This is a genomic window from uncultured Dokdonia sp. (assembly GCF_947496725.1).
Lineage (GTDB): Bacteria > Bacteroidota > Bacteroidia > Flavobacteriales > Flavobacteriaceae > Dokdonia.
Genome location: NZ_CANMDS010000006.1, coordinates 1 through 115,343, shown reverse-complemented (window position 1 = coordinate 115,343; position 115,343 = coordinate 1). Strand labels below are relative to the sequence as shown.

Below are 115,343 nucleotides of genomic sequence, written 5' to 3'. Positions count from 1 at the left end.
TCAGAAACATATTTTTGCATTGCTTCAGATTGTTGTGGGGTAATCTCATTACCATTGAAAAATCCGTCGCGGTTGAGATCAAATTTTTGCAAGGCTAGCTGTAGGGAGATGTCTTGATATAAAGCAGCACCCACCACAATAAAATAAATGCATAAAAAAAGGATAGAATTTATAAATAACCATTTACGACTGGCAAGTAATTTCTTTTTATAAAACCATAAAACTACTATGAGTAAAATAGTTATTAGTAATGCGATAATGAGATGTGTGGAAGGTTGTATGTGATTCATATGTGGTGCAAAGCTGTGGTAATATTTTAAAACACCGTATCCTGTGTTTCATCTGTGAAGTATTGTAAAAACTTCATTCCTCTATAGGAGTTACCTTGTTTGTTAAGTTTAGGGCTCCATACAGCAATTGCATAACTACCAGGCAGTATGGCTACCATACCACCACCTACACCACTTTTACCTGGTAAGCCTACTTTATAAGCAAACTCGCCAGCTTCATCATAAAAACCACAGGTTTGCATAATGGCGTTAATGCGTTTGGCTTGATTAGGCGTGACAATTGTTTTGCCGGTTTTAAACTGCTTCCCACGGTTTGCAAGAAAGCCGAACGTATATGAGAGTTGCTCACACGTCATCTCGATACTACATAGGTGAAAGTATAGGTCTGTAACCTGGTCGCAGGTATTTTTTATGTTATTAAACGACTTTATAAAATTTGCAAGTGCAAAGTTGCGATAACCCGTTTGCTGCTCAGAATGAGCAATATTTTCAGAATACTGAAGATCTTCTATACCAGATACCTCACGTACATAATCAAGCAATGCTTCTTTTGGGTTATCAAAAAGCTCACAAATAATATCACATACCACAATAGCTCCTGCATTAATAAGCGGGTTTCTAGGGATGCCATTCTCACTCTCTAGTTGCACTAGTGAGTTAAAGGCAGTTCCAGAAGGTTCAAAATCCATACGTTTCCATAGGTCATCACCTATTTTAGAAAGCACGAGACTAAGTGACAGCACTTTTGCAATACTCTGTATAGAAAATTTTAGAGTCGCATCACCCGCTGTAAACACCTCACCGGTCTGGGTGGTGAGACATACGCCAAATTTTGTAGCATCTACCTTAGCAAGTTCTGGTATGTAGCTTGCTACATTGCCGCTATTTTCCATAGCGAGTACCTTTTTGTACGTTTTATCTACTATAGGCTGGCAATCTATCATTGTCTAATTGTTTTGTAGAGTTAACGTCTCAATGAGGCGCACACCTCCATTGCTCGTTTTTTCAAAAAGGAATGAGATACTTTGCCCTTGATAAAACTTAGGGTACTTTGCCTTGCGTTTACGCTTTCGCGAAAGCATCTCTATCACAAACAGATCTGTATCTGTCTCAGAAACATATAGCTGGTATTTTGATCTTCTCTTGTCTCCAGCTTTTTTAAAGCTTTCTATCTCCTTAGGTTGATATAAATCACCAAAGAAGTTTTCAAAATCCTTGTCATTAAAACGAGTATCTAAACCATCTAGCCAAAATGCATAGGCTTGGTTTGTAAAGCTTATAGTTTTTGAACCCGTAGCAATTGCTGTCGCACCAGTTTGCTTAAAAGCTGATGATTTTTTTACAAGACCAATAGCCAGCTTGTAGGTGTCTGTCGTTTCTTGTGCTTGCAACCCTAGGCTCAAACACAATATGGTGATAATAAGAGATAATTTCATTAGAGTACTTTTCCTTTTATTTTTTTCCAAACCGCAATGAGCGAAGCTCCAGATGTAAAGCAAAAACTAAGCCCTATGAGCGCATTAGTAAGTTGGCCATAAATGAAGTAACCGGTGGTAAACAAGGTTCCGTAAATTAATACACAGCCTAGAAGCATTGCGACTATTCCCATAGGCACGCTCCACGCTTCTGTGTGTTGTACGATGGTAACTCCCTCTTTGTTTGCAGCGGTGACAATTCCTTTCCAGCCTGGCCCACCTGGTCGTGTTTTTTTATAGAACGCATAAAGTGTTTCTTTAGTTTCTGGTTTTGTGAGATAAGTAACAACAAGCCATATAAGCGTTGAGGTAAACACCACAAAAGGAAACTTAGCATAGCCAGGCATCATCCCGCTAGTGCCAAAAAGCGTTTCTCCCAGCGAGGTAAATTCTATAAGTATAGAAATGATACCAGAGGCGAGCATCGCGCTTATCTCTGTCCACGCATTAATACGCCACCAGAACCAGCGAAGTATAAAGATGAGCCCAGTACCTGCTCCAAACATTAGTATAATATTAAAAAGCTGTAGCGCATTAGTAAGCGCCAGTGCGATACCTGCACTCACTACCATAAGTATCACTGTGGTGATGCGACCTACAGCGACTAGCTCCTTCTCTGTCGCTTCTGGTTTAATTTGTTGTGCATACACATCATTTACCACATATGATGCTCCCCAGTTAAGGTGTGTGCTTATCGTACTCATATATGCTGCAGATAGTGATGCAAGCACAAGGCCTAGCAAGCCGCTAGGTAGCATTGTGAGCATTGCAGAGTAGGCAAGGTCTTGCCCTAGCTTATCTTCAGAAATATTTGGGAAGGCTTCCTGTATACTTGCGAGGTCTGGAAATACTATAAGTGAGGCTAGTGCTACTAGAATCCAGGGCCAGGGGCGTAGCGCGTAGTGCATAATGTTATAAAAGAAGGTTGCACCTATGGCGTGATTTTCATCTTTGGCAGCGAGCATACGTTGTGCGACATAACCACCACCGCCAGGCTCAGATCCTGGGTACCAAGAGCTCCACCACTGTACCGCTAGTGGTATGATAAGTAGCGTGATGAGCATCTCGGTATTATTAAAATCTGGAAGAATATTAATTTTATCTTTTACATTATCGTGGGTAATAAGCGCTTCAAGCCCTCCTATTTCTGGCATACCTACAATATAATATGCCGCGCCAAAGGCTCCTGCCATCGCCACAAAAAACAATATAAAATCTGTGTATACCACACCTTTAAACCCACCTATGGCGCTAAAGAGTACAGTAATCACACCAGCTACTACCACGGTTGTTACTGGGTCAAGACCTAGCATCACTTCACCTATTTTTATGGCAGCTAGTGTAACACCAGCCATAGCCAGTACGTTAAAAACAATGCCTAGATAGATCGCTCTAAAACCTCTTAAAAACCGTGCCGGGGCACCGCCATAACGCAGCTCATAAAACTCAATATCTGTCTTTACCTCAGACTTGCGCCACAGCTTTGCATACACAAAAACGGTGAGCAGTCCAGTGACTAAAAATGCCCACCAGACCCAGTTACCAGATACACCATTAGTACGCACAATATCTGTCACGAGATTAGGCGTATCTGTAGAGAAGGTTGTAGCAACCATAGATAAGCCTAGTAACCACCACGGCATATTACGACCAGATAGAAAATATTGAGTCGTGTTTTTTCCAGCGCTTTTACCTACATAAAAGCCCACGCCTAGTATGATTACAAAGAGCGCTATAATGATGGTAATGTCTAATCCAGATAAGTCTATCATAAGTATGTGCGTAATTTATCTTATATTTAAGTAGAAATACTAGGCGAAAGATAAGCATTCATCGCAATAGTTTTTTTGATTAAGTAGCATCATTATCTCCCTCACAAACCATTCTTGTATATAAGTGTAGTACTATTTTTATTACGCTTTCGCGAAAGCGTGTATAAGTCCATCCCCCACAATTAATTTTTAGTAACGATATGAATCCTGCTCAAGCATATATACTCTCAAAACCAGAACCCTGGCGCACAATGCTTATAGAGCTACAGGCTGTTATAAAAAGTACCGTACCTGAAGTAGAGGAGACCTTTAAATGGAATTTACCATTTTATATGCTAGATGGTAAAATGTTTTGTTTTCTCAATTTTAGAAAGTCGTTTGTAGACGTGGGTTTTCCTCGTGGGGTGCAAATAAGTGTTCATAAAGAAACACTTGTAGGAGGAGAAAAAAGGAAAAATCTTAGGTCACTACGCTACAAAGAGTTAAAAGATGTTGATTTTGAGATACTTACGAGCATCTTGTTAAACGTAGCCCACAGGGCTGTCACAAATGTGTAGTTTTATAAATAGGGCATTTACCCCTAATAATAACGTTATATATAATTGTAAAAAGGGTAAATATCATCTAATTTTATACCTAACAACTTGCCATCCAAATGAATCGTAGTTCTAGCAATAGAATTAAGAATTTGATAGCAAGCCGGGGGGCTTTTGGGGGAAAGCCTCCCTTTTTTAATTTTACTGCAATTATGCTACTATAATTGTACACTAGTACCACGACTATTTTTCAAAAAAAAAGCCTCCACAAATCTTTGATTTATGGAGGTTTGAAAGCTGTGGTGAAGCTTAAGTTTATGGTTTAAACAATCCGCTTTTTAGGGCATAAATAACAAGACCTGTTCTGTTTTTTAAATTTAATTTTGAGAACACACTATCTCTATACCCTTGTACCGTTTTGGGACTGAGAAACATTACAGAAGCAATCTCATTATAAGTCATCTCTGTGCAGGCGTGTTTTATAAACTCTATTTCTCTATCCCTAAGTTCATCTCTGTTATCTCCATCTAAGCTTTTTACAAGAAGCTGGCTCACGGTATTAGTATGGTAATATCCATTTATAATTAGCTCATTAAGGGCGTTTTCTAGCACCTTTTTTTCGGTGTCTTTAAGGAGGTATCCTTTTGCACCTGCGCGTATCATTTTTAAAATAGTATGATCATCCTCCTCTACAGAGAGCGCAAGCACTAGTATGTCTGGATAGAGCTCTTTGAGATTTGTAGTAGCCTCAATACCGTCCATAATAGGCATATTTACATCCATAAGAACGATGTCTGGACGCTTGTTTTCAAACTTAAGGTTGTCTAGTAGCTCTTGCCCATTTTTACAGGTATAAAGCACTTTAAAATTTTCAAATGAATTTACTAAGCCGCTTATGGCCTGGCTAAGTAATGTATGATCATCTACAATAACTATTGTTTTCATAATGATTGTGTTTTATAGTTAAGTGATAGCGTTGTGCCCTCATTAACTTGTGACATATATTTTATGGTAGCGCCTATAAGCTTTGCGCGTGTTTCTATATTAGTAAGGCCTATACCATTTTTTGCTCTGGCTTTTTCATAATCAAAACCTACTCCGTTATCTTTTACGGTAATGAGTACAGTGTCACCTCTATAGTTGAGGTGTACATCTAGGTGCGTAGCTTTAGAGTGCTTTATGGTGTTTGTAAAAAACTCTTGCAATATTCTAAAGATAATGGTCTCAATCTTTTTATCTATTTCTATTGGGCTGCCAGATATTTTGAGCGATGGTTTTAGATAAGCCATTCTCTCAAAGCGTTCTAGCTCTAGGTTAAGTGCCTCTGGTAAAGACATATTTTTAAGCGCCTCTGGGTTTATGAGTTTTGACAGTGCTCGTATCTCAGTAAGACCCTTACCTATGGTTGCTACTGCCTCGTCTAGATCTTGCTGGCTACCACCAGAGTTTTGTGTTTGTATTTTTGCAAGTGTAAGTAGCTGGCCTATATTATCGTGTAGCTCCCAGCTTATGTTACGTAGCGTTTCCTCACGTATCTCTATCTGCGTTTCTGTAATTTCTCTTTCAAAACGTTGTTTTGCCTCTTCTTGTTCTAACAGTAAGCTGTTTTTGCGCTTCATAAAAACAGAAAATAGCACTACTACAACAACCAGCAGTAGTAGTAAAATGGTGATGGCAACAAGCACTATAAAAAGAGTGCCGCTATCTTGATCTTGAATCAGAAACATAGATTGCTATTGGGGTGTGATTAAATTAAGAGTTCAAGATACTTATTTTGGTACGCATTCACCATAGGGCATTTGCCCTTTTAGTTATAGTAGGAGCTTTAAAATTTGCATCTAGAAAGCTCGCTTATAAGACCTCTCTTGCTCTTGGTTTTGTCCATATAAAGCCAAAAACAAGTAAGGCATTTGCAAACAGTAAGGCCGCAGTCTGTACGCCCTTCAAGATATCTAGCATAGCTCTGGAGTAGTTAAAGTCCATCTGCCCTGTCAAAAAAGGAGCCAGAGGAATAAAGGAAATACCAAAAACTAGATAAGCTGTAAAGACAAAAAGCGCTAGCTCATTTTTTACCTGCAAACTGTCATCACTCTTAAGGCGCTCTACGGCATAAATCATAAGTAAAAACACCATTACCACCATTGCGATACTATACGTTTTACTCATATAAAATGTAATTACAGGCACGGTAAAACCTCTTATAATTACTGCGGTCATCATTATAGTAGCAATAACTAGTACGAGTCGTTTTCTGGTTTTATTTTTTATATGATCATAAATCATTTTATAAAATAGGGTGTAAAACAAGAACGCATACAGATTATATACCCAGTGATTATTGTGGTAGTAATGTGAGTATACCCTAGCCATACCTTCGGTAATAACGGCTATCCAGAGTATGTACAGTATCGTTTTTATAGGTAGGTGTTTGTACTTGTAGAAGAAAATAGTTGCCACAAGTGCCGCTATAATTTCAGATATGTACATTAGGGTGCTCAAGGAGTGAGGTTTATTTGATGAGATTGAAAGGTAGTAAATTAGAAATTTTCATTTTGTAAGATTTTTTACGCTGGAGGGTTGTGTTACGCTTTCGCGAAAGCGTACTCAAAACCAAATTTTAAAAAAACGAGAGAAACTCCATTTACCGTACACGCGACTTATTATCAAAACGATAATAGAGTGCAATTGCACAAAACAAAGTCGCTACTAAAAATAGTAGAAACAAAATGGTCACGCAGACCAGCCATATGACAAGAACTTCTTCCTTAATCATCTTTTTTTAATAAGTGAGTATTGGAATGAGGTATCTTATTTGACCAATAGAATGCAAAAGCAATAAACAGATAAGAAATAATAATGATGACCAGATGTATCTGAAATAGGCTTTTTCTAAGTGTGTTATTACCATTTATAAGGTACTGCTCTGCTAGTACGATTACAGGATACGCTATGTGGAAGGTCAAGAAGCCAAATGAAACCCATAAGAAAAGGTTTTTTTTAAGCATAAGAACATTATCGCTTTTAAGCTCTTCTACAAAATAACGAAGTAGCATTACAACAATGAGTATGGAAGAAAAAGTAAGCGAGTGATTTAGAAACTCAGTAGTAAATGATGTAAATGCAAAATCTAAAACTACACCTACAGTAAAGAGTAAAATTACTACTAGGGTAAAAGACTTTGAATTTTTGCCTTTTAATTGAGAACTAATAATAAGTAATAGAGATAACGGTACAATAATCCTATATATATTATAAAGTATATAACCAGTTGTAGAAGGTCCAAAAACTTTTTGACATAAAATCTCATTAATGGGTATATACCATAGCAACGGTAAAAGCCATACGAGCTTTGTATGTTTATATTTATAGAAGAAAACCGTTGCCGAGATTGCAGCCATAAATTCTGAAATGAATCCTATGTTATAGAGTGTGTCCAAACTGGGCAACGGTTTTATTATTAATTTTATTGGTAATCTGGGTCGTTAGGCGGTGGTGGTGGCGGTCTCCAAGGCATACCATTAATCGCTAGACTCTGGATTGGTTTACCACCTTGTACGGTCATAATCAAGTCTGCTCTGTTAGTTGTTTCATTTTCTGGTCTAGGTACAGTTATTACTTCCTTTACAAAGACAGCCTTTGATGGATTAGTAGATTTATCAATAGCAAAGGCCACATCATCATTTACGCCAGGGCCGCCGTACTCCATTATAGGATTGAGAAAAACAGTGGCTCTTCCATCATTTTTTGAGTCCTCATATTTGGCAAAATAAATGCGCAGTCCTGTGATTTCGGTTTTATTTGCTTCCGCTGCTTCTTGCTCGATAAAGGCGATATAATCTTTAAGCGTTTTATAATCTATAGAAAGCGATCTGGTCGCTTTAAAATTTGACTTGTTTTTTTCTAAAATGGGAGCTATGTCTTTGCCATAACGATGGTACATATCCTCAGCTTCCTGAACGTCTATAATAGTCTTAGGTGGTGGTATTGAGCCACCTTCAGCGGGTTGTCCAGGATGTGCAGGCTTCTCATTACAGCCCTCAAGGATGATGGCACTTACAAAAAGTAAGGCCAGTAATTTAATTGTTTTCATTTGTACAATTGGTTTTAGGTTAGTGTTAAAACTTAAACCAAGCTAGGGAAATACAAGTATACTACCCTTATAAGTAGTGGGGTAGGGGTAAATGTCCCTTTATGGGGGATAGTAGCTAGAGCAGGGGTCATTGCAGCTTACACTAGCATAAAAAAAGAACTAATCTAGTCCTCTTCTAACTCAGATGCTTTTTTAGAATAGATAAAGCCAAAAGAGAAGATGGTGTACATTAAAATTGCTACAATTGCCATAATGTATGATAGACTAACGTTAAGTGCATAATTATATTGATATAAGATACGAGCTAAATTAATTACAGGGCCAGCAATAAAAAATAATGCAAATCCCGCAACAAAGTAATTAATCATATTACGTGACCAATTTGTTAGGTTGCTTGATTTTAACGTGTGTATTAAATATAACAGAAAGCCAATAATAGCGATTGTAGAGCCTAGGGTGTTAGACATTTTCCACGCTTCAGATAAACCATTTAAGCTTAAGTCAGAAACTACAATAAGTAAGAATGCAATTATTAAAATACTAGCAGTTAGTTTAAGGTTGCGGCTAGTTACTTCTTTTCTTATAATGCTTAAATAGTATGTTACCGCGACCACAATAAATATGTTGGTAAGTTCAAATTTCAAGCCGTGGTTAAGAAGGTACAACCCTCCTAATTCATTAGCAGCGTTGTACCATAAATAACCTAAAAAGTATTTTAGGTTAGTGTGATTATACTTGTAAAAATAAATACTAGCCAAAATAGCGGCTATAACTTCAGAAGAATAGGCTATAATCGTAAGTGGATGCATTTATTATGGTTGGTATTTACTAGTGGTAATCATTAGGATCGTTAGAATGCGGTGGTGGTGGGAACGTTACCGTGTTTCCAGCGAGACTTTGCACACCTCCATTAACTAATTCTGTGTCAGAAGGCTTAGGTATTTTTCCATCTATCACATCACCTACGGTGATTGCTTGTTTGTTACCATCTAAGTCTGTGTGAATAGCATAAGAAATATCGCCATCTACACCCTTAAAGGCAGCTACTGGGTTAAAGAACACCGTCTCTCTACCAGGTTTACCTTTAGTAGGTTCTGTTGCCCCAAAATAGATACGTAGCCCTTTTGGAGTTACTCCTGCTTCTTTTGATTCTTGATCTATAAAAGCGATATATGCTTTTAGCTTGTCATAATTTGCAGTGACAAATCTTGTCGCTTCATAAGGAGGGTCTTGACCTCTATATTGGTCGTTTACGTCTTTTTCTATTATAGGAGCGCGATCATCTCCATAAGTTTTGTACAAGTTATCTGCTTCTTGTACAGGGATAATGTTGTCAGGTATCTCTGCCATAGTTTGATACATTTTACGCGGTCTTTCCTTGTGGATTTATTGTAGGCTTATCACGGGTTAAAGTGAAGCACTTACTGGGTAAAAGAAAGAAGACGTATTAATAATTTGATTTTAGATAATTAATTTGGATTATTATTCATCACCAAAATACAACTTATCATTGTAATGACTACGTTTTCAGGCATATCAAAAAGAAATTTTATTTTGAAAAGGGGTTTTGAAGTTGAAGTTGAAACTGAAACTGAAATCGAACTTGAAATCCTTCGTCATTTCGACCTTGTGGAGAAATCGCATATGAGTAAGCAGGTCTGAGTAAGAACGACGAGTAAGCAACCTCCCTGAGCTAGATAATGAGATCTCTCCTAAGGTCGAGATGACAGAAGCCGAATTTGTTTCTAAACCACCACTAAAGTCCCCTCCTTCGAAGGAGGGCTAGGGAGGATGTTTCACCCCGAGTAAGCACGCACTAATTAGGAAAAGTTGAAACTGAACTTGAACTTGAACTTGAACTTGAACTTGAAATCGAACCTGAACTTGAACTTGAATTTGAAATCGAACCTGAACCTGAACTTGAACTTGAAACTGAACTTGAACTTGAAACTGAACCTGACGTTATTAAAGTCCCCTCCTTCGAAAGAGGGCTAGGGAGGATGTTTCACCCGAGTAAGCGATTTCTTTAACACAAAAAAAATCCAACATACCTAAGTACATTGGATTTTATGCGGTGTGTATGCTTTCGCGAAAGCGTACTAAAAAACTTTTTTCTAAAACTCTGCGTGACCCGGAAAACGTGGGTAAGGTATCACGTCGCGTATGTTTGTCATACCAGTCACAAAGAGTACAAGGCGCTCAAAACCAAGGCCAAAACCACTATGTGTACACGTTCCAAACTTACGCGTGTCTAGGTACCAAGAAAGCTCCTCCTCAGAGATGTCTAAGGCTGCCATTTTTTCTTTAAGTACATCCAGACGTTCCTCACGTTGTGATCCTCCTACCATCTCACCTATACCTGGGAAGAGTACATCCATCGCTCGTACGGTCTTACCATCTTCGTTAAGACGCATATAGAAAGCTTTGATATTTGCCGGGTAGTCAAATAAGATAACAGGGCACTTAAAGTGCTTCTCTACCAGAAAACGCTCGTGCTCAGACTGTAAATCTGCACCCCACTCGTTTATAGGGTATTTAAATTTCTTTTTCTTGTTAGGCTTACTATTACGTAAGATGTCTATCGCCTCTGTGTAGCTCACACGTTTAAAGTTGTTATCTACTATAAAGTGAAGCTTCTCACGTAGTGGCATTGCAGCACGCTCTGCCGCAGGCTTAGACTGGTCTTCTTTAGTCTGTCTTTCTTCTAGAAAGGCAAGATCGTCTTGGCAGTTTTCTAGCGCGTAGTTTATCACATACTTGATGAAATCTTCGGCGAGGTCCATATTACCATCAAGATCACAAAAAGCCATCTCTGGTTCTACCATCCAGAACTCTGCAAGGTGACGCGAGGTGTTACTATTTTCTGCTCTAAAGGTAGGTCCAAAGGTGTAAATCTTACCTAGACCTAGCGCGTAGGTCTCTCCTTCTAGCTGTCCAGATACCGTAAGATTAGTCTCTTTTCCAAAAAAGTCTTTGCTATAATCTATAGTCCCATCTTCCTTACGTGGTGGGTTTTCTGGGTCTAGTGCGCTTACGCGAAACATCTCACCAGCACCCTCTGCATCACTACCAGTTATAATAGGTGTGTGTGCGTGGTAGTATCCGTTTTTATTGAAGTACTCGTGTATTGCAAAAGAGAGCTTAGAGCGTAAACGCATAATTGCCCCAAAGGTATTTGTACGTACTCTTAGGTGTGCTTGCTCACGTAGCTTTTCTAGCGTGTGACGCTTAGGCGATAAGATGGTTTTTTTAAGCTCCTCTGGATCTGCATCACCTTCTATCTCGACTTCTTTTACTTTAATCTCAACGCGTTGTCCTCCACCCTGACTTTCTTCTAGGGTACCAGTAATAGCCACTGCAGCACCTACGGTAATACGTTTAAGTAACGCAGGGTCTGTATTTTCAAAATCAACCACACACTGTAGGTTATTTATCGTAGAGCCATCATTAAGAGCTACAAACTGGTTTGCACGAAAAGATCGTACCCACCCTTTTACGGTAAATTCTTGATGAATAGAATCACTACTCAGTAATTCTACTATAGGTGTATGTGTCATATGTGTTATTTTTTCGGGTTTGCTTGACAGTGGGCAAATATAAAAGTTTTTTGCCGTAGGGCGTAAGGTAAAACACCCTAACTTGAGCTAGCTGTGCGCGGTGGTAATGTGGGTTTTTAGTACGCTTTCGCGAAAGCGTAATTTTAAGGATTTATAAACCTTCCTTCCCACTCATCATTAGTCTTTGTAAACGATGCTCGTATGTGGTTAGGCCTCTTAAGCTGAAGGTATTCTATCTGTGTAGGAGCAAATGTTATAATGGTAAAAAAATGTGTTGCCTCTAGATAAGAGACTTCATCTGGATTTGAAAGGGTAGCTCCAGGAGGCTGTGCGGTGGTATAATCTTTTTTTGAATTAGGTTGCACGCCCGTGTAGTATTTGGCAAGCTCTGTTGGGTCTGTAATAACACTTGCCGTAGCGGTCACCTTGACCTGAAGTAACTTTTTAGGGTGATAAAAAAGTAAACTGGCCGTAGGGTTTTGTAATAGCTGAGCGATTTTTGAGGATCTGCTATCTGTATAGATACGTAGCGAGAGGTCGTCTTGTACTTGCCTCAGTACTACGGTGCGTAGCTGCGGGACACCACCTGCATCTACCGTGCCTAAAGTAATGTATCTAAAAGGATGCCCTTTCTTATTAATACCCAGGGAGAACTCCTTTTTTACCTCGTCAAAATATTGATCTAGCATTGCCTTTTTTTACAAAGATACGCGCTAGCGCTTAGCTTTATAAAAGTGCAATAGTCACTATTATGTGTTTACAGGCTTATTGCTTGTCTTTAGTTTTAGTACCAGTCGGATCTTCATCACCTTCACGATCTACAATTTGAAGTGCAGGTTCTTTAAAGACATCTTTATTTGCAATTTCAGACTCAAGAGAGAGTAGGAGTGATGGTAATAATAGAAGATTTGCAAGCATTGCAAATAATAGCGTTGCACTCACAAGACCGCCTAGTGCTACTGTACCGCCAAAACTACTTATCATAAATACCGAGAAGCCAAAGAAAAGCACAATAGAAGTGTAGAACATACTTACTCCCGTCTCACGTAGCGAGGCATACACAGACTTTTTAATCTTCCACTTGTTTGCTTTGAGTTCTTGTCTGTATTTGGCAAGAAAGTGTATTGTATCATCTACAGAGATCCCAAAGGCAATACTAAAAACAAGAATGGTAGATGGCTTGATAGGGATGCCTATAAAGCCCATCATACCTGCTGTAACAAGTAGTGGTAGTAGGTTAGGGATAAGGGATACAATAATCATACGTAGTGATTTAAACATCCACGCCATAAATAATGCAATGAGTAATATGGCTAGTGATAGGCTTATCACGAGGTTCATCACGAGGTAGTCTGTTCCTTTTTGAAAAACGAGAGCTGTACCCGTCATTGTCACCTCATAGCGCTCTTCTGGAAAGAGTTTATCGATTTTGAGCTGTATATTTTCTTCGGCACGCTCCATCTTGTCTGTGCCTACATCTTTCATAAATGTAGTGATTCTAGCATATTGCCCCGTACTGTCTACATAGGCTCCCATAAGGTTTTCGTCATTATCAAAACTCTTTGCATACGGCAGTATAAAGTTGCGCTCGTTGCTGGTAGGGAGTTGGTAGTACTTAGGGTTACCATTAAAGTAAGCTTGCTTTGCATACTTCACAAGATTTACAATAGAGATAGGAGCAGAGAGCTCTGGTTGCTCTTCTATAGTAGTGCTTAGCTCTTCCATTCGTTTGAGGGTAGAGAGCTTCATTACACCTTGTTTTTTCTTAGTATCTATAAGAATCTCAAGCGGCATAATCCCATCAAACTCTTCTTCAAAGAACTTGATGTCTTTGTAGAAGCCAGCCTTTTTAGGCATATCTTCTATAAGCGAGCCAGAGATACGTATTTGATAGATCCCTATAATACTTAATGCAAGTAATAATACACTTGATGCATAAATGGTTGTACGCCTGTTGCGCACCATACGTTCCATCCAGTCTACAAAACCTTCTATCCAGTTTTTACCTAGGTGCTTGAGGTGTTTCTCCTTAGGGGGAGACATATAACTATATAAAATAGGAATGATGAGAAGGCATAATAAAAATATCGCAATGATATTTATACTCGCCACGACACCAAACTCACTAAGTAGCGAACTCTCTGTTAAGATAAAAGTTCCAAAACCAGAGGCTGTAGTAATGTTAGTCATTAAGGTGGCGTTACCCACTTTTGTAATCACTCGCTGGAGTGCTTTTACTTGGTTACCGTGATTTTTATACTCTTGCTGGTATTTATTTATTAAGAAAATACAGTTAGGAATCCCTATCACAATAATAAGCGGCGGGATGATAGCTGTAAGTACAGTGATTTCATACCCTAGTAATCCTAAAAACCCAAAAGCCCACATCACACCTATTATAACCGTTACCATAGAGATAAAAGTGGCTCTGTAGGATCTAAAGAAGAAGAAAAATATAAATGAAGTCACCAGTAATGCTGCACCTACAAAGATGCCTATCTCATCTATAATGTTTTGAGCATTTAGTGTGCGTATGTAAGGCATACCACTAGTGCGAACTTTAATGTCGTGTGCCGCTTCAAAATCTGCAATGGCAGGGATGAGGTCGTTCACCACAAAGTCCCTACGGGCTGGTGTATTTATTAAATCTTTTTTGAGATATACCGCAGAGCGTACGGTACCTGTCTCTTTGTTATAAATGAGATTCTCGTAAAACGGTAAATCGTCAAAGAGTAACTTTCTATAACTAGCAGCACTCTCTGCGGTGAGCGTACTGTCTGTCATAAAAGGCACAAGGTCAAAACGCTGTGGCTCCTCTTGCTTGTCTAGTATTTTTAAATCCTTAAGTGATAAAGAAAGTGCAACTGCATCTGCCTGAGCAATTCTAGTAGAGAGCTCATTCCAAGCGGTAAGTATTTCTGGTGTAAAGAGGCGCTCGTCTTGTATACCTAGCACGATGAGGTTACCCTCCTCGCCAAATTTATCTTTAAAATTTTGATACTCTAGATTTACCTCGTGGTCATCTGGCAGAAGATTTGCCTCCGTATATGTAAATCTCATATGACGCCACTGAAATCCTAAAAATACAGTAAACGCTAAGACAAGAATGATTATTAACGGACGGTTGCGTAGTATAATACTCGCTACCGATTCCCAGAAACCCTTACTTAGAAATTTTGCCATTGCCTTGTTTTAAGCCGTGCAAAGATATTCTTTTGAGAGCAGATACTTGGAGAAAATGCGAGCGGCTTGTGGGTAATGTGTAGACCGCTTTCGCGAAAGCGTAAAAAAATTAACCTAGGTTCATAAAAATATAAACAGCTAGGCCTGTTGATTAAAGTTTTAGGTTGAAAGTAAACTTAAATGCAATGTTGTCTTCCCAGTTAGGTAAGTGGTAAGCCCCATAACGATATGTCAAACTCGTACCAAAACCGAAAAGAAGCTTATTGAGTTCAAAACCCGTTTCAGTATATCCCTTGCTTAATGAGCCAAAAGCGTCTATATCAAGGTGGTCTTCTGGATTGCGTATGTCGCCTAGCGCAAAACGACTTATAAAGACCATCTCTGGCTTGAAGCGCTTTGAGATATTAAAAGGCGCGAGTCTGTGCTTGATTTGAGCAGTAAACAATCTATCTGAAAAGAACTCGCCAAAATACATAGTCTCAAAACTATTGACTCCTGCTACAGAAAATCGCTGCAGTATGGTTTCCTTAGTAGGTGCATTTGGAAATGCGTGAAAGAGGTGGGTAATAGGTAAGTCTCCAAAGGCAATATTACCCTCAAGAAGAACTTCGGTTGCCGTTTTATTGAGTCTGTCTACACGATAAAACATTTTTGCAGCCAGTTTTGTAAATGCAAGATCGCCACCTAGACCGTCTACTGCTTGAGAGATTTGTCCAGAGATGATGGGGTGACCCTCATAAACTGGAAGCACATCGCTATCTGTTTTTAAATATTTATTAGACGGGCTCCATCTAAAAGATGCTGTCGCCTCTGTAACATCATAATCACGTATAATCTCACCATCTTTATTGTAGCGGTAGGGTGTGGTCTGATCTAAGCGTCTATGGGCAATTTGAAATTCAGATAATATTTGTGGGGTAAGTCTGTACTCTAGATTAATGCGCGTTGTGCGGTGTTTGTAAAACTGTGTAATATTTACAAGGCGAGGCTCAAATAGTGAGTACACCCTGCGGTCTGTGAGATATGCATAGTTACCTACTTCCTCGAGGTCACTATTATATGTCGCAGAGATCCAAGCACCTTTATCTGGATTAAGTAAGTAGCCTCCACCTATTCCATATTTAAGATCTTTATCCTTAAAACCGTATGCTGTGTAGCCTTCTAGTCTAAAGCGTTTTGAAAAAGACTCATTTGTAACGCCGCCTATGCCTAGTCGTAATCCCTCATAGTTATTAAACTTCACAGGGTAGGTAAGATCAAAATCAAAAGCTTTAAAGCTAAAGTAGCCTATACTAAAGTTGTTTGTAGTACCTAGTCTACGTTCAATATTTTCGGCATTTACTATTTTTTCTATTTCAGAAAAGCTTCGCTTGTCTTTGCTTGTGAGTTTTTCGGGGCGGTATTTTTGCCAGAAACTTTCTGTTTTTTCACTAGCGCCTTGGTCAAAGGTAATTGCATATTTTGAAAGCTCTTTATTTATTGGAGTGTTTACTTTAAAATCACTCATTGTTGTGGTAGACACTAAAAACTTGCGGCTTACCATATTTTCTAGCACTTCATTTTCAATAGTACCAATAGAGATACGTCCCTTAAAAAACGAAAGCTGTCTGTCTTCACTTCCCTTGTCTAAAAATAGTTCTCTACGTACAGGTAGATAAATGTTGTTTTCTTCTATGTACGTGTATTCTTGGTTCAATACGATATTGAGCTTGTCGCTTATGCGTACTTTAATGTCCTTTATAGCAAATGTTCTCTGGTCAAGAACCATTGTGCCTGTAAGCCCCGGGATGCGTTTAGGTGCTTTTGGGGTAAATGAAATAATGTAATCTTCTCCAGGAGCAGTTTCTTGAAGTGTATAGTTGTAGTTACGTACGCCTCTTTTAGAGAGTATGCCGGCATATCTATTATTGAAAATGACAAAATCACTGTCATAAAATGAGCGAGACTGTATGTTTACAGCAAAGACTTCATACCTTGGGCTCTTAAAACCAGCCAGCTGGTAGCCCATAATTTCTTCTGTAAAGTCGCTCTCACGGTCATATTGTACTAGACTAGCCTTTTCAGAAAAGAAGTTGTGTGAGCTCCCGTTGAGGCTGTCTGTGATAATCGTTTTCTCATATGCGTGTAGCGAAAATGACTCTAGCGCTTCTCGAGGGTCATTTTGTGATTTATTATCAATTGCCTTTTGCACTATAGCATCTGCTGTAAGTGTGGTTTGGGCGCTTAGTGTAGCACTGCAGATAAGTGAAAGGAATACGAAAATTATACGCATAGACATTATTGTAACGTAAATGTATCAAAAAAGCGACCCAAGAGGTCGCTTTTTGTAATTGTTTAACTACTGTAAGTAATTACACGGTCATTATCTCTGTTTCTTTATTAGCAAGAACTTCTTCTATCTTTTTGATATGAATATCAGTAAGTTTTTGAATATCTACTTCGGCATTTGCTTTCTCATCTTCAGAGGCGCTGTCTACTTTTTTGATGTCATTATTTGCGTTTTTACGATCATTACGCACACCTACTTTTGCATCTTCTGCTTCAGCTTTGGCTTGCTTTACAAGCTCTTTACGACGCTCCTCAGTAAGTGGTGGTACATTTATAATAACACTCTCACCGTTATTCATAGGGTTGAAGCCTAGATTACCATTTATAATGGCTTTTTCTATTTCTTGAATAATAGACTTCTCCCAAGGTTGGATAGATATTGTACGACCATCTGGTGCAACTACATTTGCTACCTGACTAAGAGGTGTTGGACTCCCGTAGTAATCTACCATTAAACCTTGAAGCATTGCAGGGCTAGCTTTTCCAGCTCTAATGGTGAGTAAGCGTTTTCCTAAGTGTGTGATAGCATTATCCATTGCTTCCTTTGCACTATCTATTATAAATTTTAAATCTTCGTTCATCGTAATATTAATTGTGATAACAAGTTTACAAAAATTGAGCCAATATTCTGTGGGCTTAGTTTACCGTAGTACCTATTGAGTCATCCCCAGAGACTACTTTCATTAAGTTGCCACGTGTATTCATATCAAAAACAATGATAGGTAATTCATTTTCTTGACTTAAGGTAAATGCGGTTGTGTCCATTACTTTGAGCCCTTTGCTTAGTACATCATCAAATGATATATGATCATACTTCACAGCATCTGTATTCTTTTCTGGATCTGCTGTATAAATACCATCTACACGAGTTCCTTTTAAAATTACATCTGCTTCAACCTCTATAGCTCTAAGTACAGCTGCAGAGTCTGTGGTAAAGTAAGGGTTACCAGTACCTCCACCAAAGATTACTACACGCCCTTTTCTAAGGTGGCTCATAGCTTTACGTCTTATAAAAGGTTCTGCTACTTCATTTATTTTAATTGCAGTTTGTAGTCTCGTTTTTACATCTGCGGCTTCAAGTGCATCTTGTAATGCTAGGCCGTTTATAACCGTCGCGAGCATTCCCATATGATCACTTTGTACACGGTCCATACCTTTACTTGCTCCTGCCACACCTCTAAAGATGTTACCACCGCCAATTACAATGGCAACTTCAATCCCTTTTTCGGTCACTGCTTTAATGTCTTCTGCATATTCTGCTAGACGTTTTGGATCAATACCATATTGACGTTCTCCCATTAGCGCTTCTCCAGAAAGCTTCAGTAAAATTCTTTTGTATTTCATAGTGTCTAAGATTATGCAAATATAATGTTTAAACCTTTTTTTAAAATCACTTAATGGAAGAAACCAATAAATTTAGGGGAGTAAAGTGGTGAATGAGGTTAGATTTTATAAAAGCTTACCCCGCATCTACTATTCTTTAGTATCTTTAGTTTCCTTATAAGTGAGTTAGCACTCACGCCTGAAAATAATTATTAACAAACTCAAAACAAGGAAATGAAATTTAAATTTAAATATGCTTTAATAGTATTAAGTATGGTTATACTTAGTTGTGGTAGTGATGATGATGGCAGTCCTGCTACAACGGTAGATAATGGTACCGATTTTGAAGGAAATGCGACCGCAGAATACACACTTACTTTTGACACCTCATTTAGTGAGGCAGATTTCCCGGAAGAGTATCCAAGTAATCCATCTTTTGGTCCTGTCATAGCTATCGTGCACTCGCCTAGTATTAATGTTTTTCAAAGTGGAAATGTTGCGAGTGATGGACTAGCTGCTTATGTTGAAACGGGTGATGTAGATGCTTTGGCTTCAGAACTTACGGGTCAAGAAGGTGATAGTGAAGGTTTGTTTTTTATACAGACAGCTAGTAATGCTAGCGCGGTTGGGACATCGTCTTTTGATATTACATTTACACCAACAAGAACAAGAGTAACTTTTCTAGCAAAGCTTAATCCTAGTCCAGATTGGTTTTTAGGAGCAGCGTCTCTAGATATTGTAGATGGTAATACTCTTAAAGATGAGATACAAGCAAACCTTGTATTGTTAGACGGTGGTACTAAAGTGGGAGAAACTTATGAATCGTCTTCTGTATCAGAAAATAATACTATCGGAGTTTGTGAAGATGTTCCATATGCAGATGGAGGTGTTTTTGTAGAGAGTTTAGGGAATCTGACTATCTCAAGAAATTAGTAAAATCCAAACATTCTATAAACTAAAAAAGCCTCCACAATGTGGAGGCTTTTTTTATGGATAAGTTCTAAAACTATTAAGTTAAAGAAACTCTTTTAAATCCTTGTACAGATGCATCACCTTTAGAAGCAACAAATTCTGCTACGTTCTGGCTGTCGTCCATAATAAAACGTTGGTCAAGTAGTGCCTGCTCGTGATCTAGAGTAGTGTTATCTGCTACAAAACGCTCAACTTTACCAGGTACAATTTTGTCCCAGATTTGCTCAGGCTTTCCTTCTGCTTTTAACTGCTCTTTAATATCTGCTTCTGCCTTTGCAAGTACTTCAGGAGTAAGTTGCGACATAGAGATATACTGAGGTACATTCTTTAAAGTCTTACCAAGACGTCCAAGCTCGATGTTATCTTTTTCGATAGCTGCAATTCTTGCTTCAGTTTCTGATGCAACATATGCTGAATCAAAATCTTTGTAAGAAAGTGTTGTAGCTCCCATAGATGCAACTTGCATAGATACACTCTTTGCAACCTCTGCAGCATTATCTGTAGCAGCAGTAAGTCCTACTAGAGCACCTATCTTGTTACCGTGTACATAAGAACCCACAAAAGGAGCTTCTAATGTCTCGTAACCACCTATTTCAATTTTTTCACCTATAACACCAGTTTGCTCGATAAGCTTTTCTGCAACTGTCATCCCATCAAAGTCTGCAGCAAGCATCTCATCTTTAGAATTTACAGAAAGAGCGATATCTCCCATTTTGTTAGCAAGTTCAACAAATGTATCGTTCTTAGTAACAAAGTCAGTCTCACAGTTAAGTGATACTACAACTCCGCGAGTGTTTGCGTCGTTAATCTTTGCAACAACAACACCTTCAGAAGAGTCTCTGTCTGCTCTTTTTTCTGCAACTTTTTGTCCTTTCTTACGAAGTACAGTTACTGCGTTGTCAAAATCACCTTCTGCTTCAACGAGGGCCTTTTTACAGTCCATCATTCCAGCACCAGTAGCTTCTCTTAATTTTTTTACGTCTGCGGCTGTTATGTTTGCCATTTGTATATGTTTTAAAATTGAAAAAAGTCGTCTAATCGTTTTCCGCAAAGAAAAGAATTAAACGACCTTTTAGTATTAACTTAATGTTATTTACTCTTCTTCTTCACTTGCAGCTACAGTAGCTTTTGCAGGCTTAGCTTTAGGAGCTTTTGCTTCTTTTTTAGGAGCATCTGCACCTTCTTTTTGAGCATCTTTTCCAGCTTTGCGGTCTGCAAGACCAGCGCTAACAGCGTCAGAAACAAAACCTACGATCTTGTCGATAGATTTAGAAGCATCGTCATTTGCAGGGATAAGATAATCTACTTCTCTTGGATCAGAGTTAGTATCTACCATTGCAAAAATTGGAATGTTTAATTTTTGAGCTTCTTTAATCGCGATGTGCTCTCTCTTAATATCTACAACAAATAGAGCGCCAGGAAGACGTGTCATATCTGATATAGAACCAAGGTTTTTCTCAAGCTTCTCACGAAGACGGTTCATCTGTAGTTTTTCTTTCTTAGAAAGTGTATCAAAACGACCATCTTGTTTCATACGGTCAATTGTCTGCATTTTCTTAACTGCTTTACGTATAGTAACAAAGTTAGTAAGCATTCCACCAGGCCATCTTTCTGTGATGTACGGCATATTTGCGTTACGAGCTTTTTCTGCTACGATATCTTTAGCTTGTTTTTTGGTAGCTACAAAGAGTATTTTTCTACCAGAAGCAGCAATCTTTTGTAGAGCCTCGCAAGTCTCTTCAATTTTTGCTGCAGTTTTATAAAGATTGATGATGTGTATCCCGTTACGCTCCATATAGATATACGGTGCCATATTTGGATCCCATCTTCTTGTGAGGTGTCCAAAGTGTACACCTGCATCAAGCAATTCTTTTATTTCGATGTTGTTTGCCATTTTTGTAATAGTTTACGTTCCGTTGGACATTAAAATTAGCAACTCCGTGTTACGAAGTTTAGATGCTAAACTAACCTTATTAAGATTCCGCTTTCGCGAAAGCATAATAAGCAACGACAACATTTCAATTAATTTAAATTTTTAAAAATAAGTAATTCTAAATCTCGCTTGCCATATAGCCTGAGCCACTTGCAAGTGAAGCGATATATTAACGCTTTGAGAATTGGAATTTCTTACGTGCTTTCTTCTGACCAAATTTCTTACGCTCAACCATTCTTGGGTCACGAGTAAGAAGACCTTCTGGCTTAAGGATAAGACGATTTTCTTCGTCTAGCTCACACATCGCTCTAGAAAGAGCAAGTCTGATAGCCTCTGCCTGACCAGTGATACCACCACCATATACGTTTACATTAATGTCAAAGTTGCCTTCGTTGTTTGTTAAAACAAGCGGCTGGTTTACTTTGTACTGTAATGTTCCAGTAGGGAAGTAGTTGTTCAGTTCTTTTTTGTTTACAGTGATTTTACCTTCTCCTTCAGTAAGATAAACACGAGCTACTGCGGTCTTACGACGACCGATTTTGTGTAAAGTCTCCATTTACTTGATTTCGTTTAGGTTAATGGCACGAGGCTTCTGCGCTTCCTGATCGTGCTCTGCTCCTGCATACACTTTAAGGTTGCGGAAGATTGCACTCCCCAATTTGTTTTTAGGTAACATCCCTTTTACGGCAGCTTCTACTACACGTGTTGGATCTTTGTCGTAGAGTTCTCTAGCTGTAAGACTACGTTGCCCTCCTGGGTATCCAGTGTGACGGATGTATGATTTTTCCGTCCACTTGTTTCCAGATAATTGCACCTTTGCAGCGTTTATGATAACAACGTTATCTCCACAATCTACGTGAGGTGTAAAACTAGGCTTGTACTTACCGCGTAAAAACTTAGCTACGATAGAAGACATACGTCCTAGCGTCTGTCCTTCTGCATCTATCAAAACCCACTCCTTGTTTACGGTAGCTTTGTTTGCAGATACTGTTTTGTAACTTAATGCGTCCACACTAATTAATTTTAATTAAACATTCCATTTCCCGTCTAAAAACGGGTTTGCAAAAGTACATAAAATTATTTATCACACAAACCTCTGTATCACTATATTTTGTAAGCATTTTTTTTCAATAATATATTCTATCATTTACAGTACTTTTTTGGTCTATATAATAGGTGTTGTTTACGCTTTCGCGAAAGCGGTATTTTACCCCACAAAAGTTAATAAAATCTTAAAAAACTGTTTAAGTTGTCACAACGCTTGTTTTTATAAGTCTCTCTAATATCATCAACCAAAAACAACCTAATGTACCTTACAGTCAATCGCCTACGAGCAGTAATCATTCTTTTCTTTCTAAGTTCCCTGTCTTTATTTGCTCAAGTAGACTCTACCAAAATAGCCATTGCAAGAAAAGTCTATACCACAAATACCTTTACCGGTGATGCGCCTAAAATAGATGGAAACCTATCTGATGGTGCCTGGGCTAGCGTGCCGTGGTCTACAGATTATTTACAATTTGAGCCAGATGTAGGCACACCGCCTACACAGCAAACTAAGATGAAAATCACCTATGATGCAAAAAATCTGTATGTGGCCTTTCACTGTTTAGAGAGTGATAAGTCAAAACTAGAAAAAAGATTAGGCCGTCGTGATGACTTTCCGGGTGATTGGGTAGAGATTAATATAGATAGTTATAATGACGATCGTACAGGTTTCTCATTTACAGCCTCTGCCTCTGGAGTAAAAGGTGATGAGTTTATATCAAATAACGGAAACTTTGATAGCAGCTGGAATCCTATCTGGTATCTCGCCACCTCAGAAGATGATGAAGGGTGGACTGCAGAGATGCGCATTCCATTAAGTCAGTTGCGTTTTAGTGCAGATGATGAGCAGGTGTGGGGTATACAGTCTACAAGACGCTACTTTGCAAATGAAGAGCGTTCTACCTGGCAACCTCTGCCGGCAAATCCTCCTGGATGGGTAAGTGAGTTTGGAGAACTGCGAGGTATAAAAGGAATAAAACCTCAAAAGCAATTAGAAATACAACCCTTTGTACTGGGGCAGTACGATACTTTTGAAGAAGAGGCGGGTAATCCCTTTAGAGATGGGGATGACTTTAGTGGCAATGTAGGTCTTGATGCAAAAATTGGTATCACAAATGATCTTACACTCGATCTTACGGTAAATCCAGATTTTGGACAAGTAGATGCAGACCCTGGAGCTATAGCGCTAGATGGATTTGAGATTTTCTTTCAAGAGCGTCGACCTTTCTTTGTCGAAAATAAAAGTGTCTTTGATTTTAGAGTGGGTGGTGGTGCAGATAATGTTTTTTTCCCGAGACGTATAGGGAGGACTCCACAAGGATTTACTACCTCAGACCCAAGTAAGGGAGAGTATGAAGATTTCCCTATTAACACGACCATACTAGGTGCTGCAAAATTTAGCGGAAAAACTAAAAACGGTTGGACTATAGGTGTACTTGAAAGTGTCACGGCAAAAGAGTTTGCAGAGATAGAGCTAGACGATAGAGAAGAAATCACAACACAACTCGAGCTTAGCGATGAGCTAGGTACAAAAAGAGAAGAACTAGTAGAGCCACTTACAAATTACTTTGTGGGACGAGTTCAAAAAGATTTTAATGATCGTAACTCTTTTATAGGAGCCATATTTACAAACACAACACGTAATATGGAGCGCAGCTTAGACTTCTTACATACACAAGCCTACTCTGGCGGTATAGATTTTAACCATAACTGGAAAGATCGTAAGTATTACATAACTGGTAGAGGGATTATAAGCCGTGTTAACGGAGATCCTCAAGCTATACTTAATACACAAACCTCACTTACACATTTATATCAACGTGTAGATGCAGACCACGTAGCGGTAGACCCAAATGCTACAAGTCTCTCTGGTACTGGAGGAAACCTTGCCATAGGTAGAGGTAGTGGTAAGTGGCGCTATGAGCTGGGTGGTAACTGGAGGTCTCCTGGACTTGAACTTAATGACATAGGCTTTTTGCGTCGTGCAGATCGTATTGTACAATTTGCAAGTGTAAGACGCTTCTGGAACAACTCTACCTCTTGGTATAGACAAGCAAATGTAGGTGTAGAGCAAACTACACAGTATGATTTTCAAGGTAACTTTAATCGCATTCAGTATGAAGGTAGAGCAGAGGTAAACTGGAAAAATAACTGGTTTACAGAAGTAGGTGGTGCGCACAAACCTCGCATATTTATAAACTCCTTTTTGAGAGGAGGGCCACGGTGGAGATTTAGTGAAGAGAACTTTTACTTTGCAGCTGTAGGTACAGACCAACGCAAGAAGTTGAGCGCAGTTGCGATTTATGTAAACTCGCAAGCAAAGCAAAATAACTTCTCATTTAACCAGTACGAGCTTAGACTTAACTACCAGCCGCTAGATGCACTAAGTTTATCACTCTCTACAGTCTATGAGAAAAACCCAAACAGAACGCAGTATGTATCTCAACAAGCCTACGAGCCAGCTCAATATAATACGAGGTATATAACAGGAGCGATTAATCAAGAAACTTTGAGCGCAACACTACGTGTTAATTATAACATCAACCCTAATTTTACTATACAATATTATGCGCAGCCGTTTATAGCAAAAGGGACCTATACTAATTTTAACTACGTAGCAGATAGCGAAAACGAAGATCTTAACAAGCGAGTAACCTTATTTAATCAAAACCAAATAAGTACTGTAGATGGTGGTTATGCTGTAGATGAAGATGAGGACGGGAGTGTAGATTATGCCTTTGGAGATCCAGATTTTAACTTCGTTCAATTTAGATCAAATCTTGTAGCGAGATGGGAGTATAAGCCAGGATCTGAGTTGTTTTTAGTCTGGTCACAAGGTATCGAAGGTGGTGCCTCTACAGAAGATAGCCTCTTTGACGCAGCAGATAGTCAGATACTTGGACAGCAAATCAGAAATACATTTTTAGTGAAATGGACGTATAGATTTGTATTGTAATAAAAATTATGCCCCAAATGCACCCCAAAACTTGTATGTTGGTTTTGGGGTTTTTTACGCTTTCGCGAAAGCGTAACATCTCATATTTACCTTAAGTAAATGGTGTGAAAAATAATTTTTATGGGTATACTCTTAACTCCACTTTATACTTTATATCTTTGGCGAGTTAATAAATCTAAATGAAAAAAAGCGTCTACGTCTGTTTGTTGTTCATTGTTTTTATAGGCTGTGGCACTGAAGAGTCTAAAAATCAGTCACCTATATCTGAGGTAACTTATAGGCAAATCTCTTATACCGTAGAGACCGCCATAGACTTAAATAATGATGGCGTTGCCTCTACAGATTTACTTGAAGAAAATGAGCAAGTGCTCAATCCTCAAGAAATCACTTTTAAAGCAAATAATACTATAATCCCGCCTTATCAAATTACAACTTGTGTAGCTCAAAATGGTGATGAACTTATGGAGTTTGTATGTCTTACTGTTGAGAACTATTTGCAACCGCCTAGTTATACAATTAATGGTAATACAGTTGTTATAGATACAGGTCTAGTAGGGGAGTTGTCACAAGATCTTGATACCTTGAGATTTCAAGAGTTTTTACAAAGGGATCATCTCAATAATTATCCTCACGGAGATTTTAATAATCTTGCAGCAGTCTCAACATATGTGAGAGAGTAGTGTAGGAATTACATAAATAAAACTATAAAAGCCAAATGAGAAGTTATTCTTATTTGGCTTTTTTTGTAATGAGATGATTGTATTTTTAGTGTGCTTCTAGCCAGTTTTGACCTAAACCTACTTCTACATCTAGAGGTACTGCCATTTTAAAAGCACTTTCCATTTCGGTTTTGATGAGGTTTTTAATATCATCAAGCTCAGTGTTTGGCACATCAAAAACCAGTTCATCGTGCACTTGGAGTAACATTTTTGTTTTGTAATCACTATTTTCTAGCTTCTCAAAAATATTAATCATAGCAATCTTAATAATATCTGCTGCGCTTCCTTGTATAGGTGCGTTTACAGCATTACGCTCTGCAGCACCACGCACAACGCCGTTGCTTGAATTAATACCATTAAGATAGCGACGTCTGTCTAGTACTGTTTTAACATACCCATTTTCTCTAGCAAAGTCTACAAGCTCACTCATATAGTTGCGTAGCTTAGGATATGATTTATAGTAGTTGTCTATAAGCTCTTTTGCTTCTCCTCGTGATAGGTCTGTCTGGTTAGAAAGTCCAAAGGCAGAGACACCGTATATAATACCAAAGTTTACTGTCTTTGCATTACTACGTTGCTCTCTTGTTACCTCTTCTAGTGGTACATTAAAAACTTTTGCCGCTGTACTAGCGTGAATGTCTTCACCATCTGTAAAGGCTTGTATCATATTTTCTTCCTCGCTTAGAGCTGCTATAATACGTAGCTCAATTTGAGAATAATCTGCTGCTAGCAGTGTGTGGTTTTCATCTCTAGGTACAAATGCTTTACGTACCTGGCGGCCGCGCTCTGTACGTATAGGGATGTTTTGTAGGTTAGGATTGTTAGAGCTTAACCTTCCCGTCGCTGCTACGGTTTGCATATAGTCTGTATGTACACGGCCATCTTGAGCGACTTGCTCTGGCAATGCATCTACATATGTAGACTTTAGCTTAGATAGCCCGCGGTAGTCTAGTACTTTCTGGATGATATCGTGATCTTTTGCAAGGTATGATAGTACATCTTCTGCGGTTGAGTACTGTCCTGTTTTTGTCTTTTTAGGCTTGTCTACAAGCTTCATTTTGTCAAAAAGAATTTCTCCTAGTTGCTTAGGTGAAGATATTTTAAACTCTTCTCCAGCTTCTTCATAAATCTCAGAAGTAAGACGTTCTATATCTGCATTAAGATCACCAGATAAACTTTCTAAGAAGTTTACGTCCAGGTTGATTCCTTCTACCTCCATTGCTGCAAGTACTCTAAGTAGTGGAATCTCAATGTCATTAAATAATTTACGCGTGCCCGCTTCATCAAGCTCTTTTTCAAAGTGCTGTTTGAGTTGGAGGGTAATATCTGCATCTTCAACCGCATACTCTGTTTGCTGGTCTAGTGGCACGTCGCGCATAGACTTTTGATTCTTCCCTTTTTTGCCTATGAGCTCTGTGATAGATACAGGTGTGTAGTTAAGGTAGGTCTCTGCCAGTACGTCCATATTATGACGCATATCTGGGTTAATGAGATAGTGCGCAAGCATTGTGTCAAAAAGTTTACCCTTAACTTTTACCTCATATTTTGCAAGGACCTTAATGTCGTATTTGAGGTTTTGACCTATTTTTTCAATCCCTGTATGCTCAAAAAACGGCCTTAATTCTTCTATAAGTGCTTGTGCTTCATCTTTACTTTCTGGAAACGGTATGTAATATCCCTTACCAGCTTCCCAAGAAAAAGCGACTCCTACAAGTTCTGCCACAAGCGGGTCGAGCCCTGTAGTTTCTGTGTCAAAACAAACAGAAGTTTGTTTGAGTAGATTTTGTATAAATAGTTTTCGCGCAAGCGGGCTGTCTATTGTCTGATAAAAGTGCTGTGTATCTTTTATAGTCTTACGTGTAGAGGCATCTGCTACGGTTGCTGCGGTAGCGCCACCATCTCCACCAAAAAGTGAAAACTGTCCAGCACCTGCTGCAGTAGCTGCTTGCTTCTTTGCAGATGGGGTAGAAGATACCTGCGTGCCTTGCTCTGCCTCACCAGAAAAGATTTTTACAAACTGGTCTTTCATACGTCTAAACTCCAGCTCGTCAAACTTCTTTGTAACCGCCTCTGCATCTGGTTCTGAGAGTTCATAATCTTTTGCATCAAACTGTACGTCACAATCTAGCATTATAGTTGCTAGTTGTTTAGAAAGAAGTCCTAGCTCTGCATTTGCAATAACCTTTTCTTTCATCTTGCCCTTGAGCTTATCCGTATTTTCAAGAAGCCCTTCCATAGAGCCGTATGTTGCGATAAATTTCTTTGCCGTTTTATCACCTACACCTGGAAGTCCCGGTATGTTGTCTGACGCATCACCCATCATCCCTAAGTAATCTATCACTTGCTCTGGACGCTCTACTTCAAAACGTTTTTGCACCTCAGGGATTCCCCAAATCTCAATACCATTACCCATACGAGCAGGCTTGTACATAAATATGTTTTCTGAGACTAGCTGTGCATAATCCTTATCTGGTGTAACCATAAAGACTTTAAAGTCTTCCTTTTCGGCCTGTTTTGCAAGGGTACCTATAAGGTCATCTGCCTCTACACCTTCACGCTCAATAATGGGAATGTGCATAGCCTTAAGTATTTCTTGTATATGGGGTACCGCTATGCGTATCGCTTCTGGAGTTTCGTCACGATTTGCCTTATAATCTGCATAAGCTTCTACACGCGCAGAGCTTCCGCCCTTGTCAAAAGCAACAGCTAGGTGGTCTGGTCGCTCTCGTTTTATAACATCAAAAAGGCTATTTGTAAATCCCATTATAGCGCTCACATCCATGCCAGAACTTGTGATACGCGGGTTTTTAATAAGAGCATAATATCCTCTAAAAATCAATGCGTATGCATCTAGTAAAAAAAGACGTTTCTGAGTATTTTCGGCAGTATTAGTCACTTGAGATGGGTTTTGTTACGCTTTCGCGAAAGCGTAGTGCGATAAACTCAAATGTAAGAAGATGCATCCGGAATAGCGGGCACTGTTAATAAATTATACGAGGCTAAGTAAAAAATCATTTTTAAAATAAAATGAACTAGCGTCATTAAAACGGAGTTGAAAAAAACCTAACATTTGGGAATAAAGAAAGCCAAGCAAAAATGCTTGGCTTTCACCCCAAATCATAATTGATTATTAAAAGTCAATTACAACAGTCTTAAATATTTTTCGCCATACGGCACATACAAATATATAACAATTCTTTGATTTGTTTATTGTTCCTTTTTAAAAGGATTAACAAGAATGTTAATTATATAGTTGAATTTCAGACACTAAAGATAGTAGATTTTTATAGTAACAATATTGTTAAAAATCGTCAAACTATAATTTGAGTAGTTGGTCGTTAAAAATATGCTTCACGTCTATTTATTACGATTATCTCGGCTCTAGATTCAGCTTTTTCCGTTAGTGAAAAAGCTAGAAGTTATATTTTTATTCTCACCATTTTGATATTTCATCATTGTGAAACCTTTATGTATACAGTGACTTCCTGCCTCACCAGATTTATTTATGGCGATGTAGGCTATTTGAAAATCTTTATATCTAGGGCCTTTTTTTGTAATTCTTGTAATGGCTTCTTCGCAAGCTTTTTGGGGGCTCATTCCACCGCGCATCAACTCTACTATCAAGAAGCTTCCTACCGTTTTTAAAACTTCTTCACCCATACCTGTAGCCACGGCACCGCCTACTTCGTTATCTATAAATAATCCAGAGCCTATAATAGGAGAATCTCCCACGCGACCTTTCATCTTATAGCCTAAACCTGAGGTTGTACATACACCTGCTATATCACCATTTTTGTCTATAGCAAGCATTCCTATAGTATCGTGGTTTTCTATATTAATTTCTGGTTTATAGTCACTAGTTTTGACCCATTCTTGCCAGGCATTCTTACGCTCTTCTGTGAGTAAGTTTTCCTTTTTAAATCCCTGCTGGTATGCAAACTCCTCCGCACCTTTACCTGCAAGTATTACGTGTGGCGTGTCTTCCATCACTTTGCGGGCGAGGGCGGCTACGTTTACAATGTTTTCTACGGCGAGCACGGCGCCACAGTCACCCTGCGGATTCATAACACAGGCATCTAGGGTTACATTGCCCTCTCTGTCTGGAGTTGCACCTATACCTACTGTGGTGTTTTGTATATTTTCTTCTTCAACGGCAACACCGGCAATAATGGCATCTAGAGCAGAGGCACCATTTCTGAGTAATTCCCCAGCTTTTTCTGTAGCGCCAGAAAATCCCCAAGTACAGATAGCGATGGGTGCTGGTTTTTGTTGCGCTTTCGCGAAAGCGGAATTATCATTCTTGCTGTTTTTGACATTATCATCACAACCAAGTATACTTGCTCCAGTAGCAATACCCGCCCCAGCTACTGCCGAACGGTTTATAAATTTTCTTCTATTCATAATAGGTGCATCTTACATCTTAAAAAGTAGTGTTATTATACTTGTGTATAGAGTTTATTGCGCTCTGCCCACTCTGTCCAAGAACCATCATAAACGTAAGACTCTTGATCTGAAACTAGGGTAAAGGCGAGTAGAATAATGCAAGCCGTTATGCCAGAGCCACAACTAAAAATAATAGGACGTTTGTCTATATGTAGATCCTTAAATAGTTTTTCTAGTTCCTCTTTTGGCTTGTAATAACCATTAGATAACACTTGGGTGTAGGGGAGGTTAAGTGCGTTTTTTATATGACCGCTTTGTAAGTGAGCTCGTGGCTCTGGAGCTGTACCATTAAAACGCCCTTGTGATCTTGCATCTATAAGCTGGTACTCTTGTGAATTACAATTGTCTACTATTTGCTCAAAATGGTATATGGCTGCTTCATTTTTATGTGCTTTAAAGGAAGTAGCAAGTTCTTTAGGTTTATGAACTTCTAAGGATTCAAATCCTGCTTCATTCCAGGCTGGTAGACCGCCATCAAGTACGGCTACAGTCTTATGACCCATTACGGTAAACATCCACCACACTCTAGGGCTGGTGAATACTCCTTTGCTGTCAAAAACAACGATTTGTGAATCTCTGGTGATACCAAGTTTTCTACACTCCTCTTCAAACTGTTTTTCACTAGGGAATGTGTTGGGATATGGACTTTTAGTATTGCTAAAGGTATTTTTGATATCAAAATGAACTGTTCCTTTTATGGTGTTGTTCTCATCATACTCTTGACTTGCGTCTAGTAGTATAAGGTTTTTGTTTTCTCTATGCTCTTTGAGCCAGTGTATGGTTACTAAGGGTGTTGTCATTACTACTTAACTATAAGTTCATCTATAAATATCCAGCTTTTGCCATCATATGTGTGACCTAAGTGCCAGCTAGGTAAGTCTCCTACCGTCTTTGCTATAACTTTTACATATCTAGCTGCTTTCTCATCTTGAGATGCTGCTACTGTTTTAATTAAAGTATCTTCACTTTCTATAGTTGCATCTATGTCTTGGCTATAGTAGGGTGTAAAAGTGGTGCCATCTATAGAGGTGAAAAAGCTAACCTCTGTAGGGTAAAAAATCCAGCTGCGTTGGTCTTGTAAAAATGAAGTGGTAATAGCGTTTATATTTTTTACTTCTCCTAGATCGAGTGTAGCAACTACATCTTGATTATTATATCCTTGCCAGGTGCCAGATCTGTATTCTTTTGAACCTCTTATGCCATCTATTAAGGCATTCTCTCCACCTGCACTATATTCATTTGCATAAGTAGTCTCGAGAGTCACTTTATAAGCATCATTTATTTTATGAAAAGGGGTAGCGATTGTAGCACTTTTACCGTGTCTTGAAAGTGCGTAGGTGCGTAACTCTGTATCTGATGTTATGGTAATAGGTTTTCTATATCGTTTAAAGGTCTCGCCGTCTTCTTTAAGGGCAAAGTATATCTCTGCATCTTTATCTGTAGACTGTAATGTGACAGTGGTGTTTTCTGTAAAAGTAATATCGCCACTTGCGATAAACGGTGCAGCTACAATGAGATGTTCTGTTATGGCAGTTTTTGGGCTGTGCGCTGGATGCTTACCCCATCTACCAGGAGTGCTGGACATATCAAATTGCAAGAGGCCACCAGCCATAATATCTTTATGGTTTATGTAAGAGTAGGGGTGTGCCTTACCATTAATAGAAGCATTTTTTATATGGATATTACTGTCAGATACATTGCTGGCTTCTATGGTAAAATTATTGCCATTTTCTAAGTAAATCGTGGCTTTGTCAAAAAGAGGTGTACCTATGGCATAGGTGTTGCTTCCTGGTGTCACGGGGTAAAACCCAAGCGAGCTAAGTACATACCAAGCACTCATCTGGCCACAATCTTCATTACCAGAGATGCCGTCTGGAGTGTCTTTATACATAGTAGTAAGAATCTCGTGCACACGCTTTTGAGTTTTCCACGGTTTATGAATATAGTTATAGAGATACGCCATATGATGACTAGGCTCATTGCCGTGTGCATACTGTCCTATTAAACCTGTGATGTCTTGCTGGTGCCTTCCAGAAGTTTCTTGCTGGGCTGTAAAAAGTGCATCTAGCTTTTTATCCATCGCTTTTTTGCCACCCACAAGATCTATAAAACCACTTACATCTTGAGGTACATAAAAGCTGTACTGCCAAGAGTTTGCTTCTGTGTAATTAAAGTTTACCTCGTAGGGGTCAAATGGCGAGAACCAACTATTGCGCATTCTACCTCTCATAAACCCTGATTTTGGGTCATATACATTCTTATAATTTTGTGCTCTTTGGATATACGTTTTATAGCTTTCTATGTCACCTCTTTCTTGAGCCATTATAGCTATAGTCCAGTCATCATAGGCATATTCTAATGTTTTTGAAACAGACTCTGCTTCCATTTCTGTGGGTATAAATCCATATTTTTTATAGGAGTCTAGACCTAGTTTATCTTGTGATGCGCTATGTAGCATCGCCTCAAAGGCACGATCTGTATCGTAGTCTCTTATGCCTTTCATATATGCATCTGCTATAACTGGCACGGCGTGATAGCCTATCATACAGCCTGTGTAATTACCAGAAAGATCCCATATGGGCATTATGCCACCCTCGTCATATTTTGCAATAAAGGTGTTTATAAAATCATTTGTGCGCTGCTCTTCTATAATGGTGTACAGCGGGTGTGCCGCGCGATATGTATCCCAAAGTGAGAAAACACTATAGTAATCAAAATCTGTAGTTTGATGAATCTCTAGATCCATACCTCGGTAGCGACCATCTATATCTTGATAAATATTAGGCGCAAGCATCGTGTGATAGAGCGAAGTGTAAAAGTTAGTTTTATATGTTGTGTTGTCTGACTCAACGATAATTTTTTCTAGTTGTTTTTCCCAGGTACTTTGAGCAGTTGCCTTTACTTGCTCAAAGGTTTTGTCGCCTATCTCTGTTTCTAAGTTTTGTTTTGCACCGTTCTCATCTACTGCAGAGATTCCTATTTTTATGATCACAGGCTCATTGCTAGGATTCTCAAACTTAAGAGCCACTTTGTTACTTTTAGACTCTGGGTCTTTAATGTATTTAAAAGGGTGTGAGGTTTTGAGATAGTAATAAAGTAATTGTTTTGATGCCCACGCTTTACTGTGACGATGGCCTTGCATTTCCGTATATAGTTTCTGGTCGTCATTTTCTTTAATGACTTCCCAAGCGGCACTTAGCACTTCGTCTCTGTGATCAAGATCTATGATGAGGTAGTTGTTGAGGGAGTCCGCTTTCGCGAAAGCGTATTTATGAACACCACTACGTTGAGAAACCGTAAGCTCTACATCTATATTTGTACTATCTAGGTGTACTTTATAATATCCCGGTTGGGCAATTTCATTATCGTGAGAGAAGTGATCACGATATCCTTTTTTACCATTTGCGCCGTTATTAAAAAGTATGGTATTAGACGGCATAAGTAAAATGTCACCATAGTCTGAAACGCCGGTCCCACTTAAGTGTGTATGGCTAAAACCATAGATGTACTCATCATCATAGTGATAACCGGAGCAGCCATCCCAGCCATCTAGTCTTGTATCTGGACTTAATTGCATCATCCCAAAGGGCATTGTAGCACCAGGGTAAGTATGACCGTGACCACCTGTGCCTATAAATGGATTTACATAATTTATAAGCGCTTGGTCCTTTTGTGCAGGAGTGGTCTCAGTAACGTGTTTACACGAGATAATAAATATTGCTGCAATTAATAAGGTAAGTAGGTGACGCATTTGCAAGGATTGGTTTGTGTCTAAGATAATAAAAGCCCTAAAGCTATACGAGATAGCTCTCGCAAAATTTGACAGTGATTTTAGGTTTAGTACCTTTAGTATATGAAAATTGAGGTCTGTGCAAATTCATTTGAGAGTGCTCTAGCGGCGCAAGATGGAGGTGCACATCGTATTGAGTTATGCGAGCAGCTTGACGTAGGAGGTGTAACACCTAGTCACTCACTTATTGAGAAGGTGATGCAAGCACTATCAATAACATCTTTTGTGCTTATACGACCACGTGCCGGTGATTTTATATACTCAAATAGCGAGTTTAAAACGATGTTGCGTGATATTGCTTTTGCAAAGTCTATGGGTGTGCAAGGTATTGTTTCTGGCGTGTTGCTCAGTGATCATACAATAGACTTTAAAAGAACATCGCAGCTTGTAAAGGCTAGTGAGGGAATGTCTTTTACTTTTCATCGTGCGTTTGATCAAATGCTAGATCCTGTAAAAGGTCTAGAGGAGCTTATAGAGCTAGGCGTAGATCGCGTTCTTACTTCTGGTCAAAAACCAGATGTTATTGAGGGGTTTGATGTTTTGAAATCACTACGCGAGCAAGCTAAGGAGCGTATTGTTATTCTGCCAGGAGGCGGAGTTTCAATTACAAATGTTGAAAAATTTTTAGATGCTGGTTTTAAAGAAGTGCACGGCAGCTTTCGCGAAAGCGTAATAGAAAACTCTTCAGGTCAAAAACGCATAAAGAAAGAAACACATACAAATCAACGAACTATAAAACAACTCATCAAACTAATCAAAAAATGAAATCAAATCACATTAAAATAGCACTAGACTGGACGCCTAATATAAATCATATAGGGTTTTTTGTGGCACAAGCACAAGGGTTTTACAAAGAAGAAGGACTAGAAGTAGCTATAGAAAATCCCGCTGCAGATAATTATGAACTCACCCCAGCAAAGAAGGTAGAGCTCGGTCTAGTAGATATGGCATTGTGCCCTACGGAAAGCTTGCTTAGTTACCGCACAAAGGCAAGCCCTTTCCCGCTTAAGGCGGTTGCTGCTATCTTGCAAGAAGATGTTAGTGCTATTGTGGTTAAACGTGATAGTGGTATTGCATCTCCTAGTTCTTTAGATCATAAAACTTATGCATCTTACAAAGCACGATATGAAGATGAGATCGTAAAGCAAATGATACGTAATGATGGTGGTGAGGGAGTGCTAGAACTCGAGTATCCAGATAAGCTGGGTATTTGGGATGCGCTCATTGCAGGAACTTATGATGCTACCTGGGTGTTTTTAAATTGGGAAGGCGTGCAGGTGCAAGAGAGGAGTGATGACTTCACCTATTTTAAAATGGCAGATTATAAGGTGCCTTACTCATACTCACCAGTAATAGTTGCAGATGAAAATAAAATAGTGGCACGTAAGGAAGCTTACCAGGCTTTCCTTAAAGCAACTGCTCGAGGCTATCTATATTGTAAAGAGCAACCTGAAGATGCTGTTGCTATACTCGCATCACTTGTGCCAGAAAAGGACAAAGAGATAGATCTTAAAAAGGCATTACAGATGTCTTTAAAAGCATTTGGCACTGGAGATTCTTGGGGCAGAATGGATCAGGGAGTTATAACTACTTTTTTAGAGTGGTTATATGACAAAGGTCTTGAGACGAAACCCATAGATGCCACAGCCATTTTTACAAACGAGTTGTTGTAAAAGTAAAAAAGCTGCAAATATCATATTTGCAGCTTTTTTTATAATCTATATATGCTTAATCGTTAAGTTTAAGAACCGCCATAAACGCTTCTTGTGGTATCTCTACATTACCCACAGCACGCATACGTTTCTTACCTTTTTTCTGTTTTTCTAGAAGTTTACGCTTTCGCGAAATATCACCACCGTAACACTTAGCCGTTACATCTTTACGCAGTGCTTTTACCGTCTCACGTGAGATGATTTTTGCACCTATGGCAGCCTGTATAGGAATATCGAACTGCTGGCGTGGGATAAGTTCTCTTAATTTCTCACACATACGCTTACCTATATCATAAGCATTGTCTTGGTGTAAGAGTGCAGATAGTGCATCTACCGGTTGCCCGTTAAGAAGTACATCTACCTTAACCAGTTTTGAAGCTCTCATACCTATAGGAGAGTAGTCAAAACTCGCATACCCCTTTGAAACTGTTTTAAGACGATCATAAAAATCAAAAACAATCTCTGCAAGTGGCATATCAAAAGTAAGCTCAACACGCTCTGTTGTTAAATATGTCTGGCTAGCTATTTGACCTCTCTTTTCTATACATAGAGACATTACAGGTCCTACAAAGTCAGACTTTGTAATAATAGTTGCTTTAATAAAAGGCTCTTCGACACGATTCATACTAGATGGATCTGGAAGATCAGATGGATTATTTACTAAAATAATATCATCTGGGTGTTTATGAGTAAAGGCGTGGTAGGATACGTTAGGAACTGTTGTAATAACAGTCATATCAAACTCACGTTCTAATCTTTCTTGTATAATCTCTAGGTGTAACATTCCTAAGAATCCACATCTAAACCCAAAACCTAATGCCGCCGAACTTTCTGGCTCAAATACTAGAGACGCATCATTAAGCTGTAGTTTTTCCATCGAGTTGCGTAGCTCCTCATAGTCCTCCGTGTCTACAGGATAAATTCCTGCAAATACCATAGGCTTTACGTCCTCAAAACCTGCAATGGCATTTTGTGTAGGGTTCTTTGCATCTGTAATAGTATCACCTACTTTTACCTCACGCGCATCTTTTATACCAGTAATAAGGTATCCTACGTCACCCGCTTTTATTTCTTGCTTAGGTGCTTGTGTAAGTTTTAATGTTCCTACCTCATCTGCACCATAAGTATTTCCAGTAGCGACAAATTTTATTTGTTGGTTTTTTCTAATAGAGCCATTTATTACTCTAAAGTACGTTTCTACTCCTCTAAAAGGGTTGTAAACACTATCAAAAATAAGCGCTTGTAGTGGCTCATCTGGATTACCCTTTGGAGCAGGAACACGCTCTATAACGGCAGCAAGAATTTCTTCAATACCTATACCTGTCTTTGCAGATGCTGGAATTACTTCTTCTGCATCACAACCTAGTAGGTCTACAATATCATCTGTTACCTCTTCTGGATTTGCACTAGGTAAGTCTACTTTATTAAGTACAGGTATGATCTCTAGATCATTCTCTAATGCTAGATAAAGGTTTGAGATAGTTTGTGCTTGTATACTCTGTGCTGCATCTACTACTAGAAGAGCTCCTTCACAAGCGGCTATACTACGCGATACTTCATATGAGAAATCTACGTGACCAGGTGTGTCTATGAGATTTAGAATGTAATCTTCGCCTTTGTATTTATACTCCATCTGGATAGCGTGGGACTTAATGGTAATACCGCGCTCACGTTCCAAATCCATACTATCTAGTAATTGCGCCTGAGCTTCACGTTTTGTAACTGTAGCGGTCTCATCAAGGAGACGGTCTGCTAGTGTACTCTTACCGTGGTCAATGTGCGCAATAATGCAAAAATTTCTAATATTCTTCATAGTCATAGCAAATAGGGTGCAAATATACGGCTATTAAGAGCTATTTATTTCTCAGTAAAATAGATTTTGTGTATTTGGTCGAAAAATCTTAAAATTTTGTGAAAAGTTGTTAGTAGTGTTATTACATTTAAAGCCTTAAAAACTAGCGTTATTAGACATATAATCACAATCCTGATGCTTTTTAGCATCTCATCAATCATCGCCCAAAACATACGCATACAAGGAGTTGTAAACACATCTCAAAATAGCCCAATTGCCTTTGCAAACGTCGTATTACTTGACGAGGAGCAAAAGCTGGTAAAAGGTACTATTACAGAAGAGGACGGTACCTTTAGTCTAGAAAATCTTAAAATGGGCACATATCACCTTACAGTTAGTTTTGTAGGTTTTGACGACCAAAAAATTGAAAGTATACTACTAGAAAAAGATACAGTTTTAAGTCCTATAGTGCTTACTGCAAGTCAAGAAAGTCTAGATGAAGTTGTGCTTACTTCAAAAAAGCCTACTGTAGTACGCAAAGCAGATAGACTTGTTTTTAATGTAGAAAATACCATACTATCATCGGGTAATACGATGGATATTTTAAAAAGAACTCCGGGAGTAGTTGTAAATCAAGAAGAGATTACAATTAGAAATGAAGGAGTTACTGTGTATCTTAATGATAAGAGGGTGCAATTAAGCGCAGAAGAAATTCAAGATCTATTAAGTAGCCTCTCTGGTGATGCTATACAATCTGTAGAGGTGATTGCAAATCCACCAGCTAGATATGAGGCGGAGGGAGGTCCTGTACTTAATATTGTTACTTCAAAGGTGGTGTCTCTAGGCTATAAAGGAACTGTTTTTGCTAGAGGAACTTACGGCATTTTTCCAAAACATTCTTTTGGGACGTCACAGTATTATAAAAATGAAAAATTGAACCTGTTTTTTAATTATAGTTTCAACCCGCAGAAGTCCTCTTTTATGAGTGACAATTTTATAAACTATAGAACTACAGATGAACGTATAAACTGGCTTCAAGATTTTGAACGGAAAAACTGGTCAAAAGCTCATAACGCAAATCTTATTATAGATTATAAGCTTAATGAGAGTTCGCAGTTAAGTTTTTCGGCTGTGGGTTTATATTCACCAGGTATTTATGATTACTCAAGATCTATAACAGATGTTACTTCATCTATAGAAGACCCGTACACGATTAGAACCTCTAGCGGATTGAACGGAGAGCGCACTAATATTGCGCTAGATGTAAAGTATACCAAGACGCTTAAAAATGGATCGTTGAGTATGAATGTACATCATACTAATTTTTCGCGAAAGCGTGATCAATCTTTAAATTCTCGATATATAGATGCTACTGGAGAGCAGTTTAGAAATGTGCGTTTTACGAGTGACTCTTTTCAAGACATTGAGATTTACACAGGGCAAATAGACTATGCAACAACCTTAGGGACTGTTGCTTTAGAGCTGGGCGCAAGAACTTCTATTATAGATTCTAGATCTGTGATTAAATTTCCAACTATTGTAGATAGTGGTGTGTCTGGCTTGCAAGAAGCACAAGATGATGATTTTCTATATGATGAAGATATTGTTGCGGGTTATGTTTCTGTTGCAAAAGATTGGGATAAATGGAGTGTAAAAGCTGGGTTGCGCGCAGAGCAAACTAACTCAAAGGGAACTTCGCTGGCACTCAACGAGATTAACGATTTGGACTATTTAGAATTTTTTCCAACTGCATATGTGCAGTATGCTCCTGTTGAGAATCATAGTTTTAGTATAGATTACTCAAGAAGAGTAAATAGACCTAGATATCAAGATTTAAACCCATTTGCCTACTTCTTGAATGAAAACAATTTTGATCAAGGTAATGCACAGTTAACTCCAGCTTTTAGTCATCGATTTAACTTTAATTATACCTTAAAAAGTGCTTACTCTTTTGATCTCTATTATCGTGATAATGGAAATGAGATATTAAGGCTTCCTTTTCAAAATAATGAAGCACAAGTGTTGCGTACCTCAAATCAAAATGCATTAGATAGTAAATCTTGGGGTCTCGACTTCACACACGGTAGAAGTATTTCAGACTGGTATTATTTATACACATACCTAAGTGCCTTTCACGAGGAGGTAACGTTCCTCGCACAAGAGAGTGGCAATGTTGCTCAAGATAACAAGGTAGATGGAGTGTATGCATACATTGGTAATTACCTCACACTTAGTAAAGATAGAAGTTGGACAGCAGAGGTGAGCGCAGAGTATATTTCTAAATTCTTATTTGGCAGCTATATTCAAGACCGTGTGATTACATTAAATGCGGGTGTACAAAAGAAGTTTTGGAAAAACAGAGCTATACTTAAAGTAACTGTAAATGACATACTAGGGGAGGCAAATGCTTTGCTTACCTCTCAATATCTTAACCAAGACAATGCTTATTTCGCTGTTCCAGAGACACAAAACTTGCAAGTAGGCTTTACCTATAAGTTTGGTAATTTTAAATTGCAAGATAATAATAGAGCTCTTGAGATTGAAGAGTTAGAACGACTTAAAGAATAATCATCTTTTGACTAGCAGCCCTTCATCTAAGCAGCGTGTTTTTGGGCTTGACTTAATGCGAGCAATCGCTATTCTTGCTGTTTTAGGATCTCACATTTTATATATTTTTCCTGAGCAATATGGAGGTGTCATCCCGCTACTACAATTAGGTGGTGTGATGGGCGTAGAGATCTTTTTTGTCCTGAGCGGGTATTTAATAGGCTCCATATTACTTAAGCTATTTGTAAAAGAAAACTTCGGGATAAGCGATGTTAAGTATTTTTTAATACGCAGGTGGTTCCGTACGTTACCTAGTTATTACCTCGCTTTAGCTCTCAATATTTTGCTAGTTATTGCGATAGGTAGACAGCTTCCAGAAAATATACCATACTACTTTCTTTTCCTTCAGAATTTCTCTTCGGGAATGGAGGTGTTTTTTACAGAGTCGTGGAGCTTGCCAGTAGAGGAGGTGGCATATATTATAGGTCCATTGTTGTTATATGTTGTGGTTTACGCTTTCGCGAAAGCAAAAAAAGAAACCTTATTCCTGCGCAGCACAGTAGCAGTAATAATCGTATTTCTTATAACTAAATTACTCTACCATTTTACCACACCAACACTTAATGCACAACAGTGGAACATAAATCTAAAGGCAGTAGTCATCTACCGAATAGATGCGATTTATTATGGTGTACTGGCAGCTTATCTATTTCATAAATACCCAAAACACTGGCTTAAGCACAAACAGTTATTATTTGCTTTAGGGATAATATTGTTTTTTGGGTTTCAGTTTGTTTTAGGAAAATACAGTTTAGATCCCGTGGCTGCATCATTTATTTGGGACGTGATTTATTTGCCTCTTACTTCGATTGCCATCGCTCTTACCCTGCCAGTACTTTCTTCTTGGCAACAAGCGCCTCGATATATAGCTGTGCCCATACGTTATGTGAGTATAACCTCATATGCGGTTTACCTCTTACATTATGGGCTATTGTTGCAAGGTATGCGATGGGTTTGGCCTATAGAACTGTTAAGTTTTAATGAGAGGGTGGGTTATGCAGCGATATACTTTATACTCTTATTTCTAATAGCAGGGTTGTGGTATCGTTTTTATGAAAAACCTATGACAGACTTGCGCGACAAGCATTTTATAACGAGTAGGTATAAACACTAAAAAGAAGTTACCTTTGTACCAGATTAAATTATTTGAGTTCTTTTGTGCGTGATACGTATCAAGAGAATAAGGCAAGGAAATTAAGTATGGCAAAAATAGGAGATATAGATGTAGGAGATTTTCCGCTATTACTAGCACCTATGGAGGATGTAAGTGATCCACCATTTAGAGCGTTATGTAAAGAACAGGGGGCAGATGTTGTATATACAGAGTTTATATCTAGTGAAGGGTTGATACGTGACGCTGCAAAGAGTGTGATGAAACTGGATATTTATGAAAAAGAACGTCCTGTAGGTATTCAGATTTTTGGAGCAGTAGAGGAGTCTATGTTGCGTAGTGTGGAGATCGTAGAGGCGAGTGGGCCAGATATTATTGATATTAACTTTGGTTGTCCAGTTAAAAAAGTAGTGTCAAAAGGAGCTGGTGCAGGTATCTTAAAAGATATAGATCTTATGGTTAAGTTAACCAAGTCTATGGTAGAGCATACTAAGTTGCCTGTTACTGTAAAAACCCGCTTAGGTTGGGATCACGACAGTATTAAGATTGTTGAGGTTGCAGAGCGTTTACAAGATGTAGGTTGTGCTGCAATATCTATACACGGTCGTACACGTGCACAAATGTATAAAGGTGATGCGGACTGGAAACCTATTGCTGCAGTAAAGAATAATCAAAGAATGCACATCCCAGTGTTTGGCAATGGAGATGTAAACTCTCCAGAGCGTGCTGTGGAGATGCGTGATGAGTATGGTCTTGATGGAGCGATGATAGGTCGTGCAAGTATAGGTTACCCTTGGTTTTTTAATGAAGTAAAGCACTTTATGAAAACAGGAGAGCATAAAAAGCCACCTACCTTAGTAGAGCGCGTTGAAGCTGCACGACGTCACCTAGAGATGTCTATAGCTTGGAAAGGAGAGATACTTGGCGTGTTTGAAACAAGAAGGCATTATACAAACTACTTTAGAGGGATTCCGCATTTTAAGGAATACCGTATGAAGCTAGTAACTTCAGATAAAAGTGAAGATGTCTTTGCTGCACTAAACCTTATTGAAGAGAAGTTTGCAGGTTACGAGTTTGTCTAGTCTGAGCTTATAAATTTCTTATTTATTCTTGAGGCTGCAAGTCTAGCGCTTAAAAAGCCTAGTATCACTATTGTTGCATATACGATTACGATATTTACCTGCTCAAATTTTACGGGGTAGGGTAAACTCTCTGTAATTGGTATAAAGCCAAACTGCTGCTGTATTACAATAAGAATTGCACCTAGTATAATCCCTACAGCGCCACCTAGAAGAATCATCAGTGCGCCTTGCGTAAATATAATCATACGTATAGATGCTAGAGATGCGCCTAGATCGCTTAGTGTTTTAATATGCTTGCGCTTATCTACTATAATCATAATAAGACTCCCTATAAAGCTAAAAAGAGCTATTATAAGTACGAGCGTGCATATAAAATAGAGCGCGAGGTTTTCAGTATTAAGCATCTTGTAAAGGGCATCATTAAGCTCTATTCTGTTTTTTAAAATCACGTTGTTATTGAGTAGCGAGCTTATCTTTTCGCGTAAGCGGTCTTCGTCTGCTTCTGGAGATAATTTAATCTCAAGTGTACTTATCTTATCTTCTGGGTAACCCAGTAGTGCACCTACAAAGTCAATATTTGCAAAAATATGATCATTGTCAAGTGTCTCGCCGGCTTGAAAAACTCCACTCACCACTGCCTTTGATGAGTTAAAAGCTTGTGTAGGGTCTGTGATTTGTCCCGTACCAGGTTTTGGTGTCATTACAGAGAGTAGGCTGCTATAGTCTGTTAGGTTAACAGAGAGTCTTCTTCTTACAAGATAGCCCATAGCTACTGCTGGCTCACCTACAGTAGGCCAGTTTCCGGCAAAGATGGTGCTATCTATTTGAGTAACGTTGAGGTAATTTTCATCTACTCCTTTTATAAAGCCCAGTGAGGTTTTACCCTCGTGCTCGAGGTATGCACGTTCTTCTATTACTTTTGAGTATGCTTGTATCTCTGTAAATGAGGCGAGCTCCTTTTCTTGAGTAGGGGTGAGGGTAATTGTTTTGCCAGTAGCGGGTAGTACTTTAATGTCTGGGTCTATAATAGACGTAATAGAGAGATTAAACTCCTTAAGCCCAGAAAAAGCAGAGAGCACAATAAATAGAACCATCGTGCCTAAAATGATACTCCCTATAGATATGTAGGTAATTATGTTTACAGCATTTGTACCACTTTTTGATACAAGGTAACGTTGCGCTATATAGCGAGCAAACTGCATTTATATTTTCTTTCTACGAGCTAGTAAACTTGGATCTTCTAGTGGGTTGTCACCACCTTTAAGAGAGCGCTCTATACCATCTAGGTACTCTAGCGTGTCATCTATATAAAATTGAAGTTCTGGCATACGTCGCAGTTGGTGACGTGTGCGCTGTGATATGTTATGACGTATGATAGGTTTTACTTGATTAACCTCTTTGAGTATCTCAGTAGCCTTATCATTAGGGAAGATGCTCAAGTACACTTTTGCAATAGATAAGTCTGTAGGTACCTTAACCTTAGTTACAGACACAATAATGCCTCCTTGACCGCTGTCTCTAAGTGCGTTTTGAAGCACTTCTGCAAGATCTTTTTGAAGAACACCTGCTACTTTTTTCTGTCTGTTTGATTCCATAGACTGCAAAAATACGTTTTTTTGATATGTATTACTTTTGTCAAGCCTTGATATGCGGTATTTAACGTTGTATTATGGTTATTACGCTTTCGCGAAAGCGTAATTCAAACATTTATAGTATAGAAAATAAGATATGGATAAGATAGAACACATAGGTATAGCTGTTAAAAATCTTGAAGCCGGCAACTCGCTTTATGAAAAACTACTGGGCGTACCACATTATAAGATTGAGGAAGTTGCCTCTGAAGGGGTGCGTACATCTTTCTTTAAGACAGGTCCTAATAAAATAGAGCTTCTAGAGGCGACAAACGATGATAGTGCAATCGCTAAGTTTATAGAAAAAAAGGGAGAAGGGATACATCACATAGCCTTTGCGGTAGAAAATATTGTAGAGGAGATGGAAAGATTAAAAAAAGAAGGGTTTATTATTCTTAATGAAAAGCCTAAGAAAGGTGCAGATAATAAGCTAGTTGCGTTTGTGCATCCTAAAACAGCAGGTGGTGTTCTTATAGAGTTATGTCAAGAAATTAATAATTAGCAAAGAAAAGCTTTGTTAGGGTGAAGATTTATTATAAATTTGCACCCGTTTTCAACTTCTATTAGATTAGAAAACATAGAAAACAACGGTCCCATAGCTCAGTTGGTTAGAGCATCTGACTCATAATCAGAGGGTCCTTGGTTCGAGCCCAAGTGGGACCACGTATTAAACCTCGCAAACATCTGTTTGCGAGGTTTTTTTATGCTTTATAATGAGAGATGTTCTAATCTCTGTAAAACGTGTTTTTCGGTATTTTATTCGGATTAAAGGATATTTATCTCCGACGAACAACACAAAATCTAAAATTTTTTTGAAATTTTATTAAGGTGAGAGTTTGCTCCAACTTGTTAGAATTACATTTCTATTTACTTAATTTTCAGGTAATTATAAAATAAATTTTGTTAAAATCTAGAAAATGCCTCGTTTGTTTTGAGATTGAAACTCTCAAGAAACCTTAATTTTTTTTATTCAAAGATCAATTTTATCGATAAAATACGTATTATTGTCGATGTAATACACAATTACAACCTACTTAACCCTCATTAAATTAGTATTAATTTAACTAGTTTAAAATATTTTATATTGAATTACTATGAGCCCCAAACTCAGAAATTTCATTACAACAGCCCCCTTTTTATTTATGGGGATAAGTGCGTTTGCTGGTAAAGAAGCACCGCCTCCGCCAGGTAGAACCCCTCTACCTGGGCTTATTGCGCCCATAGATGATCACCTCCCGTTATTACTTATAGGAGGTCTACTACTAGGTGCGTATTATATGTATAAAATTAAAATGAAAAAGGCTAGTAACCCTCAGTAAGTCTTTTTACATACTTGCCTATAACATCAAACTCAAGGTTTACACGAGTACCTACTTTAAAGTTTTTAAAGCCTGTGTGTTCATAAGTGTAAGGAATTATAGCTACGCTAAAAGCTCCTTCTTTTGAGTCTACAACAGTGAGGCTAGTGCCATTTATAGTAATAGATCCTTTTTCTATCGTGACATTTCCTAGTGAGGTGTCGTAGTCAAAGGTGAATCTCCAGCTTCCATCTTCTTCACTTATAGCTATACAGGTTCCTACTTGGTCTATGTGACCTTGTACAATATGACCGTCTAGTCTTGCGCCTAGTTTCATCGCGCGCTCTAGGTTTACAATATCGTTTACAGCGAGATCGTTGAGGTTTGTTTTATCTAGCGTTTCTTGTATGGCTGTAACCGTATAAGTGTCTCCATCTATACTTACTACTGTAAGACATACGCCGTTATGTGCTACACTTTGGTCTATTTTGAGCTCATTTGTGATTGCACTTTTTACTTTGTAGTGTATATTTTCTTGATCCTTAGTGATTGATTCAATAGAGGCTAGATCTTCAATAATACCTGTAAACATAAATGGTTTTTATTTGGTTACTTTTGTGTTACAAAAATACAAAACCCGAAAGGCATCAAATGAATAAACAGCAAAAAGTACGTGTAGGGATTTCTATAGGAGATTTAAATGGTATAGGCGCAGAGATTGTGATCAAGACGTTTTCTGAGGCAATGATGTTAGATTTTTGTACGCCTGTAATTTTTGCTTCGGCAAAGACACTTTCATATATAAAGAAAGAACTGGGGCTTCAAGCAGAGTTTTATGGGATAGACGCTTTCGCGAAAGCGCTAGATAACAAGATTAATGTGTTTAACTTGTGGAAGGAACAAGTAGATATATCTTGGGGAGAGGCTACAGATATTGCGGGTGATTATGCGCTCAAGTCATTTACAACAGCTACAAAGGCACTTAAGGATGGTGATATAGATGTGCTGGTGACGGCACCTATAAACAAAGCAAATATCCAGAAAGAGGATTTTGCTTTTCCTGGTCATACAGATTATCTTGCTCAAGAGCTTACGGGTGATGCTATGATGCTTATGGTAACAGATACTTTAAAAGTGGGCCTTCTTACTGATCACGTAGCTGTAAAAGATGTGGCAAGTAATATCACACCAGATGTAATAAAAAAGAAGGTGAATACACTCTATAAATGCTTGCAGCAAGATTTTGGAGTAGATAGGCCTAAAATAGCACTGCTGGGTATTAACCCTCACGTGGGAGATAATGGAGTGATAGGTGATGATGATGATAAAGTGTTAATCCCTACCTTAGAAAAAATGAGAGCTGGAGGACAGCTTGTGTATGGTCCTTATGCGGCAGATAGTTTTTTTGGTTCTGGTAACTATAAAAATTTTGATGCTATTCTCGCTGCATATCACGATCAAGGTTTGATACCATTTAAGACCTTGTCTTTTGGTAAGGGTGTAAATTATACAGCTGGGCTAGATAAGGTGAGAACATCTCCAGATCACGGTACGGCTTACGAGATAGCTGGTAAGGGTGAGGCAGATCCTGGTTCTTTTAGAGAAGCAGTGTATGCGGCTATTAATATTTATAATAAAAGAAAAGAATACCAAGAAATAACAAAAGATGTGCTTAAGGTGTCGCCAAAACGCGCTGGAAGAGAGCGTGCAGGTAGAGGCCCAGCAAGAAAGTAAGTATAATATAGTTGTGCAATGCATTAATCATATAGCTGTTAGATTAATTTTTTTTATTCTTACCTATTGTGATTTAAAAAATTATGTATCTTTGCACGCTCCAAACGGATGATGTGATGAAAGAATTAAAACTATACACTATACAGTACGTAGGTTTAAAAGAAGGAGAGCATACGTTTGAGTACACGATTACAAAATCGTTCTTTGATCTTTTTGAATATGATGACTTTAACGATGCAAGCGTTGAGGCTACACTTCTCTTAACAAAGAAGTCTACCTTTATGGAGTTTGATTTTAATATCTCAGGAACAATCAATGTAAATTGTGATGTGACAAATGAGCCTTATGATCAACCTATAAGTGGGAGCTATGAGCTTGTAGTTAAGTTTGGTCAAGAGTTTAATGATGATATTGAAGATGTTCTCATTCTCCCATTTGGAGAGTATGAAGTAAATGTTGCTCAATATATTTATGAACTCATAGTGTTGTCTATGCCTAATAAAAGGGTTCACCCTGGTATAGCAGATGGGACATTAAAGTCAGATATTTTAGAAAAGCTGGAAGAATTAAGTATTCCAGACCAAAGAGCAAAAGAAGAGAAAGAAGAGACAGATCCTAGATGGGATTCGTTAAAAAAACTATTAACAGATAAATAAGAGTACGTAATGGCACATCCTAAAAGAAAAATCTCAAAAACAAGAAGAGATAAAAGAAGAACGCATTACAAAGCTGCTATACCTCAAATAGCTGTAGATCCTACAACAGGAGAAGCGCACCTTTACCACAGAGCACACTGGTTTGAAGGTAAATTATACTATAGAGGTCAAGTAGTTATTGATAAGACTGAAGAGATAGAGGCATAAGCTTCTATTTTCTAGACATAGAACTCTCACATTGTGAGAGTTTTTTTTATGCGTAGGATTGTCAAAAAAAGTTAATTGTAGGCCATTTTTGATCAATTTTTAGTATTTTTCTCATCGTTTTGTTCTTAACTGAATAAAGACGAAAAATCTAACTGAAACAAATGAGTAAAATCTCAGCGGCAATTACAGCTGTAGGAGCTTATGTTCCAGACTATGTGTTGACTAACGATATTTTAGCAACTATGGTTGATACCAATGATGAGTGGATTACCACTCGCACGGGTATTAAAGAACGTAGAATTCTTAAAGAAGAAGGCAAAGGAACCTCGTTTCTTGCCATCAAAGCAGCACAAGATCTTCTTGAAAAAAAGCAACTCGATCCCAAAGAGTTAGATATGGTAATCGTAGCAACTGCTACACCAGATATGCCAGTAGCCTCAACCGCAGTATATACAGCCTCTCAAATAGGTGCGACTAATGCATTTGCATTTGATCTCACAGCTGCTTGCTCTAGCTTCCTTTACGGGATGTCTACAGCAGCTAGTTATATTGAGTCTGGTAGGTATAAAAAAGTACTGCTTATAGGCGCAGATAAAATGTCATCTATTATAGACTATACAGATAGAGCCACGTGTATCATCTTTGGAGATGGTGGTGGTGCAGTACTATTTGAGCCTAATGAAGAAGGGATGGGACTACAAGATGAGTACCTTAGATCTGATGGTGTAGGGCGTGAGTACCTCAAGATAGATGCAGGAGGGAGTATACTACCCACTTCACAAGAAACTTTAGATAACAAACAGCACACAGTTTTTCAAGATGGAAAAACCGTATTTAAATTCGCTGTTTCAAATATGGCAGATGTAAGTGATAAAATTATGAAGCGTAATAACCTTAGTGGTGACGACGTTAACTTTTTAATCGCACATCAAGCTAACAAACGAATTATAGACGCTACTGCCAAAAGGATGGAGCTAGATGAGGATAAAGTCCTCATTAATATCCATAAATATGGTAACACCACATCAGCCACTTTACCACTGTTGATGAGCGACTATGAGAATAAACTAAAAAAAGGAGATAATATCATATTTGCCGCTTTTGGTGGTGGATTCACTTGGGGTTCGATCTACCTCAAATGGGCATATAACTCTAATTAAACCTAAACAGACTAAATTCAAACACTTATGGATTTAAAAGAAATTCAAAATCTGATTAAATTTGTTGCAAAGTCAGGCGCTAGCGAAGTAAAACTTGAGATGGATGATGTAAAAATCACTATCAGAACTGGTGCAGACGATGAGAAAGCACCAACTACTTTCTTACAGCAAATGCCAGCAATGCAAATGGCTCCTGCAGCACCAGCGGCTCCAGCACCAGTTGCAGAGGTAGCAGCACCTGCAGCACCAGCGGCCCCAGCAGAAGATAATTCAAAATACATAACTATTAAGTCTCCTATAATCGGAACCTTCTATAGAAAACCGGCTCCAGATAAGCCTATGTTTGTAGAAGTAGGAAAAACGATAGGTGAAGGTGACGTGCTTTGTGTTATTGAAGCGATGAAACTTTTTAACGAGATCGAAAGTGAAGTATCAGGTACAATCGTAAAGATTCTTGTAGACGATTCTTCTCCAGTAGAGTTTGATCAGCCATTATTCTTGGTAGATCCATCATAATCCCTTGCGGGTATTTTAATCATTGAGGAGACTGTGGTTTTTTACGCTTTCGCGAAAGCGAGACCTAAACAACAACACGCAGTAATCACAATAAAAAATAAACAGTATGTTTAAGAAGATACTTATAGCAAACCGTGGTGAGATTGCCCTTAGGGTAATACGTACGTGTAAAGAGATGGGGATTAAAACGGTAGCTGTATACTCTACAGCAGACCGTGAGAGTCTTCACGTAAAATTTGCAGACGAGGCAGTATGTATAGGCCCAGCAGCAAGTAACGAGTCTTACCTTAAGATGTCTAACGTTATTGCAGCAGCAGAGATTACAAATGCAGACGCCATACACCCGGGATATGGATTCCTTTCTGAAAACGCAAAGTTTTCAAAAATATGTGAGGAGCACGACATAAAATTTATTGGAGCATCTGCAGAGATGATTTCAAAAATGGGAGATAAAGCTACTGCAAAAGAAACTATGAAAGCTGCAGGCGTACCTTGTGTACCAGGATCTGACGGTATCATAAAAGATTTTGAAGAGTGTCAAAAACTTGCCATAGAGACGGGTTACCCTGTAATGCTTAAAGCTACCGCTGGTGGTGGAGGTAAAGGTATGCGTGCCGTATGGAAAGAAGAAGACCTACTTAAAGCTTGGGAAGGTGCACGTCAAGAAAGTGCTGCTGCCTTTGGAAACGACGGTATGTATATGGAAAAGCTCATAGAAGAGCCGCGCCATATCGAAATCCAAATTGTAGGAGATAGCACAGGTAAAGCCTGTCACCTGTCTGAAAGAGATTGTTCTGTACAAAGACGTCACCAAAAACTTACCGAAGAGACACCATCGCCATTTATGACAGATGAGTTACGTGAGCGTATGGGAGATGCCGCAGTAAAAGCAGCAGAGTTTATCAAATATGAAGGAGCAGGAACGGTTGAGTTTCTAGTAGACAAGCACCGCAACTTCTACTTTATGGAGATGAATACACGTATACAAGTAGAGCACCCTATTACAGAGCAGGTAGTGGACTATGACCTTATACGTGAGCAAATACTTGTGGCAGCAGGCGTACCAGTATCTGGTAAAAACTACTACCCACAACTACACTCTATAGAGTGTCGTATAAATGCTGAGGATCCTTTTAACGACTTTAGACCATCACCAGGACGTATTACAAATTTACACGCACCAGGAGGTCACGGAGTACGTATAGATACACACGTATACAGTGGGTATATGATACCGCCTAACTATGACTCTATGATTGCTAAGTTAATTACGACAGCACAGACTAGAGAAGAGGCGATTAACAAGATGAAACGTGCTCTTGATGAGTTTGTAATAGAAGGTATTAATACAACGATACCTTTCCACAGGCAACTTATGGATCACCCAGACTATATAGCTGGTGACTACACCACTAAGTTTATGGAAGACTTCGAGATGAAGCCTCTAGAAGACTAAATAACTAAAAACTCCCGATAGCAATATCGGGAGTTTTTTATTTTAAGGTAAATCTTACTGTACAGGCTGTTGTCTAATTATTTTTTTGAGAACTACAATTTGCCCAAAATGATAATGCGAGTGCTCCAGCAGTCCCATTAGATTACGCTCATAAGTACCGTACTTTTCTAATACAAAATTACTCTTTAGCTCTTGGTCTGTAAGCCTAGATGCTTGAGATGCACATCTATCTAGATTTGTATACAATGTATCGAGTCTAAGTTTCCAAGCCTCTTGAGTTTTTAATATAGGTGCATCGTAGCTATATATATCTTTTGCAGTGAGTGGCTTTCCATCCAGAACACCACTTACAGCCTCAATATAATAGTTAATGTGATAGACAAGCTTTGCAATGGTATTAAGTCCATAGAGCGCTTTATTTGCCTCATCTAGTGTTATGTCGTCTAGATGTTCTTTAAGATGAGAACCCGTCGTGTTAGGTCCAGATATGAACTCTCTGAGGTGCTTTGCAAGATGTTGAGAAGTAGTCATTACATTATTTTAATTACAAGATAATGTTTCTACATAAATTTTAAATGTAGTATCACGCTTTCGCGAAAGCGTACTAAGACCGATAATTATAATGCTCATAACTTAAAAACGCTTGTAAAATCTACAATAGATTTTACAAGCGCCTCTAAACTTTGCAACAAATTTTAGTTACATCTCACTTACAAATTCTTTAAAAATCTCTTTGTGACGTTCTAAATCCATATTTGGTGAGAGGGACACACGAGCGATGTAATCTTTATCACCCTCCTTAGTTGTGCCTTGGGTAGAGGTTGCAGGTATAGTCCAGTACACACCCTTAAGTTGCCCATAACTTACACAGTACTTGCTCTCCTTAGGGATTTCTGTAATCATTAAGTTTATAAGTTTGTGGTTGAGCGCTCTTTTATAGGTCTCACGCTGGCCTGGTGTATCACCCTTAGTAGGTAAGTCTAGTGAAAACACAGATGGAGTAAATCCTTCTTGAGCGAGCTCTTCTGAAACAAAATTGATTTTTGCATCTGGCAGCACTTCGCTTATAAAAGTTACAAACTTACGTGTGTTGACATAAGCATCTGCAATGCGCTGGTTCATAGAAGGCAGTTGTTGAGCAAGTAACTCATATTGCAAAGCTGTAGCCTCATTATCGCATATGGTTAAGTGCTTCTCGATATTTGCGATGAGCGGAGTTGCTTTCGTGTTTGCCACACAGTAGCCAGCAGTCACTTTACCGCCACTCGGAAATTTTGATCCGCTGGCGTATGAGATTGCTCTCACAGTTGATAGATAATCATTATCACCTAAGAAGTGTACATTAGGGCAAAACGTTTGATCTAGAATAAATACCGGATCTATTGCTGTGTCTCCACCAGGAGTTTTACGAGGAGTGCTCAACACTTCTTTAAGTTTTACAAGATCTGGCACCTCTACCCTTGGATTTGTAGGGATCTCTGCAATGATATATGGTATAGCGTCTTGTTCTGCGAGTGTAGTAAGTACACGGTCTACACTTTGTACCATATCATTATCACCATCTACCGGTAGGTCTACAACCTCTACATTATCAAGACAGGCAGCTACGCGTCTAGCTTGGTCATTTGTTCCTCCATAACAGTTAGGTGGTACTACAAACTTGATTGCTTTACCAGGGTGTTGTTCTTGAGCTTCTGCCACAAGACCCATCATTATGGCATATTGTATAGATAGTCCACTTGAACCTACAAGCGCTTTTGAGTTTGCTTGTGTTATTTCTTTTATGGTACTTAAAACCTTTACTTTATCTGCTTCTTTGGTACTTTTTTTAGCGGTAAAATCGGTTGTGTTTACGAGAGACTCTAGTGCTACAAGTGTGTTTTCTGGTGTCATTGCCACCGTCTCCCTTCTGCGCACGTGTTGTACATCTGCTACGTAGTGGTTGTTATTTTCTCCATTAATAATGAGAATACTACCTAGATCCCCATACGTATTTACATAAAAGTCTACTTCTTTATGTAAGGCTGTAGTAGCGATTTTTTGCTGTTCAGATAGTAGTACTGTGCTTCCATTAAAAGGTGTGATATCATCAACACTTTCTAGCTTTTGAAGCTCAAAGTTATAGCCGTACACTTCTTTTAAGGCTGTTGTGTCAAAACGAGAAGAGAGCGCTCCAGTATATAAAATGCGTGTGCTCTTATTTTCTAATAAATTTTTACGAAGCACGGCAAGCACAGGTACAGTCTTAGACTGAAAGCTTATAACGCTTTCTGTCTTTAGGGCATATGTTTTTGCTATTGCCCATTCTAAAATACTTGATAGTGGGTGTCCCAGTCTTATATAATCATAAGCCGTAGGTAACTGGCTCAGTGATTTTTGATCTGAAACATTATTGTTATATAGTTTTTCAAACTCATCAAGAAACTGACTTTTAGCTTTAGATTCATCATAGATGTCTAACCTATGTGTGGTAAGACGTAACCAGTCTTGAGGCATTTCTTGTAATACTTCTTTTATATATGCTAGCATTGCGCTGTGTTTTTATGGTATTACCTCATAATCTGTGAGGCTTTATATGTGTCGCAAAGTTATGAGAAAGTATACAAAAACAGGGGAGATTTATGCGTCTTAACGATTACTTAGCGTATTAAAAAACCACCCTAGATGACTAAGGTGGTTGTTTTTTAATTTGCTTTAGCGATATGCTATGCAAAGAGCTATATGAATTAGTATTCCGCTTTCGCGAAAGCGTAAAAAATATTCTAGCTTGCCTCTTTGTTATTTACATAATCCATAAGGTCTACATCATTACCTAGTAGTACTTGCGTAGGGTTGATACGACCTGCTTCTGGTCCGTTTTCTAACTTAAGTACGCCACGAGGACATACAGCGCTACATACACCACAACCTACACAACTAGAACGTACGATGTTTTCTCCTTTCTGAGCATATGCACGTACATCAATTCCTTGCTCACAGTAGGTAGAACAGTTACCACAAGAGATACATTGTCCTCCGTTTGTAGTAATTCTAAAACGAGATTTAAAACGTTGTACAAATCCTAAGTAGGCTGCTAGTGGGCATCCAAAACGACACCATACTCGGTTACCAAAAATAGGGTAGAAACCAGTCCCGATTACTCCTGCAAACCAAGCTCCTATCAGGAAGCTATAGGTGTCTTTTATCCACTGCGAGTTGATTCCTAAAAAAGCTTCTGCCCCGGTAAAGTAACAGTATAATGTGACGAGTGTCATCACTAGTGAAAACACGAGTACCGAGTGTATGAGCCAGCGCTCAAGCTTCCAGGCTTTCATAGACTTATTAGAATGCTGGCGGTAGGGATCACCAAGAGTTTCGGCAAGGCCTCCACAACCACAAACCCAACTACAGTACCACCTTTTTCCAAAGAAGTAAACCATTACTGGTACAATAACTAGTGTAAGCACAACACCCCACACAAGTATGAAGATACCTAAACCACCACTTTGAGTAAGTGTGTCGAGATTCCACTCAAAGAAGAAATCATAATCTAGCGGGAATGCGTTTTTAAAATCATAACCAGGCTTTCCTAAACTTGCCATAATCTCAGGGATAAGAAAGGCAAATACAATCTGAAAGAATAATACAGAGGTAGTACGTACAATCTGGTATTTATTGTGACGGTATTTTATATACATACGCACCGCCATCGTTACCATAATCACACAGTATAAAAAGCCATAAACAAACCACTGGCTGGCATCGCCTCCGTTAAGCGCATTACTTATAGGGTCGAGTATAAATGTCCAGTTTACCACATAGTCTGCATTAAAATAAAGCACGAGATAAAATAGTACGAGGTACACAAGTACCAGCCAGGCAATCCATCCTCTATTGGTTGCTGCCTCGTGATATACGTGGTCATTTTTGATACCTGGTTTGCCTAATAACACGAGATTAGGAAAAATGAACATAAGAGCTCCTAGTATCCCTAGCCCAAAGGTTAAGAACCACATAAGCCCTTTATTTTCTACTATAAATCCTGTTCCGGCTTTTTTGGCTAGTGAGAAGCTAAAGGCTTGAAAGTCTTTATCGTTTATTCTGTACTGATATTGTTCTCCTTTTTTATCCCACTCCTTTGCCGCATCATATTTTGCAATTTGTGCATCATAGTAGTCATTGTTTTGAGCAAGGGCATCTCTTACGGCACCTGTAAAAGCAAATGTGCCTAGTTTTTTACCCACTACGTTATCTGAAATTTTTTGAGCTACTAGCTCACTTTTAATTCCTTTTTCAGAAATAAAGGAATCAAGTTGTTCTTGTTGTAAGGTGAAGTCTCCCATAAAGATGGAAGCTGTCCAGATGGCAAGCCCAGTAATAAAGATCACCAAGCCTAGGTTTTTAATAATTTTCATAAGTGTAAGTCGTTAGGTTGGTTATGCAAAAATTCTTTTCCAGCTTTTCTTTTTGGGACTAAGTGATGTCCCGTATGCAGCATTATAAGCATCGAGAATATCCTTCTCGTAATGGCTGTAAAACTCAGGATCAAAGTTTGCATCTTTAAGATGCTCTAGCACATAATCTGTTGTGCGTCCCTCAGTAAGCCAGCGGTCAAATAGCTCGTGACGTAGCCTGATACCAAAGTTATTTATACCCACAAACTTGCGAGTACCCTCTTGCATCTCTATAGTGATACACTTGTTATCGTCCTTATGCATCCAGTGAAAGTGTGTATTGCCTTCTTTAGGTTTTGAGAACACCCATCCATACGTCTGGTACTCTATATCCATAAATTTTGCACTGTTAAACCAGTGACCAGGGTTATATGCGGTAGGATTTCCAGTTAATGTCTGAGCAAGTGTTTCTCCCATCATTCTGCCCGTATACCAGACAGCCTCAATGGGTCTACGACCGTTTATACCCTCGTGTTGCTCTGCACAATCACCTATGGCATAAATATCTTTTATATTAGTCTCCAGCATAGGGTTTACCTTGATACCTCGACCTAACTCAATACCGCTATCTTTTAAGAAAGCCACATTAGGAGACACACCAGCGGTAAGCCCTACTACGTTACAGGCGATTTCTTCTCCAGTTTCTTTAATAGTTACAGCGCGCACTTTACCATTATCATCTGCTAGAATACTATCTAGATTAAAGCCTAAACGTAAATCTACGTGGTGAGATTTAATGTGTCTGTTAATCATCTCGCTTTCTCCTTGTGGTAAAACGCCATTCCAGAAACTATTTTCTCTTACTAAAAATGTGACCGGTATATCACGCGTGAGCAGCATCTCTACCATCTCAATACCTATAAGACCGCCACCTACTACCACAGCACGTTTACAGGTTTCTTTATCTGGAGCATTTGCCTCTAGCATATCTAGATCTTGTTTTGAGTACAACCCTTGTACACCATCTAGATCTTGCCCTGGCCACCCAAATTTATTAGGTTTTGACCCCACAGCAAGCACGAGTTTATCATAACTCATTTTTTCGCCACCAGAGAGTAATAATTGCTTATTCTCGTGATCTACTGTGTCTACAAAAGCGCGTTTAAGATCAATACGGTTTTTCTTCCAGAAGTAATCTTCATACGGTTTTGTGTGCTCATATTTCATATGTCCCATATAGATATACATAAGCGCTGTGCGAGAAAAGAAGTGATCTGTTTCGGCAGAAATGATGGTGATCTTTTTGTCAGAAGCTTTGCGGATGTGACGGGCGGTTGTAACGCCAGAAATCCCGTTGCCTATAATGACGATATGTTCTTGCATAATGGTTGGTGTTTTTAAGTAATTTGAAAAGAGGTTCTAGTAATGTGGTATGTGATTACGCTTTCGCGAAAGCGTATGTAAAACCTTTTTTCTTCACAAGTTACTAGGGTTGTGTCGAACTAAAGATAGTAAACTTAACAGCACCTAGGCTTATTTAGAACATATCTAAATGAATTGTAGATTAATGCTATAAATACATTAAGGACAACAAGCTATCTGGTGATCAAAATCAATTTATTTTAAGAAAAAGTGTAAGACGATTGTTTTTTACCCGACCCAAGTGCACATAAAACAGCAATTATGAAAATCGTTACATTCCTTTTTACACTACTTGTTATTAACACGATGAGTGCACAGAGTACAGATGCATTTTTTACAGATGCAGATGTTTTTTTTAAAGAATATATAAAAAATGGAAGAGTAGATTATGCTGCTGTACAAAGTAATCCAGAGTCTTTAGATAAACTCCTTGCGGTTGCACAAACTATAAAAGTGAGCAAGACAGATACAAAAACATACCAAGCTTTCTGGATCAATGCTTACAATCTATCTGTAATAAAAGGGGTTGTGGCTAAGTATCCCGTAAAGCAACCGCTCAGCATAAAAGGTTTTTTTGACAAACAAAAACACGCTGTAGGAGGTAGCTCAATCACCCTTAATGATATAGAAAACAAGAAGCTACGTGCTGTTTTTCCAGACGAGGCTCGTTTTCATTTTGTACTTGTATGTGCAGGATTGGGCTGTCCTCCTATAATAAATGAAGCATATATACCTAGTAAGCTTGAAGCTCAGTTACAGCGACAAACTAAACTAGCGCTCAATAATCCATCGTTTATACGAGTAAAAGGCAAAAAGGTACAGATCTCACAAATATTTGAGTGGTATAATGGTGATTTTACTAGAAGTGGGAGTGTGCTGGATTTTATAAATAAATACAGAGGAACTAAACTAGATATAGACTCAAAACTCTCTTATTACCCTTACGACTGGACCCTAAATGATGTCAAATAATGACATCGTACTGAGTCTGCAACGTTTTACGTGAAAGTTGTCATAATACTAAGGTTCGTAAAACAAAACCCTCTAGTAGGCTCAGTTTTTTTAAAGTTTACAAGACTTTCTCACTCCACTACTTGCTCTTACTGAGTGGAGTGAAGAGAGCACAAATAATAAATTTCCAACCTAATATTTAAAAAAATGAAACATTTTTTAATGGGCGCGCTATGCCTAATCGCTACCACTATTTACGCACAAGATATTGATGATAATGAGATAGGCGGCTCTGTCATACAGACGCTTACACCATCTAAGCTTATTGCAAAAGGACAATATGACATCAAGTGGTTTAATAATTTGTACACGCAAACAGAAAGTACATTTACAGATGGTGATGAGCCTAGACAATCATTTTTTACATCATCACTTGAAGCTTTTACTGGAGTTTCAGAAAATAGAAGACTCAATGTAGGTGTAATTTTAGAAGTTCGATCTAATGTAATAGGCGGTAGAGATGCGCTAGATGTCTTTAGTTTTGACGGAGAGCGTGGCACCGCTCGTAGTGGTCTTACTTCTATCGCTCCTGCGGTAAAGTTTGTTCCTTTTGCATCTGTAAATAACTTTTCAATTCAAAGTTCGCTATCTATACCACTTATAGATCAAGAGACAGAGCAAGGAGTTTTTCTTGACCAAAAAGGATTCACGTGGCAAAACCGTTTCTTTTTTGATCACACCTTTGCAGGTGGTGACTGGCAAGTATTTGCAGAGCTTAATTCTGAGTTTAATTTTGGAAAAGAGGCAGAGCAAGATGAGAACTTTGACACCGTAGACGGCAGCTTTGCAAATAATAGTTTAAATCTTACTCCAGGGGTGTTTTTAAGTTACTTCCCTAGTGCTAAGTTTACCGTTCTAGGCTTAGTACAGCACTCACAGCGCATAGATCTAGGTAATGATTTTGAGCAAGACTTTACCGCAGTAGGTGGAGGCGCAAAATATCAACTCACAGATGAGCTCAACCTCGAGGCTTTATATACCAACTTTGTAAGAGGTAATAATACGGGACTAGGTGAGACTTTTAACTTGGGACTACGAGTTGTTTTTTAATATAAGCATCTACTAGATTTGACGTATACTTTATAATCTAGAGATCGCTAGACCTGACCACTTATAAAAGTGGTCAGGTTTTTTTGGTTTACTACATAGAAGCCTATCTTTAATTTCTTGAATTGATACTAATGATAAAAACAGTTTTACAATCTCTCATAATCATACTGGTCTTACAAGCGTGTAGTGCTCAGCCAGCTCCAGAGCAAAAGGTTAACGGTATAAGTTTTGTGGCAAATCGCTCTCCAGTAGACAGCAGTCACGTGGCACCCGTTCTTGATATAAACGCAAACTATGCTGCCGTAATGCCTTTTGGTTTTGTGCCGGCACTAGATAAAGCGCAAATTGTATATAATACAGATAGACAGTGGTATGGTGAGACTAGAGAAGGCGGTCGTAATTATGTAGCACAACTTCACGATAAAGGTATAGATGTGATGCTCAAACCACAGATATGGATACGTCGGGGTGAGTTTACAGGTTACCTCAAGATGGAGACAGAAGGGGAGTGGCTGGCACTTGAGCAATCGTATCGCGATTTTATAATGGATTATGCCACACTTGCTCAAGAGGAAGATGCAGCAATATTTTGCATAGGCACAGAGCTGGAGCAATTTGTAGTAAATAGACCAGCTTTCTGGCAACAGCTCATAAAAGATATCAAAAAAGTATACAAAGGTAAGCTTACGTATGCTGCAAACTGGGATGAGTATAAACGAACACCCTTCTGGCAAGAGCTGGATTATATAGGTATAGATGCTTACTTTCCAGTATGTGATGATCAAACACCTACTGTGGCGTGTGCCATAGAAGGCTGGATAAAATGGAAAGAGGAGATTTCCGCTTTCGCGAAAGCGCAACAACGCAAAGTATTATTTACAGAGTATGGCTATCGCTCTGTAGACTATACAGGTAAAGAACCCTGGCGCTCTGACCGAAGTATGACTCAAGTAAATCTAGAAGCGCAAGTAAATGTTACAAAAGCACTTTATGAAGCCGTCTGGGATGAAGAGTGGATGGCAGGAGGCTTTTTATGGAAATGGTTTATACATCACGACCGTGTAGGAGGACCAGAAAATAGCCAGTTTACACCTCAAAACAAACCAGCTCAAGATATTGTAAAAGAATACTACGGTAGAAATTAAATACGATAGCTCCTGCAATGTTTACGATTAAGAACCGACAGACTCATAGTATCGTAAATAAACCTATGAAACAAATTATATATCTATGTCTGTTCTTGTTACCTTGCCTTGTTTATGCTCAAAAGCAGCAAGTAGAAATAATTACTTTTAAAGGGTTAAAAAAAGTAGATGAGTCACTGTTAAGAAGACTCATAAAAACAGAAGTAGCATCTCCTTATGACTCGCTTAAAGTAGCTACAGATGTAGAGCGATTTAATAGACTTCCTGCTATTGCAAAAGCCACTGCTACTATAGCTGAGGTACGTAATGGTGCTATAGAAGTCACTTATGATATTGTAGAAAATTTTACAATTATACCGGGTATACGTATCTCTGAGGCAAATGATGGAAGTTTTGCCTTTAGACTCAGTGTATTTGAGTTTAACTTCTTAGGCCAGAGCCAGATTGTGGGTGGCTTTTACCAGCGTGATGTTTTTAATTCTTACGGAGCTTACTGGGAGGCCCCATTTTTATTTACAAACAAGTTAGGGCTAGGTGTAAATTACATTAAAGATGTCACCTTTGAGCCCATTTACTTTGATACAACTACTCTCAATTATAAAAAAGATAGAGCGGGAGCTGAGATTTACGGACTTTACGAAATTGACTTTCACAACAAAGCAGAGCTAGGGATTAATATTTTTAAAGAGCAGTATGCTGCAAACGATACAGAGATAGATGCTACTTTTCCAAACAATCTAGAGGCTTCAAAAATTGCTGTGCGAGCTGAGTATGAGACAAATTTTTTAGACATAGATTATCAGTATGTTTCTGGTTTTAGAAACTTACTTGATGCGAGATATATTAATGGAGGTGAGGGCTTACTTGACGACTCTTTTATAGGAGTTAATACAACCGAATATTTTAAAAGAATAGGAAGTAAAGGTAACTGGGCAAGTAGATTACAATTAGGATTTGCTTCTTTTAATGAGTCTGAGTTTGCGCCATTTACTGTAGATAATCAGTTTAACTTACGTGGGGCTGGTAATGATATCGCGAGGGGTGCGAGTTTTATATTTATAAATACAGAGTACCGCCACACGCTGCTAGAGAGAGGCTGGTTTGTACTACAGGGTAATGCCTTTGTAGATGGAGGAACCTTAAGAGAGGCAAGGCAACCGCTAGATGATCTTGTAAGTGGTGATGCTCTTGAGGTATACTCTGGGGTAGGATTGCGTTTTATACATAAACGTATATTTAATGCAGTTATAAGACTAGATTATGGAGTAGGGCTAGGGGCGTCACAAAACAGTGGTCTTGTCTTTGGGATAGGACAGTATTTTTAATAGATAGAGAGATTCTTTTATAATGATGTAAAGTGTTACAGAGAGTATTAATTTTAATGGTATGTTGCATTACTGCTGTACAGCTTGCTGGACAAGAGGGTGAAGTGCTAGACCTTAAAGTACAAGGCACAAAAAGGCTTAAACCTAGTTTTATAAAACTCATAAGTGATATAAAACCGGGAGTTGCATTGGACTCTGCAGTGATAAATCAAGATATAATACGCCTTAAAAGACTTCCAGCAGTTGCTCACGCTTATTTTCAGGTTTTTAAGTCACACGATAACTTCTATAATGTTTTTTATAACGTAGAAGAAAATATCACAATAAACCCGCAAGTTAATTTCTACACGACTAATGATGATGAGTTTGCATACAGGCTAGGTCTTTATGAATATAATTTATTAGGAAGAAATATAGGTTTTGGAGGGTTTTATCAGAAAGATATTTTTAGCTCGTATGGTATAAATTTTAGAGCGCCTTTTTTATTTAATAACAATGTAGGACTTGCGATTAACTTTCAGAGTCTTACTACTCAAGAACCTGTGTTCTTAGATAATGGTACTGCAGACTATAAGTATAACAATACTTCCATAGAGATTTTAGGCCTATATGCTTTTAACTTTAAGCATCGTGTTGAGTTAGGTGTTAACTTCTTTAATGAAGATTATTTATACCTCAATGGAGCCACAGATGTGAGCGTGCCACAAGCCTTTAATGTAGATAAAATACTGCTTAAAGGAATTTATGAGTATGATGCTCTAAAGTATGACTTTCAGTATGTGAGTGGTTTTAAAAGTACTTTTAATGTACAATATGTACAGGCTAATGCGGTGACATTACCAGATTTTACCATCTGGTGGAATGATTTTAGATATTTTGCTAGAATACGAGATAAGGATGGTATTTATGATGGAAACTTCGCAACGCGATTGCGTCTAGGTCTTGCTACAAATGCAGATTCTCCTTTTGCCCCCTTTTCTGTAGATAACAATCTTAATATACGAGGTGTAGGTAATACCATAGATAGAGGCACCGGCGTGGTAGTACTCAATGCAGAGTATAGACAAACGCTAGCAGATCGAGACTGGTTTACAATACAAGGAGTGGGCTTTGTAGATGCTGGCTCTTGGCGCAATCCCGGGGGAGATTTTGGCGATTTTGGTGATGATCAAAATTTACGAGTTTATCCAGGTCTAGGCCTTAGGTTTATTCATAAAAAGATTTTTAATGCCACTTTTCGAGTAGATTATGGGTATGGTGTTACCTCAAATTCCACTAGTGGATTTGTGTTTGGTATAGGGCAGTATTTCTAGTTACGTTTGTTAAACTCAAAACAATTGAGATAATATTAATAAGATCTCATAAGTAGTATTGTAGATTTATATCAGTATTAACAACAAACCAAAAACCAATGTCACTAATAACCATTATTCTAAGTATTCTTTTTCCGCCACTAGCAGTTGCACTAGAAAAAGGAGCAGGAAAAGATTTACTCATAAATATCTTACTTACCCTATTAGGCTGGCTTCCCGGAGTGATTCACGCCTTTTACGTAAACAGTAAATAAGAGCAACACATATATTACAAGCGCCCGCTACATAAGTAGCGGGCTTTTTTATGTTATAAAGACTTGTAGGAGTTTAATAGATATAGGTACGCTTTCGCGAAAGCGTAAAAAAACCTTTTAAAAATAGTAGGTTTTAGACAAACTATAGCAGACATTTTTTCGTAGGTTTAAAAAACCATTACAACCTACATCTATGCGCATCATTACTACTGTATTTGTACTTCTTTACGGCATTTGCACTACTGCACAAGAAGATAAAGTAAGACCTTTTGATGTAGAGGCAGACCTTTTTGGCGGAACGATTTTAGAACATAATCCAGATATCTCTCACCTTATTACAGAACATCCTACGGGAGTGATGCTGGCATATAACCGAAAGACCTATGGTTTTGAACCCTGGGAGCGTCGTTACAACTTTCCAGATGTGGGGTACACCTTTGTGTACCAAGATATGAAAAATGAGTATCTGGGAGAACTATATAGTGTGTATGCGCATTATAACTTCTATTACTGGAAGAGGCGCTTACAGTTTAGAATAGGGCAGGGTCTCGCGATTGCTACAAAACCCTATGACAGGGAGAATAATTTTATAAATAATGCATATGGCACTACAGTCTTGAGTAGCACGATGCTTAAGTTAAGCTATAAGAAAAATAATATTTTTAAAAATATAGGCTTTCAAGCAGGGGTGACTATTATACACTATAGTAATGCAAATCTTAAGGCACCAAATAATTCTACAAATACGTGGGCGTTTACTGCAGGGTTAAATTACTTCCCAAAAGCGGCCGAGTTTCCCGAGTATATACCTATGGGAGAAAAAACTCCTTATAAAGAACCTATACATTTTAACTTAACAGTGCGCGGTGGAGCAAACCAAAGCGATATAAACAACTCACCACGCTATGGTTTTGTTACCATTACTGCCTTTGTAGATAAGCGTATTAATCACAAATCTAGCTTTACGGCAGGAGTTGACGCATTTTTTGCAAATTTTTTAAAAGAGCTCATACGTTATGAGTCTATTGCATATCCAGATGGTGATGTCACGGGTGAGGAAGACTGGAAGCGTTTTGGGATTTTTGTAGGACACGAGCTGCACTTTAATGAGCTTTCTTTTGTATCCCAATTAGGATACTATGTGTACTACCCGTATGATTTTGAAGGGAGATTTTACAATAGGTTAGGTTTAAAAAGAACCTTCGGAAAACACCTTGCAGGGAGTATGGTCGTAAAGGCACACGGTGCAAAAGCAGAGGCAGTAGAGTTTGGTATAGGATATAGATTTTAATAAGATGAGACACTCCATTTATATAGCTAGTATAATAGTAATCATTGTAAGCATCATTTCTTGTGATACAGAAGACACACTTACGTGTCTAAAAGCCACAGGCGATATCATTACACAAGAGTATGACCTAACAGATTTTGATAGTATTACCATCTTTGAACGTGCTCAACTCATAGTGACAGACGCTCCAGATATCTCGGTAAGACTAGAAACTGGAGAAAATTTACTTGAAGATTTTGAAATTCTCATAGAGGACAATACACTCAAAATTAAAAACACAGCTTCTTGTAATGTTATACGTGATTATGATACATCAAAGGTGTATGTGAGTCATCCCGATTTAAAACAAATACGCAATAGCGGCGGGCAAACGGTAGAGGCAGAGGGTGTCTTGACCTGGAACTCACTCAGGTTAATAAGTGATGACCTTATAGAAGAAGACTTTTATCATAAAGATGGTGACTTTAATCTTACACTAGATGCAGAAAATGTGCTATTACAATGCAACGGATTGTCTAATTTCTTCATAAACGGAAGTGTGACAAATCTTACCATAAATTTACTAGATGGTGATAGTAGATTACCCTTAGAAGATCTTGATGTTCAAAATGTCTCTATCTTCCACAGGGGGACTAATGATGTAATACTAGCACCACAATCATCTATCGTGGGAGAATTACGTAGTACGGGTAATTTGATTTTAAAAAATACACCACCAGTTGTTGAGGTAGAAAGCTTCTTTACGGGTGAGGTTATTATTGATTAATTATTCTTTCGCTTTAAGCGAAAAAAAGCGCCCCAGTATGGAGCGCTTTGTATAATAAAATCGAAGTAGTTTAGACTATATAGTTTCTACCACTTTATCTAATGCGATTCTTGATTTTGGATTTTTACTAGGTTGGTTAAAATCCTCTTCATCTCTATATCCTATAGCTACGGCAACTAGGGTTGCATAGCCATCGTTTCCTATAATCTTGTCATAGTTTACAGGCTCTATTCCTTCCATAGGGGTAGCATCTATGCCCATAACCGCACAAGCACTTAGCAATACACCTACAGAGAGATATACTTGCTTATCAAACCAAGCAGTAACCTGTTCTTTAGGCAGCGGTTTTAGATTCTCATTATAATAATCTACCATTCCTTGTGGTAATTCTCTCTTTATTTGCTCTTCAAAAAGTGATAAATCATCTACTCTACTAAAAACAACTACAGTATCACTCTTTGTTACTTTCTCAGTGTTTATCCAAGATACTTTAGAGAGCTTCTCTTTTGTGTCTTGATCAGAAACAAAAGTAAATTTCCAAGGCTGGCTGTTTATAGAAGAAGGACTTAGTCGTAAACTTTCTTTAAGCTCTTCTATGTGCTTAGGATCTATCTTTTTTGTCTCGTCATACACCTTTGTGGTGTAGCGCTCTTGCATTGCATTTATAAAACTCATAACGTTTATTTTTTTTGCTGTATTAACTATTTTAGTAAAAGTATATACAGTTATAAAGCTTTGCAAGAACAGCCAAAAAGTATAGGTTTAATTTAACACATCGAGATATATGCCATTAAATGAGAAAAGGCTCTTGCTGTACAAGTCTTACGATGGGAGTGATAGGTGGTAAGTGGTAAATGGTAATCATTTACCATCTTATAGAAGGTCCATTACAATATAGTGAACTACGCAAGCAAATGCCTTCTGTGACATAGCGCACACTTAGCCTACAGCTCAAAACACTAGAGAGTGATGGTATAATAGATAGAAAGGTTTATACTACAAAACCACCACTTAAAGTAGCGTATATGCTTACAGACATAGGTAAGTCACTTATACCACTTATAAACGCAATTGCAGACTGGGGTCGCAAAGCAGATGAGGTATAAACCTGTTATGAGATCTTGTTGAGATAATATTTGTGCAAATCTTCTGCACTAGCGCCTAGCCATTTGCGCACATAAATACTCCAGAAGTGAAACTGTAATTTCCAGATACCATTTTCCTCATAACGACGTGCAGAGGTTGTGAGCCATTCTTGAATAACGACAAATTTACGTCGCGCATATAACTTATTTATAAGGTCATTATCCTCATAAATAATATATCGCTCATCAAAGCGGCCCAGTTCTTCAAAAAGAGCTTTGGTAATAAACTGGCTCTGGTCACCACCACGGCACGCTCGCCACTTAAACTTTGTAAGCCAGCCAGCTAGCTGTAGCCACCAGTGATTAGAATCAAACTTCATTTTAAAGCACCCTGCAGGATTACCCTGAGTGACCTCTTTTAAAATGAGTGCATCATAGTTTTGAGGTGGGTAAGAGTCTGCGTGTAAAAAGTAAAGTATGTTACCTGTAGCTTGTATGGCTCCCGTATTCATCTGTCGTGCTCTACCTTTTTGAGACGTGATAATAGATACCGTTTTACTAAGCGCTGCATATTGAGTGACTTGAGTAACAGTGTCATCACTACTGCCACCATCTACAACGATGATTTCGTGTATATAATTTTGAGAAGACGCCTTGTTTTCTAGGTGAGTGAGCAATGCACATATGGTCTCAGACTCATTAAGAACAGGGATAACTACAGATATAGAATTCATTAAAGATGTATCTTATTCTAAATGTACGCAAAAACACCTCAATCAGTTTTACTTTATTGCTTATTTAAGCCCCAATCATATTCCTTAAACGTGACAGGAGTACCAGGCGCAACCGGAGTATTTGCATATTTATTTATATAAGGTAGTAAGCTTTTATTTGATCCTCTATAAAAGTCTTCTGTGTAAAATTTAAAAATAGAAGAAAGCGCTGCCGTATTTGCGCTAATATCATTTTTTGAACTATTAATAAACTGCTTAGTTGCTTTGTCAAGTTGCTCATTGATTTTAGCAGCAGTGTACGCCTCACGCAGTAGTGGTGGGCAAGAGATAGATGCACAGTTTATAGCAAAATGTATTCTAGGCTCATTCATCTTGCGTAGCACGCCATTTTCAATGCCTCCTAGAGAGAGCAAGCGTCCATCTACTCTTGCACGCCCTTTAGTCCACGGGGCGTCTACATCTTTTATACTGCTTACCTCTGGGTTATCAAGTATGAGCTCTACAGTGACTGCGTTATAAAGATTAATATAATAAGCAAGTAACTCTTGTTCACTCCACTTGTTTGATGGGTCAAGATTTGCGAGTTGATTTAAGTAGCCGTTAAGTAGCGGTCTATCTTTTTGGAATCCATCATAGTCTACAAGTCCCTCTTCATTTACATACTTTTTGAGCAATGAATCCCATTGCGAGTGATCTACATTTACAGCAGAGTTTGCCGTAGTAGATGTAAGTGGTTGTGTTACTTCCTTAGTAGGTTGCCCTTGACTTGTAATCCCTCCAGCAGAGAGCAACGCACAGCTTTGTAAAGAGATGGCTATGGCTATTAGTGATAAAATGCGTGTGTATATTTTCATAACTATTATTTTATTGGTTTACACTTTCGTGAAAACTTAATATCGCTTTTTCAAAATAGATAAGCGAGTAATTAAGAAAACTTTACTACTTATTGAGCGTCCAGTCATATGCTTTATATCTCACCTTCGCCGAAGGTAAAATAGGAGTTGAAGCGTACGTATTTAGATAATCTATCAGGCTACCATCTGTTTTGAAATCTTTTGCAAACCAGCTGAAAATTTTAGACACCTCAACTCTTTCCGTTGTAATCGTGTTACGAGAGGTGTCATTTATAAATTCACGAGCTAGCTTATCAAGCTGGTCATCTACACTTGCCGCTGTAAAAGCCTCATTAAGCAATGGCGGGCAAGAAAATGAAGCGCAGTTTATCCCAAAGTGAATTCTTGCATCGCCCATTTTTCTTAAAATATCGTGTTCTATCTGGTTGAGGTTATACCAGCTATCTTCAAGTTTCCAGAATCGTTGATCCCACGGGTTTTTAATATCCTTTATGCTTTCTAGCGGATAGTGACGTAAGATGAGATCTATAGTCATTGCATTATATGCGTTCATCCAGTAGGCGAGCTTTTCTTCTTGAGACCACGCATCTGTAGGTGTTTGTTCTCCTAGTAGTTTAATGTAGTTGCGTAGTTTTCCCCAGTTTGATTTAAAACTATTATAATCTACATTTCCAGCTGGTGATACATATGCCTTAAGTAAGTCATTAAAACTATCGTGATTAACAGTTTCTGTAATTGCAGTATTAAAAACTTCAACTTCAACTTCAATTTCTTCCGATTCAGTAATCATCTCTTCTGCTAGAGCACTTACTGTGGTTGTATCTTCTGTAACAGTTATGATGGGAGCTGTTTCTATAGGGACACTATCTTTCTTTATGACAGCAGGTGTTTCTGCAGTAGTGACTTCAGGTGGTGCAGTTATAGTCTTAGTTGTGCTACAAGCACAAGCAAGACAGAGTAAAGAAATGTAAAGAAAGGTTTTCATAGATGTTGGTTTCATAAAAAAGCGCCTCTTATAAAGAAACGCTTTTTGTGTGACTCATACGTATAGAGTCGTATGTATTATAAAAAACTAACAGTAGCCTAGCAACATCCACCACCATCATAGTGATACGTAGACTCGCTTATAAAGATGTCATCACGACCTAAAGCGGCAAGTGCTCCTGCTGTTTTATCACAAATAGCCAGCGGCTGATTTTTAAGAAGGATGTGTCCTAGCTTATCATCAAAAAAATCTTCTTCTCCATAATAAATCGCGGCTTTACCTGTAAAAATACAAGGTCCGTCTGCTGGCATAGGATCTTTGATTGCTGCTACTTCAATAGACTCAATGTAAATGAGCTCATCTGTAGGATATGCTCCAGGATTAAGTATTCTATATGGCTTACGAGCTCTTATCTCAATAGTTCCAAAACCAGCATCTGTAAGTGCTTTTACATACTCGGCTATGGGTAAACTCCCAGAAAGACAAAGCGCACGTAAACGATCATCATTACGTAATTCCTCATTCATTTCCTGCTCACAAGTAGGGTCGCTCATTACAAGCTTGCCGTGAGGTTTAAGCACGCGATACATCTCTGCAATGGCGCGTTTTAAATCTTCGGCTTTAAAGATGTTGAAGAGGCAGTTTTGTGCTGCTACGTCTATTGAGTTATCTGCCACATTGAGGTTAAGGGCATCTCCTTTTTGAAGATCTACAAATTCGCTCTTAAACCAAGGGTTCAACTTCTCTGCTTCTATAAAGTTTTTGCGAGACGCTTCTAGCATTTCATCTACCACATCTACACCTACTACGCCACCTTTATTACGATTAAAGTATGCAAACTGTAATAGCTCCATACCACCACCTACACCTACATATAGCATCTTGGGCTCATTAGTAAGATCACGAGCATTTACAGTGCTTCCGCAACCGTAATTCATCTCTTGCATTATCTTTGGGATCTTTAATCCAGGTAATTCCCATATAGGATTTGTAGTACAGCACAGTCCTACATCTGGTGTAAGTGCTGCTTCTTTATAAAGATCATTTGTAGCATTAAGGTAACTCATAACTCGTTGTTTAAATAGATAGTAGTTTGTATGTAATGATGATATCTTTTGGTTTAGATTTCGCTTTCGCGAAAGCGTACTTTATAAAGATTTAATCAATCCTGTAAAGAGCGTGATCATCTCTGGCTCTGCCTTACCAGCCATTGCAATTATTTCTGGAATATCTACTGGCTTGAGGTTGTCTGGGTCACACTCATCTGTAAGAACAGATACTGCCACCACTGGAAGTTTTAAGTGATTTGCTACGATAATTTCTGGTACAGTACTCATCCCTACGGCATCTGCTCCTATAATTCTTAAGTAGCGATACTCTGCGCGAGTTTCCAGCTGTGGACCTACTACAGATGCATATATTCCTTCGTGTAAGTTTATGCCATTGTCTTTTGCAATAGTGCGTAGCGTATTGTTCATAGCAGCATCATAAGGTGCGCTCATATCTACAAAGCGCTCTCCCATTTTTTCTACTCCTTTAAAAGCTAGCGGTGATCCTCCTTGTAGATTAATGTGATCATCTATGAGCATTAATTCTCCTTTTTTGAAATCAAGGTTAATAGCTCCAGAAGCATTAGATACTAATAGGTGCTTGATGCCTAAAGCGTGCATCACACGTACTGGGTAGGTTACATCTGTAAGTGAGTAGCCTTCATACACGTGAAAACGACCTTGCATAATAATAACCTTTTTACCTTCTAGCGTACCGTAAATTAATTTACCTGTATGGAACTCTACAGTTGCCGTTGGAAAATTAGGAATATGATTATAGCTTGCGGTGTGTTCTATCTCAACACGATCAATAAGTTGCCCAAGACCAGTACCTAAAATGATACCTACTTCAGGATTTTCAAAGCCTTTGCTTTTTAAGTAATCTGCTGTTTCTATGATGTATTTTTCCATAATATGTTTTTTTAAACGTATTAAATTTTCTTGTTATTGTAAATACTGAGCAAACTCAGCATATGGTTTTAAATCCTCTGCAAAGTCAATGTCATTAAGGGTTTCAAGTTGATGAACTTTTGCTGTTGCTAGATCATCCATAGTACTTGCAAAGACCGTATCGCCACCCCATTCTTTGTTGTAAAATACCTCTTTTACAAGCTTGTTCATCCCCATTAAATAATAACCACCATCTTGGGCTGGGCCTATTACTGCATCATTAGAGTGTAGCGCGTCAAAAGCCTCATTTATGTGAGAAGCACGCAAGTCGTAGAGGTCACTGCCTACAATGAGTACATTGTCATACCCATCTGCAAAGGCTTTTTCAAATGCCATATACATACGTACTCCTAGATCTTCACCTTCTTGCTGGAATTTTTCAAAAATAGCATTATCCCACATATCATTATCGCGCACCTTCACAGAGTAGCCTACACGTTTAGTACAATTTAAAGTGCTTACTACGTCTTTGGTGTGTGACAAGAGCTTCTTGTAAATCTCAAGAGCGTTTTCTTGACCTACACCTTTGGCTAGTCTGCTTTTTACTTTGCCTAGTTCTGGATTTCTGGTGAATATGAGTACTATATTTTTCTTCATTATTGCTTTCTATAATTATATAAGAGGTACAAAAACATAAGCGCCATCGTGATGAGCTGCTGGTATATACTCGCATTAATAGACCAACCTAGGTTCTCAAAATTTAGCTTGCTTACAGTTAGTACGAGTAATAGGATAAGGAGTATGATAAATATGAGTATGATTTTCTTTCTAGTCATTACTCATCATCTTTTTTTGTCCACTGGTCACTTTTTTTAATGGCTATAAACATCCCAATATTTGCTATAATAATGAGACTACTAGAGAGATAGTCTTTCCAGGTGGATGTCTCGTTAGTAAGATGATAAGCCAATAAAGCAAATCCTCCTATGGTGAGGCCTATAAAAATGAGTGGTATATATTTATTCATCTAGTAAACTTTATGTCCTGTTTTTAAATATTTCCCCCAAACTTTGGAAAATACGTGAACAGAGTCGGTTGGTTGTTTGTTCTTGTTTTGAATTTCGTAGCCTTCATCTTTCCACGCAAATATGCTTCCGTATAGATTTTTGACGTTTGTAAATCCTTTCTTCTTCAATCGCTCGCCAAAATCTTCAGAGCGTATCCCTACGGAGCAATAAACGACGATGGGTTGATCTTTTTTTGCTTTCGCGAAAGCGTACATACTATCATTCACCTTCTCAGAAACCCACACCGCTCCAGGGATATGGCTTACCTCAAACTCTTCCTTTTTACGAGTGTCTAAAATTAAGTAGTCACTCATTTCCATCTTGAGTTCTTGCACAGAAATATAAGGAACAGAGCGTGTGTTGTACTGTTTTAATAACAAGTCCATATCTGATTGCCCAACACTTATAGCGCTTATGAGAAAGATGAGTATGTATATGATTTTTTTGATAATAGGTCTTTATAATTTGATGCCAAATCCTTGTAAGCCACTCTCTACAGGTGGCAGTATTTCTGTGTTGTCCCAGATGCCAGTTACGATGGTACGCGCATATTCTTCTGGCAGTAAGCCGTTTTGCATTAACTGGCTCGTGAGCTTGTAATTATATGCAAAGGTATGATGTTCATAGCTAAGATTGCCAGAAGTGTCATCTAGAATGGCATACCAGACTTCTGTAGAGCCATCATTTGCTGGCATCCCAATCACGCCAGGGTTGAGCCAGAGTTTATCTTCTTGCTCCGTATGAAAAGGCAAGCCGCAATGTCCTGCAACAATCACATCACTTTGGGTTGTATCAAAATTTGAGCCTTTTATTTCCCAAGCTGTAGATTTAAATATGAATTCAGAAATATGATTATATGAGCCGTGTACAACCGTCACCTTTTTACCAGCGTAGGTAAATGTAATATGGTCTGGAAGCGCCTCTAATGTCTCTAGCGAATTCTTAGAGAGTTTGCTTTGTGCGTAAGGATACCACAACTGGCTAAAACCATCACAACGCGATCCTTCTCTAAAGTCACACCCACAATCTTCTGCGCCTTCACTCAGTTGCTTTTCTACATTACCAGCGATACCGTGTGTTCCCCATATTTTATAGAGTTGTACGGTTTCTTCTGGTTGCGCACAATATCCCACGATGTCTCCAGTGCATATGCAATTTTCTGGTGCAATCCCTTGTTCCTCTGCTATGGATTTTAGTTTCTCTAGTGCTTGTAGATTGCTATACACACCGCCATAAAGGAGTACTTTGCCAGTGAGATTGCCTATGTTTTTTATCTTTTTATCCATCGTGGTATGAGGTATAATATGGTGCAGGCTGTGATGCCCCAGACGTTTGTCCAGAGTAAGGCAGCATAAGATCCTGTTGTAAATTGTAATGATAATGGTAAGGCATCAAAAACTAATATGAAGCCAAAAATGATACCCGTCACTACACTCAAGTAATAACTAATTTTTGGGGCTGGCTTTCGCCAAAATAAAAATACCGGCGTTAGTCCAATTACCATCGTTCCAGATATGGTCGTGGCGCTTAAAATCTCTGCATTAAGAAATACGGGAATGGTTCCCAATATGGCAATTACAGCCATAGATAATCTCCCAAACGAAAGATTCTTACCCAAATTTAAATCGACTGAAAGTAATTTTGAAAATGAGGAGAATGTACTGTCCAGCGTAGATGCCGCCGAGGTAATCATAATAAAGTTGATGACTAATAATATGACTACGCCAAAAGCTTTGCCAACTTCTACCGCGGCCTGTCCTGCCATTCCTTGTGATTGAGCATACACACCTATTACACTAAATAATATAATACAAGCAGCTCCCAATACCGAGGCGATTAGAAAGCTAAGTAAAGTAACCTTAGGCGAACTTAAAAATGCTCTATCTGTTAATACAGGATCGTGAAAGGGATATGAGAATGACTGCAACAAGGCTGCAAATAGCAAATTAAGACCAAGATCAAAACTCCACGTTCCAGAAGTCGCAACCTCCTTCACACTAAAATCATCTACCGAAAATATACTCCATAATATCACACATAGCAGTATGGAGAATAATCCCATCTGTATCACATCTGTAAATATAGAACTGCTCAATCCGCCCTTGAGCGCATAAGCAAGAGTGAGTATCGTAAAGACCAGAATCGCCCAATAATAAGGAGTGCTTCCCATCTCTCCAAAGTAAGAACCTATCACCATCGTGTTACTCCACACCTCATTAAAAAGCCTAATGGCTATGAGCACAGAAAATAAGCGCATCGCTCCTTTTCCAAATCGAGAAGTTAGAAACTGATGTATACTTGTAAATCCACCTTGCAAACGCATCTGGTAGATAATCACACCAGCCACGGCAAAGGAGAGGTAATAACCCGCATAAGCCACACCACCCACAATCCCAAAACTCAGACCTAGGTTGGCAGCATTGGTTATACTCTTTGCAAAAATCCACGAGATAATGAGACTACCCGTAAGCATCCAGACATTAGGAGACTTCTTACGATGCGTAGCCTTAAAAAACTCATCAGGACTTTTGGCAAGCGGAGACAGCACAAACATCAACACACTCGATGCTATAATTAATCCCCATTGCCAGATTTCTACATTCATATATAAGCTCCTTATTCTAATATTTATCACTTTCCGTTAGGAAAGTGTATTTCACAAAAGTTCCCCTCTTTGAAGAGGGGCTAGGGGAGATGTCCGCAGTACCCTCCCACAATTCATTAATCTACATCCCACCACACGCGTACATTAAGGCTATTGCCATCTGTTGCATCAAATGCTGTCTGGTAATTATCTGCATTGAGCGCTTCTTCTTCAGATGGGTAAGGCATACGTACGGGAATTAAACCGTCATTAAGACTTGCTTGCACATCCATAAACGCAGGAAAACCGGTGCGTCTATATTCTATCCAACCTTCATAGCCGTTTATGATGTTTGCAATCCATTTTTGAGTAAGTATTTGTTCTAGCGGCGAACTATCTACATTATTAAAAGCAGCATTACCAGTAAGATAATCTGCTGGTAAAGGTGTTTGCCAGTATTCAAAAGCGAGAGTAACACCGTTTTCATAAAGTGCCTGCGCATCTGCGGTGATAAGTCCGCGCTGAGCAGCTTCGGCGAGTGCTAGCGAAGTTTCCCAAGCCGTCATAAAGTTGGCATCTAGTACAGAGGTATCTTCTCTAAAAGCAGTACCTGCAAGTGATAAATCTCCTAGCACGGCAGCCGTTGAGGTTGCATCTATTCCGTTTATAAGTCCGTTAAATTCGTCAGTATTTGATGCTGGTCTAAAAAACGTATTAAGCCTCGCGTCTTCAAGGTCTACAAGAATGGTTTCCATCGTTTCAGAAAGTACGAAGTTGTTAAAGTCACCCACACGTAATTGTGCAAGTCTAAAACTATTAGGCTCCGTATTGCTAAAGTTAAAAACAGCATTATCACTATTACTAGTTATAAAGTTATCCTCATTAACCAGCGCTTGTAAATCTGCACTTACATCTACACGATCTGAGATACGTAAAAGATGTTTGATTTTAAGACTGTTTGCAAAGCGTACCCAAGCCTGTAAATCACCATCATAAAGAATATCTCCTTCTAGCGGGATCACATCTTCATAAGCCTCAATAGCAGCAATTCCTGCATCTAGATTTGCTAGAATACCATCTGCTCCTGTATATATAGCCTCCTGCGTGTCATAAGCTGGTGTTACCGTTCCATCTATGCCATTAAAAGCTTCTGAGTAAGGAACATCGCCAAAAAGATCTGTAAGTCCAGCCGCCATATAAGCCTTGAGGATAAGTGCAGGACCTTCATACACGGCAAAAGTCACATTAGTTTGCGCCTGTTGCAAGATAATCTCGTTGTCTCTTAAATTAGTATAAAAAATAGGCCAAGGATTTCCGCCTAGCTGAGGTGATTTTAAGGCGTGACGATCAAAAAGATTAAAGTCAAGAGCAGTTCTGTGTTGTGATAGTAAATCTCCAGCCACAAAACCTTCATAACTCATTTGCTCTCCGTAGTCATAAATAACTTGTCGCAATAACAAGCTAGGTTGCACGCTTACGGGATCATTTGGGTTAGTATTTATTTCTTCAAAATCTTCTGTGCAACTGCTCATTCCAAGTAAAAGCAGGAGGGAAGTGATGTATAAAAAATGTTTCATTTGTAATGTTTTATGTTACGCTTTCGCGAAAGCGTTAAAAGTTAAATCCTGCCTTAAATCCGAAGCTTCTTGTTGTAGCATAGCTCAAATCTTCTACACCGCTCACAAACCCTTGTCCCTGCACTGCAAGTTGTTCAGGGTCAAAATGTGGGTTTTCTGTGATAGCAAAAAGATTACGTCCTATAAGTGAAAGGTTTACATCTACACCTTCTTTAAGACCGATAAATCCATCCTTAAGCTTGAAAGAATATCCTATCGAAAACTGACGAAGTTTTAAGAATGATGCGTTATAAATGTTGTTTTCTTCGTGGTTGCGGTCATAAAACTGACGGTAGTAACTCTCTGCCGAAACTGCTGTGGTGTTTGGAACAAAATTTGGATTTGCCGCAGTGCCTGTGTTTACAACTCCTTGAGCAATAATTCCCTCTTCTGGGCGGAAAGCAGTTTCTGCTAGTTGGCCTCCTACATTACCTAGCGCTCGCGTTCTAGAGACAATATCTCCACCTTGACGCCAGTCAAATAAGAAAGAAGCACTCCACTGCTTGTAACGGAAATCATTGTTCCACCCTAGATTAAAATCTGCTGTGTAATTTCCTATTTTCTTGAGGTTGTTATCTGCGATAAAGCGACCATTATCATCAATGATAAAATCGCCATCGTCATTTCGTAGGTAGCCTGTTCCATAAATATCGCCAACTTCCCCACCTTCTTCTACTTGGAAAAATACGGTTTGGTTTGCGCTGTCATAAATACGGCTAAAGGCAAGCGTAAGACGACCGTCAGATTGTGGTAAACTTTCAACTACAGACTTATTGGTGCTGAAGTTAAAGGTCGTGTTCCATCTAAAGTTTTCATTTACGATAGGAGTGATGCCTGCAATGACCTCGATACCCGAAGTGCGCACCTCACCACCATTTACCACCTGCTGATTAAAGCCTGAGGAAATAGCAATAGGTAAGGAGATAATCTGATCCTTAGTAAGTGCGTTGTAGTAGGTGAAGTCTACATTAAACCTGTCTTTAAAGAAACGTATATCTGTACCTATCTCGTAAGATGTAGTTTGCTCTGGTTTAAGGTTTGCATTAGGGATAAAGTTTTGTGCGCTAAAAGTAGGCTGCCCTTCAAAAGGAGTTTGTGCGATAAATGCTCCAGAAGTTTGGAAAGGATTAGTGTCATTACCCACTTGAGCAACACTTGCTCTTAATTGCAAGTAGCTTATTGCCTCTGGAAGTTCCCAAACGTTAGATCCTATAAAACTCAAACTAGCCGAAGGATAGAAAAACGAAGTATTATCTGCGCTAAAAGGTGTTGCCAGTGCACTTGACCAGTCATTACGTCCTGTAACGTCTAGGTATAAGAAATTTTTGTAACCCAGTTTTGCCACTCCGTAAAAAGAGTTGATACGCTTTTCAGATTCAAATTGGAATGCTTCTATAGGTGATGCGGCATTGTTAAGGTTAAAGATGCCTGGTTGTGCAAGGTTTGTAGTTTGCACCTGTTTTGTAGAAGCTACTTGTGATAGGCGGTTTCCTCCAAGACTTACGTCCAGTGAGAAGTCGCCAAACTTATTGTCATAGTTAAGTAAGAAGTCTGTATTAATCTCACGATAAAAAACATCGTGCTCAGCATAGCCACCATTCTGGAAACGGTTAGAACTAAAGTTTCTTAAAAACTGTCGTTTCTCACTACTGTAGTCCATCCCTGTGCGTATGGTAAGGTCAAGATTTTTGGCGAGTGTCTGTGTAAGGGCTATGTTACCAAAAACGCGATCACGGTTAAAAGAGTTTCTGTTTTCTTCTAAGATGAAAAACGGATTATCAAAGAAGGTGTAGTTAAAAGAGTACTGCTGCACACCTTCTAATCCTGGCTGCCAGTAATCACGTAGGCTGTCTATATTAAGAGAGCGAGGTCCCCAGGCTACGAGTGAGTAATTTACATTCTCACTTCCGTATCCGTTTGATGGGCGGTTATCACTACCAGAGTTTACATAACTAATGCTCGCTTTGATTTTAGTTTTTTCTGTTGGTTTAAAGTTGAGTTTTGTTGCGATGGTTTGTCTATCTAAGTTTACACCAGGGATGATAGACTCACTACGTAGGTCTGTAAAAGATATACGGAAATCACCTTTATCAAATCCACTAGAGACAGATACATTATTTATGGTGGTTACACCAGTTTCATAAAAGTCTTTTAGGTTATCTGGGTTTGACCTAAATTCAGTAGGAGTGATGGCAAGTCCATTATATAAAGCTGTATCTCCACCACGTACAATCGTTCCATCTGGAAGCGTCACCGGACTATCAAATTGCGGAATTAAAATTCCAGCATCTAGTCTAGGTCCCCAAGAATACGTAATGTTATCTGAGATTCCTGCTCCAAGACCATCTACATATTCAAAAACTCCGCCTTGTCCTTGTCCGTACTCGTTTTGGAAATCTGGAAGTTGGAAAGCACTGTCTAAAAAGATAGAAGAGTTAATGCTTATGCCTAATCCTTTTTTCTTGCTACCATCTTTAGTTTCTATTACAATGACACCATTTGATGCACGCGTACCGTATAATGCAGCAGCACTTGGACCTTTAAGTACAGAAACAGAAGCAATGTCATCTGGGTTTACTTCCATCGCGCCGTTTCCAAAATCTACTTCTTGAAAACCTGCGGCTGCTTCATTTGTAAAGTTAAAAACAGTGTTGTTATTAATAGGTACACCATCTACTACAAACAACGGATTGTTATTAGAAAAAGAAGCTTCTCCACGTATGCTTATGCGTGATGAAGAGCCTACTCCTGTTGCGCCTTGTGTGATGGTAACTCCCGCAAGCTTACCAGAAAGGTTGTCCAGAAAGTTTACAGACTTTACCTCGTCTATATCTTTTGCATTAATGGTTTGTACTGTATATCCTAGTTCTCTTGTGTTGCGTTTTACGCCCAGGGCCGTTACTACCACCTCGTCAAGTCCCTCCTGTGAGATGCTTAGTGTAATATCTATTTGAGTTCTGCCAGTTACAGTAATTAATTGTGAGCTATAACCGAGCGAAGAGAATTTTAAAACGGATGCATCCGTAGGTATGGTAATGGAGTAAGCACCATTTTCGTCTGTAATAGTTCCTTGGTTTGTGCCTTCTACAAGGACATTTACAAAAGGTATTGTAGTGTTATCTTCTGCGCTTGTGACGGTTCCGGTAACGGTAGTTTGAGCATACAAACTTGCTGTAAAAAGCAAGAGCATACTAAGATAAAATGATTTCATCTGAGTGTATTAGTTGGTAAATAAGAAAATCTAAGAATAACTGTAAGCTGTTGTGGCTTACAAGATTTAAATACTAACTAATGATGGTGATCCTTTGTTAAAGTGGCTTTTAGTGAGCGACTCAAAGAATCGGTTTGTAGTGTGATAACCAAGAGAAAGACCTTGATTTACTATGTTTTGTATAAGTTGTAATAGTCTTTTTGATAATGTGGAAGTCTCTTTGAGCATCTGCTGTAAATCTGCAAATGTGTCAAGATCTGAGAGCTTCTCAAGGAGGTAAAGGTTTGTACGCTTTCGCGAAAGCGTATCAGAAATAATAGCACCTAGTTTACTAGACTGCCACGGTAGATTTTTAAATTGCTCAGGCTTAAAATGTTTCTTTTTAATCCCCATTAAATAGCAACCGCCATCAGTACTTGGGCCAATAACAAGCGCAGACTGTTTGAGCTTTTCTTGTGCTAAAAGAATATGCCCCGCCGAAAGGTGCGGAGTGTCATTACCTATGGTTATAACTTGGTCATAACCACTGTCAAAAACCGAGGTAAGTGCATTTGTGAAACGCTCGCCAAAGGTGTTTCCTACCTGCTCATTTTCAGAAAAAATAACATAGGGAATTCCCGTCTTGCGTACCGTAGCGATAGTTTGCCTATTGAGCTCTTTAAATAAAGCCACAGACTGCCCGAGCTTCTTGCGAGAAGCTTCGGTAGTTGCTGTTTGAGCAAATATGAGTATGGCGGTTTTTGGTGTCGTGATTTTCTACGTATTAAGCAACGGTTCCTTGACAACTACTTCCTGCACCTGCAGTACAACCATAACAGTGCTGAGAGATCATAATGTTACGATCATTAAGTAAATCTTCATTATAATCTTTTATGTGCTTTACACTACTCGCCACTGGCAATTCTAGCATTTGATTAAAATCACAATCAAATAAATAACCATCCCAGCTTATTGAAATTGTGTTTTTACACATTACATTTTCTACTGCGGCAGGGTTATATGCCTCTACGAGTTGATACATATAATCCTCATAATTTTCTGATGCGATGAGGTAATCTAAAAATCGTGCTATAGGTAAGTTTGTAATTGCAAAAAGGTTGTGGAACTGGATATTAAAATCCTCCATAAGTGCCTTTTTAAAATCCTTCTCCATACTTGCTTGGTCTCCCGGTAAGAAAGCTCCAGATGGATTGTAAACTAGGTCTAGTCTTAAGTCACTTCCTGGCATACCGTAGCCACGCTCGTTAAGCTCTTGTAGTGCTTTTATAGATTTATCAAAAACTCCATCACCGCGTTGCTTGTCTGTTTTACCACGTGTCCAGTGTGGCATAGATGAGATGACGTGTACATTGTGTTTTTTAAAGAAATCTGGGAGATCGTAGTACTTTTTATTTGCACGTATAATGGTAAGGTTAGAACGCACAATAAAGTCTTTAATCCCAGCCTTACTTGCTTCTTCTACAAAACGTCTAAAATGCGGATTCATCTCTGGTGCGCCACCAGTAAGATCTAGCGTGTGAGCACCAGTATTGCGTATCACTTCTAGACATTGCTCCATAGTCTCCCAAGTCATAATCTCCTTGCGATCTGGACCAGCATCTACGTGACAGTGATCACACACTTGATTACACATATACCCCACGTTTATTTGGAGTATTTCTAGTTTGTTAGGGCGTAACGGTAGCTGGTTGGTCTCCTTTATTTTTTTAGCAAACGTAGGTAGTTCGTCCTTAAAAATACCATTAGATAAAATTTCTATTTGCTTGTTTGCTTGTGCGAGTTCGCTACCTTCTTTCTTCAGTGATTTTGTTGCTGACATTTAAAAATGTTTGTCGTTTGTAGTGTTGATTTCTTTTGGTTGGAAATCTGTATGAGTACGCTTTCGCGAAAGCGTAAAACTACCCGTCTAGTTTATTTACTTTATTCATCATCATCACGCCGTGTACCAGCGTCGCACCACTTTTTATAGCAGCACCTACGTGTACAGCCTCCATCATCTCTTCCTTAGTGATTCCTTTCTGTAGACCGTCTTTAGTATATGCGTCTATGCAATATGGGCACTGCTCTGTGTGAGCAACGGCAAGTGCGATGAGCGATTTCTCACGCGCAGTGAGTGCTCCCTCTTCAAAAACTTTACCGTAGTAGTCAAAAAACTTAGTTCCTAACTCTTCACTCCACTCCGTGATTTTTCCGAATTTTCTTAAATCTTTTGGGTCGTAATATTGATCTGCCATAGTTATATATTATGTAAGCATACGAATATATGCTTAATCGTAATTAACTACAATTACTTACGTAGAAATAAAGAATAAGGTTTCTAATTTGTGAAATATGCGGTCTCGAAAAAAATATTGCAATTTTTTTCAAAAAGATGTTGCCAGATCTCAGAAAGGTTTTATATTTGCATCCGCTTACGAGAAGTATCGCATACAACTCAACAAATAGTGTGAGTCACATTGCAAACGTAAGCCACCTAAAAGCTTTAGGTACCTTAGCTCAGTTGGTAGAGCAACGGACTGAAAATCCGTGTGTCCCTGGTTCGATTCCTGGAGGTACCACATTAAAACCCGATCTTCTGATCGGGTTTTTTGTTTTGTATAACTTTCGTTGTTGCAATTGCTTCACAGTCGTACATTGCGGTTTGATGTAAGAAGTATTTTTAAAGTAATAAGACACTAGATGATTATACTATTCCTTTTGGCTGGATTAGCCTTATTTGTTTTTATGGGTTACGGGCTTTTTACGCTTTCGCGAAAGCGTACACCAGATCCTTTCCCATCTACTTGGGAGTCTTTATTAAGTGATGAAGTGCTTTTTTACAAAGAGCTCACTCCTAAAAAGAAGGAATTCTTTAAAAAAAGAATGATGGCCTTTCTCACCGAAGTAAATGTAGAGGCTGTGGGATTTGACCTGTCTGATAAGGATAAGGTGTTTGTGGCAGCTAGTGCGGTTATCCCTATTTTTAACTTTGGAGACTGGCATTACAATAACTTAGATACGGTACTTATTTATCCAGATTACTTTAATGCAAATCTCGAGTATCACTCAGAGGGTGAAGATCGTATCATAGGAGGTATGGTAGGGACGGGACAGTTTGAAAACCATATGATACTCTCTCGCAAGGCACTTCATTTTGGGTTTAATAATAAGACAGATAAAGGAAATACAGCGATACACGAGTTTGTGCATTTACTTGATAAGATGGATGGTGAGGTAGATGGTATACCAGAACAGTTACTAGGTAAAGAAAATATTGTGCCCTGGCTAGATATGATGCATACAGAGATGGAGGCTATAAATAATGATACCTCAGACATAAGAAAATATGGTGGTACAAGTAAAATAGAGTTTTTTGCGGTGGCGGCAGAGTACTTTTTTGAGCGTCCAGATCTATTTAAACGTAAACATCCGGAGTTATACAAAATGCTTGAAGTTTGTTTTGTAACAGGTTATTAGGGTGATTTTTACCATTACCTTAACAATGTGGGTGCTTTCCTTTTGTATTTTTGGCGCTTACTATTGTATATGCAACTTATAATTGATGTAGGGAATACTAGGGTTAAGGCCGCTATCTATAAAGGAGATGCGCTGCAGGCTAAGCATCACTTTGCATTACAAGACTTTAGTGAAGAGGTAGGTGAGTTTGCAGGTCTTTATCCTATTAAAAAGGCAATTATATCTTCTGTAGGAAGGCTTACAGATGAGCAAGCTAGATCTGTGCAATTACGTTTTCCTACGATTGTGCTTTCGCACAATACAACGCTTCCATTTACAAACGATTATGGTACGCCAGAGACGCTGGGTGTAGATAGAATGGCTCTTGTGGCTGCTTTTATGCAAGCACATCCTCAAAAAAATGGACTCATTATAGATGCGGGTACTTGTATTACCTATGATTTTATAACTGATAAAGGTTCTTATAAAGGTGGAGCAATCTCGCCAGGTTTGCGCTTGCGTTATGAGACACTTAATAGACTTACGGCAAATCTTCCGCTGTTAGAAAAACAAATGCCAGATAGTATAATAGGGATTAGTACAGAAGAATCAATACACTCTGGAGTTGTGCAAGGCACTTTACTTGAAATAGATGGTGCAATAAATCATTACAAAGAGCATTATAATGTGGATACCGTAATAATAACGGGTGGTGATGGAGAATTCTTGGCAAAACGATTAAAAAATAGCATCTTTGCGCACTCAAATTTTTTGCTTGAGGGCCTCAATTATATCTTAACATATCAGAATGATTAAAAAACTTTTTATTGTAGCAGTGCTGATGATGGCCGTTAAAGGTCTTGCCCAAGAAGGAGCTACTACTTCTCCATACTCTTTTTATGGAGTGGGGATACAACAGTTTAGAGGAACCGTAGAAAATAAATCTATGGGAGGCATACAGACGTATAGCGATAGTTTACACCTCAATTTATTAAATCCCGCATCACTAGGTAAATTGCGTTACACCACTTTTACAGTAGGAGGTAACCATAACGAAGTAAATGCAGAAGATGCCACGACAAAGGAGGGTTCTTCAAAATCTACTTTTGATTATCTAGCTATTGGTTTTCCTATTTCAAAAAAAGGTGGGGTGAGCATAGGTCTTATGCCATATACGGCAGTAGGGTACAAGCTAGATGATAGCACAGATGAGGTGCTTAATCGTTTTACGGGCCGTGGTGGCCTTAATCGTGCGTTTGTTTCTACAGGTTATACACTTGCAAAAGGACTTACAGTGGGAGCAAGTATGTACTACTACTTTGGAAATATTCAAAACGAAGCTGTAAGATCTCAAGAAGAAGCAGAGCTAGGTACGAGAGAGTCTAATAGAAGTGACTTTTCGGGATTAGCATTTGAGCTTGGGGCACAGTATGAAACAATGATTAGTGATAAGCTTGAGCTTAGATCATCAGTAAAGTATGTGCCATCTGCTACTATAGGTACAGAAAATGAGAGAGAGGTTTCTACGGTTTTATTTAATAGTCTAGGTTTACTACAAGATGTAGATGTGCAAGAAATAAGTGTTCCAGATACAGATTTTGATCTTCCTTCTTCGGTAACGGTAGGGTTAGGTATAGGAGAAAAGAATAAGTGGTTCTTTGGTGGTGAGTACACAAGCCAGCAAACAAGTAGTTTTAGTAATAGAACCTTTACTCCAGATAATGTTTCCTTTGAAGATGCAACGCAAATGAGAGTAGGAGGTTTTTATACGCCAAAATATAATTCTATCTCAAGTTACTGGGAGCGTATGACTTACCGTGCAGGATTTAGATATGAGGAGACTGGACTTGTAGTTTCTAATGAAGATATAAATGAGTTTGGCATATCTTTTGGAGTTGGACTACCTACAGGACGAAGAATTAGTAATCTTAACTTACAATTTGAAGTAGGGCAGAGAGGAACTACAAACGCAAACCTTATACAAGAAAACTTTTTTAACGTAGGCGTAAGTTTATCAATAAACGACTTATGGTTTGTCCAAACTAAATTTAATTAACAGTAAAACCTAACATTATGAAAACTAGATTAACCACATTTTTTGTAGCGCTCGTCATAGCTGGCGGATTTACAGCAAATGCACAAATAAGTGAGGAGTGCCTTACGACGGGTTCTATATTTGTAGAAGCTGCAAAAGTTAAAAATTACGAGGCTGCAAGAGCACCTTTTGAAAAACTTCAAAAAGACTGCCCTAACTATTCTCTAGCTTTATACCAGTATGGAGAGCGTTTACTTAAAGCAGATCTTAAAGCTGCAAGCGCTGCCGAAAAAGGAGCTGTAGCACAAAAGCTTATTGAGTTTTTAAAGAAGAGAGAGCAATACTTCCCTGCAAAAACTCCAAAAGGAAAGAACGCAGCAGCACAGGCGCAAATAATGTTTGATAACAAACTTGGAACGCCAAAAGCACAATTTGATGCATTTCAAAATGCATTTAATATGGATGCAAACTCTATTACAAGTGCAAAAAATATCTACACTCGTTTTAAGCTAGCAGTAGATCTTTATAAGAATGGACAGCAAGTGCAACTTCAAGAGGTTTTTGACCTTTATGATGATACGCAAGCAAAGCTTAATAAAGAAGCGACTGCACTAGATTCAAAATTACAGAAGCTAGTAGAAAAAGAAGAATCTGGTACTGCACTTAGCGCAAAAGAGAAAAGAAGAGTAAAAGGTTATAATACGAATCTTAAGGCTTTCGGAATCTTTGGAGGAAGTACAGATGGAGCTCTTGGAGAGTTAGGTAACTGTGAGAACCTTGTGCCACTTTATCAGAAGGATTTTGATTCTATGAAGAATGATAAGGAGTGGATTAAGAAAGCTGCAGGACGTCTTGCAAGTAAAGATTGTACAGATACAGATTTATTTAAGCAAATGGTTGAGAACCTTCACAGACTTGAGCCTTCTGCAAAATCTGCAAAGTACTTAGGTATCTTAGCTGGAAACAGAGGAGACTCTGCTGCAGAGGCAAGATATTACCAAGAAGCTATCGATCTTGAAACAGATCCAAAAGAAAGAGCAAATGCTTATTACAGACTTGCAGAAAAAGCAAGAAAAAGTGGTAGCTACGGTAAAGCAAGAGGTCTTTATAACAAAGCGCTTAGTGAAGACCCATCTTACGGTATTGTTTACTTGAGAATTGCAGCAATGTATGCAGCAAGTGCAAATAACTGTGGTCAGACTACTTTTGATAAGAGAGCCGTATACTGGTTAGCTGCTAGTACAGCACAAAGAGCTGGGCGTGTAAGTCCATCACTAGCTGGTACTGCAAACAAGACAGCAGCAAGTTACAGAGCTTTAGCACCAAGTAAAGCAGATGTATTTACATCTGGAAAAGCTGGTCAAACTATCAAGATAGGATGTTGGATTGGATCAAGTGTAAGAGTTCCAAATAACTAATGTCACTACTACATAGAAATATATTAAAAATCTTAGTCACGGCTTTTGCCGTGACTTTGTTTTTAAGTTGTGATAGTAAAGCAGACGATATACGTAGGTTAAGTATGAAGTCTGATGGTCCTGTTACAGAAGGTAGGGGTATTAATCTTAAGTATGTAGATTCTGGCAAAGTCACTGCACATTTAAAAACACCTTACATAAAAAATTATGCAAACGCCTCTTTTCCTTATGAGGAGTTTCCAGATGGAATAGAAGTCATTTTTATAAGTGAAGATGGTAAGGAGAATTTAATTACTTCAAACTATGCCATACGTTATAAGGGCACAAACCTTATAGATTTGCAAGATAATGTGGTGTTGTTTACCCACGACTCTATAACTTTAAAAGCACAACAGCTATACTGGGATCAATCTAATAGTTGGATTTTTACAGATCAGCCGTACACGCTTATTCTTAAAGATGGCTCTCGTAACGACGGAGACCTCTTTGACTCAAATGAAGACTTTACAAATTTTGTATCTTTAAACAACGTAGCAAAACAATACGTAAAAGAAAATTCTGAAGACTTATGATGCGATATATAAAATACACGGAGTACGTTTATATCATAGTGGCAATACTAGCAGGGTATAAAGTGGTAACACTTTGGGGTGAAGATCAATCTAAAGCTTATTTCTTTTTATTTTGTCTTGCAGTAAGTGTAGGTATGTATTTTTTTAGACGTCACTTCCGTAAGAAATTTGAAAACAGGAAAAACTCTTAATGGGAAGTTTTGAAGGACAGATTATAACCATATGTTGCTCGCTCATACTCTCTGCGTTTTTTTCAGGAATGGAGATTGCTTATGTGTCGGCAAATAAAATACATATTGAAATAGAGAAGAAGCAAAATGATTTTCTCTCTATTGTTCTCAAAAAACTTACTGCAAAACCTTCCAAGTTTATAGCAACAATGCTGCTGGGTAATAATATTGCCCTGGTTGTATATGGTTATTTTATGGGAGCACTCTTACAAGGGTGGCTAGAGAATATGCCTTTCGGCGAAAGTTTAACGTGGCTCAATACCTTCGTGCAAGAGTTTAGCCTGCTTAGTCAGACGATTATTTCTACACTAGTGATTTTAATCACAGCCGAATTTTTACCAAAAGTTTTCTTTCAGATTTATGCAAATAAGCTTCTTAAGTTTTTTGCAATACCTGCTTATTTCTTTTACCTCTTATTTTATGTGCTTAGCGCATTTATTATTTGGATATCAGACCTCGTTCTTAAATACTTGTTTAAGACAGATGGAGATGAGGTGCAGTTAGCTTTCACGAAAGTGGAACTAGGAAATTATATATCTGAGCAAATGGAGTCTGTAAACGACTCTGATGAGGTAGATACAGAAATACAGATTTTTCAAAATGCACTAGAGTTTTCTGAGGTGAAGTCGCGAGAAGTGATGTTGCCCCGTACAGAGATTGTAGCTGTAGATGAGCGCACTACGCCTGCCGCAATAAATAAGATTTTTATAGAAACGGGACTTTCTAAAATACTGGTTTATAAAGACACAATAGATGATATTATAGGCTACGTGCACTCATTTGAGCTCTTTAAGAGGCCTAAAACAATAAGTAGCGTATTGATGCCGGTAGTCTATGTGCCTGAGACTATGCTGGTAAAAGATGTGCTTAATGTACTTACTAAAAAACGCAAAAGCATTTGTGTCGTTATAGATGAATATGGCGGGACTAGCGGTATGATGACCGTTGAGGATATCGTAGAAGAACTTTTTGGCGAGATAGAAGATGAGCACGATACAGTCGCACTAGTAGAGGAGCAGTTAAGCGGTTCTAGCTACAAACTTTCTGCTAGACACGAGGTAGACTACCTCAATGAGACGTATAAACTGGATCTGCCAGAAAGTGAGAATTATGAGACTTTAGGGGGGCTCGTGGTTAGTCACACAGAAGAAATTCCAGAAGAGGGAGAGACTATAGAGATAGAAGGAATAATCTTTCACATCTTAGAGACTTCAAATACAAAAATAGAACTCTTAGAAGTCCGTATTTCTAAAGACTAAATTGCCTTGTTTTTTTATTTTTTATTATGCTATAATAATGGTATTTTCGCCCACTATTATAGCATAAACAACATACAATGGCAATTTTAAATAAAATACGTAGCAAGAGTATCTTCTTGATCATTATTATCGCACTTGCACTGTTTGCATTTATCTTCTCATCTATTTTAGATAGTGGAGGTTTTAATGCAGATAAGCAAAACCGTGTTGCATCTATAAACGGTGTAAACCTAGATCGTGAAGACTTTGCCGCAAAGGTAGAATCACAAACACGTAGAGCAGGAGCAAATAGTTCTACTACAAAAGCCGTAAACGCTGTATGGGAGCAAGAAGTAAATAGAGTACTTCTAGAAGAGCAGTATGAAGAGTTAGGTATACAAGTAGGTAAAGACCGCACTCAAGAGTTACTTAAGCAAGCACTTCAAAATGATGTGCGTTTTCAAGATGGAGACGGATTCTTTAGCGAGGCAAAAATGCAAGAGTTTATTGCAACGCTTAAGGATAGCCAGAACCCTGGAGACTACCAGTCTTGGATAGTTTTTGAAGAGAGCTTAAGAAATCAAGAAAAGCAAGAGATATACTATAATCTTGTTAGAGCTGGTGTAGGAGCTACTCTTAAAGATGGAGAGGTAGCATACAAGCTTGATAACAATACGGTAGATATTCAATTTGTGCAAATGCTTTACACATCTGTTCCAGATGAAGACGTAAAGGTTAGTAAGGAAGAAATCCAGAACTACGTAAATGAGCATAAGGAAGAGTTTAAAACTGACGAGACGCGTTCTATACGTTTTGTGAAGTTTGTAGAAGAAGCTTCTCTAGAAGATGAGAATGCGATTAAAGCAGAGCTTTCAAAATTAAGAAGTGAGTATAGTGCACGTAATGGAGCGACTGGAGTTACAGAAACTTTTGCTGGGTTTGACAAAACAGATGAGATAGAAGATTTTCTTATAGATAACTCAGATGTGCCATTTGTAGATCGTTGGTTCTTTAAGAAAGATTTACCTGCTACAAATGCAGATACACTTTTTGCATTAGGTAAAGGTGGTGTTTATGGTCCTTATAAGGATGGTAGATATATGAACCTTTCTCGTGTAGTAGATGTAAGAAAGATGCCAGACTCTGTAAAGACAAGTCATATCCTTATAGATTTTCAAGGTGCGGTAACAAATACAGCTAGAGGACCTATACCATCTTCGGCAACGAGATCTAAAGAAGATGCAAAGAAACTTGCAGATAGCTTACTTTCTGTTTTAAAGAGAAACAAAAGCAAATTTGAAGATCTTGCAAAAGAGTTTTCTTCAGATCAGTCTAACAGTGTAAATGGTGGAGATCTAGATTATCAAAATCCAAATCTTTTTGCAGCTGGATACAGAGACTTTATTGTAGATAATAGAGCTGGAACAATAGGAGTAACAGAGACAGATTTTGGTTACCACGTGATTAAGATAGTAGACCAAAAGAACGTACAAGATGTAATCAAGGTAGCTACAGTAGTAAAAGAAATTTTACCTTCAGATAAAACCATTTCTAATATATACAACACAACTCAAAAGTTTGAACTTGCTGCCGAAGCGGGAGATTTTGAAGCTGTTGCAAAAGAAAATGGATATGCAGTGCGCCCAGTACAACGTATACGCGCTATGGATGAAACATTACCAGGTGAGGGAGCACAGAGATCTGTAATACAATGGGCTTTTGAAGAAGAGACAAAAGTAGGTAACATAAAACGTTTCCCTACAAATGGTGGTTATATTGTAGCGCAAGTTACACGTAGAACACCTGCTGGTACAGAACGTGTAGAAGATGTGTCATTACAAGTGACACCTTTATTACGTAATATGAAGAAGGCAGAAATCATCAAAAACAAAATTTCTGGTAGCACGCTTTCAGAAATAGCACAATCACAAGGTGCAACTGTAAAAACTGCTGGTGCTGTGTCTATGAATGCCCCTACAATCGCTGGAGCAGGAAACGAGCCTAAAGTAGTAGGAGCAGCTTTCGGATTAAAAGAAGGAGAAGTATCTGCTCCTATAGAAGGATCAAGAGGAGTATATGTAATAGAGGTTGTAAAAATCTCTGAAGCTCCAGGGCTAGAAAATTATGCTGCATTTGCAGGGCAAGAAGCTCAGAAGTCTAGAGCTGCTGTAAGTACAAAAGTGCTTAACGCTCTTAAAGAAGCTGCAGATATTGAAGATAACAGAGCTACATTCTACTAGTAGATTGTATTTCAAGTAAAAAAGGCTCGGACAATTATTGTTCGAGCCTTTTTTTTTGGTGTGTGTTTACGCTTTCGCGAAAGCGTTATTCTCCTAGTATCATTTCTTTATAAGGTACGATAGTGTCATACCCTTTGTTTCTAAAATAATCCATTTGAGAAGTTGTTCCTACTACCAAAACAAAGTCACCACCCCAGCCTCCTAAGCTTTTTATCGCGCGAGGATAATCTGCAAAAAGTTGTGTTCTTATTGTGGGTGTTTTAAGAATGCGAGACAAATTATTCTCGTGTTCTGAAAGTAGTTTTTCAAAAGCCACAATGGATTTACAACTCAAAAGGTCTTGTGTAAATTTAGAAAATCTAGCCTTCTCCTCAGTTAGTGCTGCTTGATCAAGACTCCTATAATGTTTTATGCTCTCTCTACTGTTTTGTTTCTTATTGAGATAAACAAAGTAAAGTTCGTCCTTAAAAGGAGGGTTGTATGTCACGGGTGTGACTATAGGTGTCGTGCTGGTTTTTTGGTAGATAAGAGCGCTCTCTGTTGTGGCGCAAGCTATATCGTACCCACTACCTCCAAAAGTCATATCAAGTAGCTTGTAAGGGTCTACAGAGGCCCACCTTGCAATATTTGCAAGTAGAGTAGAAGAGGAGCCTAGCCCCCAGTCTTTTTGAAACTCTAGTGTACTCTCGACCTCATAGCCTTGTTGCGTATTTAAAAATGAACTATTGATTTTTTGTGCAGCTTGTAAAATGCTTAAAAGGCGCTCGTAAATGGCATCTTCTCTTCCATTATTACTATCTAAGGGAAAGCTAAACTTATAATCTAACCACAGCTCTCCAGTGCTTAAATAACTACGCCAGATGATTGCTTCTTGATCTATGGGCTTTATACCTAGATGCTGTCCTTTTTTTGTAGGTAGCGCTAGCGCTTGTGCCCCATCTAGAACAAGATATTCTGAGGTGAGTAATAGTTTGCCGTGACTGTAATAATGGTGTTTCAAAAAACGAGATTTTATGAGCGTAGTCCGTCTATAAAAGTAACAACTGCGCTATGAGTAACGGTGTTTGATTTAAAATGATTTACCGTTTGTTGCTTCTCATCTGGAGTCGCATTCATCTGGTTTAAAATGTTCATAAGGTGCATTTTCATATGCCCTTGCTGTATGCCAGTTGTGGTGAGCGACTTAAGTGCTGCAAAGTTTTGAGCTAGACCGGCGACGGCAACAATTTGCATAAGTTCCTTTGCAGATGGGTTTCCTAGTAGCTCCATACTCCACTTTACTAGTGGGTGTAGTTTTGTGAGACCTCCTACGGTACCTAGTGCTAGTGGTATCTCCATCCAGAAGGTAAAAATGCCATCCTTGATACTTGCGTGCGTAAGGCTTCTATATTGCCCATCTCTTGCTGCATATGCGTGCACGCCTGCTTCCACCGCTCTAAAGTCATTTCCAGTAGCAAGTATTACGGCATCTATACCGTTCATTATTCCTTTGTTGTGGGTAACAGCTCGATAAGGTTCTTCTTCGGCAATGGTAACTGCTTGAACAAATTTTTTGGCAAAGGTCTCGCCGTCTATATTTTTTTCGGTGAGTTGATCTATAGGGCAACTTACCTCTGCGCGTACAAGACAGTCTGGAACATAGTTAGATAAAATGGACATAATGATATCTAACGTGTTTCCGCTTTCGCGAAAGCGGGCATCTGCCTCAAACCCTTCTTTAAAAGTGGTTGCAAATTGCTCCAAACAGCTGTTTATAAAGTTTGCACCCATTGCATCTAGCGTCTCAAAGGTGCAGTGCAGCTGGTAGTAGTCATCTACAGCGGCTGTTTTATCTCGTAGGGCGATGTTTTTTATACCGCCACCACGTTTTTTCATATTAACCGTAATCTCTTCTACATCTTCATAGAGCTTTGGTGTGATTTTATCAAAGTACTGTTGTAAATCTTCCTTGTCACCATCATAAGTAAAGTGTACCTGTCCTACTTTAGTGGTGCCTAGAACGGTGGTTTTAAAACCGCCTCTCTCTTGCCAGAATTTACCAGCCTTACTCGCCGCAGCAACTACAGAGCTTTCTTCTATAGCCATCGGGATGGTGTAGATGGTGTCGTTTATGGTAAAATTAGGCGCTACTCCTAGGGGTAGGTAGTAATTTGTGATGGTGTTTTCTATAAACTCATCGTGCAGTTGCTGGAGCTTTGCATCTGTGTTCCAGTATGAGGTTAAAGTCTGGGTTGCTGCCTCAGAATTGTTAAAGAAGTTTGCGGTAAGCCACGTAATCTTCTCAGTTTTTGATAGTTTAGAAAAACCAGATATCGCCTTTGTCATTAAGCAGTTTTTTAGAAAGTGATAAAGATAATGAGAATGTGGTTAACCTAAGTCTAATGCGTGATTATAGCGGTGTGAGTTCTTAACATTCTGAAGGTTTTTAACAGCAAAAAGCAGGGTTTTCTGCCTTATTTTTAGTAAAATTGAAATACTTTACACAATTGGTAAAAATATATGAGATTACATACCTTTTTGATTGCTGTATTTCTTCTTGCAATCCAGAGCGCAACTGCGCAAAAAAAACAAATAAGCCTTGAAGATATTTGGAAAAATGGCACTTTTAGAGCAGAGCGACTACAGTCTATACACTCTATGGCAAATGGTCAAGAGTATGCTGTACAAAACTTTGATAGAGCAACCCGCACAGGTAGTGTAGATATTTACAGCTATGATACGGGCAAGAAAGTACGTACGGCTGTAAGTAGTGCAGATATAGACGGGCTTGATTACTTTATAAGTTATGAGTTTAGTGATGATGAGCAGCAGGTGCTACTCTCTACAAAATTGCAATCTATCTTTAGAAGATCTACGCTGGGTGAATATTATGTGTGGAATACGCTTTCGCGAAAGCTGACTAAAGTATCTGACGATCTTATTCAAGAGCCAACATTTTCACCAGACGGAAAGAAAATCGCTTATGGAAAGGATAATAACCTCTTTGTTTTTGATATTGCCTCTGGAGCAACACAACAGCTCACTACAGACGGAAAGAAGAACAGCATTATAAATGGAATTACAGACTGGGTGTATGAAGAAGAATTTGGCTTTGTGCGCGCCTTTGACTGGAGTGCAGATAGTAAGAAAATTGCTTACATACGTTTTGATGAGAGTGAAGTTCCAGAATTCTCTATGGATGTATATGGTAATAAATTATACCAGACACAGACTGTCTTTAAATACCCAAAAGCTGGAGAGCCTAACGCAAAAGTGAGCCTACGCTTGCATAACCTAGATACGGGTAATAGTCGTAAAGCAAAAGATGTAGAAGTTAATCTAGGTGATAACGCTGGGTACTACATACCACGCATCTCTTGGTCAAAAGACCCTAATGTACTTTCTGTACAAACACTTAATCGTCATCAAGATACCTTAAAGCTTTCGCTTTTTAATGCGAGTACCTACCAGACTACACTTGCCGTGCTAGAAACAGATAAAGCATATGTAGATGTGACAGATAACCTTACTTTTCTAGATGACAATAGCTTTATCTGGACAAGCGAAAAAGATGGGTGGAATCACATCTATCACCATAATGCAGATGGGTCTTTAAAAAATCAAGTAACTTCTGGTAACTGGGAAGTGACAGGTTATTATGGTTATGACGCAGGTACAAAACGTATTTTTTACCAAAGCTCAGAAAATGGTTCTATTAACCGTGGTGTGTATGCTATAGGTCTTAATGGTAAAAAGAAACAAGCCCTTGCAGATAAGGAAGGAACTAACAGTGCAGACTTTAGCGCAAACTTCAGCAACTTTATACATACATACTCAAATACAACAACACCATACCGCTTCACACTTAACAGCGCAAAAGACGGAAAGCAAATACGCGTTATAAAAGATAACCAAGCCTTAAAAGACTTATATGCAGGTTATGATATCTCTCCAAAAGAATTTTTTGAGATAGATGTAAATGGAGTATCGCTTAACGCTTATATGATTAAGCCTACAGATTTTGATCCATCTAAGAAGTACCCTATGTTTATGACACAATATTCTGGGCCAGGATCACAGAGTGTGGCAAATAAGTGGGATACGTCTAACGATTACTGGTTTCATATGCTAGCACAAAACGACTACATTGTAGTTTGTGTAGACCCAAGAGGGACCGGATTAAAAGGGCGTGACTTTAAAAAAGTAACTCAAAAAGAGCTAGGTAAGTACGAAGTACAAGACCAGATTGCTGCAGCAAAAGAGTTGAGCAAGCGTGCTTACATAGATGAAGATCGTACAGGTATCTGGGGATGGAGTTATGGAGGTTTTATGGCTTCAAATTGTCTTTTTCAAGGAGCAGATACCTTTGAGATGGCTATAGCTGTTGCACCGGTAACATCGTGGAGATTTTATGACACTATATACACAGAGCGTTATATGCAAACCCCACAAGAAAACGCAAGTGGTTATGATAATAACTCACCTATGAGTCACGTGAGTAAGCTAGAGGGAGACTTTTTACTAGTGCACGGTAGTGCAGATGATAATGTGCACGTGCAAAACGCAACGCGCCTTGTAGAATCACTAGTACAGGCAAACAAGCAGTTTGATTACTTTAACTATCCAGATAAAAATCACGGTATTTACGGAGGTAACACACGTTTACACCTATTTACAATGATGACAGATTTTATCAAAGAAAAACTTTAGATATAAACGACTTATATTAGCACTAAATAATTAATTACAATATGGAATATAAATTCGGTGGTTCTGAAACCAATCAAAAGACTGTTTTAGGACATCCTTCTGGTCTTTTTGTACTCTTCTTTACAGAGATGTGGGAGCGTTTTTCTTATTACGGAATGCGCGCATTACTTGTTTTATTTTTAGTTTCGGCAGTACTTGATGGCGGCTGGGGCTGGGAGCGTGCAGAGGCATTACAATTATACGCTTTCTACACAGGGCTAGTTTATGTAACACCAATCTTTGGAGGGTTAATAGCCGATAAAATTACGGGGTATAGAAAAGCCGTTATCATAGGTGCATTTTTAATGACACTAGGACACGCATCTATGGCTTTTGAGATAAGCTCAGATATTTTCTTCTATGCAGGACTTGTGTTGCTTATAGTAGGTAATGGAATGTTTAAGCCAAATATTTCTTCTATGGTGGGACAGCTTTACAAAGACCAAGGAAAAGAAAAAGATGCGGGATATACCATATTCTATATGGGTATTAACTCTGGAGCTTTCTTAGGTATTTTATTATGTGGTTACATAGGTGAGTCTGTAGGATGGCACTATGGTTTTGGTCTTGCAGGAATCTTTATGCTTGTAGGGATGTTACAATTCTATTTTGCTCAAGGTATTTTTGGTAAAATAGGTTCTAAGCCAGCAAAAGCAGACGAGCTTGATGATGTTATAGAAGATAGCGTAGAAAATGCTGCCGAAGCTATAGATAGTGTTATAGATGATGCAGAGAAGTCTAAGGTAACTCGTGATCGACTTATTGTGATTAGTGTACTTGCATTCTTTACAATTTTCTTCTGGTGGGCATTTGAGCAGGCAGGAGGATCTATGACCATCTTTGCAGCAGACTATACAGATAGAGTGCTAGAAGGAAGTAGTGGTATGACTTTTAAAATTATAAACACGCTTCTCACCGTTGTACCTATGATAATTATTACCTGGGTACTAGGTATGTTATTTAAACAAACGTATGGTAAATATGCATTGTCTAATATCATTTTAGGATTAGGTTTTGTAGTAATATGGGGTATTGTAATCTGGATGTTATCTCGCCAGTTTGCAGATGATGCTCCAGAGGTTCCAGCTTCTTGGTTTGGTATCTTAAACTCATTCTTTATCATTGCTTTTGCACCATTATTTTCAAAAATATGGAAGAGTAAATACAATCCTAGTGGACCTGTAAAGTTTGCTATAGGTCTTATTTTATTAGGTCTTGGTTTTGGTATTCTTTCTTTTGGGTCTATGGGTATTCCATTAGGAGCAAAGACGGCTTCTGTAAGTATGGTATTTTTAGTACTAGCATACCTTTTTCACACGCTAGGTGAGTTATGTGTATCTCCTGTAGGATTATCTTATGTGAGTAAACTCGCGCCGGCAAAACTAGTAGGGCTTATGTTCGGGATCTGGTTTGTAGCAAACTTTATTGCAAATACAGCTGCGGGTATAACGGGTAGTTATATAGATCCTATTGTTGAGGAGCACGGTATGGCTACATTCTTTTTAATATTTACAGTGATACCAGCAGGAGCAGGTGTAGTAATGTTATTATTAAATAAAACACTTATCAGAATGATGCACGGTATACGATAATGGTATAATCGTACACAATATGAATAAAGAAAAACGTTCCCTATATTGTGGAACGTTTTTTGTCTGTAAGAATCTAGTAATTAGAAAGACTTAATAATTAAATAAATACAATGAATAAAATACTATACCTCCTGCTTCTTATAGCGACAACATCTATAAGTGCTCAAGAAATCAACTGGATGACAATGGATGAAGCGCTTGCTGCACAAAAGGAAGAGCCTAAGAAGATTTTTATGGATGTCTACACTACCTGGTGCGGCCCTTGTAAAATGCTTGACAAAAATACATTTGCAAATGCTGAAGTAGCCGCTTTTATAAGCGAGAACTACTACGCAGTAAAGTTTAATGCAGAGGGTACTGAAGAAATTAATTATCTAGGTAACGTATATACAAACCCAAGGCACGACCCAAATAGAAAAGGGCGTAATAGCCAGCACGAGCTAGCAGCAGCTTTAAAACTAAGAGGATACCCTACAATGGTATTTTTTGATGAGCAGGGTAATTACATACAGCCTATTGTGGGATACCATACCCCTAGACGTCTTGAGATTTATGTAAAGATGGTGAGTAATGACGACTATAAGACACTCACAACTCAAGAAAAATGGGCAAAATATCAAGAAGACTTCGTGTACACTTGGTCTAAGTAATTTACTCAATCTATTATAAAAGCTCCCTTTTCATACGTGCTATGGAAAGGGATTTTTTGTTTTGTACAAGTCGCTTTCCATCGGGATACATAACTGTGATAATTAGACCCGTCTGCAATAATTGTACAGTTAGGGTATCGCTCGATGAGTCTATTCATATTAACTTTTGGCGAGTGCGTGAGTATCACATAATCTGGATTTGCCTCTTCAAGATTGTATATGCTCAAACTATCTACAATAAGTATTTCTTTTCGCTTAAAGCGAAAATAATTTCCGTGAGACTTCTGCACAACGGTATCTATTTTGAGAGCATCTTGATATGCCTTTACTCTACTATCTGTGTGGGTGAGATATAGGGAGTCATTATTAAACACCGTAAGTTGCTTTTCTTGTAGTTGAGTAAGTGTTGTTGAAGCGCTTCTATTAAGTATTGCCAGGTGTTGAGAAGCAGGTTGATTAATTTCTAACACGATAAAACCTGTCAAAATTATGGTTGCTAGGCTAGCAACAATAAGTCTGCGTTTTGAATATTTCATACACAAAAGGAGTGTAGTAATCATAAACATATAAACGAGTATCATAAGTGTTGCAGACACACTTATATGTCTAGCCACAAAATCTTCTTGTCCTGCCACCCAAGCTATATAATTATTCATTACATCTATAATACCTCCATAAGTTTGTGCTATAAACTCTGGTAGAAGGTCTGTGACGCTCAGAAAACACACAAGCAAGCCACCGCCTAGTATGAGACCTAAAAACGGAATAATTAAAACATTAGAAATAATAAATAACCCAGGAAACTGATGAAAGTAAAAGAGGCTAAGTGGCATAACACCTAGTTGTGCTGCAATAGTTACAGATACCACGTCCCGTAGTTTTCTTAATATAAACACCTCTGGAGACCAGAAACTGGCTAGCCAAGGTTGCACCCATAAAATCGCTATCACAGCTTGATAACTGAGCTGAAACCCCACCTGGTAGATAAGCAGCGGGTCGAGTAGAAGTAAGAATATAGCAGAAGCTAGCACAGCATCTTGCGACTTTCTTTTTCCGCCCAGAAGCTCACCTACCTCAAGAAAGCTAAACATAGTTGCAGCTCTTAGCACAGATGGTGATAAGCCAGTAATAATGGCAAAGCTCCAGATGAGTGAGATAATGAGTAGTGATTTTACCCATTGCAGTTGCCGCCATTTTATAAAACCAAATAAGAATCTTAGTATAAGTAAAATTACACCTACGTGCAGTCCAGACACGGCGAGTATGTGCATCATACCTGCTGCGGCATACTGAGAACTCATCTCTTTATCTATACCCTGTCTTTGGCCTAGTACGAGCGCTTTAATGACTGCAAGTTGTCTTGGTGTAAAAGATTGGTGGTGAAGGGACTTTTTTACGCTTTCGCGAAAGCGTGACGCCCACACACCCATATCATACGTATCCATACTAGCGCGCAACATTTCTTGAGGCTTTGCAGAAACCTGTCTGTATATTTGTTGCTTATTGAGATAAGCACCATAATCAAACTGATACGGATTTTTGGGATGGGGTACAGGCAACAGAGCAGTTCTTGCATACCACCATTCTCCAGTTTTGGGTAATATGGTTGCAGAGTCTTTATAAATGTTGAGAAGTAATTTACCAGTAGTAATAGTGCTATCTATTCCTTTGAGTTCTACTAGGTACTTATGTTGATACAACGTAGGTTTTAATTCCCTATTTATTTTGACAAGTAGCGTGTGTGAACCCTCTGTGTTAGTATGTGTATAATGATTCTGTGAGAGGGTATCATCAGTATAAGTTCTAGATAGATAACCTATGGTGATAAATATTGCAGAAGTACAGCACATAAAGAGTGCTGAGCCTATGATTTTTTTACTGCTATATGTATTAAGTAAGACTCCAGTAAGAGATAAGAGTATTGAGCAAACCCAGACTGTAATAGCTGGGGTCTTAAGGTAGTCATACAATACTATACCTATGGTGATAGATATGAGTAGCGTTAAAATAGGAATATTTAATTTTCTCACAGATAACTATAAATACTCGCTTTTTACAAGTATTAATTATCTGAAAGATAGTAAATTATGTTTTACAGAACACGTCTCGCCATTACATAAGCACGATTCCAGTAACGCTCATTAAGATTTGAGGTAAGTACTCCTTTTGAGGTTGTGGCGTGTATAAAATAGATATCATCGCCATCTACCTTTGTTACTAGGCCTACGTGGTTTATACGTTTACTACTTTTTGAAGTTCTAAAAAATAAGAGATCACCTGTGTCAATATCTTTATTTTTTACGGGTTTGCCTCGTTGTGCCATATCTCTTGACACTCTAGGCAAAACAATGTTTTCTTTTTGAAAAGCAACATATATAAGACCAGAGCAATCCATACCCTTGCGCGTAGTCCCACCAAATTTATAACGAGTGCCAGAAAATGCTTGCGCCTGCTTTATAATGCGCTCTGTTTTTGTAGTGCTTATGTCTTTTACTGTGGTTCTTTTTGAACTACCACAAGAGGTAAGTAATAGTAGTAGAGATAATACGGCAAGAAACTGTTTCATAAGTAGCTATGAGATTTGGAGTGATCTTATTAGTTAGTTGTTTTCGCTATTTGTGATATCTACAATAAGTTTTGCAGTTTTATCACTAGCACCAGCACCACCCAGTTTTTTCTCTAGTTCAAAATAGTCTGTAAACAGTTGCTCTCTATAAGAGTCGTTTGTAATCTTGTCTAGCTCGTGCTTTAGGTTTTTTGTGTTGAGGTCACCTTGTATAAGTTCTTTTACGACTTCTCTGTCCATAATAAGATTTACAAGTGAGATGTATTTGGTTTTTATAATACGTTTTGCAATACTATAAGAAACCGCATTTGCCTTATAACAAACCACTTGGGGTACTTTAAATATTGCAGCCTCAAGTGTCGCGGTACCAGAAGTGATAAGTGCAGCGTTTGCAAAGCTTAGTATGTCATAGGTTTTATTCATCACAAGTTGTACATCGTGATTTTTTAAAAATGACTCGTAAAAAGTGGCTTCTTGGCTAGGCGCGCCTGCAATCACAAATTGATAGTCTGGATAGTTAGGTATAACACTAAGCATCACCTCCAGCATCGCATTAATTTCTTGTGTGCGGCTACCGGGAAGTAGGGCGATCATAGGGCGTTCATCAAGATTATGCTCTTGTGCAAATGCCACAGCATCTGCTTGCTCTCTGTTTGCCACAGCATCAAGTAGTGGGTGTCCTACAAAGTTTACATCATAATCATATGTGTCATAAAAATCTTTTACAAATGGTAAAATGACATACATATGATCTACACAGGCCTTAATTTTTTTTACACGACCAGATCGTGATGCCCACACTTGAGGGCTTATATAATAATGTGTAATGACACCTAGTGGGTGTGCCCACTCTGCTATACGTAGGTTAAAACCGCTGTTATCTATAAGAATAAGTGCATCTGGCTCAAATCTAGCAATGTCTCTTTTACATTCTTTTATAAGTCCACTAATTTTACGGAGGTTGGTAATCACCTCCATAAAGCCCATAAAGGCTCTTTCTTTATAGTGTGTGACTAGAGTACCGCCCACCTCTTGCATAAGTTCACCACCCCAGAAGCGTATCTCTGCCTCAGGATCTTGTTTATACAAGGCTTTCATAAGATTTGAACCGTGCAAATCTCCGCTAGCCTCACCGGCAAGAATGTAATACTTCATTAGCTAAACATTAATATCATTGTCACAAAAGCCATAGCGATGGTCATAAGGAGTACTCCTCTTGCTCGTGCATCTTGTCCTTGTCTAAGTAGTCCAAAAAATGCTACTAGATTAAGAACGGCACCTATCGCTATAATTTTACCAAGTCTTCCCTCTGCCAGGGCAGTTTGTAATACATTAGTAAGAGTGCGATCTTGAGTTGTGCCTATGTAAAAGGAAAAAATAAGAACGCCTATGGTGTTTGCTAGTAGTCCTATAATAATGCCTATGAGAATATCTTTTTTCATAATTCTTCCGCTTTCGCGAAAAGTTTTAAAGGGGATAGATGCGCTTTCGCGAAAGCGTAATTACTATCCTTCCCACTCATTAAGTTCTTGAATAAAGTGATGTGCAGTAAGATCAAACTGTACGGGTACGATAGAAACATAACCTTGTGATAATGCCCACTCATCTGTGTCTTCACCTTTGTCTTGATTTACAAACTCTCCTGTAAGCCAGTAATAGTCTCTTCCCATAGGGTTTGTGCGCTTGTCAAAATCTTCTACCCATTGTGCTTTTGCCTGGCGACACACTTTGGTGCCTTTAATTTGATCTGCAGGTAATTTTGGGATGTTTACATTGAGTACGATACCTTTAGGTAAGCCGTTTTTGAGAACTTGTCTTGTGATGCGTTCTACATATTTCTTTGCAGGTTCAAAATCTGCATCGTGGCTATAATCTAGTAAGGAGAATCCTATGGCTGGGATGCCTTCTACACCGGCCTCTACTGCCGCGCTCATTGTGCCGCTGTATATAACATTAATACTTGAGTTACTGCCGTGATTAATGCCGCTTACACAAATGTCTGGTTTGCGAGTGAGAATTTGCTGGTTTGCAAGTTTTACACAATCTGCAGGAGTTCCAGAACAAGTGTATTCTTTGTGTGTAGCATCTGGATCTAGCTTTACTGGGTCGCAGTAGAGAGTGTCGTTTATGGTAATGGCGTGACCCATACCGCTTTGTGGGCTATCTGGAGCAACTACAACAACATCACCTATGTTGAGCATAACCTCTATAAGGTTGCGTATACCCGGTGCTGTGATGCCATCATCATTAGTAATAAGTATAAGTGGTTTTTTGTTCATAGCAGGAGTTGTGTTCTATACACGAAAATACGTAAATTGTACATTAATATGAGCACTAGAGGGGTTTAACAAAAGATTACGACCACCGCTCTTTTTGTGGCACAATTTTTAATGTACATTGCTAGTTACATGAAAATACTGAATTTTATGAAGAGGAATTTAAAATTAATCGCACTGGTACTATTGTTTTCGGTTGCGAGTTGCAGTTTTACGACAAAGTCGTTTGACGATCCAGATAAAGATAAAACATTGCTAGACCTTATTGCTTACTTGCTTGAGCGAGGTCATTATGATGCAAAAGATATAAACGATGAGTTTTCTGCAAATGTATTTGATGATTACATAGACGCACTAGATCCGTACCGTCGTTTTTTCTACAAAAAGGATATAGAAGAGTTTGAAAAGTATAAAACTCAAATAGACGATGCGATACGAGATAAAGATTTATCTTTCTTTGATCTTACTTACAACCGTCTTATAGAACGTACAGAGGAGGCAAATAAAATACAAGAAGAGTTACTTAAAAAACCTTTTGACTTTGAGAAGGAAGAGATTCTCAATACAGAGTATGAAAAGCAACCTTTTGCAAAAAATAAAAAAGAGCTTAAAAATAGATGGAGACAGCAACTCAAGCTTAATGCGCTTAGCTCTTACTATGATTTAAGAGAAGATCAAGAAAAGGTAGATGAAGAAGATGATAAAGAAGCAAAAGAGCCTAAAGAAATTCTTTCTAACCAAGAACTAGAGACAAAAGCTAGAGAAGAAGTAGCAGATAATACAAAAGAGTTTTTTGAATTTACATTAGAGCTTGAGCGCAAAGATTGGTTTGCAATTTTCTTAAATGCAATAGTAGAAGAGTTTGATCCTCACACCTACTATTTTGCTCCAGTAGCAAAAGATCGTTTTGATACACAAATGAGTGGTCAGTTTCAAGGTATTGGGGCTAGACTACAAAAGAAAGGTGGAGAAGTACGTATCACAGATATTATTTCTGGTGGTCCAGCCTGGAGAGGTGATGAGCTGCGTGAGGGTGATATTATTATGAAGGTACGTCAAGAAGATGAGAAAGATGCCTTGAGCATTGTAGGGATGCGTCTTCAAGATGCCATAGAGTTTATAAAGGGCCCAAAGGGAACTAAAGTAATCCTTACGGTAAAGACTAAGCTAGATGGTAGTACAAAAGATATTACAATAGAGCGTGATATTGTAGAGCTAGAAGAAACCTATGCAAAATCTGCAGAGGTGGTTAAGGATGGTAAGAGATACGGTATTGTAAACTTGCCTAAGTTCTACTTTACAATGGATGATTACAAAGAGAAGAATGCTGCAAGTGATGTAAAGAAGGAGATAGAACGCCTTAAAGAAGAGGGTGTAGAGGGACTTGTAATAGATCTTAGAAACAACGGTGGAGGATCGCTTAAAACTGTCGTAGATATAGCTGGCTTGTTTATAAAAGATGGACCTATTGTGCAGGTTGCATCTAACGGTGATGAACCAGAGGTGCTAGAAGATAGAGACTCTTCTGTATTGTGGGATGGACCTCTCGTGATTTTAGTAAACGAGATATCTGCATCTGCCAGTGAGATACTTGCAGCAGCAATGCAAGATTATAAAAGAGCCATCATCATAGGAGGGAAACAAACATATGGTAAAGGAACTGTGCAAAACGTAGCAGACCTTAATTCTTACTTGCGTAAAAACCCATATGGAGATCTAGGAGCTTTAAAACTTACAACTCAAAAATTTTATAGAGTAAACGGAGGTTCAACACAACTAGAAGGAGTAAAGAGTGATGTAGTTGTTCCAGACCGTTTTAAATATGTAGATATAGGTGAGCGCGATCAAGAAAACCCTTTGCCTTGGGATAAAATTAAAGCTGCAGATTATGATGTGTGGGATGGTTATGTAGACTTTGAGCAAACTATAGAAAACAGTAAGCAACGTATGTCTAAAAGCGAGCATTTACAACTAGTAGATGAGTATGCAAAATGGATCAAGGAGCGCCGTGATGACAAAGAATGGTCACTTAACTATGATAAGTACAAAGCTAGACTTGCAAAAAGCGAAGCTTTTGCAAAGAAGTTTGATTCTATAGATGATTATGACACAGAGCTTACTTATAACTCACTGCCTTATGAGCAGCAACTCTTTAAAAAGGATACCATCCTTCAAGAAAAGCGTGAGCGCTGGCATAAAAATTTAGCAAAAGATGCTTATGTAGAAGAAGCGCTTAATGTGCTTAATGATTTAAAAATCAACAATATTAGAAGAGATAAGCTTGTGACTATTAAGGATTAATAGATGTCGCAAAGAGCAAACTCATTAACAAGCCTAGCGCTCCAAAAATTTAAAAGAAATTTTTGGGGCGTTTTGAGTTTGGTGTACATTGTACTATGCGGCCTAGCTGCTTTATTTGCTTATGTAATCGCTCCAGATAGTAGTGAGAATGCAAACCAGATGCACCTCTCTATCCACTCACAATCACCCGGCTTTACGGTAGATATCCTCACAATTCCAAGTGATTTAAAGGTAGAGCAATCATTTATTTCTAGATGGTTTTCGGGTAGTTATAATTCAGACACAGAAATACCTATAGCAGATTACAATTTAGAGAACGATGGTATCACATATACCCCGTATATGAGTGACGGAGTGGTGGGTTTACCAAAAAAAGTTACTGTAAATGGGGTTGAAGATTATAACGCTTTCGCGAAAGCGTACATATCACCACGTACATTTATACTAGGGACAGATAAGTACGGTCGAGATCTTTTGAGTAGGATGCTCATAGGTGCGAGAATATCTTTTTCTATAGGATTTGTAGCAGTTTTTATATCACTTATTATAGGCCTCTTTATGGGGTCGCTAGCAGGTTATTTTGGCGGAAAAGTAGATGCCGCTATTATGTGGATTATTAATGTGACTTGGTCTATCCCAACCTTGCTTCTTGTTATTGCAATTACACTTGCGCTAGGTAAGGGGTACTGGCAAGTTTTTATCGCAGTAGGGCTTACAATGTGGGTTGAGGTGGCTCGTGTTGTGCGAGGACAGGTGATGGGAGTAAAACAAATGCAATATGTTACAGCGGCAAGAGCACTAGGGTATACAGATGGGCGTATCATAGTAAAGCATATTTTACCTAATGTTATAGCGCCGCTTATAGTGATTTCGGCAGCAAACTTTGCAGGAGCTATCCTTATAGAAAGCGGATTGAGTTTTTTAGGTATAGGAGCACAACCACCTACACCCAGCTGGGGAGCTATGATTAAAGATCACTATAGTTATATCATCCTCGGGAAGCCGTATCTTGCCATCATCCCTGGTATTGCGATAATGTTACTTGTAATGGCGTTTATGCTTGTAGGTAATGCTCTAAGGGATGCACTAGATGTGAAAAATTAGAATTTATTAATGAAAAGAAAATACACCTATCCGTTACTAGTTATTGTTTTTACACTTGCTTGGTACGTATTTGAAAACTATGCAAACAAGGCTGTAGATGCTCCTATGATAGAGCAGGGCAGACAGCCTAAGGCAACTACAAACACCTACTTTTTACCTACATCTACCACGGGGCAGGTGGTTCACCATAATTATTACTCGCTCAGTTATAGTGAGAGAGATGAACAAGCAGAGTGGGTGGCGTACGAACTTAAAAAAAGCCATATTGTAAATAATGACTTTAAACGTCCTTATTTTGAGGTAGACCCTCAAGTGGAGACGGAGTCTGCACACTGGCGTAATTATAAAAAATCTGGATATGATCGTGGGCATTTGTGCCCAGCAGGTGATAGGGAGTTTAGTAAAGCGGCCTATGAAGAAACTTTTTTGACAAGTAATATTAGTCCGCAAAGGCACGATTTTAATGCTGGTATCTGGAATGAACTTGAGCAGCAAGTGCGTTACTGGGCAAAGAAGTATGATGGAGTTTATGTAGTGACAGGTGGTGTGCTAAAAGATAAGATGGGCGCCATAGGCACAGAAGGAGTTACCGTGCCAGAATCATTTTATAAAATTGTTTATGATCAATCTGGAGGGGATGCAAAAATGATTGCCTTTTTAATGAATCACAAAGCATCAAATAAGTCTCTTAAAACATTTGTTACCTCTGTAGATCAGATAGAAAAGCTTACCGGTATAGACTTCTTTCCAGAACTTGAAGATAGTGTAGAAGATAGGCTAGAGGGCAGCACGAGTACTAAGGGCTGGAAGCTTAGATAACTAAAGTATAAAATAAAAAAAGCGGCACTAGGCCGCTTTTTTTTATTTATAAAGAGATAAGTGATTATCCTTTTATAAGACTTCTAGAGATTACAATTTTTTGAATCTCACTAGTTCCTTCATATATCTGAGTGATTTTTGCGTCACGCATTAATCGCTCTACGTGGTATTCTTTTACAAAACCGTTACCACCGTGTATTTGTACAGCTTCTACTGTTTGCTCCATTGCAACCTTTGATGCATAAAGTTTTGCCATAGCGCTTGATTGATCATAGTTGTTACCTTGATCTTTATCCCAAGCGGCTTTCATCACTAGGTGACGTGCAGCTTCTATCTCAACGTACATATCTGCAAGTTTAAAAGCGATAGCTTGGTGGTTACAAATCTCTGTACCAAAGGCTTTACGCTCTTTAGAATATTTAAGAGCAAGCTCGTATGCTCCAGAAGCAATACCTAGTGCCTGTGCAGCAATACCTATACGTCCTCCAGAAAGTGTTTTCATTGCAAATTTGAAACCAAACCCGTCTTCACCTATTCTATTTTCCTTAGGTACTTTTACGTCATTAAACTGTAGTGTGTGCGTGTCACTACCACGTATACCTAGTTTGTCTTCTTTAGGTCCTACTTCAAAACCTTCCATCCCTTTCTCAACTATAAAAGCGTTGATACCGCGGTGACCTTTTTCTCTATCAGTTTGAGCGATTACAAGATACACGTCAGAGCGTCCTCCATTTGTAATCCAGTTTTTTGTACCATTAAGTACGTAGTGATCTCCTTTATCTATTGCTGTAGTAGCTTGTGAAGTTGCATCAGATCCAGCTTCTGGCTCAGAAAGACAAAAAGCACCTACCATCTCACCTGTAGCAAGCTTAGTAAGGTATTTTTGTTTTTGCTCTTCAGACCCATAAGTTTCAAGACCATAACAAACTAATGAGTTATTTACAGAAACAATTACAGACGCAGAGGCATCTATCTTAGATAGCTCTTCCATAATAAGAACATATGAAATCGCATCCATTCCACTTCCTCCATATTTTGGATCAACCATAATACCCATAAAGCCTAGGTCACCCATTTTCTTTACAAGTTCTGCAGGAAACTGTTGTATGTTATCTCTTTCTATTACTCCGTCTAGTAATTCTGTACGTGCAAAATCGCGAGCAGCGTCGCGTATCATAAGGTGTTCTTCTGTTAAGCTAAAATCCATAGTCAATTTTAAATATTAAGGATTGTGTAAAAAATCTCTACAAATATACTTGTTTCTTGTGCTTTTCTCAATAGATTTAGGGTGATGGAACAAAAAAACTATAACGTTATAGGTGTGATGAGCGGTACCAGCTTAGATGGAATAGACTGTGCGCTTATTAAAATTAGTATGTCACCGCAAATATCTGGAGAAGCCTATCCGGTTTTTGATGCTCAGATAATTAATGCAGAAACAATTGCCTATACAGACTTGTGGGAGAGTAAGCTTCGTACTGCACATATACTGTCTATAGACGAGTTAACAGCTATAAATAAATCATACACCCAGTATTTAGCTCAAGTTATAAACGCCTTTATAGCCCAGCATCATATAAAGGATATTGATGCGATATGTTCTCACGGCCATACTATATTACACCAGCCACAAGATGGTTTTACTTTACAGATAGGTAATCTTCCGGAACTTGCTCAGTTGCTTAGTCATAAAGTGGTTTGCGACTTCAGGGTGCAAGATGTAGCGCTAGGTGGGCAAGGCGCACCGCTTGTTCCTATAGGAGATAAGCTGTTGTTTGGTACATATGATTATTGTCTCAATCTTGGTGGATTTGCAAATGTTTCGACTGAGGAAAATGGAGTTCGGCTGGCGTATGATATTTGTCCAGTTAATGTTGTGCTCAATAAATATGCTGATAAGTTGGGTAAGCCGTATGATGATGGGGGCGCTTTCGCGAAAGCGGGAACCGTACACGCTCCCTTATTAAAGGAACTGAATAGCTTACCATATTATGGCTCTCCAGCTCCAAAATCTCTGGGGATAGAGTGGGTGCACGAACAAGTATTCCCAATAATTGAATCTTATAAAATCTCTGATATAGATGTGCTGGCGACGTTTACAGAGCATATTGCTGTGCAAATTGCGACTCAGTTTAAAGAAAACACCTCAGTTTTAGTCACCGGAGGAGGAGCTTACAATAGCTATTTGTTATCCCGTGTGCAAGCTCAGTATAAAGCAAATAAGGTCAAGGGAGCTGTGTTAAATCTTGTAGTGCCAGATGCGCAACTTATTGAATTTAAAGAGGCTCTCGTTTTTGGTTTATTAGGGATTTTAAGGCTTGAAGGGCTTCCTAATTGCCTTGCAAGTGTCACAGGAGCATCACAAGACCACTCTAGCGGAATGTTATATGATTCTTAATTTATGAACACTTCTTCTAGAAGGTGATTCAAGTTTGTATATTTGGGGCTTACTTAACTAAATATATGAGAGAGCTTTTACAGCGATACGAAGATAAGTCACCAGAGATTGTTTTTCACTGGAACGACCCAGAAACCGAAGCAGAGGGGTGGGTAGTTATTAACTCTTTAAGAGGAGGTGCCGCTGGTGGTGGTACACGTATGCGTGTAGGACTAGATAAAAATGAAGTCCTTTCTCTAGCCAAAACTATGGAGGTTAAGTTTACAGTCTCTGGTCCAGCTATTGGTGGAGCAAAGTCAGGAATTAACTTTGACCCAAAAGATCCTCGTAAGAAAGGAGTCTTAGAGCGCTGGTATAAAGCCGTGTCACCACTACTTAAAAGTTATTATGGTACGGGAGGTGATCTTAATGTAGACGAGATACACGAGGTAATACCTATTACAGAAGAGAGTGGCGTATGGCATCCTCAAGAAGGTGTTTTTACTGGGCACTTTCAACCTACAGAGGCAGATAAGATTAACCGTATAGGACAACTTAGACAAGGAGTCATAAAGGTGATAGAAAATCCGTCATTTTCTCCAGATGTAACACGCAAGTATACTGTAGCAGATATGATTACTGGCTACGGTGTAGCAGAGGCAGTACGTCACTATTATGATATTTATGGAGGAGATGTAAAGGGTAAGCGTGCCGTGGTACAAGGTTTTGGAAACGTAGGCGCAGCAGCTGCTTACTATCTAGCGCAAATGGGTGCAAAAATAGTGGGTATTATAGATATTGTAGGAGGTTTTATAAACAAAGACGGTTTTACTTTTGAGGAGATACGAGATATGTATCTTAATAAAACAGGTAATACACTTAACGCTTCTACAGAAGGGTTGATACCATTCTCACAAATGAACGAGGAGATATGGAATCTTGAGACAGAGATTTTTGCTCCTTGTGCAGCTTCTCGTCTTATTACAGAAGATCAAATTAATAGAATGATAGATACGGGGCTGGAAGTTATTTCTTGTGGAGCAAACGTACCGTTTGCAGATAAAGAAATTTTCTTTGGACCTATAATGGAGCATACAGACGCAAAGGTGAGTCTTATACCAGACTTTATTTCAAACTGTGGTATGGCAAGAGTATTTGCATACTTTATGGAGCGCCGGGTGCAAATGACAGATGATGCAATCTTTAACGATACATCACAAACTATACGTAATGCTATAGAAAATACGTATCAGAATAACAGTTCAAAACAAAATATAAGCAAGACAGCTTTTGAAATTGCATTAAAAGAATTACTTTAATACTTGCATCTGTAAGATGTAATAATCACACCAACTTTATATACATATGGAATCAGTAATTATTCTCATTTTTATTATCGGGTACCTTTCTATAACCCTTGAGCATCCTCTTAAACTTGATAAAACAGTGCCTGCACTTATTATGGCATCACTTATCTGGGCATTTCTAGCAGTAGGTTTTCACCTAGGCTGGTTTGACGTAATAGATACCTATGAGCAAGCTTATAGCTTGTTTCCTAATGGGGTGCCTCTTACGGGAGATGCCTTGCACGATGCAGAGCACGGTTTTGACAACACACTTTTGCACCACTTAGGTAAAACAGCAGAGATACTTATCTTCCTTATAGGGGCGATGACCATTGTTGAGATTATAGATCTTCACAGAGGTTTTGAAGTTCTTAAAGGAGCTGTAAGAACTCGTAGTAAGAAGAAGTTATTATGGATTATAGGGATACTAGCATTCATCCTTTCTGCTATAATAGATAACCTTACGGCTACAATCGTACTTATAACCTTATTACGTAAGCTTATTGTAAGTAGAGATCAACGTCTATGGTTTGCTGCAATGGTAGTAATTGCTGCAAATGCTGGAGGAGCTTGGTCACCTATTGGGGACGTTACTACTACAATGCTTTGGATTGCAGATAATGTTACAGCAATGGGACTTATCAAGTTTGTAATCATACCATCTGTAATTTGTTTTGTTATACCATTCTTTATTGCAACATACTTACCAGCTTTTAAAGGCGATATAATTGTAGATACACAAGAAGATGAAGAAGCAGGAAGATTATTAAGTAGTAAGACAATGCTCTTCTTAGGACTAGGTATGATTGTATCTGTGCCTATTTTTAAAACTATAACGCACTTACCTCCTTATATGGGGATGATGCTCGCACTAGGTGTAGTGTGGTTAGTATCTGAGTACATTCACCCAGAAGAAGACTTTACAAAAGAGCGTAAGCACTTATACAGTGCTCACAAAGCACTTTCTCGTATCGAGATTTCAAGTATCCTTTTCTTTTTAGGAATATTAATGGCAGTAGCAGGACTTGAAAGTCTTGTATATGGTGTGTCTGAAGCTGGTGATCCAGTGGGAACATTGCGTTATGTTGCAGAGATTCTTAATGGAGCGGTACCTAATCAAGATGTTGTGGTAGTAATACTTGGTATTCTATCTGCTATTATTGATAACGTGCCACTAGTGGCTGCCTCTATGGGTATGTATACTGCAGAGACAGACAGTTTACTATGGCACTTTATTGCATACTCTGCCGGAACAGGAGGAAGTATGCTTATCATAGGTTCTGCAGCAGGAGTTGCAGCTATGGGAATGGAAAAGATAGATTTTATCTGGTACCTTAAAAAGATCACGTGGTTAGCCTTTGTAGGGTTTGCTGCGGGAGCTGTTGCCTTTGTTCTTCTTACAGGAGGAACTATGGGTGCTTAAGTCTAGGCAATTTTCTAAAATAACGTTCGTTTCATTCTAAAGCCTCAATTAATAAACATATGCTTAATACACTTATTCAAGACGGAGCTCAAGATGCGGCAGATATACTTGCTACAGACGAGCCCGTAGAGAAGACATTATCTATCATAGATTTGCTCTTAACTGGAGGTACAGCGGGGATCATCATTATTGCCGTTCTATTTGTACTACTTTTTGTGGCTATCTATATATACTTTGAAAGACTCTTTGCTATAAAAGCAGCCTCAAAAGTAGATGGTAATTTTATGAATCAAATAAGAGATAATGTCGCTTCTGGTAACATAGAAGGAGCAAAAATATACTGTGCTCAGGCTAACTCTCCTGTATCTAGATTAACCGCAAAGGGAATCTCTCGTATAGGAAGCCCTCTTGAGGATATTAATACAGCTATAGAAAATCAAGGAAAACTAGAAGTCTATAAACTAGAGCGCAATGTGAGTGTACTTGCTACCATAGCGGGAGCAGCTCCTATGATTGGGTTCTTAGGGACTGTAATAGGTATGGTACTTGCCTTTCATACACTAGCAACAAGTTCTGGACAAGCAGAGATGGGTACCCTTGCAGAGGGTATTTATACCGCGATGACCACTACAGTTGCTGGCCTTATTGTGGGTATTATTGCTTATATGGGATATAACCACCTTGTAGTGCGTACAGATAAAGTAGTACACTCTATGGAGGCAAATGCGGTAGATTTCTTAGACCTATTAAACGAGCCTAGCTAGTATGAATCTGCGCGGAAGAAATAAAGTGAGCCCAGAGTTCAGTATGAGTAGTATGACAGACATTGTCTTTTTACTACTTGTATTCTTTCTGTTAACCTCACCAGCTATCACGCCAGATGCCCTAGACCTTATTTTGCCTAAAGCAAAAGGAAAAACCAGTAACAAGCAAAACCTATCTGTAAGCATCACAAAAGACCTTGACTATTATGTAAACAAGGAGCGTGTGACAGAAAACGGTATAGAAGGCTTTATCAATAGCGAGCTAGCTGGAGTAGAAGAACCTACCATTATACTAAGAGCAGAAGAAGGAGTGCCTATAGAAAATGCCGTAAAGATTATGGATATCGCAAACCGTAATAAGTATAAAATTGTACTAGCGGTAAGGCCTAACTAATTGATAAATGGTTTTTGGTACGCTTTCGCGAAAGCGTAATTACACTCTTAAATAAATATACCTTGGCATACCTAGATACCATACATAAACGCAAATCTTTCACCATAAGTAGTATTATTATGGCGATTATATTATTGCTTATGTTTATGGTGGGTATGAACTATATGGACCCGCCAGAAGAAGGGGGTATAGCCGTAAACTTTGGAACCTCTAGTGTAGGTTCTGGTAATGTACAGCCTACAAAACCTGTGGCATCTGCACCAAAAAATACAGCACCACAACCAGAGCCCACTCCACCAGAACCAGAGATTAAGGATGAGGTTGTCACGCAAGACACAGAAGATGCTCCGGTTATAGAAAAAAAACCAAAGGAAACTCCAAAGCCTAAGGTTGAGAAACCAAAAGAAAAGCCGGTAGAAAAACCAGTAGAAGAAGCAAAGCCAGATCCTAAACCAGATAAGTCTACAACAAGTGCACTAGACGCGCTTATTAATGGTCCTAAAAAGGATGGTGTAGCTCAAGGAGGTGAAGGTAATGATAACCAAGCTGGAGATAAGGGGGATCCTAATGGAGACCCTAACGCATCTAGTTATTATGGTACCGGAAGAGGTCTAGATGGTGATGGTAACTACCAGCTAGGAGGTCGTAAAGCACTAGGAAAACCAAAACGCCAGCAAGAGTGTAATGAGTCAGGAGTAGTTGTAGTGAGTATTGAGGTAGACCGTACCGGTAAAGTTATAAAAGCTACGCCAGGAGTGCGAGGCACTACAAATAACACACGCTGTCTCTTAGAGCCGGCAAAAGCAGCAGCACTTGCCACAAAATTTAATGCCGACTCAAAAGCGCCTTCAAAACAAATAGGAAAAATAGTATACCGCTTTAGTCTCTCAGACTAATCGTTGTAACACCTATCTTTATATCACAATGACATATCAAGAAACCTTAGACTGGCTTTTTAACCAGCTACCTATGTATCAACGTAAGGGAGCTGCTGCATACAAGGCAGACCTAAGTAACATAAATCTTCTAGCAGCACATCTAGGTAATCCTCATACCACATTTAAAACCGTTCACGTAGCAGGCACAAACGGTAAAGGATCTACTAGTCATATGATGGCATCTGTTTTACAAGAAGCAGGTTATAAAGTGGGGCTATATACCTCACCACATCTTAAAGACTTTAGAGAGCGCATAAAAATAAACGGTGAGCTTTGTAGCAAGCAGTTTGTAATGGGGTTTGTAAAAAAGCACAAAGCCTTTTTTGAAGAGCATCAACTATCATTTTTTGAAATGACTGTAGGGATGGCCTTCTCATATTTTGCAACAAAAGAAGTGGATGTTGCGATCATAGAGGTAGGCTTAGGAGGTAGGCTTGATGCCACAAATATTATTACACCCGTACTTTCGGTTATAACAAATATTGGTATGGATCACACGCAGTTTTTGGGTGATACCATCCCGCTTATAGCCGCAGAGAAAGGAGGTATTATTAAAGAGAATGTCCCTGTTGTAATAGGTGAGTTTAATGAAGAGACAGAGGAGGTCTTTAGTGCGCTTTCGCGAAAGCGTAATGCACCCCTTCACAAAGCGTATGATTTTGACTTAATGCCTATGCAATCTGACCTAGTGGGAGATTATCAAAAAAACAACATACGTACAGTTCAAGTAGCGTTTTCTGTTTTGCAAGGAGCGAGTTTTCACGTAGGGATCCAGCATATTGCAAAGGGATTAAAGAATGTGGTAAAAAATACGGGCCTCCAGGGAAGGTGGCAAATATTGCAAGAAGAGCCAAAGGTGATTTGCGATACCGGGCACAATAAGGAAGGGCTCACTTATGTGATGAATCAATTAGGTAAGGAGCGTTATAAGAATTTACATATTGTACTTGGCGTAGTTTCAGATAAGGATTTAGAGAGCATTTTACCATTATTTCCGGGATATGCCTCTTATTACTTTTGTAAACCTGCCGTGCCAAGAGGAATGGAGGTACAACACTTAAAAAAAGAAGCAGAAGGCTTAGGACTTAAGGGTAAAGCATATCCTAGTGTAAAAGAGGCATTTAAGGCCGCAAAAAAGGTTGCGGGAACCAGCGATCTTATTTTTATAGGCGGAAGCACCTTTGTCGTAGCAGAAATAATTTAATTTTTATTGCAAAAGATTTTACACTATAAAACTTTAATTCTATATTTGCACCCGCATTGAAATAATGGCAACGCTATCTTTTTAATGTTACTTGACTACATAAGTCGGGGCGCTTAGCTCAGTTGGTTCAGAGCACTTGGTTTACACCCAAGGGGTCAGGGGTTCGAATCCCTTAGCGCCCACAAACAAGAAACGATAAACTTGTCTAAAAATAATCGGGCGCTTAGCTCAGTTGGTTCAGAGCACTTGGTTTACACCCAAGGGGTCAGGGGTTCGAATCCCTTAGCGCCCACA

104 protein-coding genes, 4 tRNA genes and 1 pseudogene (1 of these 109 running past the window's edge) are annotated in these 115,343 nt (G+C 38.6%); 51 read left to right on the top strand and 58 right to left on the bottom strand.

All coding sequences use genetic code 11. The annotated features are described in order from the left end of the window. The 4 genes in view from Q0948_RS13290 to Q0948_RS13275 are tightly spaced (at most 26 nt apart) and all read right to left on the bottom strand, a layout consistent with a single transcriptional unit that may run on beyond the window. On the bottom strand, nucleotides 1-290 hold the 5' portion of the coding sequence (locus tag Q0948_RS13290) for a hypothetical protein (protein WP_298353687.1). Its footprint begins 106 nt before the window's first position; only the first 290 of its 396 coding nucleotides appear in the window; its start codon is at nucleotides 288-290; its stop codon lies off the left edge, out of view. 26 nt (nucleotides 291-316) lie between these two features. After that, nucleotides 317-1,234, bottom strand: coding sequence for a glutaminase (locus tag Q0948_RS13285; protein ID WP_298353684.1), 918 nt, complete (start codon nucleotides 1,232-1,234; stop codon nucleotides 317-319). A 3-nt stretch (nucleotides 1,235-1,237) separates the two neighbouring features. Then, complete coding sequence (locus Q0948_RS13280) at nucleotides 1,238-1,726, bottom strand: hypothetical protein (RefSeq protein WP_298353681.1); 489 nt, start codon at nucleotides 1,724-1,726, stop codon at nucleotides 1,238-1,240. Continuing rightward, nucleotides 1,726-3,537 (bottom strand): sodium:solute symporter family protein, encoded by a 1,812-nt coding sequence (locus Q0948_RS13275; RefSeq protein ID WP_298353678.1) that lies wholly within the window; start codon nucleotides 3,535-3,537, stop codon nucleotides 1,726-1,728. Before Q0948_RS13275 ends, Q0948_RS13280 begins: the two co-directional genes overlap by 1 nt. A gap of 200 nt (nucleotides 3,538-3,737) precedes the next feature. Between Q0948_RS13275 and Q0948_RS13270 the strand changes: the two genes are divergently transcribed. Then, nucleotides 3,738-4,094: a DUF1801 domain-containing protein gene (locus tag Q0948_RS13270; RefSeq protein ID WP_298353675.1), complete on the top strand. Its 357-nt coding sequence runs from the start codon at nucleotides 3,738-3,740 to the stop codon at nucleotides 4,092-4,094. Nucleotides 4,095-4,388: 294 nt separating this feature from the next. Here the strand turns inward: Q0948_RS13270 and Q0948_RS13265 are convergent, their stop codons facing one another. From Q0948_RS13265 to pyrH, 13 genes are all read right to left on the bottom strand, one after another. Further along, complete coding sequence (locus Q0948_RS13265) at nucleotides 4,389-5,018, bottom strand: response regulator transcription factor (RefSeq protein ID WP_298353672.1); 630 nt, start codon at nucleotides 5,016-5,018, stop codon at nucleotides 4,389-4,391. Next, nucleotides 5,015-5,800: an ATP-binding protein gene (locus Q0948_RS13260; protein WP_035325622.1), complete on the bottom strand. Its 786-nt coding sequence runs from the start codon at nucleotides 5,798-5,800 to the stop codon at nucleotides 5,015-5,017. The genes Q0948_RS13265 and Q0948_RS13260 overlap by 4 nt, the downstream gene beginning before the upstream one ends. A gap of 124 nt (nucleotides 5,801-5,924) precedes the next feature. After that, on the bottom strand, nucleotides 5,925-6,560 hold the full coding sequence (locus Q0948_RS13255) for a hypothetical protein (RefSeq protein ID WP_298353668.1): 636 nt from the start codon (nucleotides 6,558-6,560) through the stop codon (nucleotides 5,925-5,927). Nucleotides 6,561-6,838: 278 nt separating this feature from the next. Then, nucleotides 6,839-7,510, bottom strand: coding sequence for a hypothetical protein (locus tag Q0948_RS13250; RefSeq protein WP_298353665.1), 672 nt, complete (start codon nucleotides 7,508-7,510; stop codon nucleotides 6,839-6,841). 26 nt (nucleotides 7,511-7,536) lie between these two features. Next, nucleotides 7,537-8,163, bottom strand: coding sequence for a hypothetical protein (locus tag Q0948_RS13245; protein ID WP_298353660.1), 627 nt, complete (start codon nucleotides 8,161-8,163; stop codon nucleotides 7,537-7,539). A gap of 164 nt (nucleotides 8,164-8,327) precedes the next feature. Continuing rightward, nucleotides 8,328-8,972 (bottom strand): hypothetical protein, encoded by a 645-nt coding sequence (locus Q0948_RS13240; RefSeq protein WP_298353657.1) that lies wholly within the window; start codon nucleotides 8,970-8,972, stop codon nucleotides 8,328-8,330. Nucleotides 8,973-8,991: 19 nt separating this feature from the next. Beyond that, nucleotides 8,992-9,513: a hypothetical protein gene (locus Q0948_RS13235; RefSeq protein WP_298353654.1), complete on the bottom strand. Its 522-nt coding sequence runs from the start codon at nucleotides 9,511-9,513 to the stop codon at nucleotides 8,992-8,994. A gap of 764 nt (nucleotides 9,514-10,277) precedes the next feature. Beyond that, entirely contained in the window at nucleotides 10,278-11,720 is a 1,443-nt protein-coding gene (gene asnS, locus Q0948_RS13230) for an asparagine--tRNA ligase (protein ID WP_298353652.1), read from the bottom strand. 143 nt (nucleotides 11,721-11,863) lie between these two features. Further along, nucleotides 11,864-12,409 (bottom strand): pyridoxamine 5'-phosphate oxidase family protein, encoded by a 546-nt coding sequence (locus tag Q0948_RS13225; RefSeq protein WP_298353649.1) that lies wholly within the window; start codon nucleotides 12,407-12,409, stop codon nucleotides 11,864-11,866. Between the two features lie 76 nt (nucleotides 12,410-12,485). Further along, nucleotides 12,486-14,903 carry an MMPL family transporter gene (locus tag Q0948_RS13220; RefSeq protein ID WP_298353647.1) on the bottom strand — a complete coding sequence of 806 codons (2,418 nt, stop codon included), beginning with the start codon at nucleotides 14,901-14,903 and terminating at the stop codon, nucleotides 12,486-12,488. A gap of 151 nt (nucleotides 14,904-15,054) precedes the next feature. Further along, entirely contained in the window at nucleotides 15,055-17,175 is a 2,121-nt protein-coding gene (locus Q0948_RS13215) for a DUF5686 family protein (RefSeq protein ID WP_298353644.1), read from the bottom strand. 79 nt (nucleotides 17,176-17,254) lie between these two features. Next, nucleotides 17,255-17,812, bottom strand: a complete 558-nt coding sequence (frr, locus tag Q0948_RS13210) for a ribosome recycling factor (protein WP_021778112.1) — start codon at nucleotides 17,810-17,812, stop codon at nucleotides 17,255-17,257. A 55-nt stretch (nucleotides 17,813-17,867) separates the two neighbouring features. Then, complete coding sequence (pyrH, locus tag Q0948_RS13205; protein ID WP_035325606.1) at nucleotides 17,868-18,575, bottom strand: UMP kinase; 708 nt, start codon at nucleotides 18,573-18,575, stop codon at nucleotides 17,868-17,870. Between the two features lie 213 nt (nucleotides 18,576-18,788). Here pyrH and Q0948_RS13200 point away from each other — a divergent pair, with 213 nt between their 5' ends. Next, nucleotides 18,789-19,487, top strand: a complete 699-nt coding sequence (locus Q0948_RS13200) for a spondin domain-containing protein (RefSeq protein WP_298353640.1) — start codon at nucleotides 18,789-18,791, stop codon at nucleotides 19,485-19,487. Between the two features lie 76 nt (nucleotides 19,488-19,563). Here the strand turns inward: Q0948_RS13200 and tsf are convergent, their stop codons facing one another. The 4 genes from tsf to rplM all read right to left on the bottom strand — a co-directional run bounded on the left by tsf (nucleotide 19,564) and on the right by rplM (nucleotide 22,471). After that, the gene (tsf, locus tag Q0948_RS13195; RefSeq protein WP_298353637.1) at nucleotides 19,564-20,529 is read right to left on the bottom strand and encodes a translation elongation factor Ts; all 966 of its coding nucleotides are present in this window, start codon (nucleotides 20,527-20,529) and stop codon (nucleotides 19,564-19,566) included. Between the two features lie 90 nt (nucleotides 20,530-20,619). Continuing rightward, nucleotides 20,620-21,420, bottom strand: coding sequence for a 30S ribosomal protein S2 (gene rpsB, locus Q0948_RS13190; protein WP_298353634.1), 801 nt, complete (start codon nucleotides 21,418-21,420; stop codon nucleotides 20,620-20,622). Nucleotides 21,421-21,628: 208 nt separating this feature from the next. Beyond that, nucleotides 21,629-22,015, bottom strand: a complete 387-nt coding sequence (gene rpsI / locus Q0948_RS13185) for a 30S ribosomal protein S9 (RefSeq protein WP_021778117.1) — start codon at nucleotides 22,013-22,015, stop codon at nucleotides 21,629-21,631. Continuing rightward, nucleotides 22,016-22,471, bottom strand: a complete 456-nt coding sequence (gene rplM, locus Q0948_RS13180; protein ID WP_021778118.1) for a 50S ribosomal protein L13 — start codon at nucleotides 22,469-22,471, stop codon at nucleotides 22,016-22,018. Nucleotides 22,472-22,765: 294 nt separating this feature from the next. Between rplM and Q0948_RS13175 the strand changes: the two genes are divergently transcribed. Continuing rightward, complete coding sequence (locus Q0948_RS13175; protein ID WP_298353631.1) at nucleotides 22,766-25,459, top strand: DUF5916 domain-containing protein; 2,694 nt, start codon at nucleotides 22,766-22,768, stop codon at nucleotides 25,457-25,459. Nucleotides 25,460-25,638: 179 nt separating this feature from the next. After that, nucleotides 25,639-26,139: a hypothetical protein gene (locus Q0948_RS13170; protein ID WP_298353629.1), complete on the top strand. Its 501-nt coding sequence runs from the start codon at nucleotides 25,639-25,641 to the stop codon at nucleotides 26,137-26,139. Between the two features lie 85 nt (nucleotides 26,140-26,224). On the opposite strand, the gene polA is transcribed toward Q0948_RS13170, so the two are convergent. The 4 genes from polA to Q0948_RS13150 all read right to left on the bottom strand — a co-directional run bounded on the left by polA (nucleotide 26,225) and on the right by Q0948_RS13150 (nucleotide 34,372). Then, nucleotides 26,225-29,074: a DNA polymerase I gene (gene polA, locus Q0948_RS13165; protein ID WP_298353626.1), complete on the bottom strand. Its 2,850-nt coding sequence runs from the start codon at nucleotides 29,072-29,074 to the stop codon at nucleotides 26,225-26,227. A gap of 491 nt (nucleotides 29,075-29,565) precedes the next feature. Next, nucleotides 29,566-30,579: an isoaspartyl peptidase/L-asparaginase family protein gene (locus tag Q0948_RS13160; RefSeq protein WP_298353624.1), complete on the bottom strand. Its 1,014-nt coding sequence runs from the start codon at nucleotides 30,577-30,579 to the stop codon at nucleotides 29,566-29,568. 35 nt (nucleotides 30,580-30,614) lie between these two features. Further along, nucleotides 30,615-31,421, bottom strand: a complete 807-nt coding sequence (locus Q0948_RS13155) for a sulfurtransferase (protein WP_298353622.1) — start codon at nucleotides 31,419-31,421, stop codon at nucleotides 30,615-30,617. Nucleotides 31,422-31,423: 2 nt separating this feature from the next. Further along, on the bottom strand, nucleotides 31,424-34,372 hold the full coding sequence (locus Q0948_RS13150; protein ID WP_298353621.1) for a GH92 family glycosyl hydrolase: 2,949 nt from the start codon (nucleotides 34,370-34,372) through the stop codon (nucleotides 31,424-31,426). Between the two features lie 102 nt (nucleotides 34,373-34,474). Between Q0948_RS13150 and Q0948_RS13145 the strand changes: the two genes are divergently transcribed. Both Q0948_RS13145 and Q0948_RS13140 read left to right on the top strand, forming a co-directional pair. Next, nucleotides 34,475-35,176 (top strand): copper homeostasis protein CutC, encoded by a 702-nt coding sequence (locus Q0948_RS13145; protein ID WP_298353617.1) that lies wholly within the window; start codon nucleotides 34,475-34,477, stop codon nucleotides 35,174-35,176. Then, the gene (locus Q0948_RS13140) at nucleotides 35,173-36,084 is read left to right on the top strand and encodes an ABC transporter substrate-binding protein (protein WP_298353614.1); all 912 of its coding nucleotides are present in this window, start codon (nucleotides 35,173-35,175) and stop codon (nucleotides 36,082-36,084) included. The genes Q0948_RS13145 and Q0948_RS13140 overlap by 4 nt, the downstream gene beginning before the upstream one ends. 55 nt (nucleotides 36,085-36,139) lie before the next feature. Here Q0948_RS13140 and lepA read toward each other — a convergent pair whose 3' ends face one another. Beyond that, nucleotides 36,140-37,936 carry a translation elongation factor 4 gene (gene lepA / locus Q0948_RS13135; RefSeq protein WP_298353611.1) on the bottom strand — a complete coding sequence of 599 codons (1,797 nt, stop codon included), beginning with the start codon at nucleotides 37,934-37,936 and terminating at the stop codon, nucleotides 36,140-36,142. Between the two features lie 174 nt (nucleotides 37,937-38,110). On the opposite strand from lepA, the gene Q0948_RS13130 reads away from it, so the two are divergent. From Q0948_RS13130 to dusB, 3 genes are all read left to right on the top strand, one after another. Beyond that, entirely contained in the window at nucleotides 38,111-40,483 is a 2,373-nt protein-coding gene (locus Q0948_RS13130; RefSeq protein WP_298353608.1) for an outer membrane beta-barrel family protein, read from the top strand. A gap of 7 nt (nucleotides 40,484-40,490) precedes the next feature. Continuing rightward, nucleotides 40,491-41,636, top strand: coding sequence for an acyltransferase (locus Q0948_RS13125; protein WP_298353605.1), 1,146 nt, complete (start codon nucleotides 40,491-40,493; stop codon nucleotides 41,634-41,636). Between the two features lie 86 nt (nucleotides 41,637-41,722). Further along, on the top strand, nucleotides 41,723-42,715 hold the full coding sequence (gene dusB, locus Q0948_RS13120; protein WP_035328796.1) for a tRNA dihydrouridine synthase DusB: 993 nt from the start codon (nucleotides 41,723-41,725) through the stop codon (nucleotides 42,713-42,715). Here dusB and Q0948_RS13115 read toward each other — a convergent pair. Further along, nucleotides 42,712-43,917, bottom strand: coding sequence for an FtsX-like permease family protein (locus Q0948_RS13115; protein WP_298353600.1), 1,206 nt, complete (start codon nucleotides 43,915-43,917; stop codon nucleotides 42,712-42,714). The genes dusB and Q0948_RS13115 overlap by 4 nt on opposite strands. Next, nucleotides 43,918-44,310 (bottom strand): 30S ribosome-binding factor RbfA, encoded by a 393-nt coding sequence (rbfA, locus tag Q0948_RS13110; protein WP_021778132.1) that lies wholly within the window; start codon nucleotides 44,308-44,310, stop codon nucleotides 43,918-43,920. Nucleotides 44,311-44,443: 133 nt separating this feature from the next. On the opposite strand from rbfA, the gene mce reads away from it, so the two are divergent. The 3 genes from mce (at nucleotide 44,444) to Q0948_RS13095 (ending at nucleotide 45,665) form a co-directional block, all read left to right on the top strand. Then, complete coding sequence (gene mce / locus Q0948_RS13105; RefSeq protein WP_021778133.1) at nucleotides 44,444-44,848, top strand: methylmalonyl-CoA epimerase; 405 nt, start codon at nucleotides 44,444-44,446, stop codon at nucleotides 44,846-44,848. An 87-nt stretch (nucleotides 44,849-44,935) separates the two neighbouring features. Next, a tRNA-Ile gene (locus Q0948_RS13100) sits at nucleotides 44,936-45,009 on the top strand. Nucleotides 45,010-45,440: 431 nt separating this feature from the next. Beyond that, nucleotides 45,441-45,665: a hypothetical protein gene (locus Q0948_RS13095; protein WP_298353591.1), complete on the top strand. Its 225-nt coding sequence runs from the start codon at nucleotides 45,441-45,443 to the stop codon at nucleotides 45,663-45,665. On the opposite strand, the gene Q0948_RS13090 is transcribed toward Q0948_RS13095, so the two are convergent. Then, nucleotides 45,649-46,236: a riboflavin synthase gene (locus Q0948_RS13090; protein ID WP_298353588.1), complete on the bottom strand. Its 588-nt coding sequence runs from the start codon at nucleotides 46,234-46,236 to the stop codon at nucleotides 45,649-45,651. The genes Q0948_RS13095 and Q0948_RS13090 overlap by 17 nt on opposite strands. Before the next feature lie 59 nt (nucleotides 46,237-46,295). Between Q0948_RS13090 and pdxA the strand changes: the two genes are divergently transcribed. The 6 genes from pdxA (at nucleotide 46,296) to accC (ending at nucleotide 51,373) form a co-directional block, all read left to right on the top strand. Further along, nucleotides 46,296-47,378 (top strand): 4-hydroxythreonine-4-phosphate dehydrogenase PdxA, encoded by a 1,083-nt coding sequence (gene pdxA / locus Q0948_RS13085; RefSeq protein WP_298353585.1) that lies wholly within the window; start codon nucleotides 46,296-46,298, stop codon nucleotides 47,376-47,378. 116 nt (nucleotides 47,379-47,494) lie between these two features. After that, entirely contained in the window at nucleotides 47,495-48,034 is a 540-nt protein-coding gene (locus tag Q0948_RS13080; RefSeq protein ID WP_298353582.1) for a DUF177 domain-containing protein, read from the top strand. A gap of 9 nt (nucleotides 48,035-48,043) precedes the next feature. Next, nucleotides 48,044-48,241: a 50S ribosomal protein L32 gene (gene rpmF / locus Q0948_RS13075; protein WP_021778137.1), complete on the top strand. Its 198-nt coding sequence runs from the start codon at nucleotides 48,044-48,046 to the stop codon at nucleotides 48,239-48,241. 161 nt (nucleotides 48,242-48,402) lie between these two features. Continuing rightward, nucleotides 48,403-49,401, top strand: coding sequence for a beta-ketoacyl-ACP synthase III (locus Q0948_RS13070; protein WP_298353577.1), 999 nt, complete (start codon nucleotides 48,403-48,405; stop codon nucleotides 49,399-49,401). Between the two features lie 27 nt (nucleotides 49,402-49,428). Continuing rightward, entirely contained in the window at nucleotides 49,429-49,917 is a 489-nt protein-coding gene (accB, locus tag Q0948_RS13065) for an acetyl-CoA carboxylase biotin carboxyl carrier protein (protein ID WP_298353574.1), read from the top strand. Nucleotides 49,918-50,023: 106 nt separating this feature from the next. Continuing rightward, entirely contained in the window at nucleotides 50,024-51,373 is a 1,350-nt protein-coding gene (accC, locus tag Q0948_RS13060; RefSeq protein WP_035325563.1) for an acetyl-CoA carboxylase biotin carboxylase subunit, read from the top strand. A gap of 54 nt (nucleotides 51,374-51,427) precedes the next feature. Here accC and Q0948_RS13055 read toward each other — a convergent pair whose 3' ends face one another. The 4 genes from Q0948_RS13055 to Q0948_RS13040 all read right to left on the bottom strand — a co-directional run bounded on the left by Q0948_RS13055 (nucleotide 51,428) and on the right by Q0948_RS13040 (nucleotide 57,129). Continuing rightward, nucleotides 51,428-51,904 carry a DUF1572 domain-containing protein gene (locus Q0948_RS13055; protein WP_298353569.1) on the bottom strand — a complete coding sequence of 159 codons (477 nt, stop codon included), beginning with the start codon at nucleotides 51,902-51,904 and terminating at the stop codon, nucleotides 51,428-51,430. Between the two features lie 168 nt (nucleotides 51,905-52,072). Then, entirely contained in the window at nucleotides 52,073-53,902 is a 1,830-nt protein-coding gene (locus tag Q0948_RS13050; protein WP_298353566.1) for a PLP-dependent transferase, read from the bottom strand. Between the two features lie 233 nt (nucleotides 53,903-54,135). Continuing rightward, on the bottom strand, nucleotides 54,136-55,767 hold the full coding sequence (locus tag Q0948_RS13045) for a 4Fe-4S binding protein (protein ID WP_298353563.1): 1,632 nt from the start codon (nucleotides 55,765-55,767) through the stop codon (nucleotides 54,136-54,138). Between the two features lie 21 nt (nucleotides 55,768-55,788). Continuing rightward, entirely contained in the window at nucleotides 55,789-57,129 is a 1,341-nt protein-coding gene (locus Q0948_RS13040; protein ID WP_298353561.1) for an FAD-dependent oxidoreductase, read from the bottom strand. 300 nt (nucleotides 57,130-57,429) lie between these two features. Here Q0948_RS13040 and Q0948_RS13035 point away from each other — a divergent pair, with 300 nt between their 5' ends. The 8 genes from Q0948_RS13035 to Q0948_RS13000 all read left to right on the top strand — a co-directional run bounded on the left by Q0948_RS13035 (nucleotide 57,430) and on the right by Q0948_RS13000 (nucleotide 65,323). Continuing rightward, nucleotides 57,430-58,140, top strand: coding sequence for a DUF547 domain-containing protein (locus Q0948_RS13035; RefSeq protein ID WP_298353557.1), 711 nt, complete (start codon nucleotides 57,430-57,432; stop codon nucleotides 58,138-58,140). Nucleotides 58,141-58,326: 186 nt separating this feature from the next. After that, the gene (locus tag Q0948_RS13030; protein WP_298353554.1) at nucleotides 58,327-59,229 is read left to right on the top strand and encodes a hypothetical protein; all 903 of its coding nucleotides are present in this window, start codon (nucleotides 58,327-58,329) and stop codon (nucleotides 59,227-59,229) included. Between the two features lie 131 nt (nucleotides 59,230-59,360). Continuing rightward, entirely contained in the window at nucleotides 59,361-60,374 is a 1,014-nt protein-coding gene (locus Q0948_RS13025; RefSeq protein WP_298353551.1) for a glycoside hydrolase, read from the top strand. A 65-nt stretch (nucleotides 60,375-60,439) separates the two neighbouring features. Next, nucleotides 60,440-61,699 (top strand): POTRA domain-containing protein, encoded by a 1,260-nt coding sequence (locus Q0948_RS13020; protein WP_299231749.1) that lies wholly within the window; start codon nucleotides 60,440-60,442, stop codon nucleotides 61,697-61,699. Between the two features lie 32 nt (nucleotides 61,700-61,731). Further along, a complete protein-coding gene (locus Q0948_RS13015) occupies nucleotides 61,732-63,012 on the top strand; it encodes an outer membrane protein assembly factor (RefSeq protein ID WP_298353545.1) in 1,281 nt (426 codons plus the stop codon). Between the two features lie 98 nt (nucleotides 63,013-63,110). Beyond that, the gene (locus Q0948_RS13010) at nucleotides 63,111-63,266 is read left to right on the top strand and encodes a YqaE/Pmp3 family membrane protein (RefSeq protein WP_021778150.1); all 156 of its coding nucleotides are present in this window, start codon (nucleotides 63,111-63,113) and stop codon (nucleotides 63,264-63,266) included. 193 nt (nucleotides 63,267-63,459) lie between these two features. Then, nucleotides 63,460-64,557, top strand: coding sequence for an acyloxyacyl hydrolase (locus tag Q0948_RS13005; RefSeq protein WP_298353541.1), 1,098 nt, complete (start codon nucleotides 63,460-63,462; stop codon nucleotides 64,555-64,557). Between the two features lie 4 nt (nucleotides 64,558-64,561). After that, the gene (locus Q0948_RS13000) at nucleotides 64,562-65,323 is read left to right on the top strand and encodes a head GIN domain-containing protein (protein WP_298353538.1); all 762 of its coding nucleotides are present in this window, start codon (nucleotides 64,562-64,564) and stop codon (nucleotides 65,321-65,323) included. Nucleotides 65,324-65,398: 75 nt separating this feature from the next. Here Q0948_RS13000 and Q0948_RS12995 read toward each other — a convergent pair whose 3' ends face one another. After that, complete coding sequence (locus tag Q0948_RS12995; RefSeq protein WP_298353535.1) at nucleotides 65,399-65,998, bottom strand: nitroreductase family protein; 600 nt, start codon at nucleotides 65,996-65,998, stop codon at nucleotides 65,399-65,401. 119 nt (nucleotides 65,999-66,117) lie between these two features. Here Q0948_RS12995 and Q0948_RS12990 point away from each other — a divergent pair. Then, nucleotides 66,118-66,429 (top strand): annotated as a pseudogene (locus Q0948_RS12990) (helix-turn-helix domain-containing protein). A 5-nt stretch (nucleotides 66,430-66,434) separates the two neighbouring features. Here Q0948_RS12990 and Q0948_RS12985 read toward each other — a convergent pair. The 16 genes from Q0948_RS12985 to Q0948_RS12910 all read right to left on the bottom strand — a co-directional run bounded on the left by Q0948_RS12985 (nucleotide 66,435) and on the right by Q0948_RS12910 (nucleotide 81,633). Beyond that, nucleotides 66,435-67,142 (bottom strand): TIGR04283 family arsenosugar biosynthesis glycosyltransferase, encoded by a 708-nt coding sequence (locus Q0948_RS12985; RefSeq protein ID WP_298353533.1) that lies wholly within the window; start codon nucleotides 67,140-67,142, stop codon nucleotides 66,435-66,437. Nucleotides 67,143-67,195: 53 nt separating this feature from the next. Further along, nucleotides 67,196-67,996, bottom strand: a complete 801-nt coding sequence (locus tag Q0948_RS12980; RefSeq protein ID WP_298353530.1) for a DUF547 domain-containing protein — start codon at nucleotides 67,994-67,996, stop codon at nucleotides 67,196-67,198. Nucleotides 67,997-68,081: 85 nt separating this feature from the next. After that, complete coding sequence (locus tag Q0948_RS12975) at nucleotides 68,082-68,981, bottom strand: DUF547 domain-containing protein (protein WP_298353527.1); 900 nt, start codon at nucleotides 68,979-68,981, stop codon at nucleotides 68,082-68,084. Nucleotides 68,982-69,079: 98 nt separating this feature from the next. Further along, nucleotides 69,080-70,048, bottom strand: a complete 969-nt coding sequence (arsM, locus tag Q0948_RS12970; RefSeq protein WP_035334537.1) for an arsenosugar biosynthesis arsenite methyltransferase ArsM — start codon at nucleotides 70,046-70,048, stop codon at nucleotides 69,080-69,082. 81 nt (nucleotides 70,049-70,129) lie between these two features. Further along, nucleotides 70,130-70,942 (bottom strand): purine-nucleoside phosphorylase, encoded by an 813-nt coding sequence (locus tag Q0948_RS12965; protein ID WP_298353520.1) that lies wholly within the window; start codon nucleotides 70,940-70,942, stop codon nucleotides 70,130-70,132. 33 nt (nucleotides 70,943-70,975) lie between these two features. Continuing rightward, nucleotides 70,976-71,578 (bottom strand): TIGR04282 family arsenosugar biosynthesis glycosyltransferase, encoded by a 603-nt coding sequence (locus Q0948_RS12960; RefSeq protein WP_298353518.1) that lies wholly within the window; start codon nucleotides 71,576-71,578, stop codon nucleotides 70,976-70,978. After that, a complete protein-coding gene (locus Q0948_RS12955; RefSeq protein WP_298353515.1) occupies nucleotides 71,578-71,757 on the bottom strand; it encodes a hypothetical protein in 180 nt (59 codons plus the stop codon). The genes Q0948_RS12960 and Q0948_RS12955 overlap by 1 nt, the downstream gene beginning before the upstream one ends. After that, complete coding sequence (locus Q0948_RS12950; RefSeq protein WP_021778162.1) at nucleotides 71,757-71,948, bottom strand: hypothetical protein; 192 nt, start codon at nucleotides 71,946-71,948, stop codon at nucleotides 71,757-71,759. The genes Q0948_RS12955 and Q0948_RS12950 overlap by 1 nt, the downstream gene beginning before the upstream one ends. Next, nucleotides 71,949-72,374: a rhodanese-like domain-containing protein gene (locus Q0948_RS12945; protein WP_298353510.1), complete on the bottom strand. Its 426-nt coding sequence runs from the start codon at nucleotides 72,372-72,374 to the stop codon at nucleotides 71,949-71,951. It abuts the gene before it with no gap. A 72-nt stretch (nucleotides 72,375-72,446) separates the two neighbouring features. After that, complete coding sequence (locus Q0948_RS12940; RefSeq protein WP_298353505.1) at nucleotides 72,447-73,274, bottom strand: metallophosphoesterase family protein; 828 nt, start codon at nucleotides 73,272-73,274, stop codon at nucleotides 72,447-72,449. After that, nucleotides 73,259-74,593, bottom strand: a complete 1,335-nt coding sequence (locus Q0948_RS12935) for a sodium:solute symporter (RefSeq protein ID WP_298353502.1) — start codon at nucleotides 74,591-74,593, stop codon at nucleotides 73,259-73,261. The genes Q0948_RS12940 and Q0948_RS12935 overlap by 16 nt, the downstream gene beginning before the upstream one ends. A 116-nt stretch (nucleotides 74,594-74,709) precedes the next feature. Beyond that, nucleotides 74,710-76,149 carry a SusD/RagB family nutrient-binding outer membrane lipoprotein gene (locus tag Q0948_RS12930; RefSeq protein ID WP_298353498.1) on the bottom strand — a complete coding sequence of 480 codons (1,440 nt, stop codon included), beginning with the start codon at nucleotides 76,147-76,149 and terminating at the stop codon, nucleotides 74,710-74,712. A gap of 34 nt (nucleotides 76,150-76,183) precedes the next feature. Next, nucleotides 76,184-79,399, bottom strand: a complete 3,216-nt coding sequence (locus tag Q0948_RS12925; protein ID WP_298353495.1) for a SusC/RagA family TonB-linked outer membrane protein — start codon at nucleotides 79,397-79,399, stop codon at nucleotides 76,184-76,186. A 66-nt stretch (nucleotides 79,400-79,465) separates the two neighbouring features. Further along, nucleotides 79,466-80,071 (bottom strand): DUF2064 domain-containing protein, encoded by a 606-nt coding sequence (locus Q0948_RS12920; RefSeq protein ID WP_298353493.1) that lies wholly within the window; start codon nucleotides 80,069-80,071, stop codon nucleotides 79,466-79,468. A 91-nt stretch (nucleotides 80,072-80,162) separates the two neighbouring features. Continuing rightward, nucleotides 80,163-81,218, bottom strand: coding sequence for an arsenosugar biosynthesis radical SAM (seleno)protein ArsS (gene arsS / locus Q0948_RS12915; RefSeq protein ID WP_013750119.1), 1,056 nt, complete (start codon nucleotides 81,216-81,218; stop codon nucleotides 80,163-80,165). A gap of 79 nt (nucleotides 81,219-81,297) precedes the next feature. Beyond that, nucleotides 81,298-81,633 carry an arsenosugar biosynthesis-associated peroxidase-like protein gene (locus Q0948_RS12910; protein WP_013750118.1) on the bottom strand — a complete coding sequence of 112 codons (336 nt, stop codon included), beginning with the start codon at nucleotides 81,631-81,633 and terminating at the stop codon, nucleotides 81,298-81,300. A 251-nt stretch (nucleotides 81,634-81,884) separates the two neighbouring features. On the opposite strand from Q0948_RS12910, the gene Q0948_RS12905 reads away from it, so the two are divergent. The 9 genes from Q0948_RS12905 (at nucleotide 81,885) to Q0948_RS12865 (ending at nucleotide 90,567) form a co-directional block, all read left to right on the top strand. Further along, nucleotides 81,885-81,957, top strand: a tRNA-Phe gene (locus Q0948_RS12905). 121 nt (nucleotides 81,958-82,078) lie between these two features. After that, on the top strand, nucleotides 82,079-82,855 hold the full coding sequence (locus tag Q0948_RS12900; protein WP_298353484.1) for a M90 family metallopeptidase: 777 nt from the start codon (nucleotides 82,079-82,081) through the stop codon (nucleotides 82,853-82,855). Nucleotides 82,856-82,924: 69 nt separating this feature from the next. Beyond that, nucleotides 82,925-83,650: a type III pantothenate kinase gene (locus Q0948_RS12895; protein ID WP_298353482.1), complete on the top strand. Its 726-nt coding sequence runs from the start codon at nucleotides 82,925-82,927 to the stop codon at nucleotides 83,648-83,650. Then, nucleotides 83,643-84,890: a hypothetical protein gene (locus tag Q0948_RS12890; RefSeq protein WP_298353480.1), complete on the top strand. Its 1,248-nt coding sequence runs from the start codon at nucleotides 83,643-83,645 to the stop codon at nucleotides 84,888-84,890. The genes Q0948_RS12895 and Q0948_RS12890 overlap by 8 nt, the downstream gene beginning before the upstream one ends. Before the next feature lie 17 nt (nucleotides 84,891-84,907). Continuing rightward, a complete protein-coding gene (locus Q0948_RS12885) occupies nucleotides 84,908-86,287 on the top strand; it encodes a hypothetical protein (protein ID WP_298353478.1) in 1,380 nt (459 codons plus the stop codon). Continuing rightward, nucleotides 86,287-86,859, top strand: coding sequence for an LPS export ABC transporter periplasmic protein LptC (gene lptC, locus Q0948_RS12880; RefSeq protein ID WP_298353475.1), 573 nt, complete (start codon nucleotides 86,287-86,289; stop codon nucleotides 86,857-86,859). The genes Q0948_RS12885 and lptC overlap by 1 nt, the downstream gene beginning before the upstream one ends. Beyond that, nucleotides 86,856-87,050, top strand: coding sequence for a hypothetical protein (locus Q0948_RS12875; RefSeq protein WP_108877962.1), 195 nt, complete (start codon nucleotides 86,856-86,858; stop codon nucleotides 87,048-87,050). Before lptC ends, Q0948_RS12875 begins: the two co-directional genes overlap by 4 nt. Further along, a complete protein-coding gene (locus Q0948_RS12870; RefSeq protein WP_298353468.1) occupies nucleotides 87,050-88,348 on the top strand; it encodes a hemolysin family protein in 1,299 nt (432 codons plus the stop codon). The genes Q0948_RS12875 and Q0948_RS12870 overlap by 1 nt, the downstream gene beginning before the upstream one ends. A gap of 77 nt (nucleotides 88,349-88,425) precedes the next feature. After that, nucleotides 88,426-90,567, top strand: coding sequence for a peptidylprolyl isomerase (locus Q0948_RS12865; protein ID WP_298353463.1), 2,142 nt, complete (start codon nucleotides 88,426-88,428; stop codon nucleotides 90,565-90,567). 85 nt (nucleotides 90,568-90,652) lie between these two features. Here the strand turns inward: Q0948_RS12865 and Q0948_RS12860 are convergent, their stop codons facing one another. Together Q0948_RS12860 and Q0948_RS12855 are read right to left on the bottom strand one after the other, a co-directional pair. Next, nucleotides 90,653-91,567, bottom strand: coding sequence for a GYDIA family GHMP kinase (locus tag Q0948_RS12860; protein ID WP_298353459.1), 915 nt, complete (start codon nucleotides 91,565-91,567; stop codon nucleotides 90,653-90,655). 11 nt (nucleotides 91,568-91,578) lie between these two features. Next, on the bottom strand, nucleotides 91,579-92,892 hold the full coding sequence (locus tag Q0948_RS12855; RefSeq protein ID WP_298353456.1) for a hydroxymethylglutaryl-CoA reductase, degradative: 1,314 nt from the start codon (nucleotides 92,890-92,892) through the stop codon (nucleotides 91,579-91,581). A gap of 174 nt (nucleotides 92,893-93,066) precedes the next feature. Between Q0948_RS12855 and Q0948_RS12850 the strand changes: the two genes are divergently transcribed. The 3 genes from Q0948_RS12850 (at nucleotide 93,067) to Q0948_RS12840 (ending at nucleotide 97,537) form a co-directional block, all read left to right on the top strand. Then, nucleotides 93,067-95,256, top strand: coding sequence for a S9 family peptidase (locus Q0948_RS12850; protein WP_298353453.1), 2,190 nt, complete (start codon nucleotides 93,067-93,069; stop codon nucleotides 95,254-95,256). A 41-nt stretch (nucleotides 95,257-95,297) separates the two neighbouring features. After that, nucleotides 95,298-96,887, top strand: coding sequence for a peptide MFS transporter (locus tag Q0948_RS12845; protein WP_035325495.1), 1,590 nt, complete (start codon nucleotides 95,298-95,300; stop codon nucleotides 96,885-96,887). A gap of 110 nt (nucleotides 96,888-96,997) precedes the next feature. Further along, on the top strand, nucleotides 96,998-97,537 hold the full coding sequence (locus Q0948_RS12840) for a thioredoxin fold domain-containing protein (protein WP_298353450.1): 540 nt from the start codon (nucleotides 96,998-97,000) through the stop codon (nucleotides 97,535-97,537). 5 nt (nucleotides 97,538-97,542) lie between these two features. On the opposite strand, the gene Q0948_RS12835 is transcribed toward Q0948_RS12840, so the two are convergent. The 5 genes from Q0948_RS12835 to surE all read right to left on the bottom strand — a co-directional run bounded on the left by Q0948_RS12835 (nucleotide 97,543) and on the right by surE (nucleotide 102,382). Next, entirely contained in the window at nucleotides 97,543-99,567 is a 2,025-nt protein-coding gene (locus Q0948_RS12835) for a ComEC/Rec2 family competence protein (protein WP_298353447.1), read from the bottom strand. A gap of 62 nt (nucleotides 99,568-99,629) precedes the next feature. Continuing rightward, on the bottom strand, nucleotides 99,630-100,103 hold the full coding sequence (locus Q0948_RS12830; protein WP_298353444.1) for a C40 family peptidase: 474 nt from the start codon (nucleotides 100,101-100,103) through the stop codon (nucleotides 99,630-99,632). Between the two features lie 33 nt (nucleotides 100,104-100,136). Beyond that, complete coding sequence (lpxB, locus tag Q0948_RS12825; RefSeq protein WP_298353441.1) at nucleotides 100,137-101,258, bottom strand: lipid-A-disaccharide synthase; 1,122 nt, start codon at nucleotides 101,256-101,258, stop codon at nucleotides 100,137-100,139. Continuing rightward, nucleotides 101,258-101,545, bottom strand: coding sequence for a hypothetical protein (locus Q0948_RS12820; protein WP_035325485.1), 288 nt, complete (start codon nucleotides 101,543-101,545; stop codon nucleotides 101,258-101,260). The genes lpxB and Q0948_RS12820 overlap by 1 nt, the downstream gene beginning before the upstream one ends. A gap of 63 nt (nucleotides 101,546-101,608) precedes the next feature. Next, the gene (surE, locus tag Q0948_RS12815; RefSeq protein ID WP_298353434.1) at nucleotides 101,609-102,382 is read right to left on the bottom strand and encodes a 5'/3'-nucleotidase SurE; all 774 of its coding nucleotides are present in this window, start codon (nucleotides 102,380-102,382) and stop codon (nucleotides 101,609-101,611) included. A 147-nt stretch (nucleotides 102,383-102,529) separates the two neighbouring features. Here surE and Q0948_RS12810 point away from each other — a divergent pair, with 147 nt between their 5' ends. Genes Q0948_RS12810 through Q0948_RS12800 form a run of 3 tightly spaced genes read left to right on the top strand, consistent with a single transcriptional unit; the run spans nucleotide 102,530 to nucleotide 106,603 of the window. After that, nucleotides 102,530-104,680 (top strand): carboxy terminal-processing peptidase, encoded by a 2,151-nt coding sequence (locus tag Q0948_RS12810; RefSeq protein WP_298353431.1) that lies wholly within the window; start codon nucleotides 102,530-102,532, stop codon nucleotides 104,678-104,680. A 3-nt stretch (nucleotides 104,681-104,683) separates the two neighbouring features. Next, nucleotides 104,684-105,784, top strand: a complete 1,101-nt coding sequence (locus Q0948_RS12805) for an ABC transporter permease (protein ID WP_298353428.1) — start codon at nucleotides 104,684-104,686, stop codon at nucleotides 105,782-105,784. Nucleotides 105,785-105,793: 9 nt separating this feature from the next. Next, nucleotides 105,794-106,603, top strand: coding sequence for a DNA/RNA non-specific endonuclease (locus Q0948_RS12800; RefSeq protein WP_298353424.1), 810 nt, complete (start codon nucleotides 105,794-105,796; stop codon nucleotides 106,601-106,603). Between the two features lie 64 nt (nucleotides 106,604-106,667). On the opposite strand, the gene Q0948_RS12795 is transcribed toward Q0948_RS12800, so the two are convergent. After that, on the bottom strand, nucleotides 106,668-107,810 hold the full coding sequence (locus tag Q0948_RS12795) for an acyl-CoA dehydrogenase (RefSeq protein ID WP_021778192.1): 1,143 nt from the start codon (nucleotides 107,808-107,810) through the stop codon (nucleotides 106,668-106,670). 84 nt (nucleotides 107,811-107,894) lie between these two features. Between Q0948_RS12795 and Q0948_RS12790 the strand changes: the two genes are divergently transcribed. The 9 genes from Q0948_RS12790 to Q0948_RS12750 all read left to right on the top strand — a co-directional run bounded on the left by Q0948_RS12790 (nucleotide 107,895) and on the right by Q0948_RS12750 (nucleotide 115,341). Further along, on the top strand, nucleotides 107,895-109,001 hold the full coding sequence (locus Q0948_RS12790) for an anhydro-N-acetylmuramic acid kinase (RefSeq protein ID WP_298353420.1): 1,107 nt from the start codon (nucleotides 107,895-107,897) through the stop codon (nucleotides 108,999-109,001). Between the two features lie 65 nt (nucleotides 109,002-109,066). Further along, nucleotides 109,067-110,299, top strand: coding sequence for a Glu/Leu/Phe/Val dehydrogenase dimerization domain-containing protein (locus Q0948_RS12785; RefSeq protein WP_298353417.1), 1,233 nt, complete (start codon nucleotides 109,067-109,069; stop codon nucleotides 110,297-110,299). A gap of 46 nt (nucleotides 110,300-110,345) precedes the next feature. After that, the gene (nhaD, locus tag Q0948_RS12780; protein WP_298353414.1) at nucleotides 110,346-111,749 is read left to right on the top strand and encodes a sodium:proton antiporter NhaD; all 1,404 of its coding nucleotides are present in this window, start codon (nucleotides 110,346-110,348) and stop codon (nucleotides 111,747-111,749) included. Nucleotides 111,750-111,808: 59 nt separating this feature from the next. Further along, nucleotides 111,809-112,513: a MotA/TolQ/ExbB proton channel family protein gene (locus Q0948_RS12775; protein WP_021778196.1), complete on the top strand. Its 705-nt coding sequence runs from the start codon at nucleotides 111,809-111,811 to the stop codon at nucleotides 112,511-112,513. Nucleotide 112,514: 1 nt separating this feature from the next. Then, nucleotides 112,515-112,907, top strand: a complete 393-nt coding sequence (locus tag Q0948_RS12770) for a biopolymer transporter ExbD (RefSeq protein ID WP_021778197.1) — start codon at nucleotides 112,515-112,517, stop codon at nucleotides 112,905-112,907. 62 nt (nucleotides 112,908-112,969) lie between these two features. After that, entirely contained in the window at nucleotides 112,970-113,803 is an 834-nt protein-coding gene (locus Q0948_RS12765) for a hypothetical protein (protein ID WP_035325465.1), read from the top strand. A 28-nt stretch (nucleotides 113,804-113,831) separates the two neighbouring features. Continuing rightward, nucleotides 113,832-115,049, top strand: a complete 1,218-nt coding sequence (locus tag Q0948_RS12760) for a folylpolyglutamate synthase/dihydrofolate synthase family protein (protein ID WP_298353402.1) — start codon at nucleotides 113,832-113,834, stop codon at nucleotides 115,047-115,049. A gap of 107 nt (nucleotides 115,050-115,156) precedes the next feature. After that, nucleotides 115,157-115,231, top strand: a tRNA-Val gene (locus Q0948_RS12755). A gap of 35 nt (nucleotides 115,232-115,266) precedes the next feature. After that, nucleotides 115,267-115,341, top strand: a tRNA-Val gene (locus tag Q0948_RS12750). The last annotated feature ends 2 nt before the right edge of the window (nucleotides 115,342-115,343 follow it).

What these genes read in the sequence shown, in the direction of transcription:
- Q0948_RS13285 (WP_298353684.1), bottom strand. Translation starts at nt 1,234, where the DNA reads ATGATAGATTGCCAGCCTATAGTAGATAAAACGTACAAAAAGGTACTC.
- Q0948_RS13280 (WP_298353681.1), bottom strand. Translation starts at nt 1,726, where the DNA reads ATGAAATTATCTCTTATTATCACCATATTGTGTTTGAGCCTAGGGTTG.
- Q0948_RS13275 (WP_298353678.1), bottom strand. Translation starts at nt 3,537, where the DNA reads ATGATAGACTTATCTGGATTAGACATTACCATCATTATAGCGCTCTTT.
- Q0948_RS13270 (WP_298353675.1), top strand. Translation starts at nt 3,738, where the DNA reads ATGAATCCTGCTCAAGCATATATACTCTCAAAACCAGAACCCTGGCGC.
- Q0948_RS13265 (WP_298353672.1), bottom strand. Translation starts at nt 5,018, where the DNA reads ATGAAAACAATAGTTATTGTAGATGATCATACATTACTTAGCCAGGCC.
- Q0948_RS13260 (WP_035325622.1), bottom strand. Translation starts at nt 5,800, where the DNA reads ATGTTTCTGATTCAAGATCAAGATAGCGGCACTCTTTTTATAGTGCTT.
- Q0948_RS13255 (WP_298353668.1), bottom strand. Translation starts at nt 6,560, where the DNA reads ATGTACATATCTGAAATTATAGCGGCACTTGTGGCAACTATTTTCTTC.
- Q0948_RS13245 (WP_298353660.1), bottom strand. Translation starts at nt 8,163, where the DNA reads ATGAAAACAATTAAATTACTGGCCTTACTTTTTGTAAGTGCCATCATC.
- Q0948_RS13240 (WP_298353657.1), bottom strand. Translation starts at nt 8,972, where the DNA reads ATGCATCCACTTACGATTATAGCCTATTCTTCTGAAGTTATAGCCGCT.
- Q0948_RS13235 (WP_298353654.1), bottom strand. Translation starts at nt 9,513, where the DNA reads ATGGCAGAGATACCTGACAACATTATCCCTGTACAAGAAGCAGATAAC.
- asnS (WP_298353652.1), bottom strand. Translation starts at nt 11,720, where the DNA reads ATGACACATACACCTATAGTAGAATTACTGAGTAGTGATTCTATTCAT.
- Q0948_RS13225 (WP_298353649.1), bottom strand. Translation starts at nt 12,409, where the DNA reads ATGCTAGATCAATATTTTGACGAGGTAAAAAAGGAGTTCTCCCTGGGT.
- Q0948_RS13220 (WP_298353647.1), bottom strand. Translation starts at nt 14,903, where the DNA reads ATGGCAAAATTTCTAAGTAAGGGTTTCTGGGAATCGGTAGCGAGTATT.
- Q0948_RS13215 (WP_298353644.1), bottom strand. Translation starts at nt 17,175, where the DNA reads ATGCGTATAATTTTCGTATTCCTTTCACTTATCTGCAGTGCTACACTA.
- frr (WP_021778112.1), bottom strand. Translation starts at nt 17,812, where the DNA reads ATGAACGAAGATTTAAAATTTATAATAGATAGTGCAAAGGAAGCAATG.
- pyrH (WP_035325606.1), bottom strand. Translation starts at nt 18,575, where the DNA reads ATGAAATACAAAAGAATTTTACTGAAGCTTTCTGGAGAAGCGCTAATG.
- Q0948_RS13200 (WP_298353640.1), top strand. Translation starts at nt 18,789, where the DNA reads ATGAAATTTAAATTTAAATATGCTTTAATAGTATTAAGTATGGTTATA.
- tsf (WP_298353637.1), bottom strand. Translation starts at nt 20,529, where the DNA reads ATGGCAAACATAACAGCCGCAGACGTAAAAAAATTAAGAGAAGCTACT.
- rpsB (WP_298353634.1), bottom strand. Translation starts at nt 21,420, where the DNA reads ATGGCAAACAACATCGAAATAAAAGAATTGCTTGATGCAGGTGTACAC.
- rpsI (WP_021778117.1), bottom strand. Translation starts at nt 22,015, where the DNA reads ATGGAGACTTTACACAAAATCGGTCGTCGTAAGACCGCAGTAGCTCGT.
- Q0948_RS13175 (WP_298353631.1), top strand. Translation starts at nt 22,766, where the DNA reads ATGTACCTTACAGTCAATCGCCTACGAGCAGTAATCATTCTTTTCTTT.
- Q0948_RS13170 (WP_298353629.1), top strand. Translation starts at nt 25,639, where the DNA reads ATGAAAAAAAGCGTCTACGTCTGTTTGTTGTTCATTGTTTTTATAGGC.
- Q0948_RS13160 (WP_298353624.1), bottom strand. Translation starts at nt 30,579, where the DNA reads ATGAATAGAAGAAAATTTATAAACCGTTCGGCAGTAGCTGGGGCGGGT.
- Q0948_RS13155 (WP_298353622.1), bottom strand. Translation starts at nt 31,421, where the DNA reads ATGACAACACCCTTAGTAACCATACACTGGCTCAAAGAGCATAGAGAA.
- Q0948_RS13150 (WP_298353621.1), bottom strand. Translation starts at nt 34,372, where the DNA reads ATGCGTCACCTACTTACCTTATTAATTGCAGCAATATTTATTATCTCG.
- Q0948_RS13145 (WP_298353617.1), top strand. Translation starts at nt 34,475, where the DNA reads ATGAAAATTGAGGTCTGTGCAAATTCATTTGAGAGTGCTCTAGCGGCG.
- Q0948_RS13140 (WP_298353614.1), top strand. Translation starts at nt 35,173, where the DNA reads ATGAAATCAAATCACATTAAAATAGCACTAGACTGGACGCCTAATATA.
- lepA (WP_298353611.1), bottom strand. Translation starts at nt 37,936, where the DNA reads ATGAAGAATATTAGAAATTTTTGCATTATTGCGCACATTGACCACGGT.
- Q0948_RS13130 (WP_298353608.1), top strand. Translation starts at nt 38,111, where the DNA reads ATGCTTTTTAGCATCTCATCAATCATCGCCCAAAACATACGCATACAA.
- dusB (WP_035328796.1), top strand. Translation starts at nt 41,723, where the DNA reads ATGGCAAAAATAGGAGATATAGATGTAGGAGATTTTCCGCTATTACTA.
- Q0948_RS13115 (WP_298353600.1), bottom strand. Translation starts at nt 43,917, where the DNA reads ATGCAGTTTGCTCGCTATATAGCGCAACGTTACCTTGTATCAAAAAGT.
- rbfA (WP_021778132.1), bottom strand. Translation starts at nt 44,310, where the DNA reads ATGGAATCAAACAGACAGAAAAAAGTAGCAGGTGTTCTTCAAAAAGAT.
- mce (WP_021778133.1), top strand. Translation starts at nt 44,444, where the DNA reads ATGGATAAGATAGAACACATAGGTATAGCTGTTAAAAATCTTGAAGCC.
- Q0948_RS13095 (WP_298353591.1), top strand. Translation starts at nt 45,441, where the DNA reads ATGAGCCCCAAACTCAGAAATTTCATTACAACAGCCCCCTTTTTATTT.
- Q0948_RS13090 (WP_298353588.1), bottom strand. Translation starts at nt 46,236, where the DNA reads ATGTTTACAGGTATTATTGAAGATCTAGCCTCTATTGAATCAATCACT.
- pdxA (WP_298353585.1), top strand. Translation starts at nt 46,296, where the DNA reads ATGAATAAACAGCAAAAAGTACGTGTAGGGATTTCTATAGGAGATTTA.
- Q0948_RS13080 (WP_298353582.1), top strand. Translation starts at nt 47,495, where the DNA reads ATGAAAGAATTAAAACTATACACTATACAGTACGTAGGTTTAAAAGAA.
- rpmF (WP_021778137.1), top strand. Translation starts at nt 48,044, where the DNA reads ATGGCACATCCTAAAAGAAAAATCTCAAAAACAAGAAGAGATAAAAGA.
- Q0948_RS13070 (WP_298353577.1), top strand. Translation starts at nt 48,403, where the DNA reads ATGAGTAAAATCTCAGCGGCAATTACAGCTGTAGGAGCTTATGTTCCA.
- accB (WP_298353574.1), top strand. Translation starts at nt 49,429, where the DNA reads ATGGATTTAAAAGAAATTCAAAATCTGATTAAATTTGTTGCAAAGTCA.
- accC (WP_035325563.1), top strand. Translation starts at nt 50,024, where the DNA reads ATGTTTAAGAAGATACTTATAGCAAACCGTGGTGAGATTGCCCTTAGG.
- Q0948_RS13055 (WP_298353569.1), bottom strand. Translation starts at nt 51,904, where the DNA reads ATGACTACTTCTCAACATCTTGCAAAGCACCTCAGAGAGTTCATATCT.
- Q0948_RS13050 (WP_298353566.1), bottom strand. Translation starts at nt 53,902, where the DNA reads ATGCTAGCATATATAAAAGAAGTATTACAAGAAATGCCTCAAGACTGG.
- Q0948_RS13045 (WP_298353563.1), bottom strand. Translation starts at nt 55,767, where the DNA reads ATGAAAATTATTAAAAACCTAGGCTTGGTGATCTTTATTACTGGGCTT.
- Q0948_RS13040 (WP_298353561.1), bottom strand. Translation starts at nt 57,129, where the DNA reads ATGCAAGAACATATCGTCATTATAGGCAACGGGATTTCTGGCGTTACA.
- Q0948_RS13035 (WP_298353557.1), top strand. Translation starts at nt 57,430, where the DNA reads ATGAAAATCGTTACATTCCTTTTTACACTACTTGTTATTAACACGATG.
- Q0948_RS13030 (WP_298353554.1), top strand. Translation starts at nt 58,327, where the DNA reads ATGAAACATTTTTTAATGGGCGCGCTATGCCTAATCGCTACCACTATT.
- Q0948_RS13025 (WP_298353551.1), top strand. Translation starts at nt 59,361, where the DNA reads ATGATAAAAACAGTTTTACAATCTCTCATAATCATACTGGTCTTACAA.
- Q0948_RS13020 (WP_299231749.1), top strand. Translation starts at nt 60,440, where the DNA reads ATGAAACAAATTATATATCTATGTCTGTTCTTGTTACCTTGCCTTGTT.
- Q0948_RS13010 (WP_021778150.1), top strand. Translation starts at nt 63,111, where the DNA reads ATGTCACTAATAACCATTATTCTAAGTATTCTTTTTCCGCCACTAGCA.
- Q0948_RS13005 (WP_298353541.1), top strand. Translation starts at nt 63,460, where the DNA reads ATGCGCATCATTACTACTGTATTTGTACTTCTTTACGGCATTTGCACT.
- Q0948_RS13000 (WP_298353538.1), top strand. Translation starts at nt 64,562, where the DNA reads ATGAGACACTCCATTTATATAGCTAGTATAATAGTAATCATTGTAAGC.
- Q0948_RS12995 (WP_298353535.1), bottom strand. Translation starts at nt 65,998, where the DNA reads ATGAGTTTTATAAATGCAATGCAAGAGCGCTACACCACAAAGGTGTAT.
- Q0948_RS12985 (WP_298353533.1), bottom strand. Translation starts at nt 67,142, where the DNA reads ATGAATTCTATATCTGTAGTTATCCCTGTTCTTAATGAGTCTGAGACC.
- Q0948_RS12980 (WP_298353530.1), bottom strand. Translation starts at nt 67,996, where the DNA reads ATGAAAATATACACACGCATTTTATCACTAATAGCCATAGCCATCTCT.
- Q0948_RS12975 (WP_298353527.1), bottom strand. Translation starts at nt 68,981, where the DNA reads ATGAAAACCTTTCTTTACATTTCTTTACTCTGTCTTGCTTGTGCTTGT.
- arsM (WP_035334537.1), bottom strand. Translation starts at nt 70,048, where the DNA reads ATGAGTTACCTTAATGCTACAAATGATCTTTATAAAGAAGCAGCACTT.
- Q0948_RS12965 (WP_298353520.1), bottom strand. Translation starts at nt 70,942, where the DNA reads ATGGAAAAATACATCATAGAAACAGCAGATTACTTAAAAAGCAAAGGC.
- Q0948_RS12960 (WP_298353518.1), bottom strand. Translation starts at nt 71,578, where the DNA reads ATGAAGAAAAATATAGTACTCATATTCACCAGAAATCCAGAACTAGGC.
- Q0948_RS12955 (WP_298353515.1), bottom strand. Translation starts at nt 71,757, where the DNA reads ATGACTAGAAAGAAAATCATACTCATATTTATCATACTCCTTATCCTA.
- Q0948_RS12950 (WP_021778162.1), bottom strand. Translation starts at nt 71,948, where the DNA reads ATGAATAAATATATACCACTCATTTTTATAGGCCTCACCATAGGAGGA.
- Q0948_RS12945 (WP_298353510.1), bottom strand. Translation starts at nt 72,374, where the DNA reads ATGGACTTGTTATTAAAACAGTACAACACACGCTCTGTTCCTTATATT.
- Q0948_RS12940 (WP_298353505.1), bottom strand. Translation starts at nt 73,274, where the DNA reads ATGGATAAAAAGATAAAAAACATAGGCAATCTCACTGGCAAAGTACTC.
- Q0948_RS12935 (WP_298353502.1), bottom strand. Translation starts at nt 74,593, where the DNA reads ATGAATGTAGAAATCTGGCAATGGGGATTAATTATAGCATCGAGTGTG.
- Q0948_RS12930 (WP_298353498.1), bottom strand. Translation starts at nt 76,149, where the DNA reads ATGAAACATTTTTTATACATCACTTCCCTCCTGCTTTTACTTGGAATG.
- Q0948_RS12925 (WP_298353495.1), bottom strand. Translation starts at nt 79,399, where the DNA reads ATGAAATCATTTTATCTTAGTATGCTCTTGCTTTTTACAGCAAGTTTG.
- arsS (WP_013750119.1), bottom strand. Translation starts at nt 81,218, where the DNA reads ATGTCAGCAACAAAATCACTGAAGAAAGAAGGTAGCGAACTCGCACAA.
- Q0948_RS12910 (WP_013750118.1), bottom strand. Translation starts at nt 81,633, where the DNA reads ATGGCAGATCAATATTACGACCCAAAAGATTTAAGAAAATTCGGAAAA.
- Q0948_RS12900 (WP_298353484.1), top strand. Translation starts at nt 82,079, where the DNA reads ATGATTATACTATTCCTTTTGGCTGGATTAGCCTTATTTGTTTTTATG.
- Q0948_RS12895 (WP_298353482.1), top strand. Translation starts at nt 82,925, where the DNA reads ATGCAACTTATAATTGATGTAGGGAATACTAGGGTTAAGGCCGCTATC.
- Q0948_RS12890 (WP_298353480.1), top strand. Translation starts at nt 83,643, where the DNA reads ATGATTAAAAAACTTTTTATTGTAGCAGTGCTGATGATGGCCGTTAAA.
- Q0948_RS12885 (WP_298353478.1), top strand. Translation starts at nt 84,908, where the DNA reads ATGAAAACTAGATTAACCACATTTTTTGTAGCGCTCGTCATAGCTGGC.
- lptC (WP_298353475.1), top strand. Translation starts at nt 86,287, where the DNA reads ATGTCACTACTACATAGAAATATATTAAAAATCTTAGTCACGGCTTTT.
- Q0948_RS12875 (WP_108877962.1), top strand. Translation starts at nt 86,856, where the DNA reads ATGATGCGATATATAAAATACACGGAGTACGTTTATATCATAGTGGCA.
- Q0948_RS12870 (WP_298353468.1), top strand. Translation starts at nt 87,050, where the DNA reads ATGGGAAGTTTTGAAGGACAGATTATAACCATATGTTGCTCGCTCATA.
- Q0948_RS12865 (WP_298353463.1), top strand. Translation starts at nt 88,426, where the DNA reads ATGGCAATTTTAAATAAAATACGTAGCAAGAGTATCTTCTTGATCATT.
- Q0948_RS12855 (WP_298353456.1), bottom strand. Translation starts at nt 92,892, where the DNA reads ATGACAAAGGCGATATCTGGTTTTTCTAAACTATCAAAAACTGAGAAG.
- Q0948_RS12850 (WP_298353453.1), top strand. Translation starts at nt 93,067, where the DNA reads ATGAGATTACATACCTTTTTGATTGCTGTATTTCTTCTTGCAATCCAG.
- Q0948_RS12845 (WP_035325495.1), top strand. Translation starts at nt 95,298, where the DNA reads ATGGAATATAAATTCGGTGGTTCTGAAACCAATCAAAAGACTGTTTTA.
- Q0948_RS12840 (WP_298353450.1), top strand. Translation starts at nt 96,998, where the DNA reads ATGAATAAAATACTATACCTCCTGCTTCTTATAGCGACAACATCTATA.
- Q0948_RS12830 (WP_298353444.1), bottom strand. Translation starts at nt 100,103, where the DNA reads ATGAAACAGTTTCTTGCCGTATTATCTCTACTACTATTACTTACCTCT.
- lpxB (WP_298353441.1), bottom strand. Translation starts at nt 101,258, where the DNA reads ATGAAGTATTACATTCTTGCCGGTGAGGCTAGCGGAGATTTGCACGGT.
- Q0948_RS12820 (WP_035325485.1), bottom strand. Translation starts at nt 101,545, where the DNA reads ATGAAAAAAGATATTCTCATAGGCATTATTATAGGACTACTAGCAAAC.
- surE (WP_298353434.1), bottom strand. Translation starts at nt 102,382, where the DNA reads ATGAACAAAAAACCACTTATACTTATTACTAATGATGATGGCATCACA.
- Q0948_RS12810 (WP_298353431.1), top strand. Translation starts at nt 102,530, where the DNA reads ATGAAGAGGAATTTAAAATTAATCGCACTGGTACTATTGTTTTCGGTT.
- Q0948_RS12805 (WP_298353428.1), top strand. Translation starts at nt 104,684, where the DNA reads ATGTCGCAAAGAGCAAACTCATTAACAAGCCTAGCGCTCCAAAAATTT.
- Q0948_RS12800 (WP_298353424.1), top strand. Translation starts at nt 105,794, where the DNA reads ATGAAAAGAAAATACACCTATCCGTTACTAGTTATTGTTTTTACACTT.
- Q0948_RS12795 (WP_021778192.1), bottom strand. Translation starts at nt 107,810, where the DNA reads ATGGATTTTAGCTTAACAGAAGAACACCTTATGATACGCGACGCTGCT.
- Q0948_RS12790 (WP_298353420.1), top strand. Translation starts at nt 107,895, where the DNA reads ATGGAACAAAAAAACTATAACGTTATAGGTGTGATGAGCGGTACCAGC.
- Q0948_RS12785 (WP_298353417.1), top strand. Translation starts at nt 109,067, where the DNA reads ATGAGAGAGCTTTTACAGCGATACGAAGATAAGTCACCAGAGATTGTT.
- nhaD (WP_298353414.1), top strand. Translation starts at nt 110,346, where the DNA reads ATGGAATCAGTAATTATTCTCATTTTTATTATCGGGTACCTTTCTATA.
- Q0948_RS12775 (WP_021778196.1), top strand. Translation starts at nt 111,809, where the DNA reads ATGCTTAATACACTTATTCAAGACGGAGCTCAAGATGCGGCAGATATA.
- Q0948_RS12770 (WP_021778197.1), top strand. Translation starts at nt 112,515, where the DNA reads ATGAATCTGCGCGGAAGAAATAAAGTGAGCCCAGAGTTCAGTATGAGT.
- Q0948_RS12760 (WP_298353402.1), top strand. Translation starts at nt 113,832, where the DNA reads ATGACATATCAAGAAACCTTAGACTGGCTTTTTAACCAGCTACCTATG.